This is a genomic window from Streptomyces sp. S.PB5 (assembly GCF_030403745.1).
In the GTDB taxonomy this organism is placed as follows: domain Bacteria; phylum Actinomycetota; class Actinomycetes; order Streptomycetales; family Streptomycetaceae; genus Streptomyces.
The window spans coordinates 114,722-230,064 of the sequence record NZ_JAQMWP010000007.1 but is presented as its reverse complement, the minus strand read 5'-3'; the positions used below and the strand labels follow the sequence as shown (position 1 = coordinate 230,064).

At 71.5% G+C, this 115,343-nt stretch carries 90 protein-coding genes and 2 pseudogenes (2 of these 92 running past the window's edge); 37 read left to right on the top strand and 55 right to left on the bottom strand.

The window, feature by feature from the left end; all coding sequences use genetic code 11:
- Positions 1–1,376 carry the 3' portion of an MFS transporter gene (locus tag PH203_RS19935; protein ID WP_289921514.1) on the top strand. 10 nt of this gene lie to the left of the window's left edge, so 1,376 of the gene's 1,386 nt are visible here — the last part of the coding sequence; the start codon falls outside the window, past its left edge; its stop codon occupies positions 1,374–1,376.
- 40 nt (positions 1,377–1,416) lie between these two features.
- Here the strand turns inward: PH203_RS19935 and PH203_RS19930 are convergent, their stop codons facing one another.
- The 4 genes from PH203_RS19930 to lnt all read right to left on the bottom strand — a co-directional run bounded on the left by PH203_RS19930 (position 1,417) and on the right by lnt (position 6,403).
- A complete protein-coding gene (locus tag PH203_RS19930) occupies positions 1,417–3,342 on the bottom strand; it encodes a GAF domain-containing protein (protein WP_289921513.1) in 1,926 nt (641 codons plus the stop codon).
- A 96-nt stretch (positions 3,343–3,438) separates the two neighbouring features.
- Positions 3,439–4,248, bottom strand: coding sequence for a 3-hydroxybutyrate dehydrogenase (locus PH203_RS19925; RefSeq protein ID WP_289921512.1), 810 nt, complete (start codon positions 4,246–4,248; stop codon positions 3,439–3,441).
- Positions 4,249–4,302: 54 nt separating this feature from the next.
- Positions 4,303–4,782: an NUDIX domain-containing protein gene (locus tag PH203_RS19920; protein WP_289921511.1), complete on the bottom strand. Its 480-nt coding sequence runs from the start codon at positions 4,780–4,782 to the stop codon at positions 4,303–4,305.
- Positions 4,783–4,792: 10 nt separating this feature from the next.
- On the bottom strand, positions 4,793–6,403 hold the full coding sequence (gene lnt / locus PH203_RS19915) for an apolipoprotein N-acyltransferase (RefSeq protein WP_289921509.1): 1,611 nt from the start codon (positions 6,401–6,403) through the stop codon (positions 4,793–4,795).
- 236 nt (positions 6,404–6,639) lie between these two features.
- Here lnt and PH203_RS19910 point away from each other — a divergent pair, with 236 nt between their 5' ends.
- On the top strand, positions 6,640–7,689 hold the full coding sequence (locus PH203_RS19910; protein WP_289921508.1) for an O-antigen ligase family protein: 1,050 nt from the start codon (positions 6,640–6,642) through the stop codon (positions 7,687–7,689).
- Position 7,690: 1 nt separating this feature from the next.
- Here the strand turns inward: PH203_RS19910 and PH203_RS19905 are convergent, their stop codons facing one another.
- Positions 7,691–8,236 carry a hypothetical protein gene (locus PH203_RS19905; RefSeq protein ID WP_289921507.1) on the bottom strand — a complete coding sequence of 182 codons (546 nt, stop codon included), beginning with the start codon at positions 8,234–8,236 and terminating at the stop codon, positions 7,691–7,693.
- Positions 8,237–8,329: 93 nt separating this feature from the next.
- Positions 8,330–9,112: an aspartate/glutamate racemase family protein gene (locus PH203_RS19900; protein ID WP_289921506.1), complete on the bottom strand. Its 783-nt coding sequence runs from the start codon at positions 9,110–9,112 to the stop codon at positions 8,330–8,332.
- Between the two features lie 66 nt (positions 9,113–9,178).
- Here PH203_RS19900 and PH203_RS19895 point away from each other — a divergent pair, with 66 nt between their 5' ends.
- Positions 9,179–10,348: a glycosyltransferase gene (locus tag PH203_RS19895; protein ID WP_289921885.1), complete on the top strand. Its 1,170-nt coding sequence runs from the start codon at positions 9,179–9,181 to the stop codon at positions 10,346–10,348.
- A 4-nt stretch (positions 10,349–10,352) separates the two neighbouring features.
- On the opposite strand, the gene PH203_RS19890 is transcribed toward PH203_RS19895, so the two are convergent.
- Positions 10,353–11,645 carry a TerD family protein gene (locus PH203_RS19890; RefSeq protein WP_289921883.1) on the bottom strand — a complete coding sequence of 431 codons (1,293 nt, stop codon included), beginning with the start codon at positions 11,643–11,645 and terminating at the stop codon, positions 10,353–10,355.
- Positions 11,646–11,955: 310 nt separating this feature from the next.
- Between PH203_RS19890 and PH203_RS19885 the strand changes: the two genes are divergently transcribed.
- The 4 genes from PH203_RS19885 (at position 11,956) to PH203_RS19870 (ending at position 16,760) form a co-directional block, all read left to right on the top strand.
- Positions 11,956–12,393: a DUF6643 family protein gene (locus PH203_RS19885; RefSeq protein ID WP_289921505.1), complete on the top strand. Its 438-nt coding sequence runs from the start codon at positions 11,956–11,958 to the stop codon at positions 12,391–12,393.
- Positions 12,394–12,435: 42 nt separating this feature from the next.
- Positions 12,436–13,263 (top strand): MOSC N-terminal beta barrel domain-containing protein, encoded by an 828-nt coding sequence (locus tag PH203_RS19880; RefSeq protein WP_289921504.1) that lies wholly within the window; start codon positions 12,436–12,438, stop codon positions 13,261–13,263.
- Between the two features lie 241 nt (positions 13,264–13,504).
- The gene (locus PH203_RS19875) at positions 13,505–14,110 is read left to right on the top strand and encodes a hypothetical protein (RefSeq protein ID WP_289921503.1); all 606 of its coding nucleotides are present in this window, start codon (positions 13,505–13,507) and stop codon (positions 14,108–14,110) included.
- A gap of 202 nt (positions 14,111–14,312) precedes the next feature.
- Positions 14,313–16,760: a right-handed parallel beta-helix repeat-containing protein gene (locus tag PH203_RS19870; RefSeq protein WP_289921881.1), complete on the top strand. Its 2,448-nt coding sequence runs from the start codon at positions 14,313–14,315 to the stop codon at positions 16,758–16,760.
- Between the two features lie 65 nt (positions 16,761–16,825).
- On the opposite strand, the gene PH203_RS19865 is transcribed toward PH203_RS19870, so the two are convergent.
- The gene (locus PH203_RS19865) at positions 16,826–19,120 is read right to left on the bottom strand and encodes a hypothetical protein (protein ID WP_289921502.1); all 2,295 of its coding nucleotides are present in this window, start codon (positions 19,118–19,120) and stop codon (positions 16,826–16,828) included.
- A gap of 291 nt (positions 19,121–19,411) precedes the next feature.
- Here PH203_RS19865 and PH203_RS19860 point away from each other — a divergent pair, with 291 nt between their 5' ends.
- Both PH203_RS19860 and PH203_RS19855 read left to right on the top strand, forming a co-directional pair.
- Positions 19,412–20,242 carry a DeoR/GlpR family DNA-binding transcription regulator gene (locus PH203_RS19860; RefSeq protein ID WP_289921501.1) on the top strand — a complete coding sequence of 277 codons (831 nt, stop codon included), beginning with the start codon at positions 19,412–19,414 and terminating at the stop codon, positions 20,240–20,242.
- 51 nt (positions 20,243–20,293) lie between these two features.
- A complete protein-coding gene (locus PH203_RS19855) occupies positions 20,294–20,779 on the top strand; it encodes an SRPBCC family protein (protein ID WP_289921500.1) in 486 nt (161 codons plus the stop codon).
- 163 nt (positions 20,780–20,942) lie between these two features.
- Here PH203_RS19855 and PH203_RS19850 read toward each other — a convergent pair whose 3' ends face one another.
- A complete protein-coding gene (locus tag PH203_RS19850; RefSeq protein ID WP_289921499.1) occupies positions 20,943–22,067 on the bottom strand; it encodes a PLP-dependent cysteine synthase family protein in 1,125 nt (374 codons plus the stop codon).
- A 333-nt stretch (positions 22,068–22,400) separates the two neighbouring features.
- Here PH203_RS19850 and PH203_RS19845 point away from each other — a divergent pair, with 333 nt between their 5' ends.
- Both PH203_RS19845 and PH203_RS19840 read left to right on the top strand, forming a co-directional pair.
- Complete coding sequence (locus PH203_RS19845) at positions 22,401–22,724, top strand: hypothetical protein (RefSeq protein ID WP_289921498.1); 324 nt, start codon at positions 22,401–22,403, stop codon at positions 22,722–22,724.
- Positions 22,725–22,911: 187 nt separating this feature from the next.
- On the top strand, positions 22,912–23,475 hold the full coding sequence (locus tag PH203_RS19840; protein ID WP_289921497.1) for an ATP-binding protein: 564 nt from the start codon (positions 22,912–22,914) through the stop codon (positions 23,473–23,475).
- A gap of 83 nt (positions 23,476–23,558) precedes the next feature.
- Here the strand turns inward: PH203_RS19840 and PH203_RS19835 are convergent, their stop codons facing one another.
- The 9 genes from PH203_RS19835 to PH203_RS19795 all read right to left on the bottom strand — a co-directional run bounded on the left by PH203_RS19835 (position 23,559) and on the right by PH203_RS19795 (position 36,145).
- A complete protein-coding gene (locus PH203_RS19835) occupies positions 23,559–25,997 on the bottom strand; it encodes an FAD-dependent oxidoreductase (protein ID WP_289921496.1) in 2,439 nt (812 codons plus the stop codon).
- Positions 25,998–26,214: 217 nt separating this feature from the next.
- On the bottom strand, positions 26,215–27,177 hold the full coding sequence (locus PH203_RS19830; RefSeq protein ID WP_289921495.1) for an ABC transporter substrate-binding protein: 963 nt from the start codon (positions 27,175–27,177) through the stop codon (positions 26,215–26,217).
- 13 nt (positions 27,178–27,190) lie between these two features.
- Positions 27,191–29,191: an ABC transporter permease subunit gene (locus PH203_RS19825; RefSeq protein ID WP_289921494.1), complete on the bottom strand. Its 2,001-nt coding sequence runs from the start codon at positions 29,189–29,191 to the stop codon at positions 27,191–27,193.
- Positions 29,191–30,270, bottom strand: coding sequence for a glycine betaine/L-proline ABC transporter ATP-binding protein (locus PH203_RS19820; RefSeq protein ID WP_289921493.1), 1,080 nt, complete (start codon positions 30,268–30,270; stop codon positions 29,191–29,193). Before PH203_RS19820 ends, PH203_RS19825 begins: the two co-directional genes overlap by 1 nt.
- Positions 30,271–30,290: 20 nt before the next feature.
- The gene (locus PH203_RS19815) at positions 30,291–31,760 is read right to left on the bottom strand and encodes an aldehyde dehydrogenase family protein (protein ID WP_289921492.1); all 1,470 of its coding nucleotides are present in this window, start codon (positions 31,758–31,760) and stop codon (positions 30,291–30,293) included.
- A 194-nt stretch (positions 31,761–31,954) separates the two neighbouring features.
- Positions 31,955–32,794 (bottom strand): alpha/beta fold hydrolase, encoded by an 840-nt coding sequence (locus PH203_RS19810; protein WP_289921490.1) that lies wholly within the window; start codon positions 32,792–32,794, stop codon positions 31,955–31,957.
- An 11-nt stretch (positions 32,795–32,805) separates the two neighbouring features.
- On the bottom strand, positions 32,806–33,642 hold the full coding sequence (locus tag PH203_RS19805; protein WP_289921489.1) for a 5,10-methylenetetrahydrofolate reductase: 837 nt from the start codon (positions 33,640–33,642) through the stop codon (positions 32,806–32,808).
- Between the two features lie 3 nt (positions 33,643–33,645).
- Positions 33,646–35,322, bottom strand: coding sequence for a choline dehydrogenase (gene betA / locus PH203_RS19800; RefSeq protein WP_289921488.1), 1,677 nt, complete (start codon positions 35,320–35,322; stop codon positions 33,646–33,648).
- 172 nt (positions 35,323–35,494) lie between these two features.
- Positions 35,495–36,145 (bottom strand): GntR family transcriptional regulator, encoded by a 651-nt coding sequence (locus tag PH203_RS19795; protein ID WP_289921487.1) that lies wholly within the window; start codon positions 36,143–36,145, stop codon positions 35,495–35,497.
- Positions 36,146–36,311: 166 nt separating this feature from the next.
- Here PH203_RS19795 and glyA point away from each other — a divergent pair, with 166 nt between their 5' ends.
- From glyA to PH203_RS19755, 8 genes are read left to right on the top strand one after another with little or no spacing between them, the layout of a single operon-like run.
- Positions 36,312–37,598 (top strand): serine hydroxymethyltransferase, encoded by a 1,287-nt coding sequence (gene glyA, locus PH203_RS19790; RefSeq protein WP_289921485.1) that lies wholly within the window; start codon positions 36,312–36,314, stop codon positions 37,596–37,598.
- Complete coding sequence (locus tag PH203_RS19785) at positions 37,595–38,815, top strand: sarcosine oxidase subunit beta family protein (protein ID WP_289921484.1); 1,221 nt, start codon at positions 37,595–37,597, stop codon at positions 38,813–38,815. The genes glyA and PH203_RS19785 overlap by 4 nt, the downstream gene beginning before the upstream one ends.
- Before the next feature lie 19 nt (positions 38,816–38,834).
- Complete coding sequence (locus tag PH203_RS19780; protein WP_289921483.1) at positions 38,835–39,107, top strand: sarcosine oxidase subunit delta; 273 nt, start codon at positions 38,835–38,837, stop codon at positions 39,105–39,107.
- Positions 39,104–41,908: a 2Fe-2S iron-sulfur cluster-binding protein gene (locus tag PH203_RS19775; RefSeq protein WP_289921482.1), complete on the top strand. Its 2,805-nt coding sequence runs from the start codon at positions 39,104–39,106 to the stop codon at positions 41,906–41,908. Before PH203_RS19780 ends, PH203_RS19775 begins: the two co-directional genes overlap by 4 nt.
- Positions 41,898–42,503, top strand: coding sequence for a sarcosine oxidase subunit gamma family protein (locus PH203_RS19770; RefSeq protein ID WP_289921481.1), 606 nt, complete (start codon positions 41,898–41,900; stop codon positions 42,501–42,503). The genes PH203_RS19775 and PH203_RS19770 overlap by 11 nt, the downstream gene beginning before the upstream one ends.
- Positions 42,500–43,879 (top strand): L-serine ammonia-lyase, encoded by a 1,380-nt coding sequence (locus PH203_RS19765; RefSeq protein WP_289921480.1) that lies wholly within the window; start codon positions 42,500–42,502, stop codon positions 43,877–43,879. Before PH203_RS19770 ends, PH203_RS19765 begins: the two co-directional genes overlap by 4 nt.
- A 10-nt stretch (positions 43,880–43,889) precedes the next feature.
- On the top strand, positions 43,890–44,744 hold the full coding sequence (gene purU / locus PH203_RS19760; RefSeq protein ID WP_289921479.1) for a formyltetrahydrofolate deformylase: 855 nt from the start codon (positions 43,890–43,892) through the stop codon (positions 44,742–44,744).
- Positions 44,745–44,796: 52 nt separating this feature from the next.
- Positions 44,797–45,681 (top strand): bifunctional methylenetetrahydrofolate dehydrogenase/methenyltetrahydrofolate cyclohydrolase, encoded by an 885-nt coding sequence (locus PH203_RS19755; protein WP_289921478.1) that lies wholly within the window; start codon positions 44,797–44,799, stop codon positions 45,679–45,681.
- Between the two features lie 59 nt (positions 45,682–45,740).
- Here the strand turns inward: PH203_RS19755 and PH203_RS19750 are convergent, their stop codons facing one another.
- From PH203_RS19750 to PH203_RS19710, 9 genes and pseudogenes are all read right to left on the bottom strand, one after another.
- Positions 45,741–47,861, bottom strand: coding sequence for a PQQ-dependent sugar dehydrogenase (locus PH203_RS19750; protein ID WP_289921477.1), 2,121 nt, complete (start codon positions 47,859–47,861; stop codon positions 45,741–45,743).
- A gap of 205 nt (positions 47,862–48,066) precedes the next feature.
- Positions 48,067–49,260, bottom strand: coding sequence for a sugar phosphate isomerase/epimerase family protein (locus PH203_RS19745; protein ID WP_289921476.1), 1,194 nt, complete (start codon positions 49,258–49,260; stop codon positions 48,067–48,069).
- Positions 49,257–49,463 (bottom strand): annotated as a pseudogene (locus PH203_RS19740) (hypothetical protein); the annotation flags it as partial. The gene PH203_RS19745 and the pseudogene PH203_RS19740, both read right to left, overlap by 4 nt.
- 50 nt (positions 49,464–49,513) lie before the next feature.
- Complete coding sequence (locus PH203_RS19735) at positions 49,514–50,638, bottom strand: inositol-3-phosphate synthase (RefSeq protein ID WP_289921475.1); 1,125 nt, start codon at positions 50,636–50,638, stop codon at positions 49,514–49,516.
- A 204-nt stretch (positions 50,639–50,842) separates the two neighbouring features.
- Positions 50,843–52,057, bottom strand: coding sequence for a Gfo/Idh/MocA family oxidoreductase (locus tag PH203_RS19730; RefSeq protein ID WP_289921474.1), 1,215 nt, complete (start codon positions 52,055–52,057; stop codon positions 50,843–50,845).
- Positions 52,058–52,125: 68 nt separating this feature from the next.
- Positions 52,126–53,175 carry a substrate-binding domain-containing protein gene (locus PH203_RS19725; protein ID WP_289921473.1) on the bottom strand — a complete coding sequence of 350 codons (1,050 nt, stop codon included), beginning with the start codon at positions 53,173–53,175 and terminating at the stop codon, positions 52,126–52,128.
- Positions 53,176–53,275: 100 nt separating this feature from the next.
- The gene (locus PH203_RS19720) at positions 53,276–54,304 is read right to left on the bottom strand and encodes an ABC transporter permease (RefSeq protein WP_289921472.1); all 1,029 of its coding nucleotides are present in this window, start codon (positions 54,302–54,304) and stop codon (positions 53,276–53,278) included.
- Positions 54,301–55,824 (bottom strand): sugar ABC transporter ATP-binding protein, encoded by a 1,524-nt coding sequence (locus tag PH203_RS19715; protein WP_289921471.1) that lies wholly within the window; start codon positions 55,822–55,824, stop codon positions 54,301–54,303. The genes PH203_RS19720 and PH203_RS19715 overlap by 4 nt, the downstream gene beginning before the upstream one ends.
- 387 nt (positions 55,825–56,211) lie before the next feature.
- On the bottom strand, positions 56,212–57,393 hold the full coding sequence (locus PH203_RS19710; protein ID WP_289921470.1) for an ROK family transcriptional regulator: 1,182 nt from the start codon (positions 57,391–57,393) through the stop codon (positions 56,212–56,214).
- A gap of 381 nt (positions 57,394–57,774) precedes the next feature.
- Here PH203_RS19710 and PH203_RS19705 point away from each other — a divergent pair, with 381 nt between their 5' ends.
- Positions 57,775–58,521: an IclR family transcriptional regulator gene (locus PH203_RS19705; protein WP_289921469.1), complete on the top strand. Its 747-nt coding sequence runs from the start codon at positions 57,775–57,777 to the stop codon at positions 58,519–58,521.
- A gap of 1 nt (position 58,522) precedes the next feature.
- On the opposite strand, the gene PH203_RS19700 is transcribed toward PH203_RS19705, so the two are convergent.
- The 8 genes from PH203_RS19700 to PH203_RS19665 form a co-directional block, all read right to left on the bottom strand.
- Positions 58,523–59,653: an aromatic ring-hydroxylating dioxygenase subunit alpha gene (locus tag PH203_RS19700; RefSeq protein ID WP_289921468.1), complete on the bottom strand. Its 1,131-nt coding sequence runs from the start codon at positions 59,651–59,653 to the stop codon at positions 58,523–58,525.
- 133 nt (positions 59,654–59,786) lie between these two features.
- Entirely contained in the window at positions 59,787–60,950 is a 1,164-nt protein-coding gene (locus PH203_RS19695) for an FAD-dependent oxidoreductase (RefSeq protein ID WP_289921467.1), read from the bottom strand.
- Entirely contained in the window at positions 60,947–61,309 is a 363-nt protein-coding gene (locus tag PH203_RS19690) for a bifunctional 3-phenylpropionate/cinnamic acid dioxygenase ferredoxin subunit (protein ID WP_289921466.1), read from the bottom strand. The genes PH203_RS19695 and PH203_RS19690 overlap by 4 nt, the downstream gene beginning before the upstream one ends.
- A gap of 195 nt (positions 61,310–61,504) precedes the next feature.
- Positions 61,505–62,134, bottom strand: coding sequence for an MBL fold metallo-hydrolase (locus tag PH203_RS19685; protein WP_289921465.1), 630 nt, complete (start codon positions 62,132–62,134; stop codon positions 61,505–61,507).
- Positions 62,134–63,219, bottom strand: coding sequence for an S-(hydroxymethyl)mycothiol dehydrogenase (locus PH203_RS19680; RefSeq protein WP_289921464.1), 1,086 nt, complete (start codon positions 63,217–63,219; stop codon positions 62,134–62,136). Before PH203_RS19680 ends, PH203_RS19685 begins: the two co-directional genes overlap by 1 nt.
- 180 nt (positions 63,220–63,399) lie before the next feature.
- A complete protein-coding gene (locus PH203_RS19675; RefSeq protein WP_289921463.1) occupies positions 63,400–65,961 on the bottom strand; it encodes an ABC transporter permease in 2,562 nt (853 codons plus the stop codon).
- Positions 65,958–66,767: an ABC transporter ATP-binding protein gene (locus PH203_RS19670; RefSeq protein WP_289921461.1), complete on the bottom strand. Its 810-nt coding sequence runs from the start codon at positions 66,765–66,767 to the stop codon at positions 65,958–65,960. The genes PH203_RS19675 and PH203_RS19670 overlap by 4 nt, the downstream gene beginning before the upstream one ends.
- Entirely contained in the window at positions 66,764–67,054 is a 291-nt protein-coding gene (locus PH203_RS19665; protein WP_289921460.1) for an SHOCT domain-containing protein, read from the bottom strand. Before PH203_RS19665 ends, PH203_RS19670 begins: the two co-directional genes overlap by 4 nt.
- A gap of 188 nt (positions 67,055–67,242) precedes the next feature.
- Between PH203_RS19665 and PH203_RS19660 the strand changes: the two genes are divergently transcribed.
- From PH203_RS19660 to PH203_RS19645, 4 genes are read left to right on the top strand one after another with little or no spacing between them, the layout of a single operon-like run.
- Entirely contained in the window at positions 67,243–67,803 is a 561-nt protein-coding gene (locus tag PH203_RS19660; protein ID WP_289921459.1) for a TetR/AcrR family transcriptional regulator, read from the top strand.
- Positions 67,804–67,813: 10 nt separating this feature from the next.
- Positions 67,814–68,398: a DUF4865 family protein gene (locus tag PH203_RS19655; protein ID WP_289921458.1), complete on the top strand. Its 585-nt coding sequence runs from the start codon at positions 67,814–67,816 to the stop codon at positions 68,396–68,398.
- Positions 68,395–69,303, top strand: coding sequence for a phosphotriesterase (locus PH203_RS19650; RefSeq protein WP_289921457.1), 909 nt, complete (start codon positions 68,395–68,397; stop codon positions 69,301–69,303). The genes PH203_RS19655 and PH203_RS19650 overlap by 4 nt, the downstream gene beginning before the upstream one ends.
- Positions 69,304–69,327: 24 nt before the next feature.
- Positions 69,328–69,504 carry a DUF1272 domain-containing protein gene (locus tag PH203_RS19645; protein ID WP_289921456.1) on the top strand — a complete coding sequence of 59 codons (177 nt, stop codon included), beginning with the start codon at positions 69,328–69,330 and terminating at the stop codon, positions 69,502–69,504.
- A 39-nt stretch (positions 69,505–69,543) separates the two neighbouring features.
- Here PH203_RS19645 and PH203_RS19640 read toward each other — a convergent pair whose 3' ends face one another.
- On the bottom strand, positions 69,544–71,013 hold the full coding sequence (locus PH203_RS19640; RefSeq protein WP_289921455.1) for a ketol-acid reductoisomerase: 1,470 nt from the start codon (positions 71,011–71,013) through the stop codon (positions 69,544–69,546).
- 88 nt (positions 71,014–71,101) lie between these two features.
- On the opposite strand from PH203_RS19640, the gene ilvY reads away from it, so the two are divergent.
- Entirely contained in the window at positions 71,102–71,968 is an 867-nt protein-coding gene (ilvY, locus tag PH203_RS19635) for an HTH-type transcriptional activator IlvY (protein WP_289921454.1), read from the top strand.
- Between the two features lie 17 nt (positions 71,969–71,985).
- On the opposite strand, the gene PH203_RS19630 is transcribed toward ilvY, so the two are convergent.
- Positions 71,986–72,435: an RpiB/LacA/LacB family sugar-phosphate isomerase gene (locus PH203_RS19630; protein ID WP_289921453.1), complete on the bottom strand. Its 450-nt coding sequence runs from the start codon at positions 72,433–72,435 to the stop codon at positions 71,986–71,988.
- Between the two features lie 25 nt (positions 72,436–72,460).
- Positions 72,461–73,168 (bottom strand): SDR family NAD(P)-dependent oxidoreductase, encoded by a 708-nt coding sequence (locus tag PH203_RS19625; RefSeq protein ID WP_289921452.1) that lies wholly within the window; start codon positions 73,166–73,168, stop codon positions 72,461–72,463.
- A gap of 102 nt (positions 73,169–73,270) precedes the next feature.
- Here PH203_RS19625 and PH203_RS19620 point away from each other — a divergent pair, with 102 nt between their 5' ends.
- Positions 73,271–74,110: a helix-turn-helix transcriptional regulator gene (locus PH203_RS19620; protein WP_289921451.1), complete on the top strand. Its 840-nt coding sequence runs from the start codon at positions 73,271–73,273 to the stop codon at positions 74,108–74,110.
- Here PH203_RS19620 and PH203_RS19615 read toward each other — a convergent pair.
- Together PH203_RS19615 and PH203_RS19610 are read right to left on the bottom strand one after the other, a co-directional pair.
- Positions 74,096–75,340, bottom strand: a complete 1,245-nt coding sequence (locus tag PH203_RS19615) for an ROK family protein (RefSeq protein ID WP_289921450.1) — start codon at positions 75,338–75,340, stop codon at positions 74,096–74,098. The genes PH203_RS19620 and PH203_RS19615 overlap by 15 nt on opposite strands.
- Positions 75,341–75,376: 36 nt before the next feature.
- Positions 75,377–76,024 carry an alpha-ketoglutarate-dependent dioxygenase AlkB gene (locus PH203_RS19610; protein WP_289921449.1) on the bottom strand — a complete coding sequence of 216 codons (648 nt, stop codon included), beginning with the start codon at positions 76,022–76,024 and terminating at the stop codon, positions 75,377–75,379.
- A gap of 88 nt (positions 76,025–76,112) precedes the next feature.
- Between PH203_RS19610 and PH203_RS19605 the strand changes: the two genes are divergently transcribed.
- Together PH203_RS19605 and PH203_RS19600 are read left to right on the top strand one after the other, a co-directional pair.
- Positions 76,113–77,003, top strand: coding sequence for an aminoglycoside phosphotransferase family protein (locus tag PH203_RS19605; protein ID WP_289921448.1), 891 nt, complete (start codon positions 76,113–76,115; stop codon positions 77,001–77,003).
- Positions 77,004–77,035: 32 nt separating this feature from the next.
- On the top strand, positions 77,036–78,175 hold the full coding sequence (locus PH203_RS19600; protein WP_289921880.1) for a methyltransferase: 1,140 nt from the start codon (positions 77,036–77,038) through the stop codon (positions 78,173–78,175).
- Positions 78,176–78,218: 43 nt separating this feature from the next.
- Here the strand turns inward: PH203_RS19600 and PH203_RS19595 are convergent, their stop codons facing one another.
- Together PH203_RS19595 and PH203_RS19590 are read right to left on the bottom strand one after the other, a co-directional pair.
- Positions 78,219–79,067 (bottom strand): ketose-bisphosphate aldolase, encoded by an 849-nt coding sequence (locus tag PH203_RS19595; RefSeq protein WP_289921447.1) that lies wholly within the window; start codon positions 79,065–79,067, stop codon positions 78,219–78,221.
- Between the two features lie 8 nt (positions 79,068–79,075).
- Positions 79,076–79,960, bottom strand: coding sequence for an SIS domain-containing protein (locus PH203_RS19590; RefSeq protein ID WP_289921446.1), 885 nt, complete (start codon positions 79,958–79,960; stop codon positions 79,076–79,078).
- Between the two features lie 136 nt (positions 79,961–80,096).
- Here PH203_RS19590 and PH203_RS19585 point away from each other — a divergent pair, with 136 nt between their 5' ends.
- From PH203_RS19585 to PH203_RS19575, 3 genes are read left to right on the top strand one after another with little or no spacing between them, the layout of a single operon-like run.
- Positions 80,097–80,876 carry a DeoR/GlpR family DNA-binding transcription regulator gene (locus PH203_RS19585; RefSeq protein WP_289921445.1) on the top strand — a complete coding sequence of 260 codons (780 nt, stop codon included), beginning with the start codon at positions 80,097–80,099 and terminating at the stop codon, positions 80,874–80,876.
- Between the two features lie 58 nt (positions 80,877–80,934).
- Entirely contained in the window at positions 80,935–82,752 is a 1,818-nt protein-coding gene (locus PH203_RS19580) for a glycoside hydrolase family 15 protein (RefSeq protein WP_289921444.1), read from the top strand.
- Between the two features lie 21 nt (positions 82,753–82,773).
- Positions 82,774–84,768, top strand: coding sequence for a hypothetical protein (locus PH203_RS19575; RefSeq protein ID WP_289921443.1), 1,995 nt, complete (start codon positions 82,774–82,776; stop codon positions 84,766–84,768).
- Between the two features lie 22 nt (positions 84,769–84,790).
- On the opposite strand, the gene PH203_RS19570 is transcribed toward PH203_RS19575, so the two are convergent.
- Complete coding sequence (locus tag PH203_RS19570) at positions 84,791–85,012, bottom strand: MbtH family protein (RefSeq protein ID WP_289921442.1); 222 nt, start codon at positions 85,010–85,012, stop codon at positions 84,791–84,793.
- 93 nt (positions 85,013–85,105) lie between these two features.
- Here PH203_RS19570 and PH203_RS19565 point away from each other — a divergent pair, with 93 nt between their 5' ends.
- The gene (locus tag PH203_RS19565) at positions 85,106–86,215 is read left to right on the top strand and encodes an alpha/beta hydrolase-fold protein (RefSeq protein WP_289921441.1); all 1,110 of its coding nucleotides are present in this window, start codon (positions 85,106–85,108) and stop codon (positions 86,213–86,215) included.
- A 24-nt stretch (positions 86,216–86,239) separates the two neighbouring features.
- Here PH203_RS19565 and PH203_RS19560 read toward each other — a convergent pair whose 3' ends face one another.
- From PH203_RS19560 to PH203_RS19525, 8 genes are all read right to left on the bottom strand, one after another.
- Positions 86,240–87,940, bottom strand: coding sequence for an ABC transporter ATP-binding protein (locus PH203_RS19560; protein WP_289921439.1), 1,701 nt, complete (start codon positions 87,938–87,940; stop codon positions 86,240–86,242).
- A complete protein-coding gene (locus PH203_RS19555) occupies positions 87,927–98,831 on the bottom strand; it encodes a non-ribosomal peptide synthetase (RefSeq protein ID WP_289921438.1) in 10,905 nt (3,634 codons plus the stop codon). The genes PH203_RS19560 and PH203_RS19555 overlap by 14 nt, the downstream gene beginning before the upstream one ends.
- Positions 98,832–98,888: 57 nt before the next feature.
- Entirely contained in the window at positions 98,889–100,676 is a 1,788-nt protein-coding gene (locus PH203_RS19550) for an ABC transporter ATP-binding protein (RefSeq protein WP_289921437.1), read from the bottom strand.
- A 2-nt stretch (positions 100,677–100,678) separates the two neighbouring features.
- On the bottom strand, positions 100,679–101,740 hold the full coding sequence (locus PH203_RS19545; protein ID WP_289921436.1) for an ABC transporter substrate-binding protein: 1,062 nt from the start codon (positions 101,738–101,740) through the stop codon (positions 100,679–100,681).
- Positions 101,741–101,867: 127 nt separating this feature from the next.
- A complete protein-coding gene (locus PH203_RS19540; protein WP_289921435.1) occupies positions 101,868–102,689 on the bottom strand; it encodes an ABC transporter ATP-binding protein in 822 nt (273 codons plus the stop codon).
- A 55-nt stretch (positions 102,690–102,744) separates the two neighbouring features.
- The gene (locus tag PH203_RS19535) at positions 102,745–103,806 is read right to left on the bottom strand and encodes an iron ABC transporter permease (protein WP_289921434.1); all 1,062 of its coding nucleotides are present in this window, start codon (positions 103,804–103,806) and stop codon (positions 102,745–102,747) included.
- Complete coding sequence (locus PH203_RS19530; protein WP_289921433.1) at positions 103,803–104,861, bottom strand: iron ABC transporter permease; 1,059 nt, start codon at positions 104,859–104,861, stop codon at positions 103,803–103,805. Before PH203_RS19530 ends, PH203_RS19535 begins: the two co-directional genes overlap by 4 nt.
- Positions 104,862–104,930: 69 nt before the next feature.
- The gene (locus PH203_RS19525) at positions 104,931–106,286 is read right to left on the bottom strand and encodes a lysine N(6)-hydroxylase/L-ornithine N(5)-oxygenase family protein (protein ID WP_289921432.1); all 1,356 of its coding nucleotides are present in this window, start codon (positions 106,284–106,286) and stop codon (positions 104,931–104,933) included.
- A gap of 168 nt (positions 106,287–106,454) precedes the next feature.
- Between PH203_RS19525 and PH203_RS19520 the strand changes: the two genes are divergently transcribed.
- Positions 106,455–107,402: a methionyl-tRNA formyltransferase gene (locus PH203_RS19520; protein ID WP_289921431.1), complete on the top strand. Its 948-nt coding sequence runs from the start codon at positions 106,455–106,457 to the stop codon at positions 107,400–107,402.
- A gap of 138 nt (positions 107,403–107,540) precedes the next feature.
- Here the strand turns inward: PH203_RS19520 and PH203_RS19515 are convergent, their stop codons facing one another.
- Positions 107,541–108,530, bottom strand: a complete 990-nt coding sequence (locus PH203_RS19515; protein ID WP_289921430.1) for a hypothetical protein — start codon at positions 108,528–108,530, stop codon at positions 107,541–107,543.
- Between the two features lie 175 nt (positions 108,531–108,705).
- Here PH203_RS19515 and PH203_RS19510 point away from each other — a divergent pair, with 175 nt between their 5' ends.
- Entirely contained in the window at positions 108,706–111,000 is a 2,295-nt protein-coding gene (locus PH203_RS19510; protein WP_289921429.1) for a heavy metal translocating P-type ATPase, read from the top strand.
- A 104-nt stretch (positions 111,001–111,104) separates the two neighbouring features.
- Here the strand turns inward: PH203_RS19510 and PH203_RS19505 are convergent, their stop codons facing one another.
- The gene (locus PH203_RS19505; RefSeq protein ID WP_289921428.1) at positions 111,105–111,800 is read right to left on the bottom strand and encodes a type 1 glutamine amidotransferase domain-containing protein; all 696 of its coding nucleotides are present in this window, start codon (positions 111,798–111,800) and stop codon (positions 111,105–111,107) included.
- Positions 111,801–111,850: 50 nt separating this feature from the next.
- On the opposite strand from PH203_RS19505, the gene PH203_RS19500 reads away from it, so the two are divergent.
- The gene (locus PH203_RS19500) at positions 111,851–112,780 is read left to right on the top strand and encodes a LysR family transcriptional regulator (protein WP_289921427.1); all 930 of its coding nucleotides are present in this window, start codon (positions 111,851–111,853) and stop codon (positions 112,778–112,780) included.
- Here the strand turns inward: PH203_RS19500 and PH203_RS19495 are convergent, their stop codons facing one another.
- Entirely contained in the window at positions 112,781–113,740 is a 960-nt protein-coding gene (locus PH203_RS19495) for a zinc metalloprotease (protein WP_289921426.1), read from the bottom strand.
- 180 nt (positions 113,741–113,920) lie between these two features.
- On the opposite strand from PH203_RS19495, the gene PH203_RS19490 reads away from it, so the two are divergent.
- A complete protein-coding gene (locus PH203_RS19490; protein WP_289921425.1) occupies positions 113,921–114,238 on the top strand; it encodes a hypothetical protein in 318 nt (105 codons plus the stop codon).
- 106 nt (positions 114,239–114,344) lie between these two features.
- Here PH203_RS19490 and PH203_RS19485 read toward each other — a convergent pair.
- Positions 114,345–114,452: pseudogene (locus PH203_RS19485) on the bottom strand (TetR/AcrR family transcriptional regulator); the annotation flags it as partial.
- Between the two features lie 591 nt (positions 114,453–115,043).
- On the opposite strand from PH203_RS19485, the gene PH203_RS19480 reads away from it, so the two are divergent.
- Positions 115,044–115,343, top strand: partial view of a DUF2269 domain-containing protein gene (locus tag PH203_RS19480; protein WP_289921424.1) — the 5' portion only. 240 nt of this gene lie beyond the right edge of the window; 300 of the gene's 540 nt are visible here — the first part of the coding sequence; it begins with the start codon at positions 115,044–115,046; its stop codon lies beyond the right edge, outside the window.

Below are 115,343 nucleotides of genomic sequence, written 5' to 3'. Positions count from 1 at the left end.
CAGCACCCGCTCCACCGACGCCGAACAACCTGAAGCGCATCGTCGCCGCCAGTCTCATCGGCACGACCATCGAGTGGTACGACTTCTTCCTGTACGGATCCGCCGCCGCCCTCGTCTTCAACAAGCTGTTCTTCCCGGACTCCGACCCGCTCGTCGGCACCCTGCTCTCGTTCCTGACGTACGCCGTCGGATTCGCCGCCCGGCCCATCGGCGCCCTCGTCTTCGGGCACTACGGCGACCGGCTGGGCCGCAAGAAGCTGCTGGTGCTGAGCCTGCTGCTGATGGGCGGGGCGACCTTCGCCATCGGGCTGCTGCCCACACACGCGACGATCGGCTCGGCCGCTCCCGTGCTGCTGACCGTGCTGCGTCTGGTCCAGGGCTTCGCGCTGGGCGGTGAATGGGGCGGGGCCGTGCTGCTGGTGTCCGAGCACGGGGACGCCCGGCGCCGCGGGTTCTGGGCGTCGTGGCCGCAGACCGGCGCACCGGCCGGACAGCTGCTGGCCACCGGTGTGCTGTCCCTGCTCACGGCCGTACTCTCCGACAGCGCCTTCACCAGCTGGGGCTGGCGGATCCCGTTCCTGCTCTCCGGTGTGCTCGTGATCGTCGGTCTGTGGATTCGTCTCTCTGTCGATGAATCGCCGGTCTTCAAGCAGGCACTGGCCCACGCCGAGGCGCGCAAGGCCACCCAGCGGGATGCCGCCGAGAAGCTCCCGATCGTGTCCGTACTGCGCCATCACTGGCGGGACGTGCTGGTCGCGATGGGCGCGCGGATGGCCGAGAACATCAGCTACTACGTCATCACCGCCTTCATCCTCGTCTACGCCGTCAGCGAGGCCGGTGTCTCCAAGCAGACCGCCCTCAACGCCGTACTGATCGCCTCGGCCGTCCACTTCGCGGTGATCCCGCTGTGGGGCGCCCTCTCCGACCGGATCGGCCGGCGGCCCGTGTATCTGCTGGGCGCCGCCGGCATCGGCCTGTGGATGTTCCCGTTCTTCTCCCTCATCGACACCGGCGGCTTCGGCAACCTGATCCTCGCCGTGACCGTGGGTCTGGTGCTGCACGGGGCGATGTACGCACCCCAGGCCGCCTTCTTCTCCGAGATGTTCGCGACCCGGATGCGCTACTCCGGCGCCTCCATCGGCGCCCAGTTCGCCTCGGTCGCCGCCGGCGCACCCGCCCCGCTGATCGCCACCGCGCTGCTGAACGACTACGGCAGCTCCACCCCGATCGCCCTCTACGTGATCGCCGCGGCCGTCCTCACCCTCATCGCGGTGGGCGTGGCCAAGGAGACCCGCAACCGGGACCTCGCCGACGTCCGCTCCGCCACCGCCCCGGAGCCCGCCCGGACCGCCACCGCGGACGCCCACACGGTCTGATCCCCTCGAGCCGGCCCCCGTACGCCCGTGCGTGCGGGGGTCAGTGCTGTCTCCCCGCGGACAACCGCTGCAGACGCAGGGCGAGTTGGATCTCCAGAGCACGTGCGGGGCTCTGCCAGTCGTCCCCCAGCAGGCGGCCCACGCGCTCCAGCCGCTGCGCGACCGTGTTCACATGGACATGCAGTTCGTCCTTCGTGCGGGCCGGGCTCATACCGCAGGCGAAGTACGCGTCCAGAGTGCGCAGGAGGTCCGTCCCGCGACGTTCGTCGTACGTCACGACCTGACCGATCGTGCGGTCGACGAAGCCCGCGATGTCCCGGTCACCGGCCAGCAGCAGACCGAGGAATCCGAAGTCCTCCGCGGCGGCGCCATCGCCGGAGCGGCCGAGGAGCCGCAGCGCGTCGAGGCAACGCCGGCCCTCCTCGTAGGCGGCGACCACGCTCTCCGGCCGGGTCGCCGGCTCCTCGACCGGCCCGGACGCGCCGACGGTGACCGCCTCGTGGACGGCCGTGCCGAGGTGACGGGCGGTGCGGCGGGCCAGGGCGGTCGCGCTGTCGCCCGGCTTCAGCGGCAGCAGCAGGACGGTGCCGCCGTCGCGGGCGGCGGCCAGGCCGTGCCGGGTGGCGGCGAGGTGGGAGGCCGCGGACCACAGGCGTCTGCGGGCGTCCGCCTCCTGCTCGGCGTCGGCCGCGGTGCCGTCGAGGCGGGCGGCGAGGACGACATGGGCGGCGTCGAGGTCGGCGTACAGACGAGTGGCGCGTTCGCGCAGCAGGCGCGGGTCGCGGTCGCGGGCGTCCAGCAGGTCGTCCAGCAGTTCGCCGCGGACGCGCTGTTCGGCCTCGGCCGCCGAGCGCCTGGCGAGCAGCAGCAGCGAGGTGACCATGGCCGCGCGCTCCAGGGTGCGCTGGTCGACGGGGTCGAGCCCTGGGTGGCCGTGCAGCACGAGCGCGCCGAGGACCTCGCCGCCGGCGGCGACGGCCGCGACCCAGTCGTCGCCGTGCCGCACCGCGTGTCCTTCGGCCCGTGAGGCCTCCAGTGCCTCGGGCGGTGTGGCGACGGCCTCGGTGAACTCGACCTTGCCGTCGAGGACTTCGGCGACGGCGGCCGCCACGTCGTGCACCCCGCCGCCGCGCAGCACCAGCTCGGCCAGCCGGTCGTGGACGTCGGAGGCGCGCTCGATGACCCCGCTGCGGTCCCGGATGATCTCGTTGGCGCGCTCCAGGTCGGCGAGGGCCGAGCGGGTCTCGGTGAGCAGGTTCGCGGTGTCGATGGCGGCCGCGGCCAGCGCGGCGAAGGAGCCCAGCAGGGCGATCTGCTCGCGCTCGAAGACCCGGGCCCGCCGGTCGGCGGCGAACAGCACCCCGATCACGTGATGCCCGAGCATCAGGGGCACACCGAGGATGGCGACCAGGCCCTCGTCCCGTACGCCGTTGTCGATGGTGCGGGTGTGCTGGAAGCGGTCGTCCTGGAAGTAGTCGTCGGTGACGTAGGGGCGGGCCGTCTGCGCGACGAGGCCGCCGAGCCCCTCCCCCATCCCGAGCCGCAGCTGCTGGAAGCGGGCGGCGACCGAGCCCTCGGTCACCCGCATGTAGGTGTCGCCGCGGACCGGGTCGTTCAGGCTGAGGTAGGCGACGTCCGTGCCGAGCAGCGAACGGGCGCGCTGCACGATCGCCTGGAGCACGGCGTCCAGGTCCCGCAGCCCCGCGAGGTCGTGCGCGGTCTCGAAGAGCGCGGAGAGCTCGGCCTCGCGGCGACGCCTTCCCTCCAGCTCCGAGCGCACGCGCAGCGCGACCAGCTTGGCCTGTTCGAGCGCGGCGATCCGCTCGGCCGACCGTCCCTCGGCGCGGGCGACCAGCACCGGCTGCTCGTAGGCGTCGGCGGACGCGCCCCTGGCCAGCAGCTCGAGGAACGGTGCCTCGGCGCTGCCGGCGGGGCGCTCGGCGGACTGCACGTGATCGCGGGACATGCTCACAGGATTCCTCATCGCACGGTCGGCTCGTCAGCCCTGTGGACAACCCCGCCGAGGGCACGGCCTTGTGGGAGACCCGGCGCGCCCCACGGCTCAGTGCGCCGTCCAGCCCCCGTCCATCACCAGGGACGTGCCGGTCACGAAGGACGCCTGCGGGCTGCACAGGTACGCCACGGCCTCCGCGACCTCCTCGGGCTCGATGAGCCGCTTGACCGCGCTGTCCTGGAGCAGCACCTCGGTGAGGACGCGTTCCTCGGGGATGCCGTGCGCCCGGGCCTGATCGGCGAGCTGCTTCTCGACCAGGGGGGTGCGCACATAGGCGGGGTTCACACAGTTCGAGGTGACGCCATGGGGTGCGCCCTCCAGGGCGGCGGTCTTGGAGAGTCCCTCCAAGCCGTGCTTGGCCGCCACGTACGCCGACTTGAACGCCGAGGCCCGCAGACCGTGGACCGAGGACACATTGACGATCCGGCCCCACCCCTGCCCGTACATATGGGGCAGGGCGCCCCGGAGGAGCCGGAACGGTGCCTCCAGCATCACGGTGAGCACCGTGTGGAAGACCTCGGGCGGGAACTCCTCGATGGGGCGCACCAGCTGGAGCCCGGCGTTGTTGACGAGGACATCGGTGCCGGCGGCGGCGAGTTCGGCGGCGTCCAGGTCGGTCAGGTCGAGGACGTGCGGCTCCACGGCGCCCGCGAGACCCCGGGCCCCGTCGGCGAGCTCCTCCAGGCCCCGTGCGTCCCGGTCGACCGCTCTGACCTTCGCCCCGGCGGCCGCGAGCCGCAGCGCGCAGGCGCGGCCGATGCCACTGGCGGCGCCGGTGACGAGAGCGGTGCGGCCGCCGAGGTCGAGCGAGGACAGGGGTGAGGAGGCGCGGTCCTGAAGGGCGCTGGGCGGGGTCATGGTTCGACCCTAGGCAGCACCCCTGGCTCGCCCCATGTGGTCAACGCCCATACTTCATTCGAAACTCATGGGCTCGAACCATGTGGGTTCATCGGACAGTGCTTGTTTGATCCGGAACAGTTGGCGTTCCCCCATGGACGGCAGCGCGTCCACCTCGAACCACCCCACCTGCAGCGACTCGTCGTCGTTCACGCGCGCCTCGCCGCCGACGGCCCGGCAGCGGAAGGTGATGTCCATGAACTGGCACCTGTCGCCGTTGGGGTAGGTGACCTCCGAGCCGCTCCGGACCAGGACGACCCGCTCGACGACGCAGTCCACGCCCGTCTCCTCTTGCACCTCGCGCACGGCCGCGGCCGCGGGCTGCTCCCCGGGTTCCGGGATGCCGGAGATCACCGTCCACTTGTGGTTGTCCGCGCGCTGCCCCAGCAGGACCCGCCCCGCGTCGTCGAAGACGACGGCGCTGACGCCGGGCAGCCACAGCAGCTGGTGCCCGGCGGAGGCCCGGATCTCACGGATGAAGTCAGGAGTAGGCATACTCCTGACCCTAACTGGCCGTTCCCGCCCGCCTGTTGCGCAGGCCGGATCCGATCGCCCAGCCGAGGCCGCCCGCGGCGACCAGTACCAGGAGCATCTCCGGCAGGATGCCCAGCTTCGTGGCGGGCGTCTGCGAGGAGCGCAGCGGCACCTTCTGGACGAGGTTGTCGGCGACGAACATGCCGGTCTTCTGGGTGATCCGTCCGTCCGGCATGATGATCGCGCTGACGCCGCTGGTCACCGGCACGGTCACGGTCCGGCTGTGCTCGACGGCGCGGACCCGGGACATGGCGAGCTGCTGGTAGGTCATCTCGCTGCGGTCGAAGGTCGCGTTGTTGCTGGGTACGGAGATCAGCTGGGCGCCGTCGGTGACCTCGGAGCGCACGGCCCAGTCGAAGGCCGCCTCGTAGCAGGTGACCAGGCCGACCTTGGCACCGGCCATGGTGAACACGCCCGGTTCGGTGCCGCGGCTGAAGTCCTGGCGGACCATGGACGTCCACTCGCCGTTGATCGCCCCGATGAGCGAGCGCAGCGGGAGGTACTCGCCGAACGGCTGGATCTGCCGCTTGTCGTAGGTGTCCGTCGGGCCCTTCACCGGGTCCCACAGGATCTGCTCGTTGTAGAGCTTGCCGTCCCGCTCGACGACTCCGCCGACCGAGATCGGCACACCGATCGCCCTGGCCGCCGTGTCGATGACGTCACGCGCGTCCTCGTTGGCGAAGGGGTCGATGTCGGAGGAGTTCTCGGGCCACAGCACGAAGTCGGGCCTGGGCTTCTCGCCGGCCTTGACCTGGGCGGCCAGCTTCTCGGTCTCGCGCGCGTGGTAGTCGAGGACGGCCCGGCGCTGGGCGTTGAAATCGAGTCCCGCGCGGGGCACGTTGCCCTGGATGACCGCGACGGTCGCGGTGCCGTCCTCGGCCTTGTCGCTCACCAACGGGCGGGCGGCGACGGCGCCGATCACGGGGGCGGTCAGGCTCAGCAGGGCGACGGCGGCCGCGGACCGCCGTATCTCCTGGCCTCGACGCTTCTCCACGGCCAGACGGACGACGTCGTACAGCCCGAAGCCGCACAGGACGACCGCGAAGCCGAGGACCGGGGTTCCGCCCACCGCGGCGAGCGGCAGGAAGACACCGTCGGCCTGGCCGAAGGCGATCTTGCCCCAGGGGAAGCCGTTGAACGGCACGCGCGCGCGTGCGGCCTCCCCTGCGATCCACAGGGCGGCCGACCACAGCGGGGCGCCGGGCAGCTTCGACACCGTGGCGATGCCCGCGCCGACCAGTGCGACGAAGACCGCCTCGATCACCACGAGGGCCAGCCAGGGGCCGGGGCCGACCTCCACGCCGGTCCACACCAGCAGCGGCAGCAGGAAGCCGAGGCCGAAGAGGTAGCCGAGGCCCAGGCCCGCCTTCCAGCTGCGGCCGCGCAGCACCCAGCCGAAGACGGCGAACGCCGGCAGGGCGAGCCACCACAGGGTGCGGGGCGGGAAGCTGACGTAGAGCAGCACTCCGGAGAGCGCGGCGGCGAGAGCCGGGACGAAGCGCTTGAGGCGGGCCGCGCGGGAGGCGGGCGCTGCCGGCTGCTGCTGGTCCGACTCGTCCACGGATGTTGCGGTGACGGTCACTCCGGGAGTGTACGGCCGGTGACCTCGGCGCCGACAGCGCGGTCGGATCGGTGGCACGGGACGCCCGCGCCCGCTCCTGACGCACCCGTCCTGCGCAACGCGTCCACAAAACGCCCATCACCCGTTACCGTGACGCCGGAGCCTTTGTCGTACCGCCGGTCAGGCGGCTGTACGACCTGGGTCCGGCACAGGTCGCGGGGGCGACCGGTTCGGGGGGTCGGGTGGGGTCAACGGGGATGACGTCTGCGGCCGGTCCGGCGGAAGAGGGCGACAGACGAAACGTTTCGGACGCGACGGGTGTCGTGGTGCTCGGGGCCTGCGCCGGCTGGTCCCTGATCACGGCTGCCGTGCACGACGGCCGCCCCGAGGGCGTGCTGCTGGCCGTCCTCGCCGTGGCCGCCGGCTATGCGGCCGGACGGATCTGCGGAGCGATCCTGCCGGTCGCGGGGCTGGGCGCGGCGGCGCTCACCGGGGTCGCTCTCGCCGCGGCCGCCCCGCATCTCTCCGCCGGTCCCGAGGTCGTCGCACCGCTCGGCCACGCCGGCGCCACGGCCGCCGTCCTGGTGCTGGCCACGGGCGCCGCGTGCTGTGCCGCCTGGGCCGTACGGGCGCCTGCGCTGCGGCTGGGCCTACGGGTCCTGGCCGTCGGGATCATGGTGACCGCCGCGGTCCTGGGGTCGGTCGGCGGCTCCGCCGCCTGTGCCGCGGTGCTGCTGAGCTCGCTCGCCGCCGGCCGGATGCGTCATCACCGGGCCGCGGGCTTCGCCGGACTGTTCCTGGCGTCGACCGCCGTGACCGGGCTGGTCTGGGCGGTCGCCGGCCGGGCGGTGCCGGAGGGGCTCGCCGTGTCGCTGGAGGGGCAGCTGACCCGGCAGCGGATCGAGCTGTGGCACGACGCGCTGCACCTGGCGCACCGGGACGCCGCCCTCGGCGTGGGTCCCGGACGCTTCGGCGAGCTCAGCACCACGGCGGCCCAGACCCTGCAGTCGGACGGCAAACCGCACTCGGCGCCGCTCCAGCAGGCCGCCGAACAGGGCGTTGTCGGTGTGGTGCTGCTCGCCGCCGCCTTCTGCTGGCTGCTCTACACGCTGTGGCGCTCCCCTCGCCCCACTCCGGTCGCGCTCACCGCGGGCGCGGCGCTGACGGCACTCGCGGCGATCGCCGCGGTCGGCAACGCGCTCAGCTTCACCACGGTCTCGGTGGGCGCCGGACTGCTGGCCGGGCTGGCCACGGCCCGCCCCCTGGCCGACGACGGACGCCCGCGCGGTGACCGGCCGGCTCCGTGACTCAGTGCGTCGTGCCGTGGGCGCGCGGGTGCAGTCGGTCCCTGATGATCTGCACGGCCGCCTCCGCGTCGTCCACGGTGATCGTGAACGTGTGCCCGTCCCACAGCCGCAGCACCACGCCCTCACCACGGCGTACAACGACGGCGGTGCCCTTCTCGGGCCGCCAGCGGTAGCCCCAGCCGCCCCAGTGGCGCGGGGTGATGTGGGCGTCGACCTCGGCACCCGCCACGTTCGACAGCAGGATGCGGCGGCGCGGCAGACCCATGTGGCCGCAGCGCACTTCGAGGGACTCCTCGTCGACCTTGAGCGCGACGTGCACGAAGGCCAGGGTGCCGAAGAGGACGAGCAGACCGGCCGCGATGCAGCCGACGACGGCCATCGCGAGCGGGGCGATGCCGGAGGTCCACGCCGAGTCGACGGCCAGCTCGATGCCGAGCGCCATGCACGCGGCGCCGACGAGCGCCAGCAGCCACTGGACCCGGTTGGTGGCGCGTCCGGTCCAGACGTCGGGATGCGGCGTGTTCTCGCCGTGGGGGTGGTCCCTCATGACTACGAGGTTACTCAGGATTCGCCGTGCGGGTAGCGCGTAGCGAACGCCGGGTGGGCCGGTGGGCTGACCCGTCCCTTTTGTCACGCTCGGTCAGTGGGCGGGGGCGACCGCCTGGAGGAGCCGGCCTTCCTCGTACGCCAGCGCGGCCGTGGGCAGCGTGCCCTCGCGTCCGCTCAGCAGGACGGTGAGGGTGCCGCCGGCGGCCTGCGGGGCGGGCTGCTCGCCGATCCGGCGCAGCGCCTGGGCGGCGACGGCGCCGGCGGAGGCGTGCAGGACGAGCGGCGCGGTGCCGGGGCGCTGGACGGCGGCACGGATCCGCTCGGCGACGAGTTCGTAATGGGTGCAGCCCAGGACGACGGTCGTCACATCGTCGGGGGTCAGTGCGGCAGCCGCGGCGACGGCGGCGTCGATGGCCGCCTCGTCGGCGTGCTCCACGGCCTCGGCAAGGCCGTGGCAGGGAACTTCGGTGACGGTGACCCCGTCGGCGAAGTCCTTGATGAGACCGCGCTGGTAGGGGCTGCCGGTGGTGGCGGGCGTGGCCCAGATCGCGAAGGGTCCGCCACCGGCCGCGGCCGGCTTGATCGCCGGGACGGTGCCGATGACCGGCAGCGCGGGTTCCAGGAGGGTGCGCAGGGCGGGCAGCGCGTGCACGGTGGCGGTGTTGCAGCCGACGATCAGCGCCGCGGGCTCGTGCGCGGCGGCGGCCTCGGCGACGGCCAGGGCGCGCCGGGTGAGGTCCTCGGGAGTCCGCGGTCCCCAGGGCATGCCGTCGGGGTCGAGAGAGAGGACGAGATCGGCGTCGGGGCGCAGCCGCCGTACCGCGGCGGTGGCCGCCAGCAGGCCGATTCCGGAGTCCATGAGCGCGATCTTCACCCGGCCACGATAGACGATGCGCCCTTCCGGGCCGGTCCTGTGGGGCACACTGCGCACGTGAGCGCCATGACGTGGACCGCCGCCGCTTCTCTCGCCGCCTGGCTGTGGCTGTTGCTCTGCCAGGGCTTCTTCTGGCGCACCGACGTCAGACTGCCCGAGCGCCGGGAGCCGGACGACTGGCCTCACGTCTGCGTCGTCGTCCCCGCGCGCGACGAGGCCGCGGTCCTGCCCGCCAGTCTTCCGTCGCTGCTGGCCCAGGAATATCCGGGGCGGGCCGAGGTCTTCCTGGTCGACGACGGCAGCTCGGACGGCACCGGGGAGCTGGCCCGGGAACTGTCGCGGCGGTACGGCGGACTGCCGCTGACCGTCGGCTCGCCCGGCGAACCGCCCCCGGGCTGGACGGGCAAGCTGTGGGCGGTGCGGCACGGCATCGGCCTGGCACGCGCGCGTGAGCCCGAGTATCTGCTGCTGACGGACGCCGACATCGCGCACGAGCCGGAGAGCCTGCGGGAGCTGGTCGCGGCGGCCCGCACCGGCGGGTTCGACGTCGTGTCCCAGATGGCCCGGCTGCGGGTGGAGAGCCTGTGGGAGCGGCTGGTGGTGCCGGCGTTCGTCTACTTCTTCGCCCAGCTGTATCCCTTCCGCCGGATCGGCAGGAGGGGGTCGCGGACGGCGGCCGCGGCGGGCGGCTGTGTGCTGCTGCGCGCGGAGACCGCCGAGCGGGCCCGGATCCCGGACGCGATCCGGCACGCCGTCATCGACGACGTGGCTCTCGCGCGGGCGGTCAAGGGCGGCGGCGGTCACATCTGGCTGGGGCTGGCCGAACGGGTGGACAGCGTGCGTCCGTATCCACGCCTGCACGACCTGTGGCGCATGGTCTCGCGCAGTGCCTACGCGCAGTTGCGGCACAGCCCGTTCCTGCTGACCGGCACGGTGATCGGGCTCGCGCTGGTCTACCTGGTGCCGCCGGTCGCCCTCGTCGTCGGGCTCGCCGCGGGCGGTACGACGACCGCGGTCCTCGGCGGCCTCGCGTGGCTGGTGATGACGGGGACGTACGTCCCGATGCTCCGCTACTACCGGCAGCCGCTGTGGCTCGCTCCCCTGCTGCCGTTCACGGCGTTCCTGTATCTGCTGATGACCGTCGACTCGGCGGTCCAGCACCACCGGGGGCGCGGCGCGGCCTGGAAGGGCCGCACCTACGCGCGTCCGGACGCCGTGGTCGGCGACGAGAGCTGATCCCTCACTTGCGGCCGGGGGTCCAGTTCATGCCCCAGCCGTAGGCGTAGTCGACGGTGCGCTGCGGGCTCACCCCGCGCTCGGGCACCAGATAGCGGGCCTCGCGCTGGACGACGAGGTCGGAGCCGGTGTTGGTGATCAGGGCGAGCGCGCACACCGTCGAGGGGACGGTGCACTCGTCGAGCGAGAAGTCGATCGGGGCGCCGTACTGCGGCTGCAGGGTGACCGTGGCGTGCAGGTCGGCGAAGGAGCGGGCGCCCTCGTAGATGGTCACGAAGACGAGGATGCGCCGGAAGTACTGCTTGTGGTCGAGATTCACGGTGAGGTTCTCGCCACTGGTCACGGCGCCGGTGCGGTCGTCGCCGTCGAGATGGATGAACGGCGGCTGGTGCAGTGAGCCGAAGGCGTTGCCGAGGGCCTGGACGACGCCCTTGCTGCCGTCGGTGAGCTCGTACAGGGCGCACAGGTCCAGGTCGAGGTCGTTGTGCATCGCGACCGGGCGGCCCAGCTTGCTCGCCCAGCCCGAGAACTGCTTGCGGACCTCCCAGTTGAGGTTCACGCGCATCGCGCCCGAGGTGCCGCCCTGCTTGGTCAGCGAGACCGACGGGGCCGCCTTGGTGAGCGTGACCTTGGTGAGCCGGACCGGCTGGGCGGCCGGGGGTGCCGGCGGGGCGGCCGGAGGCGGCGGCATGGTCACCGGCGGGGCCGTGACCGCGGGAGCGGGGACCGGAGGAGCGGTGACCGGCGGGGCCACCGGGGCGGGCGGCGCCGCCTGCTGAGGTTCGTCCACCGTGATCCCGAAGTCCGTGGCCAGCCCTTCGAGCCCGCTGCTGTAGCCCTGGCCGACGGCACGGAACTTCCAGCTGCCCTGGCGGCGGTAGAACTCGCCGAGCACGAAAGCGGTTTCGACGGTGGCGCCCGCGCTGTCGAAGCGGGCGGCCACGGTGCCCTGGGCGGCGTCCTTGACCTCGATGTAGAGGCCCGGCACCTGCCCGAACGACCCGCCGTCACTGGAGGCGGCCAGGACGACCGTCTCGACGGCGGGCTCCACGCGCGCGAGGTCGACGAGAAGTGTGTCGATCACCCGGCCGCCGACGTTCTGCTTGCCCTCGTGGCGGACGGCGCCCGAGGTGTGCGCCGGCTGGTTGTAGAAGACGAAGTCGCCGTCGGAGCGGACCTTTCCGCCCACGAGGAGCAGCGCCGACGCGTCGGCGTCGGGTACGCCCGGTCCCGTGCTCCAGCCCAGTTCGACCCGCAGCGCCGTCGTCGGCACCGGAGTGTTGGACCCTTTCGACATCGACATGTCCGCCCCCATCACGTGTCGCCGCGCCAGGCATGTCCCGGCAGCCCATTGGTTCTCTACAGGTGGTTCTCTACAGGGCCAACCTATTCCCCGCGACCGCGAACTCCCATGAGGTGCACAGGAAGATCGCGCTCCAACCCCCGGTAACCCGCCCGGAACTCGGCCTTTACAGGATCTGAACCCCTGTCCCCGTCCTTTTTTGCCGAGTTCGCTCGCATTGGGAGTCCGGTGCCACTGCCGACACGGAAAACAACCCTCTTATCGGTCTCCCCAACCAGCACATCGTGGGCTTAACTTATGTGCCATGACCTCCCCCCGCTCCACTTATGGCGGCGGCTACTACTCCGCCTCCTTCCCGGACACTCCGATCTACGACTCCCTCGTGGCCGAGCGGGGCACCCCGCAGATCGCCCCGATCCGGGTCCCCGCCGAGTACGCCATGCCGAGCAGCAGCAACCTGCCCGCGCTGCCCTCGGCACTGCCCGCCCTCCCGGCGGGTCCGTCCCAGCCCTCCTACGGCTACCCGCAGGCGCAGCAGCCCTCACCGCTGCAGCAGGCGCCGGCCGCGTACATCCCGCAGCAGGCCGCCGCACCGCGCGGTTATCCCGGCCCCCAGCCCCAGCAGCCCCGTCCGGCGGCGGCGCAGGGCATGGGTTACGAGGCGATGCGCCCCGCGGCGCCCCGTCCGGCCCCGGCCCCGTACCAGGACCCGTACAACAACCAGCAGTACCGCGGCTACTGAGCCCACCCCTGGACTCCGCGTGCCACCTGGCACGATGTCCTCATGGGGAATGCGCAGCTGCTGTCGATCCATGTCCATCCGGTCAAGGCGTTCCGGGGTCTCGCGCCCGGGAGTGCCGAGGTCGAGCCCTGGGGGCTGGCCGGGGACAGGCGCTGGGCGCTGATCGACGACGGGGGAAAGGTCGTCACGCAACGCCAGCAGCCGCGTATCGCGCTTGCCGCCGCCGAGCTTCTGCCCGGCGGCGGCGTTCGCCTGTCCGCGCCCGGCATGGCGCCGCTGGAGGTCCCGGTGCCGCGGCCGGTCGGCACCGTGCCGATGGAGATCTTCCGGGACAAGGTGGAGGCGGTGCCCGCCGAGGACCCGGCGGTGCACGCCTGGTGCAGCGCCTATCTGGGCGCCGACGTCCGTCTCGTGCACATGGACGATCCCGCCCGCCGCAGGCCCGTCGACCCCGACTACGCGCTGGAAGGCGAGACCGTCTCCTTCGCCGACGGCTATCCCCTGCTGCTCACCACGACCGGTTCCCTGGACGCTCTCAACTCCTTGATCGCGCAGGGCGATCACGCCGCCGAGGGCCCGCTGCCGATGAACCGGTTCCGGCCCAACGTGGTCGTGTCGGGCACCGACGCCTGGGCCGAGGACGACTGGTCGCGCGTCGCGATCGGTGACGTCGTCTTCCGCGTCGCCAAGACCTGCGGGCGCTGTGTCGTGACCACCACCGACCAGAGCAGCGCCGAGCGGGGCCGGGAACCCCTGCACACGCTGGGACGCCACCGGCGCTTGAGCGGAAAGCTGGTCTTCGGGCAGAACCTGGTGCCGCAGTCCCGCGGCACGATCCGCGTCGGCGACCCGGTGGAGATTCTCGGCTGAATATTGAAGGTTCACCAAATCGCGGATCAAGAAGCCGAAGACGCAGGAACCCGAAGACGCAAGAAGCCGAAGATCCACAAAAGCGCCGCGATGCGGGAACCGGGCGCGGGGGCCTGCGCGTTGGGCATCGTGAGAAGTTCATGAGAGGCCCCGGTCCGGTGATTTCGCTCTCTCTTTGACCGGGTCCGCGCGTGAACGGCTCCGCCGCGGGTTATCACGGAGCGGGAAGGGGGTGCGGACGGTGCGAGCGATCAGCGGACTCTGGCGCTGGCGGCACAATCCGCTGCGCCGTGCGACCGACCTGGCCGAGGCCTGGGTCGCCCTCGCGGCCCTGCTGCTCATCCTGGTCGTCACACCCGTGGCCGGTGTTCTCGTGGGCGGCGTCGCCCAGGACGCGCTGCAGGATTCGGTCCGCAACCAGCGCGCGTCCCGCCACCTGGTGACGGCGACCGTGAACCGCAAACTGGACCGCTCCCCGCTGGACGCCGATCCGGAGACCTCCACCGGACGTGAGCTGCGCACCCGCGTCCTGGCCCACTGGACCGCACCGGACGGCACAGCACAGCACGGCTCGGTCATGGCGAGCCTCAAGGACCCGCGCAGCGGAGACCGGTTCACGATATGGACGGACGCCCAGGGCCACCTGGTGGCCCGCCCGCTGGACTCCGCGACGGCCACGACACACGCCGTCCTCGCCGGGTTCGGCGCGGCGCTGCTCGGTACCGGCCTCATAGAGACCGCCCGTCGGCTGATCGTCTGGCGCATGGTCCGTCGCCGGTACGCGCGTTGGGACCAGGCCTGGGACCGGGCGGGTCCGGACTGGGGCCGGACCGGTACCGGCAGCTGACAGCCTTCCGGCTCTGGTCAACCCACCACCTGCGCGCACGCTACGGTGGACCGGCCGAACTTCTTCGGCAGCACGAGACCCGCGCGCGAGCGAGCTGTTGGGACGTGCCGGTGCGGGATGCGCGAGCACCCTCGGTACCGGCGGTGACGCCCCGTCAGCGAGTGAGCCCATGAGTACCGCACAGTGGGGGCACGGCAACGCCATGGCACAGGGCACGGTCCAGGTGACGCACACCGGCACCTCGCGGTGGCGGCGCCGCACGGGTGAGTACGCATCGCTCGCCGCCGCCCTGGAGGCCGCGGCCGACGGCGACGTCCTCACCATCGCCCCCGGCACCTACCGGGAGAACCTCGTCGTCCAGCGGGCGGTGACCCTGCGCGGCCCCGAGGGCTCCCCCGGCTCGGTGCGCATCGCGCCCGCCGACGGGGTGCCGCTGACCGTGTGTGCCTCGGCGGTGGTCCAGGACCTGCATGTGGAGGGTCAGGACGCGGCAGCGCCCGCCCTGCTCGTCGAGGAGGGCACTCCGGAGCTCATCGACATCCGCATCGTCACCCGGTCCGCGGCCGGCATCGAGGTGCGCGGCGGCGCCCGTCCCACCGTGCGGCGCTGCACCGTCGACAACCCGGCCGGGATCGGGATCGCCGTGGTCGACGGCGGGGGCGGGGTGTTCGAGGAGTGCGAGGTCGTGGCGGCCGGCCAGTCCGGGGTCGCGGTCCGCGGCGGCGGGCACCCCCGGCTGGAGCGCTGCCGGGTGCACCACGCCTCGGGCGTGGGTCTGTCGGCGACCGGCGAGAACTCCGCGCTGGAAGCGGTGGGTTGCGAGGTCTACGAGGTCCGCGGCAGCGGTGTCCAGGTCACCAACAGGGCCACCGCGCAGCTCACCGACTGCGGTGTGCACCGCACCAGCGGCGACGGCGTCACCCTCGACACCGACGCCGTACTCACCCTGGCCGACTGCCGGATCCACGACATCCCCGAGAACGCGGTGGACCTGCGCTCGCGTTCGGTCCTGACGCTGACCCGCACGACGGTGCGGCAGTTCGGGCGCAACGGACTGTCGGTGTGGGACCCGGGCACCCGGGTGGACGCCAACCAGTGCGAGATCTTCGACAGCACCGGCGACTACCCCGCGGTGTGGGTGAGCGACGGGGCGACCGCGGTGCTGGACTCCTGCCGGGTGCACGACGTGCCGGACGCGCTGTTCGTCCTCGACCGCGGGTCCCGCGCGGACGTCGTCGACAGCGACCTCTCCCAGGTGCGCAACACGGCCGTGTCGGTGAGCGACGGCGCCACCGCACAGCTCGACGACTGCCGCATCCGCGATGCCGCGACCGGCGCCTGGTTCCGGGACCACGGCAGCGGCGGCACGCTCAACAACTGCACGGTGGACGGCACCCAGACCGGGATCATCGTCACCAAGGGCGCCGACCCGACGATAGAGCGCTGCACGGTCGACTCCCCCGCCGAGGCCGGGTTCTACGTCTCCGCGGGCGGCCGGGGCAGCTTCCTCAACTGCCGGGTCACCGGCAGCGGCGGCTACGGCTTCCATGTGATAGACGGCTGCCGTACGACGCTGAAGAAGTGCCGCACGGAGCGGTGCACCCGCGGCGGCTACGAGTTCGCCGACGCCGGCCCGGACTCCGGATCGGGCACGGGCCCCGTCGTCGAGGACTGCACGAGCGACGAGAGCGCGGGGAGCGCGGGCATGAGGACGCCCGCCGCACCGGAGACGGCCGTACAGACGGTGAGCCAGTCCCCCGGTCTGCTCGGCTCGATCCCCGGGCAGCGGGCGGCCGAACAGGAGCCCCCGGCCGCCCCGGCCGAGCCCGAGAAGGCCTCCCGCACCTCCCAGGCCGTCATGGGTGAACTGGACGCGCTGGTGGGCCTGGAGAGCGTCAAGCGCGAGGTGCGGGCCCTCACCGACATGATCGAGGTCGGCCGGCGGCGCCAGCAGGCGGGCCTGAAGGCGGCCTCGGTCAAGCGCCATCTGGTCTTCACCGGCTCCCCCGGCACCGGCAAGACGACCGTCGCCCGTCTCTACGGCGAGATCCTCGCCGCTCTCGGGGTCCTGGAGAAGGGCCATCTCGTCGAGGTGTCCCGCGTGGACCTGGTCGGCGAGCACATCGGCTCCACCGCGATCCGCACCCAGGAGGCCTTCGACCGGGCTCGCGGCGGGGTGCTGTTCATCGACGAGGCGTACGCGCTGTCGCCCGAGGACTCCGGCCGGGACTTCGGCAAGGAGGCCATCGACACCCTGGTGAAGCTGATGGAGGACCACCGGGACGCGGTCGTGGTGATCGTCGCGGGCTACACGGCCGAGATGGAGCGGTTCCTCTCGGTCAACCCGGGTGTGGCGTCCCGCTTCTCACGGACCATCACCTTCGGCGACTACGCCCCCGACGAGCTGCTGCGGATCGTGGAGCAGCAGGCCGAGGAGCACGAGTACCGGCTGGCCCCGGGCGCCCCCGAGGCGCTCCTCAAGTACTTCACGGCGATCCCGAAGGGCCCCGCCTTCGGCAACGGCCGCACCGCCCGCCAGACCTTCGAGGCCATGGTTGAGCGGCACGCGAGCCGGGTCGCCCAGGTCGAGGAGCCCAGCACGGACGTCCTGACGCTGCTGTTCGAGGAGGATCTGCCCGCGCTGCCTTAGGAGTTGGCGCCATCCGGCGGTGACGCCGGTCGGTCCACGGCAGCCTGCCGAGCGGCCGGCCTCCCCTACCGCTGCGCCGGTACGTCCGGCCGCAGCCGGCCCAGCAGCTTTCCCCGTTCCTCGGCGAAGGCCGGGTCGGCCTGGTAGTCGGAGTGGCCCAGGATCGGTGCGGGCAGGGGGTGTTGGTCGGTGCGGCCGTACGCCAGCGGGTCCGCGAGCGGGGCGTGGTCGACCTCGGGCCCGCAGTCGCCGGGCAGCCGGACCGGGCCGCCGATGGGGTCGGTGAGCCGGTACAGGTTGCGCCAGCAGGCGACGTCGTGGTGCAGGGAGCTCAGTGCCGCAGGCCCGAAGTGGGCCGGGAACCAGCGGCCGTAGAGCCGTTCCAGCGGGGAGCCGTACGTCAGCAGCGCGACCCTGCGGCGGTCCGACGGGGTCAGCTGCCAGGCCGCCGCCGCGGCGAGGACGCTGCCCTGGGAGTGCCCGGAGATGACCAGGCGGCCGCCGGTGGCCCGGGTCCAGGTGGCCATCCTCCAGGTCAGGTCGGGCACCGCGCGCTCGGCGTAGCAGGGCGGCGAGAAGGGGTGGGCGGCGCGCGGCCAGAAGGTGCCGACGTCCCACAGGATGCCGATGGTGCGGCGCGCGGAGGGGTCCTTGTAGGCGCGCCGCCCCCAGGTGACGAACAGTATGAAGCCGACCCCGATCAGCCAGGAGCCCAGCGCCTGCGCGGTGTCGGCGGCGCCCTGGACGAAGGCGTACGACGTCTCCCCCGCCTCGGCCGGGGTCTTCTCGGTGACGAGGGCGCCCACCAGCGCCGCGGCACCCAGCAGCAGGGTCGTGGCGGAGGTGACGGCGACGATCAGCGGGGCCCGGTCGGTGAGGCCGGCCAGGGCGCGGGTGGTGGCGATGCTCCGGGTGCGGGCCCGGTCCTCGGGCTCGTCGGGGTAGGCGGCGGCCACGGCGTCCAGCTCGGTGCGGCGCAGCAGCCAGGTGCGCCGGCCCAGCCAGCCGCACAGCACCAGCAGCACCACGATGAGGGGCGGGATCACGGACGCCTGCCAGGTCAGCAGGACCGGCGGTCCGGCGATGGAGGTGCCGGTGCCGTCGAGCCAGTCGGCCACCCGCTGGGAGACACCGCCGGACATCACTCCGCCGAGGGCGCAGGCCAGCATCGCGACGGCGGGTCCGCCCAGTCCGCGCATGGCGGCGCGGCGGTCGGGGTGGGTCGCGTGGAGCAGGCGGGCCACGACGGCGAGGACGATCACGATCAGCCCCTGCCCCAGGGCGATCCCGCCGAAGGTCGCGTCGCCCGGCAGCCGCCCCGTCGACTCCCACCCCGGGCGGTCCCAGCCCGCGTAGAGCAGGGTCAGTGCGAGCACGCCGAGCGCGGCGAGCGGCAGACGTCGTACGAGATGCTCGTCGAGCTCGCGGTCGAGGCGGTGCTCGCTGCGGCCGCGGCGGCAGACCACCCAGATGACCGTGGCCGCTCCGGCGGCCAGGGTCACGGTCAGGAGGTGGCCCAGGGTGTCGAGCACGACGGGACCTCCGGCGCGGCGGTCGAAGCGGGCCGCTGCCGAACCCACGGCCGCGGCGATGGTGAGCAGGGCGGCGGCGGTGTGGGCGGCGCGGAGGCGGGCCACCAGGCGGCGGCCGTACCAGAAGCCGGGGCGGCCGAGGGCGGTACGGGCGTTGTCCTCGTCGAGCTCGGAGGGGTGGGAGAGCGGCTGCTGGGACTCGTAGGCGTTCCAGGTGCGGTGGGAGAGGTACCACAGCAGGCAGGTGAGCAGGGTGGGGAGGAGTGCGGCCAGGGCGAGGCGGCGACCGGGGCCGCTCCACCAGCCGCCGTTCGAGACGGTCGGTGACAGGAAGCCCAGCCAGGAGTGGCGGTCGGCGCACGCGGAGTTGCCCGCGCACTGCCAGGCCGCCAGGTCGAGGGCGACCTCGCAGACCGCGGCGACCAGCAGCACCGTCAGGGACAGCGCCGCGAGCCGGACCAGCAGTCCGTACAGCCGGACGGTGCGGGTGCGGCCGCGCGCGGCGGGGCGCATCCAGTGGGCGAGGTTGACGACCATGAACGGCAGCAGCAACAGCCACAGGGCGCGCGAGGCGTTGCCGGAGGTGAGGTTGCACCAGACGTAGGCCTCGGGGACCGGCTCACCGCGTGATCCGTCCCGGCGTGCGGTGTCGGCCCCGGCGTCCTCGGCGCGCCGGAAGACGGCCGCGGTGTCGTCGCCGGTGATCCGCACGGTCCGCGGATCGTCGAGCATCTTCTCGGGCGTCGTACCGCCCACCCCGTGGACCAGAAGTTCCAGTGCGGAGCCTTCCGGCCCGCCTGTCGAAGCATGTTCCTGCGCACGTTCCACTGTTCTGCACTTCCCCCGTGACACGCCGTCCGCCCATGCAGGTGCGGGCTCAAGGATCTCCGCTGGGGCCGCGCCGCACACCCCTCGTCACGGAATCTCCCCGATCCGGGTGACCGGCAGGGAAACGGAGTGGCTGCAGTGACATGCGCGCGTCGTGACGGTCGGTGGCGCGACCGGTACCGTGCCGTGCGAGGATGGGACGTCCGCGCACCGGGACCGGGGGGAATGCCCTTGTCGGAGCGGGTGCGCAGGGCGTGTCGGACAGGTGGCGGCGAAAGGACCGGAGCGTACGTGAGTGAGAATCAGAACCTCCTCGCGGAGCAGCGGCGCGCCCTCATCCTGGACGAGGTGCGGCGCCGCGGCGGTGTCCGGGTCAACGAACTGACCCGGAAGCTCGGCGTGTCGGACATGACGGTGCGCCGCGATCTCGACGCGCTCGCCCGGCAGGGCGTCCTGGAGAAGGTGCACGGCGGCGCGGTCCCGGTGGTCGAGGCGAGCACCCACGAGCCGGGTTTCGAGGCCAAGTCGGGCCTTGAGCTGTCCGCCAAGGAGGACATCGCCCGCGCGGCCGCCGAACTGGTGGCGCCGGGTTCCGCGATCGCTCTCTCCGGCGGTACGACGACGTATGCGCTGGCCCATCATCTGCTGGACGTGCCGGATCTGACCGTTGTCACCAACTCGGTGCGGGTGGCCGATGTCTTCCACGCGGCGCAGCGCACCACGGGCCCCCGTCAGGGTGCGGCCACGGTGGTGCTGACCGGCGGGGTGCGCACGCCGTCCGACTCGCTGGTGGGTCCGGTGGCCGACCAGGCGATCGCGGCGCTCCACTTCGACGTGCTGTTCCTCGGGGTCCACGGGATATCGGTCGAGGCGGGTCTGTCGACGCCGAACCTCGCGGAGGCCGAGACCAACCGGCGTCTGGTGCAGTCGGCGCGGCGGGTCGTGGTGGTCGCCGACCACACCAAGTGGGGCACGGTGGGGCTGAGTTCGTTCGCGGCCCTCGATCAGGTCGACACGCTGGTGACGGACGCGGGGCTGCCGACTCCGGCGCGCGAGGAGGTCGCCGAGCATCTGCGGCGCCTGGTGGTGGCGGGCGAGTCCGGTGACGGTACAGACAGCTGACTGAGCGTCAGTTAGGGTGTCACCCCTCTGTCGTCACCCGGGGGTGTGACCGTGGCTCACCGACTGCGTGCCGTGGGGCTCGACTTCGTCGAGGTCGCGCCCGTACGCATGGTCTTCGCCCGGGAGATGGCCGCGGGCCCGGAGGCGGTCTACCGGGCCCTCGCCGACGATGTGCCGGGCTGGCCGGAGTGGTTCTCCGCGGTCACCTTCGCCCGGCCGACCGGTGACGGCTCGACGCGCGAGATCCATCTCAGGGGCGGCGGACGCTTCCAGGAGACGATCATCGCGGCGAAGGAGCCCGAGGTGTACGCGTACCGCGTCGACGTGGCCAACACGCCCGGGGTCCGGGCCTTCGCCGAGGAGTGGCGGCTCACCCCCTCGGGGACGGGCACCCATGTGCGCTGGACGTTCGCCATCGACGGCACGGCCCCCATCCGCTTCGCGGTGAAGCTCGCGAGCTCCGGGCTGGGGCGGGCGTTCCGGGGCGCGGTCGCCGAACTGGACCGGCGTCTGGCGGCCTCCGAGGGCCCGTCCTAGCGGATCCGGTGGAGCCGACTGCGGTTCGGCAGCGCCCAGAAGGCGTGCAGGGCTGGATACATCAGCAGCTCCGTATGTATCAGCAGCTCCGGCGCGGTGCGCGACCAGCCACGACGGCGCCGCAGCCGACCGACAGCCTCTCGCCGCACTTCCAGCGGAGCGCTCAGCAGGGCCAGACCCCGGTCTGCAGGAACGACTCGATCGCCTCGGCGTACGGCTCGATGTCCAGGCCCTGTTCGGCCAGCCAGGCGTCCGAGTAGTACTTGTCGAGGTACCGGTCCCCGGGATCGCACAGCAGCGTCACCACGCTCCCCCGCCGCCCCTCGGCCACCATCTCGGCGACGATCTTCAGTGCGCTCCACAGCCCGGTGCCGGTCGAGCCGCCCGCCTTGCGGCCGATGGCCTGTTCCAGCGCCCGTACGGCGGCGACGCTGGCCGCGTCGGGGACCTTCATCATCCGGTCGACGGCACCGGGCACGAAGCTCGGTTCCATGCGGGGGCGGCCGATTCCCTCGATGCGGGAGCCGCAGTCGCAGGTGACGTCCGGATCGCCGGTGGTCCAGCCCTCGAAGAAACAGGAGTTCTCCGGGTCGGCGACACAGATGCGGGTGTCGCGCTGGGTGTAGTGGACATAGCGGGCGAGGGTCGCCGAGGTGCCGCCGGTGCCGGCCGTGGCGACGATCCACGCGGGTTCCGGGAACCGCTCCAACTCCAGCTGGCGGAAGATGGATTCGGCGATGTTGTTGTTGCCGCGCCAGTCCGTGGCCCGTTCCGCGTAGGTGAACTGGTCCATGTAGTGGCCGCCGGTGTCCACCGCGAGCCGGGCGGACTCCTCGTACATCTTGCGGGAGTCGTCCACGAAGTGGCACCGGCCGCCGTGGAACTCGATGAGGCGGATCTTCTCGGCGCTGGTCGTGCGCGGCATGACGGCGATGAAGGGGACGCCGATCAGCCCCGCGAAGTAGGCCTCGGAGACGGCCGTCGAGCCGCTGGACGCCTCGATCACCGGGCGGTCCGGCCGGATCCAGCCATTGCACAGGCCGTAGAGGAAGAGGGAACGGGCGAGGCGGTGCTTGAGGCTGCCGGTCGGATGGGTCGACTCGTCCTTGAGGTACAGGTCGATGCCCCACCGCTCCGGGAGCGGGAAGCGCAGGAGATGGGTGTCGGCCGAGCGGTTGGCATCGGCCTGGACCTTGCGGACGGCCTCTTTCAGCCAGTCGCGGTAGGCGGCGTCGCTGCGGTCGACGTCGAGGGTGGCGCCGGTCCGGATCTGCTGGGGGGTGCTCACGGCAGGGCTCCTTACGCTGAGCGCCGGCGGCGGGTCGCGCGGCCGACGCCCCGATCATAAACACCTTCCGCACGCTTCTCACCTGCATAAACACACCTTTGAGCGCCTCAAAGGCCACCCTGGGGGACGGGCTCCGCAGTGCCCCGGGGGCGCATTCGGACAAGTGCTCCGGGCGCGCTCGGCGGGGGTGGCATGCGCACTGGTGCTCGACGCCGGGTGCGGGCAGACTGCACCGAACGGGACGCGCAGGTCCCGGACGGGGGCGCACACTGGATCATGCGACGAGCCGGATCACGGGCCGGCACACCGAGAACGCACGAGGGGGCGGGGAGCATGGCGGAGCCGGAGTTCACAGCCACGGGGGTGCGGATCGGGAAGCGGCTGCGTTCGCTCACCCGGGCCGGTCAGGTCCGGATCAGCGACGGCCGGGTGGAGCTGCTCACCAGCTACGGCAGCGAGATCGACAGTGCACCGGTGCAGGCGGTACGGGCCTCCAAGCCCTGGTTCGCCCCCGACGACCGGGCCCTTGCCGACCTCAACGGCAAGCGGTACCTGCTGACCCTCGGTGATCACGACCCCGCACCGGGCGAGCCGGGCCCACCGGCGGCACGCCGGTTCATCGAGGCCGTACGGAAGGCCGCGGGACGTAACGGGTGACTCACCGCGAGTTGCGGTCATTCGCCCCCTGAGTCACGCTGTTCTCACGTCACTCTGGGTTTACCGGCGATAACGCTGCGAACCAGCCCGCCGGGCATGGCAGCAGGTGGCCGTTCCACCAGGCGCCCTGCTGGATCGATCCGAACTCCGTGTTCTTCCGGACCTCTTCAGTCGGGGAGTCGCAGCCGTGATCAGTCACCCAAGCAGGCACTGCACGGTAGAGCTCCAAGCCCTGCCGTCGCGGATCGGCCAGGTGCGCAGAATCGTCTCTGCACAGTTGCGCTACTGGCATCTGGACCCCCTCATAGACCGGGCGGCGCTCGGTGTGACGGAGCTGCTCACCAACGTCCACCGGCACGCCCAGCCCGACAAGATGTGCACCGTGGAGATCGAGCTGCTGCTCGGCCGGCTCATGGTCTCCGTGCACGACCACGACCCGCGTCTGCCGGTCGTGGAGGACATGCCCGACAGCCTCCTGGAAGCCGAGGGGCTCGCCACGTGCGGGCGCGGGCTCGCCATGGTCGCCGCCGTCAGCGAGAGCTGGGGGGTCCGGCCGGACGGGGAGTCGGGCAAGGTCGTCTGGTTCGCCCTCTCCGCGCCGGCCGCCACTCCGGCCGCCTCGGCGCGTCCGGCGCGTCCGCCGCGGCGGCTCGCCGGCGAGAAGAGCGGCCGGGTCCACGCCGAGGTCGACCACGCGGTCGACGGCCGCAGGGCCGAACACGCTCCCGCCCGGTCAGCCGTTGTCGGCTGACCGGGCGGTGACAGGTCTTCCGGCCTTGTCCCTCCGGCTCTCCCCCGGGCCGTCACGGTCACCGGCGATGCTCCTCGCCGTGGCTAGCCGCGCAGGCGGGACATCGACGGGTCGAACAGGGGCTCCTCGGCGACGACCGCCTCGATGCGCTGGTCGAAGTAGCCGATGTGCAGGGAGGTGCCCGGCGTGGTGAGTTCGGTGGGGAGCCAGGCGTAGGCGATGCCCTTGCCGATGGTGTAGCCGTAGGAGGCGCTGGTGACATAGCCGACCGCGCGGTCGCCGTCGTACACCGGTTCCTTGCCCAGGACGACCGACCGCGGGTCGTCGATGGTGAGGCAGGTCAGCCTGCGCCGGACGTTCTCCTTGCGGCGCGCCAGGGCCTCCTTGCCGATGAAGTCGCCCTTGTCGGGCTTGACGGCGAAGCCGACGCCGGCCTCGTAGGGGTCGTGCTCGTAGGTCATGTCGGTGCCGAAGGAGCGGTAACCCTTCTCCAGGCGGAGGCTGTTGAAGGCGCCGCGGCCCGCGATGACGCCGCCGAGGGGCTGCGCCGCCCGCCAGAGGGTGTCCCAGAGCTTCTCGCCCTGGTCGGCGGTGGTGTAGAGCTCCCAGCCGAGTTCGCCGACGTAGCTCAGCCGCATGGCCGTGACCGGGACGCTGCCGATGTAGGCGCGCTTGGCCCGGAAGTACTTCAGGCCGTCGCCCGAGAAGTCCTCGTCCGTCAGCGGCTGGAGGACCTCGCGGGCCAGCGGGCCCCACAGGCCGATGCAGCAGGTGCCCGGGGTGATGTCGCGGACCTGGACCGTGCCGTCGGCCGGGAGGTGGCGGGTGAGCCAGTCGAGGTCCAGGTTGCCGTTGGCGCCGACCTGGAAGAGGTCGCGGGCCAGCCGGGCCACCGTGATGTCGCTGCGGATGCCGCCGTCGTGGTCCAGCAGGAGCGTGTACGTCACCGAGCCGACCGACTTGGCGACCTTGCCGGTGACCAGGCCCTCCAGGAAGTCGGCCGCGCCGGGGCCGCCGACCTCCAGGCGCTTGAGGGCCGTCATGTCGTACAACGCGACCGTCTCGCGGGTGGCCTGGGCCTCGGCGCCGACGATCGGGGACCAGTACCGCGCCGCCCAGTCGCCCGGGGTGGGGATGGAACGGCCTTCCAGCAGGCCCGCGTTGGCCTCGTACCACTGGGGGCGCTCCCAGCCGTTCGCCTCCAGGAAGAAGGCGCCGTGCCCCTCCTGGCGGGCGTAGAAGGGGCTCTTGCGGAGGGGGCGGGGGTCGCCCGAGGGCTGGAGGGGGTGGAGGATGTCGTAGACCTCGACGAAGTTCTGGCAGTCGCGGGCCAGGACGTACTCCGGGGAGAGCTGGTGCGGCTCGAAGCGGTTGACGTCGCACTCGTGGAGGTCGAAGGACGAGCAGTGGCCGTCGACCAGCCATTCGGCCATCGCGCGGCCGACGCCCGCGGAGTGGGTGACCCAGACCGCCTCGGCGACCCAGAAGCCCTTGACGTCCCTCGACTCGCCGAGCAGCGGGAAGTTGTCGGTGGTGAAGGAGAAGAGGCCGTTGATGCCCTCCTCGACCTTCGCCTCGGCCGTCGCCGGGAGCAGGGACTGCGTCTCGGTCCAGGCGGGCTCGAAGTCCTCCTCGGTGAATTTCAGGACCGACGGCATCTCGGCGGCCTCGTCGAAGGAGAGGATGTCATCGGCCGATATCGGCATCGGGCGGTGGCCGTAGTAGCCGATGCCGATGCCGTCGAAGCGGTCGCGGTAGTAGAGGTCGGCGTCCTGGTGGCGCAGGATCGGGCGGACCGCCTCCTCGGTCTGGCCGGCGAGCGCCGGGACGGGGCCCGTCCAGGCGAGCTGGTGGGCGAGCGGGGTCAGCGGGAGGTTCATGCCGGCCATGCGGGCGATCCGCGGGCCCCAGATGCCCGCACAGCACACGACGATGTCCGCCGGGAGCTCGCCCTGGTCGGTGCGGACGCCGGTGACCCGGCCGTCGCTCTGCAGGACGTCCAGGACCTCGTGGCGGGCCAGGAACGTCACTCCGCGCTCGGTGGCCCGGCGGATCTGCGCCTCGACGGCGAGGACGGCCTTGGCGAGGCCGTCGGTGGGGACGAGAAGGCCGCCGAGGACCTTGTCGCGGTTGACCAGGGGGTGCTGCTCGACGCATTCGTCGGCGCTCAGCAGCCGGCCCTCGACGCCCCAGGCGGTGAGCCAGCCGTGCCGGCGCCGCAGTTCCACCAGGCGCTCGGGGGTGGTGGCCACCTCCAGGCCGCCGACCTGGAGGAAGCAGGGCTTGCCGTCGACGTCGAGTGAGCAGAACTTCTCGACCGTGTAGCGGGCCAGTTCGGTCATGGTCTTGGAGGAGTTCGCCTGGAAGACCAGGCCGGGGGCGTGGGACGAGGAGCCCCCGGTGGCGGGGAGCGGGCCCTGGTCGACCACGGTCACCTCGGTCCAGCCGCGCGCGGAGATCTCGTCCGCGAGGGCCGCTCCCACGACACCCGCTCCGATGATGACCACTCGGGGTCCCGCCATCGCCGCACCTCCGGTCTGAAAACCAGTCGAGCCGATCGAGTTGCTGTCTGCGCAACATGATTCAGGTTGCGCAACTCAATGTGCCTGCCGCGCTGATGGGTGTCAAGGGGGCCGGGACCTCGGGGAACACGCCGGAGACACGGCAATGCCCGGTGGGCGGTGCGCACCGTGCGCGCACCGCCCACCGGGCATGTTCGACCGGCTTGTGACCTGCGGATCACTTGATCCAGGCGTCCACCTTGGCGCGGTTGGCGTCGACCCACTTCTTCGCCGCCGCCTCGGGCGTCATCTTGTCCACCGCGATGTACTTGGCGACGGTGTTCTGATCGTCGTTCGTCCAGGTGAAGTTCTTGACCAGGTCATAGGCGGGGCTGCCGGACTTGGCGAACCTGGCGCTGACGATCTTGTCCAGCTTGTACACCGGGTAGTCGCAGTTCACCTTCTCCGCGTCGGCGTCGCAGCCCGACTTGTACTCCGGCAGCTTGACCTTCTTCAGCGCCACCTCGGACATGAACCACTGCGGCTCGTAGAAGTAGCCGATCACCCATTCCTTGTTCTTCTCCGCCTTGCGGAAAGCCTGGATGAGTGCGGTCTCGCTGCCCGCGTACACCACCTTGAAGTCCAGCTTCAGGTTCTTCACCAAGGCCTCGTCGTTGGTGACGAACGACGGGTCCCCGTCGAGGAGCTGGCCCTTGCCGCCGGACTCCGAGGTCTTGAACTTCGCCGCGTACTTGTTGAGGTTGTTCCAGTCGAGGATGTCCGGGTGCGCCTCGGCCAGCCACGGCGGCACGTACCAGCCGATGAGGCCTTCGTTGCCGGTCGGGCCGGCCTCGACGGCGGTCTTCTGGTCGGTGATGTACTTCTTCTTCAGGTCGTCGTGGCCCCAGTTCTCCACGACGGCGTCGACCTCACCCGTTCCGAAGCCCTGCCAGGCGATCTCTTCCTTCAGGTCCTTCGAGGTGACCTTGCAGCCGAGGTCGTTCTCCGCGACGTGGGCGAGGACCGCCGCGTTGGCCTCGTAGCCGACCCACGGGTTGACCGCGAGGTTGAACGTGCCGCACTTGCCTGACTCACCCGAGCCGCCGGCGCTTTCGTCGCCGACCTTCGCCCCGCCGCAGGCCGTCACGGTGAGGCCGAGGATCGCTATGCCGGCCGCGCCGGCTCGCCAGTGTCTTGCCATGGTGTGGTGCTCCTTATGCGGTGGTGCGGCGAGCCGCTGCCTGAGTGATCCGGTCGAACATGACGCCCAGCAGGACGATGGCGAGCCCGGCCGCCAGGCCCTTGCCGTACAGCTGCCCCTGGGAGAACCCGGCCACGACGTCGTAGCCGAGGGCGCCCGCACCCACCAGACCGCCCACCACGACCATCGACAGCACATAGATCAGGCCCTGGTTGGTGGCGAGGGTCAGGGCGCTGCGGGCCATCGGCAGCTGGACCTTGGTGATGATCTGCCAGGTGTTGCACCCGGCGGAGGTGGCCGCCTCCACGGTGGCGGCGGGCACGTTCCGCACCCCGTCCGCGATGATCTTCATCGCGACCGGTGCCGCGTAGACGACGGCCGCGACGATCGCCGTGAAGCGGGTCGCGCCGAACAGGGCGAGGAACGGCACGAGATAGACGAACGGCGGCATGACCTGGGCCGCGTCCAGTGTGGGCCGCAGGAGCCGGTCGACGAGGGCGCTGCGGCCCATCCAGACGCCGAAGACGATGCCGAGCAGCATCACCAGCACCGTGGCGACGGCGGTCGAGGCCAGGGTCGTCATGCTGTCCGACCACACGCCGGTGGCGACCAGCAGGCCCACGCAGACCGCGGTGGTGATACCCGCGGTCCGGCCCCCGAGGACGACGCCGAGCGCGATCAGGACCGCCCCGACCAGCCACCACGGGGAGTCGGTGAGCAGCGACTGGAAGGGATTGAGCAGGCCGTTGGTGATGGCGTCACGGAAGGCGTTGGTCAGGCCCGACAGGTTGTCCTGCGCCCAGGTGGTGACGTTGTCCGCGCCCTTGCGGATGGCGGTGCCCGTGCCGCCCTCGCCGGGGAACTCCGCCGCCCACACATAGGTGTGCGAGAGGTAGACGAGGACCGCCGCGACCACCGCACCCGCGCCCAGCAGCTGGCGCCGCCAGGCCAGGAGGCGGTTCTTCGAGTGCCGGGCCGCCTCCTCGCGCCCCGCCGCCGCGGTCGTCACGCGGTCCAGCACGATGGCGAGGACCACGATGGCCAGACCCGCGTTGAACGCGGTGCCGACGTCGAGCGACTGGAGCGCCTGCAGAACCGTCTTGCCGAGGCCGGGCGCGTCGATCAGGGCGGCGATGGTCACCATGGCGAGCGCGGCCATGATGGTCTGGTTGACGCCCATGACCACGGTCCGCTTGGACATCGGCAGCAGCACCTTCGTCAGGGACTGCCGCCGGGTGGCGCCGAGCGAGTCGGCCGCCTCGACCGTGGTGTGCGGTACGGAACGGATGGCGTGCGCGGTGATACGGATCGCGGGAGGTGCCGCGTAGATCAGGGTGGCGATGGTGGCGGAGGCCGGGCCGATGAGGAAGAACAGGGTCAGCGGGGCCAGGTAGACGAAGGTCGGCATCGTCTGCATGAAGTCCAGGAAGGGCGTCAGGATCCGGTTGAACCGGTCGGACAGCCCCGCCCACACCCCCAGCGGGATCGCGAACAGCAGCGCCACGGCGACCGCGGAGAGCGTGAGCGCCAGGGTGTCCATGCTCTCCTGCCACAGGCCCTGCAGGCCGAGGAAGGTGAAGCCGGCGACCGCGAGGAGCGCGACGCGCCAGTTGCCGACGGCCCAGGACAGGAAGCCGGCGACGCCGACGACCCCGAGCCAGCCGATCTGCGGGAGGGGCCGGTCGCCGGCCGGCTGGGAGATCAGCTCCTGCACGAAGGTCACCACGGAGTCGATGACCAGGCGGATCTCGTTGAAGAAGTACAGGAAGAGCGGGTTGGAGTTGCGGTTCGCGCCGATCGAGTCGTTGACGTCGTTGAACCACCGGTGCAGGTCGGTCAGATCGGCGGCGGCCAGCGTCAGGGTCTGCTTGCCGCGCAGGATCGCGAAGAGCACCAGCCAGACGAAGAGGATCGCGGCGATCACCATGGACCGGCTGATCCTGCGCGCCTCCTTGGCCGGTGCGGGTGGCTCCGCCGTCCCCGTCTTCTCGGGTTTCTCGATGACGACGGTCATCACGCGCCGCCTTCCTGCCCGGCGACCACCGCGAGGATCTCCTCGTCGCCGACGATGCCGAGCAGCTTGCCGTTCTCGACGACCTTGACCGGCTTGTCGGCCGCGAGCACCGCCCGGGTGGCCTCCTTCACCACGACGTCCGGGCCGAGTTCGGGACCGTCGAGTTCGTCGCCGTCGGCCGGCGGGCGCATGATCCAGCGCAGGGTGAGGACGTCACCGCGCGGCACGTCCTTGACGAACTCGCGTACGTAGTCGTCCGCGGGGGCGCCGACGAGTTCGTCGCCGGTACCGCACTGGACCATCTTGCCGTCGCGCATGATGAGGATGCGGTCACCGAGCTTGAGGGCCTCGGAGAGGTCGTGGGTGATGAACACCATCGTCTTGCCGACCTCGCGGTGCAGCCGGATGACCTCGTTCTGCATGTCACGGCGGATCAGCGGGTCGAGAGCGGAGAACGGCTCGTCGAAGAAGAGCACGTCCGGGTCGCCCGCCAACGCCCTTGCCAGGCCGACGCGTTGCTGCATACCGCCGGACAACTGGTCGGGGTAGGAGTTCTCGTATCCGGACAGGCCGACCAACTCGACGACTTCCAGAGCCCGTTTGGTGCGCTCGGCCCGGCTCATGCCCCGGATCTCCAGTCCGAACGCCACGTTGTCGACGACGCGCCGATGGGGCAGCAGACCGAAGTGCTGGAAGACCATGGAGAACTTGCTGCGCCGCAGTTCGCGCAGGCGCTTGTCGTCGGCCTTGCGGATGTCCTCGCCCTCGAAGACGACCTCGCCCGCGGTGGGTTCGATCAGCCGGGTCAGACATCGCACCAGCGTGGACTTGCCGGAGCCGGACAGGCCCATGACCACGAACACCTCGCCGGGCGAGACGTCGAAGTGGACGTCGCGGACCGCGGCGGTGCATCCGGTGCGGTCCATGAGCTCGCGGCGGGTCAGGCCGCACAGCTCCTCCGAGTCCGGGACCTGGTCGGCCTTCGGCCCGAACACCTTCCACAGCCGGCGCACGGAGATGACCGGGGTCGAGTCCTCGGGCGTGCCGCGCCGCTGTGGCACCTCGGTCTGTGTGGTCACGTTCGACCTTCCTTCGGCGTTCAGCCGCTGAACCAGCGCTGCGGCCGGGGTTGGATGTTCTGCCATATGTGTTTGGGCTCTCGGTACTCGTTCAGACCGGTCGGTCCCAGCTCCCGGCCCACGCCCGAGTGCCCGAAGCCACCCCATTCCGCTTGCGGCACATAAGGGTGGTAGTCGTTGATCCACACCGTGCCGTGCCGCAGCCGCCGGGCGACCCGCTGGGCCTTGCCGGCGTCCTGGGTCCACACGGCACCGGCGAGCCCGTACTCGGTGTCGTTGGCGATGCGTACGGCGTCGTCCTCGCCGCTGAAGCGCTCCACGGTGAGCACGGGTCCGAAGGACTCCTCGTGCACCACGCGCATGTCCTGCGTGCACTCGTCGAGGACGGTCGGCGGGTAGAAGTGGCCGGACGCGAGGGCCGGGTCGTCGGGTCGCGCGCCGCCGCAGCGCAGTACGGCCCCCTCGGCGAGGCCCGCGGCGACGTACGCCTCGACCTTCGCCAGGTGCTGTGCGGAGATCAGCGCCCCGGTCTCGGCCTCCGGGTCGAAGGGGCCGCCGAGGCGGATCAGCCGGGCGCGGCGGACGACCTCGTCGACGAAGCGGTCGTGCAGACAGTCCTCGACGATCAGCCGGGCGCCGGCCGAGCAGACCTGCCCGGAGTGCAGGAAGACGGCGGTGAGGGCGAAGTCCACGGCCGTCTCGAAGTCGGCGTCGGCGAAGACCACGTTGGGGTTCTTGCCGCCGAGTTCGAGGGCCACCTTCTTCACGCCGGCCGCGGCGGTCGCCATGATGCGCTTGCCGGTCTCCAGGCCGCCGGTGAAGGAGACCATGTCGACGTCCGGGTGGTCGGAGAGGGGGGCGCCCGCCTCGGGGCCGGCGCCCAGGACGAGGTTGGCGGCGCCGGCGGGGAGTCCGGCCTCCTCCAGGGCCTTCATCAGCAGGATGGAGGTGGAGGGGGTGAGCTCGCTGGGCTTCAGGACGATCGTGTTGCCGGCGAGCAGGGCCGGGGCGACCTTCCAACTGGCTTGCAGCAGCGGGTAGTTCCAGGGGGTGATCAGTCCGCAGACGCCGACCGGTTCGTACACCACGCGGCTGACGGCGTCGTCGCGGCCGGTGTCGATCGTGCGGCCCGCGTCGGTGCCGCCGAGACCGCCGTAGTAGCGGAAGCAGGAGACGACGTCGGCGATGTCGTACTCGCTCTCCGCCAGGCGCTTGCCGGTGTCGAGGGACTCGGCGCGGGCGAACTCCTTGGCGTCGCGCTCGAGGATGTCGGCGGTGCGCAGCAGCAGGGCGGCGCGCTCGTGCTCGGGGGTCCGCGGCCAGGGGCCTTCGTCGAAGGCGCGGCGGGCGGCGGCGATCGCCGCCTCGGTGTCGGGGCGGGTCCCTTCCGAGACGGTCGCCGCGAGGGAGCCGTCAGCGGGACATCGGATCTCCCGGTGCCCGCCGGCCACCGGATCCCGCCATTCGCCAGCCACATACAGGTCTGCCACGCGCCGAGCCTTTCAACCGAAATTCGTTGCGCATCATGCACCCAATTGCTTGTGGTGGAACACAGTGGCGAATGTCCGGACACACGTCAAGGGGTTCACCGATGACGATTTGGCACGGTGGACGGGTCCGCGTCGTGAGCGGCTGCCCGGTCAGGGACTCCGTCGTATACGAATTCCCGCGCGCCGCCCGGCCGTCACAACTGACGCTGCAGAAAGACCAGCAGCGCCGCCGTGAGCTGCGCGGGGGCGTCCTCCTGGACGAGGTGGCCCGCTCCGGTGACCGGTTCGAAACGGGCGCCGGGGACGAGCGCGGCGAGCTCGCGGCCCTTCGCCACCGGGATCCAGGTGTCGTCCTCACCCCAGCAGACGAGCACGGGGATGCCGATCTCGCCGTAGCGGCCCTGGATCTCGTCGGTGTGGCGCTGGTCGGCCTGGGCGATCTGCCGGTAGAAGGCAGGCCGGCCGGGGTCGTCCAGCCAGGGCTCGACAAGGCGGTCGAGGACGGCGGGGTGCAGGCCGGGGCTGCTGGCCGAACTCACGTACTCGCGCACCAGGGCGCCGTGGAGGGCGGGCGGCAGCTGTTCGAAGACCTCGGCGTGTTCGCGGACGAGCCGGAAGAAGGGGGAGCCCCACGGTGCCAGCGCGACCGGGTCCACCAGGGCGAGGGCGCGATAGCGGGCGGCATGCAGCAGATGGGCCCGCAGGGCCACCGCGCCTCCGAAGTCATGGGCGACCACGAGCGGCTCCGTAAGGCCCCAGTGGCCCAGCAACTCGGTGAGGACGCGGCCCTGGGCGGCCAGGGACACGTCCTGCCCTGCGGCCTTCTCGGAGGCCCCGTAGCCGGGCATGTCCCACACGAACACCTGGTGGTCGCGGGCGAGTGAGCGGGCCACGGCCCGCCACACGTAAGAGGAGAAAGGAGTGCCGTGCAGGAGGACGACCGGCGGGCCGTCCGGCGGGCCCAGACGGTCCCAGCGCACGGTTCCCGAGGAGCTGGGGAAGGTCCGGGTCAGCTTCCAGTCGTCCGATGCCATCGTCTCCTCGTTCAGCCGTCCACCCGGTCCAGCAGCGTACGACGCCACCGCTCCGTCTCCGCGATCTGATTGAACGTGAACAGATGAAGACCGGCCACCCCGGCCGCGGGCGCGGTGAGCGCGGCCTCGGCACGGGTCAGCAGTCTCTCGGGCGCGTAGCCTCCGGGCGCCGCGAACCGTGCGAACCACGAGGCGTGCTTCGTCAGGAAGCGGGTCGACTCACCCACCCCGATCTTCGTCGCCATGGCCAGCAGCTTCGTCCGCTGCACGGGCCCGGCGACACCGATGTGCACGGGCAGGGCGACGCCCCGGCGCCGCAGCCGCGCGACCCACTCCCCCAGCACCCGCGGGTCGAAGCAGAGGTTGCTCACGATGTACGTGGCGTGCTCGCGCTTGTCCCACATCGACTGGATCGTGATGTCGTCGTGGATGAGGGGATGGCTCTCGGGATAGCCGGTGACACCGACCCGCGCGAACGGACCGCCCAGCTCGCTCAGCCGGCGCAGCACCGGCAGCGCGCCCTCGTAGACCCCGGCGGGCGGATCGGCATCGCCCGCCGGGACGAAGACGTCGTCCACCCTCGACGCGCGCAGCCGGTCGGTGACCTCCTTCAGGTGCACCTCGTCCCGCAGCAGCCGCGCGGGCACGTGCGGGACGACCCGGTAGCCGTGCGCGGCGAGCCTGCCGGTGAGGTCGAGGGTCGGCTCCAGGCCCTTGACCGGCGACGCCGTCACGGTGACGACGACGTCGCGCGGCACATGGGCGAGGACCTTCTCCTCGGTGGCGTTCGCGGGCAGCACCTCGTAACGGACGCTCTCGAGCAGTGCCCGCAGCCCGGTGGCGGCCAAGGTCTACCCCGCCTGCTTCTGGGCGTCGCGGTGACGGTAGTAGGCGGCCTTCGAGGGGGCGAGGGGCTCCTTGCCGAGGATCAGGTCGGCGGCCTTCTCGGCGACCATCATCACCGGGGCGTAGATGTTGCCGTTGGTGACGTACGGCATGACCGAGGCGTCGACGACCCTGAGGCCCTCCACTCCGTGCACCCGCATGCTGGTGGGGTCCACGACGGCCATCTCGTCGGTGGCGGGGCCCATCTTGCAGGTGCAGGACGGGTGCAGGGCGGTCTCGCCGTCCTTGGCGACCCAGGCGAGGATCTCCTCGTCGCTCTCCACGGACGGTCCGGGCGAGATCTCCCCGTCGTTGTAGGGGGCGAGGGCGGGCTGGTTGAGGAGCTTGCGGGCCACCCGGATCGCCTCGACCCATTCGCGCCGGTCCTGCTCGGTGGAGAGGTAGTTGAAGCGCAGGGCGGGGTGTTCGCGCGGGTCCTTGCTCTTGATCTTCACCGAGCCGATGGCGTCGGAGTACATGGGCCCGACGTGCACCTGGTAGCCGTGGCCGCCCGCGGGCACGGAGCCGTCGTAGCGGACCGCGATCGGCAGGAAGTGGAACATCAGGTTGGGGTAGTCGACGTCGTCGTTGCTGCGGGCGAAGCCGCCGGCCTCGAAGTGGTTGGTGGCGGCCGGGCCCTTCCGGAACAGCCACTGCAGTCCGATGAAGGGCGCGCGCCACTTCGCCAGGTACGGCTGCATGGAGACGGGCTGCTTGCAGGCGTACTGGATGTAGACCTCCAGGTGGTCCTGCATGTTCTCGCCGACGCCCGGGAGGTCGTGGACCACGTCGATGCCGAGGGCGCGCAGTTCCTCGGCGTTGCCGACGCCGGAGAGCTGGAGCAGCTGCGGGGAGTTGATGGCGCCGCCGCACAGGATGACTTCCCTGGCGCGGACCTGCTGAAGGGCGCCCTTGCCGCGCTGGTACTCGACGCCGACGGCCTTCTTGCCCTCGAAGAGGACGCGGGTGACGAGGGCGCGGGTCCTGACGGTGAGGTTGGGGCGCCTGCGTGCGGGCTTGAGGTACGCCTTCGAGGCCGACAGCCGGCGCCCGCGGTGGACGTTGCGGTCGAACTTGGCGAAGCCCTCCTGCCGGTAGCCGTTGACGTCGTCCGTCGGTGCGTATCCGGCTTCCTCGGTGGCCTTCTGGAAGGCGGTGAACAGCGGGTTGGTGGCCGGGCCGCGTTCGAGGACGAGGGGGCCGTCGTGGCCGCGGAACTCGTCGTCGGGGTCGGCCGCGAGACAGTTCTCCATGCGCTTGAAGTACGGCAGACAGTGCGCGTAGTCCCAGGTCTCCATGCCGGGGTCGGCCGCCCAGCGCTCGTAGTCCATGGGGTTGCCGCGCTGGAAGATCATGCCGTTGATGCTGCTGGAGCCGCCCAACACCTTGCCGCGGGCGTGGTAGATGCGGCGGCCGCCCATGTGGGGCTCGGGCTCGGACTCGTACTTCCAGTCGTAGAACCGGCTGCCGATGGGGTAGGTCAGCGCCGCGGGCATCTGGATGAAGACGTCCCACGGGTAGTCGGACCGGCCGGCCTCCAGGACCAGTACCCGGTTCGCCGGGTCCGCGGAGAGCCTGTTCGCCAGTGCGCTGCCGGCCGATCCGCCGCCGACGATGACGAAGTCGTAGTGCAGGGGAGCCATGGTGCCTCGTCTCGCTCGCGCCGTAGATATGCGAGGCATGCTAGCGCCGTCGCGTCATACGCACCAGGTTGCGACGGACGCAACTTCGGGGCCTTGTTTCGCTGTCGTTGCCCGCAGTTGCCAGGCCTGCTACACGGAGCGGCGGACCCACGGGAGGTGCCGGGGGCGGGCGTCAGAGCAGCGAGCGGATCGCCGCCTCGAACCTGCGCACGTGCTCCTCCGCCAGACCTGCGGCGCGTTCGCCGTCGCCCGCCAGCACGGCCCGCACGAGCGGGCCGTGCTCGTCGACATGGCCGGCCAGTCCGGGCAGCCGGTCGAGGAACAGACACCAGATGCGGGTGGCGAGGTTGTCGTAGCGCACGAGCGTGTCACTGAGGAAAGGGTTCGCCGTGGCGGCGTAGAGCGCCCGGTGCAGCCGGAGGTCCAGGTCGATGAGCTGGTCGACCTCTCCCCCGGCGATCGCGTCCAGCTCCGCCAGCAGTTCGGTGAGCACGGCGCGGTCCCGGGCGCCCGCCCGGCGTGCGGCGCAGTCGGCGGCCAGGGGCTCCAGGCGCAGGCGGACCTCGGTGAGATGCCCCAGGTCCGTGATCTGCACTTCGGAGGCGAAGGTGCCGCGCCGGGGGAAGGCCACGACCAGCCGGTCGACCTCAAGACGCTTGAGGGCCTCACGCACCGGGGTGCGTCCCACCCCGAGCTCCGCGGCCACCTGCTCGTCGTTGATGGGCGAACCGGGCGCGATCTTGAGGGTCACCAAGCGGTCGCACAGCACCTGATAGGCCCGCTCGGCCAGGGAGGGACGGCCCTCCGCCATCGCGACCGACATGCGCACTCTCCTCGTCGAGACTCCAGAGGACCACGTTAGCGCACAATTGATATATCAGTCCCCAGGCAAGGAGGGACGGACCCGGGACCGGCTCTTGACGGCTCGCCCCGGTCGCACCTACAACTGATATATCAGTCGTACGACTCTCGTCTTCCAAGGGGACCGCATGAGCCTCGACGTCCAGTCACTAGCCGCGTTCGACCCCGAGGTCGCCGCCGCGGTCGACGCGGAGCTCGACCGCCAGCAGTCGACGCTGGAGATGATCGCGAGCGAGAACTTCGCGCCGCCGGCGGTGCTGGAGGCCCAGGGCTCGGTCCTGACCAACAAGTACGCGGAGGGCTATCCGGGCCGCCGCTACTACGGCGGCTGCGAACACGTCGACGTCGTCGAGCAGTTGGCCATCGAGCGGATCACCGCCCTGTTCGGCGCCGAGGCCGCCAACGTCCAGCCGCACTCCGGCGCCCAGGCCAACGCGGCCGCGATGTTCGCCCTCCTCCAGCCCGGCGACACCATCCTCGGCCTGGACCTGGCGCACGGCGGCCATCTCACCCACGGCATGCGCCTGAACTACTCCGGCAAGCTCTACAACGTCGTCCCCTACCACGTACGCGAGTCCGACCTCCGTGTGGACATGGACGAGGTCGAGCAACTCGCGCTCGCGCACCGCCCGAAGCTGATCGTGGCCGGCTGGTCGGCCTATCCGCGGCAGCTGGACTTCGCCGAGTTCCGCCGGATCGCCGACGCGGTGGGCGCGTACCTGATGGTGGACATGGCGCACTTCGCCGGTCTGGTCGCCGCGGGCCTGCACCCCAGCCCGGTGCCGTACGCGGACGTCGTCACGACGACCACCCACAAGACCCTCGGCGGCCCCCGCGGCGGGGTCATCCTCAGCAAGGCCGAACTGGCCAAGAAGATCAACTCGGCGGTCTTCCCCGGTCAGCAGGGCGGGCCGCTGGAGCATGTGATCGCCGCCAAGGCGGTCGCCTTCAAGATGGCCGCGAGCGAGGAGTTCCGCGAGCGTCAGCGGCGCACGCTGAAGGGCGCGAAGATCCTCGCCGGACGGCTGCTGGCCGACGACGTGGCCGAGGCGGGCATCACGGTGCTCACCGGGGGCACGGAGGTCCACCTGGTCCTGGTGGATCTGCGGGGCAGCTCACTCGACGGCCGCCAGGCCGAGGACCGGCTCCACTCGGTCGGCATCACCGTCAACCGCAACGCCGTCCCCTTCGACCCGCGCCCGCCCATGGTCTCCTCCGGCCTGCGCATCGGCACCCCCGCGCTGGCCACCCGCGGGTTCGGCGACGCGGAGTTCCGCGAGGTCGCCGACATCATCGCGAACGCCCTGAAGCCCGAGCAGCTCAGCGACGATCAGGCCGAGTCGCTGCGCACCCGAGTGGCGAAGCTCGCCGCCGCGTTCCCCCTCTACTCCCAGCTGAACGGAGCCGCGGCATGACCGGCACGCCCCTCCCGGACCACCCGGACTTCCTGTGGCGCAACCCCGCCCCCAAGCCGTCGTACGACGTGGTGATCGTCGGTGGCGGCGGGCACGGTCTGGCCACCGCCTACTACCTCGCCAAGAACCACGGCATCACCGACATCGCGGTCCTGGAGAAGGGCTGGCTCGCGGGCGGCAACATGGCCCGCAACACCACGATCATCCGCTCCAACTACCTCTGGGACGAGAGCTCCGGCATCTACGAGCACTCCCTGAAGCTCTGGGAGACCCTCGAAGAGGACCTCGACTACCCCATCCTCTTCAGCCAGCGCGGTGTCCTGAACCTCGCGCACACGCTGCAGGACATCCGCGACAGCAAGCGCCGCGTGTACGCCAACCAGCTCAACGGCATCGACGCGGAGTGGCTGGAGCCGGACGAGGTCGCCAAGGTCTGTCCGATCGTCAACGTCTCCCCCGATGTGCGCTATCCGGTGCTCGGCGCGACCTACCAGCCGCGCGCGGGCATCGCCAAGCACGACTACGTCGCCTGGGGCTTCGCACGCAGGGCCGACGCATACGGCATCGACCTCATCCAGAACTGCGAGGTCACCGGCATCGACGTGACCGACGGGCGGGTGACGGGCGTACGGACCACCCGGGGCCGTATCGCCGCCGGGAAGGTGGCACTCGCCGGGGCCGGGCACACCTCCGTGCTCGCCGAGATGGTCGGCCTCCGACTGCCGCTGCAGAGCCACCCGTTGCAGGCCCTGGTCTCCGAACTGCTCGAACCGGTGCACCCGACGGTCGTGATGTCCAACGCCGTACACGTCTACGTCTCCCAGGCACACAAGGGCGAGTTGGTGATGGGCGCGGGCATCGACAGCTACAACGGCTACGGCCAGCGCGGGGCGTTCCACATCATCGAACGCCAGATGGCCGCCGCCCTGGAGCTGTTCCCCGTCTTCGCCCGCGCCCACATGCTGCGCACCTGGGCCGGCATCGTCGACACCACCCCGGACGCCTCCCCCATCGTCGGCCTCACCCCCATCGAGGACCTGTACCTCAACTGCGGCTGGGGAACAGGCGGGTTCAAGGCCACCCCGGGCGTCGGCTGGTGCTACGCGCACACCATCGCCACCGGCGAACCCCACCCGTACAACGCGCCGTTCACCCTGTCCAGGTTCGTCACCGGTGCGCTGGTCGACGAGCACGGCGCGGCCGCCGTCGCCCACTGACGCCTCTCAGGAGACCCCGATGCAGCTCATCGCCTGCCCCTGGTGCGGCGAACGCGAGGAAGCCGAGTTCCACTACGGCGGACAGGCGCACGTCGCCTACCCCGCGAAGCCCGCCGACCTCGACGACGAACAGTGGGCCCAGTACGTCTTCTTCCGCGACAACCCCAAGGGCCCCTTCGCCGAACGGTGGGTGCACTCCGCGGGCTGCCGCCGCTGGTTCAACGCCGTGCGCGACACCGTCACCCATCAGTTCCTGTCCGTCCACCGCCCGGGTGAGGAGCCCCGCACATGAGCAACGCGTTCCGTGTCGACGGCTTCGGCTCCGTGGACCGCACCAAGACCCTCTCCTTCACCTTCGACGGCCGCGCGTACACCGGCCACGCCGGCGACACCCTCGCCTCCGCCCTGCTGGCCAACGGGGTCCACCACGTGGCCACCAGCATCAGGTACGGCCGGCCGCGCGGCATCATGACCGCGGGCGTCGAGGAGCCCAACGCCCTCGTCCAGATCGAGTTCCCCTTCCCCGAGCCGATGCTCACGGCCACCACCGTCGAGCTGTACGACGGTCTCGTCGCCCGGGGGCTGAGCGGCCAGGGCCGCCTCGGCACCGAGCCCGACCCGGCCCGGTACGACACCGTGCACGCCCACTGCGACGTGCTGGTCGTCGGCGCCGGTCCGGCCGGGCTGGCGGCCGCGCTGACCGCCTCGCGGGCCGGTGCACGGGTCGTCGTGGTCGATGAACTGCCGTCGCACGGTGGCTCGTTGCTGGGTCAGGAGTCCGCTTCCGGGTGGGTCGCCCAGGCCACGGCGGAGCTCTCGGCGAACGCCGATGTCCGGCTCCTGCAGCGGACCACGGCGGTCGGCTACTACGACGACGGTCTCGTCCTCGCGCTGGAGAAGCGCACCGACCACCTCGGTGCGGACGCGCCCGCGCATGTCTCCCGGCAGCGGGTCTGGCGCGTCCGGGCCAAGCAGGTCGTGTTCGCGACCGGCGCCTACGAGCGGCCGATCGCGTTCGACGACAACGACCGTCCCGGCATCATGCTCGCGGACTCGGCCCGGACGTATCTGAACCGCTTCGGTGTCCTCGCGGGCCGTGAGGTCGTCGTGTTCACCACCAACGACAGCGCCTATCCCGCGGCGACCGAACTGGCCGACGCCGGCGCGCGGGTGCGCGCGGTGATCGACACCCGCGGCGAGGTGCCGGGCCACTGGCGGGACGCCTGTGCCGAGCGCGGGATCGAGGTGCGGGCCGGGCAGGTGGTGTCGGGGACGAGCGGTGTCGAGCGGATCACCGGGGTGCGGGTCGGGGACGAGGAGATCGGCTGCGATCTGCTGCTGGTGTCGGGCGGCTGGAACCCGGCGGTGCAGCTGTTCAGCCAGGCCCGGGGAGCGCTTCGGTACGACAGCGCGTCGGGCAGCTTCGTGCCGGCCGGCGCGCTGGAGACCGTACGGACCGCCGGTGCCGCGAGTGGAGTTCTGGGGGCGGCCGAGGTGCTGCGGGACGGTGTGGAGGCGGCCCTCGGTGCGCTGGCGGCGCTCGGGAGGACCGCGGGACGGCCGGTGGATCTGCCGGCTGCCGGCGACGAGCCCGTCGGGGCACCCGGCGCGGTGCTCTGGCAGGTACCCGGCTCCAAGGACGCCCAGTTCGTCGACCTCCAGCGCGATCAGACCGTCACGGACGTCCTGCGGGCCACCGGGGCGGGGCTGACGTCGGTGGAGCACGTCAAGCGGTACACCACCATCGGGACCGCGCACGACCAGGGGCGTACGTCGGGTGTGCTGACCTCCGGCATCATCGCCGAGGCGCTGGGGGTGGACATCGCCGAGCTGGGCACGCCCAAGCTCCGTCCGCCCACGGTGCCGGTCGCGTTCGCCGCGTTCGCCGGGCGCAACCGCGGTGAGCTGTTCGATCCCGTGCGGGTCACGGCCCTTCACCGGTGGCATGTCGAGCACGGTGCGCTCTTCGAGAACGTGGGCCAGTGGAAGCGGCCCTGGTACTACCCCGTCGGCGCGGAGACGATCGAGGAGGCCGTGCTGCGGGAGTGCCGGGCGGTCCGGGCGGGCGTCGGCATGATGGACGGCTCCACGCTCGGCAAGATCAGCGTCCAGGGCCCCGACTCCGGGGTACTGCTGGACCGGCTCTACACCAACCTGATGAGCACGCTGAAGACCGGACGCGTCCGCTACGGCGTGATGTGCGGGATCGACGGCATGGCCCTGGACGACGGGACCGTGTTCCGGGTGGCCGAGGAGGAGTTCCTCGTCACGACGACAACGGGCAACGCCGCCAAGGTGCTTGAGTGGATGGAGGAGTGGCTCCAGACCGAGTGGCCGCAGCTGCGGGTCCATCTGACCTCCGTCACCGAGCACTGGGCGACGATCCCCCTGGTCGGACCGCGCTCGCGGGACGTACTGGCGCTGGTCGCACCGACGCTCGACGTCAGCAACGACGCCTTCGGGTTCATGACCTGGCAGGACACCCTCGTGGCGGGCGTGCCCGCGCGGGTGGCACGGATCAGCTTCTCCGGTGAGCTCGCCTACGAGATCAACGTGCCCGCCTGGTACGCCACTTCGGTGTGGGAGGCGGTGTACGCGGCGGGCGGCCCCTTCGGCATCACGCCGTACGGCACGGAGACCATGCACGTGCTGCGCGCGGAGAAGGCGTACCCGATCATCGGTCAGGACACCGACGGCACGGTCGCTCCGCAGGATCTCGGGATGTCCTGGGTGGTGTCGAAGAAGAAGGAGGACTTCGTCGGCAAGCGGTCCTTCGCCCGTGCGGAGAACCGGCGCACCGACCGCAAGCAGCTGGTCGCGCTGCTGCCCGTCGACGAGCGCACCCTCCTCCCGGAGGGCGCCCAGATCATCGCCACCCCCGAGGTGCCCGCACCCCCGGTCCCCATGCTCGGGCACGTCACCTCCAGCTACCGCAGTGACGCCCTGCAGCGCACCTTCGCCCTCGCCCTGCTGCGCGGCGGCACCGAGCGGCTCGGCGAGACGCTCTACGTCCCGCTGGAGGGCCGCACCGTCGCGGTGACCGTGACCGACCCCGTGGTCTTCGACAAGGAGGGAAGCCGCCGTGACGGTTGAGACCCCCGTTCGTGTCAGCCCGCTCGCCGAGTGGCGGGAGACCTTCGACCGGCTGCCCGCCGGCTTCCAGGTCGAGGAGCTGCCCTTCCTCACCCAGGTCACTCTGCGGGTGACCCCGGGCAGTGCCGCCGCGGAGGCGGTCGAGTCGGCGCTCGGTCTGAAGCTGCCGTCGGCCTCCCGTGCGGAGATGTCCGGTGAGGTGAAGGCCCTGTGGCTGGGCCCGGACGAATGGCTGCTGGTGGCGCCCCCGGACACGGCGCTCGTCGAGCGGCTGAGGTCCGCGATCGGCAACGAGTTCGCCACCGTCACCGATGTCTCCGCACAGCGCACGGTGCTGTCCCTGCGGGGCGGCCTCACCCGGCAGATCCTGGCCCAGGGGTGCGCGATCGACCTGGACCCCCGGGTGTCCCCCGTCGGGTCCTGCTACACCACCCTCCTCGCCCAGACCGGCATCACCCTCGTCGTCCGAGGGGAGGGCGCCTCCGGCGCCTGGCTGCTGGTCCGTGCCTCCTTCGCCCCCTACACGGCGGCTTGGCTGGTCGACGCGGCCACGGAGTACGGCGGGGGCGCGGAGTACGGCGGGGGCACCGGATGACCCTCAGCGCCTTCGACATGTTCAAGGTGGGCATCGGGCCGTCCAGTTCGCACACGGTCGGCCCGATGCGGGCCGCGCACCTCTTCGCGCACGCCTTGGAACAGGAAGGACTGCTGGAGGACACGCACGGCGTCCACGTCGAGCTGTTCGGCTCGCTGGGCGCCACCGGGCACGGGCACGGCAGCGTCAAGGCGGTCGTGCTCGGCCTGGAAGGGCACGCGCCCGAACTCGTGGACCCGGCCCTGGCCGAACCGGCCATGGACCGGGTGCGCACGACGGGCGGCCTGCACCTGCTCGGCAAACATCCCCTCGCCTTCCGGGTCGACGACGACATCGTCCTGCACCGCCGCAAGCGGCTGGACTTCCACTCCAACGCGATGACCTTCGAGGCGGTCGACAGCTCCGGCCGCCGGCTGTCGCTGCGGACCTACTACTCCGTCGGCGGCGGCTTCGTCCTGGACGACGACCAGGCGAAGGGCCCGCAGATCGTGCCGGACACCACGCCGGTGCCCTATCCGTTCACCACCGGCGCCGAACTGCTGGCGCACACCGAGGGCACCGGCCTTTCGATCAGCTCGATCATGCTGGCCAACGAGACGGCCCGGCGCAGCGAGGCCGAGGTCCGGGCGGGGCTGCTGCACATCTGGTCCGTCATGCAGGAGTGCGTGCTGCGCGGGTGCGCGACCGACGGCGTGCTGCCCGGCGGTCTGAAGGTACGGCGCCGGGCCGCCGCGCTGCACCGCAAACTGCTCGGCGCGGACGAGGAGGCCGAGACCGACTCGCTGCACGCGATGGAGTGGGTGACGCTGTACGCACTGGCGGTGAACGAGGAGAACGCGGCGGGCGGACGGGTGGTCACCGCCCCGACCAACGGCGCCGCCGGGATCATCCCCGCCGTGCTGCACTACTACGAGCGGTTCGTGCGCGGCGCGAACCAGGACGGCATCGTGCGGTTCCTGCTGACCGCGGCGGCGATCGGAGTGCTGTTCAAGGAGAACGCCTCGATCTCCGGGGCCGAGGTCGGCTGTCAGGGCGAGGTCGGTTCGGCCTGCTCGATGGCGGCCGCCGGGCTGGCCGAGGTCATCGGCGGCACCCCCGAACAGGTGGAGAACGCCGCCGAGATCGGCATCGAGCACAATCTCGGTCTCACCTGTGACCCCGTCGGCGGGCTCGTGCAGATCCCCTGCATCGAGCGGAACGCGGTCGCCTCCCTGAAGGCGATCACCGCCGCCCGGATGGCCCTGCACGGCGACGGCACCCATCACGTCTCCCTCGACAAGGCGGTCAAGACCATGCGGGAGACCGGGGCCGACATGAAGGACAAGTACAAGGAGACCGCGCGTGGCGGTCTCGCCCTGAACGTGGTCGAGTGCTGAGGAGACAGCCATGAGCACCCAGTTCGTTCTCACCCTGAGCTGCCCCGAGCGCCCCGGTATCGTCAACGCGGTGACCAGTTTCCTGGTCCGGCACAGCTGTGACATCACCGAGCACCAGCAGTTCGACGACCCCGACCACGAACTCGTCTTCCTGCGCACCGGGTTCAGGACCACGGACGAGTCGATCACCCTCGGTGGTCTCAAGGAGGCCTTCGACGCCGTCGCCGGCACCTACGGCATGCAGTGGCAGCTGCGGGACGCCTCGGTCAAGCCCCGCATCCTGGTGATGGTGTCGAAGTTCGACCACTGCCTGGCCGACCTGCTCTACCGCTGGCGCAGCGACACCCTGGACGCCGACATCGCGCTCGTCGTCTCCAACCACCCCGATCTGGGGCCCCTGGCTGATGCGGCGGGCCTGCCCTTCGAGCACGTCCCGGTCAGTGCGGCGACCAAGCCCCAGGCCGAGGCACGTCTGCTGGAACTCGTCGACGAGCACGCCATCGACCTGGTCGTCCTGGCCCGCTACATGCAGATCCTCTCCGACGACCTGTGCAAGAAGCTGGAGGGCCGGGCGATCAACATCCATCACTCGTTCCTGCCGAGCTTCGTCGGCGCCAAGCCCTACCACCAGGCCTACCAGCGCGGCGTCAAGCACGTCGGTGCCACCGCCCACTACGTCACCGCCGACCTGGACGAGGGCCCCATCATCGAGCAGGAGGTGATCCGCGTCGACCACCGTCTCTCCGCCGACCAGCTCGTCCTCGTCGGCCGCGACGCCGAACGCACCGCGCTGGCCCGCGCGGTCAACTGGCACTGCCAGAACCGGGTCCTGCTGCACGGCAACCGCACGGTCATCTTCAGCTGACGCCGCCGGCGCCTTCGACGACCGGCCTGCACAGAAACGGAACGTGTGCACCGTGACCACCGCGACCGTTCTCTCCGGCTCCGCAGCCGCCGCGGACATCAAACGTGAACTCGCCGCCCGCGTCGGCGTGTTGCGCGAGCGCGGCATCACCCCCGGCCTGGGCACGATCCTCGTCGGCGACGATCCCGCCAGCCGCTCCTACGTGAACGGAAAGCACCGCGACTGCGCCGAGGTCGGCATCGCCTCCCTGCGCGTCGACCTGCCGGCGACCGCCACCCAGTCCGACGTCGAGACGGCCGTACTGCGCCTGAACGCGGACCCCGCCTGCACCGGCTTCATCGTCCAACTCCCCCTGCCCGCCCATCTCGACATGCACACCGTGCTCGAACTCGTCGACCCCGCCAAGGACGCCGACGGACTGCACCCCACCAACCTCGGCCGCCTCGTCCTGGGCGTCCCCGCACCCCTGCCCTGCACCCCGCGCGGCATCCTGGACCTGCTCCGGCGCCACCAAGTCCCCATCACCGGGGCCCAGTTCTGCGTCATCGGCTGCGGCATCACCGTCGGCCGCCCCCTCGGCCTGATGCTCACCCGCCGCACCGAGCACGCCACCGTCACCCTCTGCCACGAAGCCACCCGCGACATCGCCGCCCACACCCGCGCCGCCGATGTCGTCGTCGCCGCGGCCGGTGTCGCCCACCTCGTGCGGCCCGACTGGATCAAACCCGGTGCCACGGTCCTCTCCGTCGGTCTCACCCGCACCGTCGAAGGCATCCTCGGCGACGTCCACCCCGACGTCGACCAGGTCGCCGGCACCCTGGCACCCCCCGTCGGCGGCGTCGGTCCCATGACCCGCGCCATGCTCCTCACCAACATCGTCGAGGCAGCCGAACGCGCCTGGGCGAAGAGTCCCGAGGCCGCCCGCAGTCACGCGTGAGGCCGGGGAGCACCCCCGCTGAGGGGTGCTCCCCGGCCTCGATGGGGTCGGTGCCGGTGTCAGTCGGCCGGGGTCAGCGCGACCTCGGCGCTGCCCGAGAGGGCCGGAAGGCCGGCGGGGGGCGTGTCGGTGTAGGAGGCGTTGAAGACCGCCTTCAGGTTGTCCGAGCCGGTGTGGCCGCCGTCGACGAAGGTCTCGAACGATCCGGAGCAGCCGTTGCTCGTGGACAGCGGGTGGCCGTGGGTGTCATGGCCGAGGATGAACGAGACGGTGACCTTGGCGCAGTCCACCGGCTGGTCGTCGGTGACGGTGACCTGCCAGGTGACCGTGTCGCCCCAGTGGAACGGCGTGCCGCCGTGCGGAGCCGGGTCGGTGGTGAGGGAGACGACCGGCGCCTTGTTGCCGACCACGACGGGAACGGAGGCGGAGGCCGAGCGCCCGGTGCTGTCGGTGACCTTCAGCGTGGCGTCGAAGACGCCGTTCTCGGTGAAGGTGTGCGTCGGGTTCGCCTCCCTGGAGTCCACGGTGCCGTCGGCGTCGAAGTCCCAGGCGTAGCGCAGCGCGTCGCCGTCGGCGTCCTTCGTGCCGGCGCTGGAGAACTGGACCGTCAGCGGCCTGGTGCCGTTGACCACGTCCGCGGCGACCTTGGGCTCCGGGGTGCGGTTGCCCCGGGTGAAGTCGATGCGGGAGAGCTGTGCCTCGGGCAGTTCGGCGAAGTAGCCGGTGCCGTACTCCAGCACGTACAGGGCGCCGTCCGGGCCGAACTCGGCGTCGATCGGGCCGTCCGTCGTGATCGTGGGGATCGCGTCCTCGATCTTCTGGACCTCGTTGTTCCTGCCGAGGGTGATGGCCTTCATCTGGTCACGGGTCCACTCGTAGAAGAGCGGCTTGCCGTCGAAGTACTGGGGCCAGCGGTTGGCGGCCTTGTTGTGCTTGTCGTAGCGGTACGCCGGGCCGCCCATGGGGCCGATGCCACCGGTGCCGAGTTCGGGGAACTCCGCGGAGGCGCCGTAGCCGTAGACGATCTCGGAGTCCTCGACCGGGGGCAGCTCACTGCGGCCGGTGTTGTGGCGCGAGTCGTTGACCGGCTTCGCGCAGTTGAAGGCGCCGCTGGAGGTCTGGGTGGCGAAGTCGTAGTCCTGGTACGGCATGTCCGGGGTCACACAGAACGGCCAGCCGTAGTTGGCGGGGCGGTCGATGACCATCCAGCGCCCCTGCCCGGCAGGGCCGCGGCCCGGGTTGGCGGTGTTGGCGTCGGGCGAGTAGTCGCCGACGTAGAGCTCACCGGTCCGCTCGTCCACGGTGAAGCGGAAGGGGTTGCGCAGGCCCATGGCGTAGATCTCGGGGCGGGTCTTCGCGGTGCCCGGCGCGAAGAGGTTGCCCTTGGGTACGGAATAGCCGCCATTCGACTTGACCTTGATGCGCAGGACCTTGCCGCGCAGGTCGTTGGTGTTGCCCGCGGTGCGCCGCGCGTCGTAGGCGGGGTTGCGGTCGGGGCGGTCGTCGATCGGGGCGTAGCCGTCGGAGGAGAACGGGTTGGAGTCGTCGCCGGTCGACAGGAAGAGGTTGCCCTTGTGGTCGAAGTCGATCTTGCCGCCGACGTGGCAGCAGATACCGCGGTCGGCGGGTACGTCGATGATCTTCTGCTCGGTGTTGTAGTCGAGCTTGTTGCCGACGAGCTTGAACCGCGAAAGCCGTGTGTATCCCTTGTACTTGGCGAAGTCCGCGGCCGTGCCGAACTGCGGTGCGTCGCCCTCGTTGACGCCCGGGGTGGCCGGGTCGTCCATGGGAGTGTCGAGGCGGGGCGAGTAATAGAGGTAGACCCAGCGGTTCTTGGCGAAGGCAGGGTCGATGGCGATGCCCTGCACGCCTTCCTCGTCGTGCTGGTAGAGCCCGGCGGGGCTCTTCTTCATGTCGGCGGCGAGGAAGTTGACGCCGCTCTTGGGGTCGTGGATCCGGATCTCGCCGGTCCGGGCCGTGTGCAGCACCCGCCGGTCGGGCAGGACGGCCAGGGCCATGGGCTCGCCCGGGCGGTCGTTGAGGGTGACCTTCTGGAAGTCCGACGAAGCCGGCGGCGCCGGGTCCGACGGGGAGGCCTGGGCTGCGGGGAGCGGCAGGAGCCCGACGGCTCCGGCCAGCGCAGCCGCCCCTATGAGGGTGACGATCCGTCTGTTACGCACTCAGAACTCCTTTGGTCTGGCCGGCGGGTCAAGAGCCAGGCGAAATGCGTGAGTTGGACGCTAGGGCGCCCACTTTCAACTCGTCAAGGACAAAGTCACGGCCTGTTCGGGGAAAGTTTGCCCCGTTACTTCCTGCTTTTTCGGGCGCTCCGGGGACCCGCCCGGCGGCCAGATTCGCCGGGCAGGAACCGCGGGTGACGTCAGGTCAGTTGCAGGCGCGCAGGGCCGCGAGGTTGTCGTAGCCGACCTTGGCGAACTCCAGGGACTGGCCGGGCGCGGTCGTGCTCGGCGCGTTGTCCTGTTCGACCATCGGGTTGTGGTAGTTCTTCGCCCCCACCCGGGTGAAGAACCTCCGGTATTCGATGTCGCCGGTGCCGAACGGCACCATGTCGTAGCCCAGGCCGCTCTGGGGGTTCACCACACCGTCCTTGGCGTGGAAGAGCGGGAAGCGGCTGTTGTTGCGGACCACGAGCGCGGCCGGGTCGAAGACGTCCTCGCGCTGCGAGCCGTCGTGGGCGGTGTAGGTGTGGAACTTGTACTGGGCCACGTGGGCCCAGAACACATCGAGCTCCAGATAGACGCTCTTGCGGTCCGTGACCTTCACGAAGTACTCCAGCTTGCGGATGCCGGAGCTGCGGGTCGGCCGGCCCTGGTCGTCCAGGGGGCCGCCGTCGAGGAGGAAGTCGTAGGCCGCGTCGTGGTTGTGGGTGTAGAGCTTGATGCCCTCACGGCGGGCTGTCTCACCGAGCGTGTTCCATTTCTCCGCGGCGATGTCCCAGTCGGCCCGGTAGCGGCTGTTGGTGGGGTCGTTGCCGGTGCCCATGTGCTCCATGCCGATGATGTTGGCGATCTCCAGCCAGCGCTTGAAGGTGTCCAGGTCCGACGTGGTCAGCGGCCAGGACGGCGGGATGTAGCCGTGGCTGCCCTGCGCCCGCAGACCGTACTCGTCGAGCCAGGAGCGCAGCAGCCTCGCGCCCTGGACGGTGCCGAGGTCGGCGCCGCCGGGCGCGTTGGCGTGCTGGCCGTAGCCGGCGAACTCCACCTGGCGGTAGCCGAAGCGCGAGAGCTGCCGGAACACCTCGCGGAAACCGGAGGGCAGGTCGGAGGCGAGCGGGTCGCGGGCGACGGCGTCACGGACGGTGTAGAGGATGATGCCGCGCTTGTGCGGCGGGACCAGGGCGGAGCGGCCCCGGTCGTCGCCGGCGGCTCCGGTTCTGTCTTGCGCCAGCGCGGGTGCGGCGCCGAAGACCGGGGCGGCGATCGCCGCGGCGGTGGCGGCCGTGCAGGTGCTCAGGAAACGGCGGCGGCTGACGCCGAGCGTGCGGCGCAGGGCGTCGTCGGTGCCGGCTCGGTCGGTGCCGGCTCGGTCGGTGCCGGCTTCGTCGTTGAACGCGGTCACAGGGGTTCTCTCCTTCTTCGTCGCGGTGCTGCGGGTGCCTGACGGCCGCCGCCTCGGCAGAGCGCGGTGAGCCGCAGGAGAAGGGCGTTCACTTCAGTGGCCGCAACGCGGCCGGGCACTGCGCGGGGGGTGGGGTTCCAGGACGAGCGACCTGTTTCGTCGCTCGCGGAGAGGCGGCCGCGACGGCCGCGTGGGGGGGATGGTCAAGGGGTACGGAGGCGAAGCGGGCGCCGGGCGGTGCGGCTCGGCCCGGTCACCCCGCCCGGCGCAGGCGGTCGGCGAACGCCAGCAGCGCGGTGAACTGCTCCGGCAGACCCGCCGGTCCTCCGTCGGGGTCCTTGAAGTAGAAGCCCAGTTCCGGGAGCGGTCCGGACAGACCCGCCTCGTGGGCGCGGGCGACCAGGCGGGCCAGGTCCAGCACAAGAGGTGCGGCCAGGGCCGAGTCGCAGCCCTGCCAGGTGGTCTGCAGGACCATGCGCGCACCGAGGAAGCCCTCGAAGGCGATGTGGTCCCAGGCGGTCTTCCAGTCGCCGAGCGCCGGTACGTCGTCGATGTGCACCTCGCCTTCCGGCGTGTGCCCGAGGGTCTCGGTCAGGACGCGTGCCTTGCCGGCGTTCTTCGCGGCGGCCGCGCCCGGGTCGGCCAGCGCCGCCCCGTCGCCGCCGCCGAGCAGATTGGTGCCGGACCAGGCCCGTACATGCAGGGCCCGCTGGACGAACATCGGGGCGAGCGCGGCCCGCAGCAGGGTCTGGCCGGTCTTGCCGTCGCGGCCGGCGTGCGGAAGTCCGGCGGCCGCGGCGGCTTTTGTGAGGGGCGGGGTGCGCAGGCCGGTGGACGGCGTGAAGTTGACGTAGGGGCAGCCGGCGCGCAGGGCGGCGGCCGCGTAGAGGGAGCTGGGCGGCAGTCGTAACGCATCCGGCGCGGGCGCCGGTTCCGTGGACGCGACGTTGACGACGACCACGCGGGCCAGCTCGTTGCGCGTACGGAAGGAGGTGAGGTCGGCGGCGAGGTCCGCGACGAGTTCCTCGTCGTCGCGCGGGTCGTCCGGGAGCGGGCCGCCGAACCGTGTCTCCTTCTCCGCGGCGAGCAGTTCGGCGTGTACGGCGGAGGCGAGCCCGTGCGGCAGGACGCCCGCGTCGGTGAGGTGTTCGGCCCGCTTCGGCAGCGGGGAGTCGGCGACGTCGTGACCGCCGAAGACGAGCGAGGCCAGGGCCGGCAGTCCGGTGCCGTCGAACGGCGGGGTCTCGGTGACCATGCCGGTCGGCGGACGCAGTCCGGCGGTGACCGCCGCGCAACCGGCGACCGCGGTGGTGGCCACCGATCCGCGGGCGCCGACGAACCAGACACCGGTGGGTGTGGTGTTCCCGTCGTTGTTCACGGACCGCCTCCCCAGGAGGACGCTTACGGGCCTTCGGCCCTGATGCGCCGTCAGTCTTGAATCACTCTGTGGTGCCTGTGCACGACTGGGACCGTAGTCCCGTTCGTCTGCGACGGGAACCCCTTGTGCAAGAGGGAAGCGAACTTTTTCCAGAGCGAGGACAAAGATGTCCGGGCAGCCAGGGGTCGCCGCTCCCTCTTGTCTCTACCGGACTTCGGCCTCGACGCCCTGGACGGGGGTGTAGACGGAGTTCTTCTGCGCGCTCTCCTCCACCGCGGCGAGCACCCGCTGCACCTGGAGACCGTCGGCGAACGACGGCATCGGGTCGGTGCCGGTCGCGATCGCCTCGACGAGGTCGCGGGCCTGGTGGGCGAAGCTGTGCTCGTAGCCGAGGCCGTGGCCCGGCGGCCACCAGCCCTCCAGGTAGGGGTGGTCGGGCTCGGTGACGACGATCCGGCGGAACCCCGCCGTCGCGGCGGGCTCCCGGTGGTCGTGGAAGGACAGTTCGTTCAGCCGCTCCAGGTCGAAGGCGAGCGAACCGTGCTCGCCGTTCACCTCCAGCCGCAGCGCGTTCTTGCGCCCGGACGCCATCCGGCTCGCCTCGAACGTGGCCAGCGCCCCCGAGGCGAGCCGGCCGGTGAACAGGGCCGCGTCGTCGACGGTCACCGGACCGCGCCGGGGGCCGCCGGAAGCGGTCAGGCCCGAGGAGGCCCCGTCGAGAAGCGGGCGCTCCTTGACGAAGGTCTCCATCTGGGCGGAGACACCGACCAGCGCCTCGCCCGCCAGGTACTGCACGAGGTCGACGATGTGCGCGCCGAGGTCGCCGAGCGCCCCCGAGCCGGCGTGCTCGCGCTGCAGCCGCCAGGTCAGCGGGAAGTCGGGGTCGACCAGCCAGTCCTGGAGGTAGCTGACCCGCACATGGCGCACTGTGCCGAGCCTGCCGTCGGCGATGAGCCGCCGGGCGAAGGCGAGGGCGGGCACCCGGCGGTAGTTGAAGCCCACCATGGTCAACTGCCCGCGCGAGCGCGCCGCTTCGGCGGCCGCGGCCATGGCCTCGGCCTCCGCGACCGAGTTGGCCAGGGGCTTCTCGCACAGCACGTGCTTGCCCGCCGCCAGCGCCGCGATCGCGATCTCCGCATGGCTGTCGCCCGGGGTGCAGATGTCGACGAGCTGTACGTCGTCGCGGGCCACGAGGGCGCGCCAGTCGGTCTCCGTCGCTGCCCAGCCGTGCTTGTCGGCGGCCGCCCGCACGGCGTGTGCGTCGCGGCCGGCGATCGCGGCCAGGACCGGCCGCAACGGCAGGTCGAAGACGTGTCCGACGGTACGCCACCCTTGTGAGTGGGCGGCGCCCATGAACGCGTAACCGACCATGCCCACGCCGAGTGCCGGCGGTGCGGTCCGACCATCCCTGTGTTCCATACGGATTCCTCCACGTCGGAGTGTCACTGACTCATCGCTGTGTTCATGGGGCGCGCGGCCCGGGCCGGTCAGATGAAGCCGGTCGGCAGGTACTGGTCGACGTTGTCCTTGGTCACGACGGCCGAGTAGAGGGTCAGCGAGGACGGGATCTCGAACTCGGCGAGACCGCCGACGCCCTTGCTCTGGCCGAGGGCCCGGGCGAGGTCGATCGCGGAGGCCGCCATGGTCGGCGGGTACAGGACGGTCGCCTTGAGCACGCTGTCGCCGGACTTGATGGCGTCCATCGCGGACTTGGCGCCCGCGCCGCCGACCATCAGGAAGTCGTCGCGTCCGGCCTGGTCGATGGCGCGCAGCGCGCCTACGCCCTGGTCGTCGTCGTGGTTCCACAGCGCGTCGAAGTTCGACTGGGCCTGGAGCAGTTGGGCCATCTTGGCCTGCCCGGACTCGACGGTGAAGTCGGCGGCCTGGCGGGCCACCTTCCTGATGTTCGGGTAGTTCTTCAGCGCGTCGTCGAAGCCCTTGGTGCGCTGCTGGGTCAGCTCCAGGTTGTCCAGCCCCGCCAGTTCGACGACCTTGGCGTTCTTCTTGTCCTTGAGCTGTTCGCCGATGTAGTGCCCGGCGTTGAGACCCATGCCGTAGTTGTCGCCGCCGATCCAGCAGCGGTACGCCTGCGGGGAGGCGAAGACGCGGTCCAGGTTGATGACGGGTATGCCCGCGCGCATCGCCTGCAGGCCGACCTGGGTGAGCGCCTTGCCGTCGGCCGGCAGGATCACCAGCACGTCGACCTTCTTGTTGATCAGCGTCTGGATCTGGCCGATCTGCGCGGCCGTGTCGTTGGAGCCCTCGGTGATCTCCAACGTGACGTCGGAGTACTTCTTCGCCCGGCTCTTGGCGTTGTCGTTGATGGCGTTGAGCCAGCCGTGGTCGGCCTGCGGGCCGGCGAAGCCGATGGTGACCTGCTTGCCGGGCTTGTCGTCCGCGACGGGGACGGCGTTGTCCGCGGCCTGGTCCTGGTTCTTGGGTTCATTGCTGGTGCAGGCCGTCAGCAGTGCTCCGGCGGAGACGGCGGCGGTGCCGAACAGCAGCGCTCTGCGGCTGGTGGCGGGGGTTCTTGCCATGGCGGATCGACCCTTCGACTGGGCGGTGTGCGGCAGGTGGAGGCTGTGGGGGCCGGACGACGGTGTCAGGGGCCGCCGTCCGGCGTGTGCTGCGCGCGCGTCAGGTGTCGCCGTGCAGCGAGCGTCGCTGGACCAGCACGGCGGCGACGATGATGGCGCCCTTCGCGATCTGCTGGACGGCGGTCTCGAGGTTGTTCAGGGCGAAGATGTTGGTGATCGTCGTGAAGACCAGGACGCCGAGGACGGAGCCGACGATGGTGCCGCGGCCGCCGCTGAGCAGGGTGCCGCCGATGATCGCGGCGGCGATGGCGTCCAGCTCGTAGAGGTTGCCGTTGGTGTTCTGGCCCGAGCCGGCGAGCACGATCAGCATGAACGCGGCGATGCCGCAGCACAGCCCGGACAGCAGGTACAGGCACAGGCGCTGGCGGCGGACGTCGATGCCCGCAAGCCGTGCCGCTTCCGCGTTGCCGCCGACCGCGACGGTACGGCGGCCGAAGGTGGTGCGGTTGAGCAGCAGCCAGCCGACGACGGTGACCGCGGCGAAGATCAGGACCAGGGGCGGGACGCCCAGCACATAGGCGTCCCTGGAGCCCAGGTCCAGCACGGACTCGACGCTCACGACCTGCGTGCTGCCGTCGGTGATCTGCAGCGCCAGGCCCCGGGCGGAGGCGAGCATGGCGAGCGTCGCGATGAAGGGCACCATCCGGCCGTACGCGATCAGCAGGCCGTTCACCAGGCCGCAGCCCACGCCGACGACGACGGCGGTGAAGAGGATGCCAGCGAAGCCGAACTCCTGCGTGGCCACGGTCGTCGCCCACACCGAGGCGAGGGCGACCATCGCGCCGACCGACAGGTCGATGCCACCGCTGGTGATGACGAACGTCATGCCGACGGTGACGACGCCGATCACGGACGCCTGGGTGAGGACGAGTTGGAGATTGCTCGTGGCCAGGAACTCGTCCGGGGCGGTGATCCCGCCGACCGCGACAAGGACGGCGAGGACGCCGAGGAGGGACAGCGTACGCACGTCCCACCGCAGACCGAGCCGGGGTGAACTCCCCCGGCCCTGCGCGGAGTCGGCGGCGGACGTCGGCGCTTCCTTCGGCGCCGTGGTGGCCGGCTGCGTCATGGTGTCGGGCTCCCTTCCATCACAAGATCGAGTACGCGGTGCTCATCGAGCTCCCGGGCGTCCGCCGTGTGCACGACGCTGCCCTCACGGAGCACCAGCACCCGGTCGGCGAGCCCCAGGACCTCGGGCACCTCACTGGACACGAGCAGTACGGCCAGGCCCTCGTCGGCCAGCCGGCGGATCACGGCGTAGAGCTCCGCCCGGGCGCCGATGTCGACGCCCCGGGTCGGCTCGTCCAGCAGCAGGACCTTGCAGCCCCGCAGCAGCCAGCGGGCGAGGACCGCCTTCTGCTGGTTGCCGCCGGACAGGGTCCTGATCGCGGTGTCGGGGTTGTCCGGCCGGAGCGACAGCTCCCTGACCGCCCGGTGGGTCGCGGCCCGCTCGGTGCGCCGGTCGATCCAGCCCGCGCGGGCGAACCGGGAGAGCGTGGAGACGGAGACGTTGCTGCTGACGGACTCCAGCATGAGCAGCGCCTGCGCCTTGCGTTCCTCGGGCGCGAGGCCGATGCCGGCGCGTACGGCGGCACGGACACTGCCGGGGCGCAGAGGCGTGCCGTCGACGAGGACGCGGCCGCCGTCGGGCTTGCGCGCTCCGTAGATCGTCTCCAGGATCTCGCTCCGCCCGGAGCCGACGAGCCCCGCCAGACCCACGATCTCACCGGGCCGCAGCTCCAGATCGACGGGCGCGAACTCCCCTCGCCGGGTCAGCCCCTGGACCGTCAGCACCGGTTCCCGCTCCGCGGCGAACCCGGCGGTGGGGCGCTCGGGGAAGACGTACTCCACGTTCCGCCCGGTCATGAGGGCCACGACCTCCTGGGTCGGCGTCGACTCGGCGGGCAGACCGCCCGCGACCGACCGGCCCTCCTTCAGGACCGTGACCCGGTTGCCGATGCGGCGGATCTCCTCCAGGCGGTGCGAGATGTAGACGACGGCGACACCGTCGGCGGTCAGATCGGCCACGATCCTGAAGAGGTTGTCCACTTCCTCGGGGTCGAGTGCGGCCGACGGCTCGTCCATCACGATCAGCCGGACCTCGTGGGACAGTGCGCGGGCCATGGAGACGATCTGCTGCTGCGCCGCGGACAACTCGCCGACGAGCCGGGAGGGTTCGATCTCCGGGTGCCCGAGCCGTTCCAGCAGCCGCGCGGTCGCGCTGCGGGCGGCGGAGCCCCGTACGACGAAGCCGGCGGAGGTGGGTTCGTGTCCGAGGAAGACGTTCTCCGCGACGGACAGACCCTCGATCAGGTCGAGTTCCTGGTAGATGGTGGCGACGCCGAGACGCATGGCGGCGATCGGCGAGCCCAGGGTCACCGGCTCGCCCTGCCAGGTGATCTCGCCCTCGTCCGGCTGGTGGGCCCCGGCGAGCACTTTGATCAGCGTGGACTTGCCGGCCCCGTTCTGGCCCAGGAGGCAGTGGACCTCACCGGCCTGGACCTCGAGATCCACACCGTCCAGGGCGCGGACACCCGGGAACGTCTTGGTGATGCCGGACATGGTGAGCAGGGGTGGTTGTGGTGCCATGAGGAATCCCCTCGGCGGATGCGGGCCGTGAGTGGGCAGGGCGGAGCAGAGCAGGAGCGGGCGGAGCAGAGCAGGACTGGGCAGGGCGGAAAGGGCGGGGCGTGGGCAAGAGCCGGGCGGAGCAAGGCTGATGGGCCGGTAGCCCGGTAGCTCGGTGACGTGGTGGTCGGCCGCGCGAACGACGTACCGCGGCCGCGGCCGGTGTGACGGTTCTACGTGAGGTGCGGCGGCGCTACGGCTCGTGCGAGGTCGGCGCGGGATCGCCGAGGCGCACGGGGTGTGCGGCCTCGCCAACGGGTGCTGCTTGCTCGAAGTGACGCCGCGCGGTCACGGCGATGGGATGCGCTGCTCGATGCCTCCGGGGTCGCCGGCGGCGTCGAGCGGCGCTCAGGCGGGCGAGAAGACGTGGTCGCTGATGAGCCGTGCGGCGCCGATGGCTCCGGCCGCCGGCCCCAACTCGCCCAGCACGATCGGCAGGTTGCGCGTGGCCAGCGGCAACGACTGCCGGTACACCTGGGTCCGGACGCTGGCCAGCAGGGTGTGTCCGAGCCCGGTCACCCCGCCGCCGATCACCACCAGTCCCGGATTGAAGAAACTGACGAGCCCGGCGATGACCTGGCCCAGGCGCTTACCGCCCTCCCGGATCAGTTCAAGGGCCGCCGTGTCCCCTGCCGCCGCGGCCGCCGACACGTCTTCGGCCGTCAGCCGCCCGGCCGTCTCCAGCCGGGCCGCGAGTTCCACCGAGCGGCCCTCGCGCACGGCCAGCTCCGCGTCAGCGGCCAGTGCGGCGCCGCTGAAGTGGGCTTCCAGGCAGCCCCGGTTGCCACACGCGCACGGCCGGCCGTCCGGCACCGCCTGGATGTGCCCGATGTCGCCCGCACTGCCCGTCGTACCGCGATAGACCTCACCGCCCACGACGATCCCGCAGCCGATACCGGTACCGATCTTGACGCACAGGAAATCACCCACGGAACGCGCGACGCCCGCGTGCTGCTCCCCCATCGCCATCAGATTCACATCGTTGTCGACCATCACCGGACAGCCCAGCTCCTGACTGAGCGCCTCCCGCACCGGGAAACCGTCCCAGCCCGGCATGATCGGCGGCGCCACCGGCACCCCCTCGGGAAAACGGACCGGCCCCGGAACACCGATCCCGGCCCCGTCGAAACCCTCCGCCAGCCCCGTCGCCTTCAACTTCGCCGCCATCGCCAGGACTTGCTCGAAAACCGCGACCGGACCCTCACGGACGTCCATCGGCTGATTGAGGTGTCCCAGGATCTCCAGCTCGGCGTTGGTGACGGCGACATCGATCGAGGTGGCCCCGATGTCGACGCCGAGGAACCGCAGTTTGGGGGCGAGCCGGATGTTGTGGGAGCGGCGGCCACCGCGCGAGGCGGCGAGTCCGTCGGCCACGACCAGGCCCGTCTCCAGCAGCCGGTCCACCTCCACGGCCAGCTTGGACCGCGACAGATCGACCTGATCACCCAGCTGCGCACGGGAGTTGGACCCGTTGTCACGCAGCAGGCGCAGCAGCCGTGCCTGGTGCGCGTTCTCGGGTCGAGCAGTCATCCGTCGCACGATCCCTCTCCCCGCGTCCATGGCCAGGGCGCCGTTGCCTGGCTTGTCGGAGAGGAACGTAACAACGATTTTCCGGACTGGGAAGTACTTACGCGCAAGTAGGGGTCTTCTTTTTCCACACACAGGACAAAGTTCTGCCGATGGCGGTGCCCGAGTCGGGGGAGGGGGTGAGAGACCTGCGCTTTTCGCGGGAGCGCTCGGCGAACCGCAGGTGGAGGCGGTGTGCAACTTGACATCAGGATCAACCCCTACCAGCACAAAAGTCCTGGTCAGAGTCCGATCAGTAAACGTGTTGTAGCGTACTACGCGTATAGTTTCACTGTGAGCAACTACAGCACCGACTCAGAAACCTCGAATTCACAAGCCGGCGGCGTGCAGTCAGTGGACCGCGCCATCAGCGTTCTGGAGATCCTCGCTCAGCGCGGTGAGGCGGGCGTCAGTGAGGTGGCGGCCGAGATCGATGTGCACAAGTCGACGGCGTTCCGGCTGCTCGGGGCGCTGGAGGCGCGCGGACTGGTGGAGCAGGCGGGTGAGCGCGGGAAGTACCGGCTCGGCTTCGGGATCGTGCGGCTGGCCGGTGCGGTGACCGGGCGCATCGACATCACACAGCAGGGGCGCCCGATCTGCGAGCGGCTCGCGGAGGAGATCGGCGAGACGGTCAACATCGCGGTGATGCAGGAGCACTACGCGATCAACCTGTACCAGGTGCGCGGGCCCGGGGCGATCACCGCGCACAACTGGGTCGGCCAGCTGACCCCGCTGCACGCGACGTCCAGCGGCAAGATCCTGCTGGCCCATCTGCCGGCCACGGAGCGCGCGGCGCTGCTGGCCGAGGGCGGCATGAAGAAGGTCACCCCGAAGACCATCACCGCGAAGACGAAGCTGGAGAAGAACCTCGCCGAGGCCCGGGAGCGCGGCTACGCCTTCACCCTGGAGGAGCTGGAGATCGGTCTGCACGCCATGGCGGCGCCGATCCGCAACCGCGACGGCGAGGTCATCGCCGCGCTGAGTGCTTCCGGCCCCGCCTACCGCTTCACCGAGGAGCGCCTGCACGAGCTCTCCCCGGTGCTGCTCAAGGGCGCCGAGGAGATCAGTCACCGCATGGGCCACCTGGGCTGAGTCAGCCCTGGGACAGTCCCAGACGCTCGTTCACCCAGTCGTGGAAGGCACCGATGTGGTGCTCACTGGGTACCAGTACGCCTCCCTTGGCGTACATCCGGGAGCTCATCCCGGGCTGTGTGCGTTCGCACGCGTCGAAGTCCTGCTGGTTGACGCGATGGAAGAGCTCCACGGAACGGCTGACGTCCTTGCCGCTCTCGACGACATGCGGCAGATACAGCCAGTCGCACTCGACGATCGTGCGGTCGACGGCCACCGGGTACATGCGGTGGAAGATCACATGGTCGGGGACGAGGTTGATGAACACCTGCGGTTTGACGGTGATCGCGTAGTAGCGGCGGTCCTGGTCGTCCGCCACCCCCGGGATGCGGTCGAGGCCCTCGGAGCCGTCCACGGTGAAGCCCTGGACCTCCTCACCGAACTCCGCGCCGTGGCCCACGTAGTACTGCGCCGCGTAGCCGTCCGCGAACTCCGGGAGCACCTCGGTGAGTTCGGGGTGGATGGTCGCGCAGTGGTAGCACTCCATGAAGTTCTCGATGATGAGCTTCCAGTTGGACTTCACGTCGTACGTGATGCGCTTGCCGACGGAGAGGCTGCCGATGTCGTAGTGCTCGATCGACTCGACGTCCCCGAGGCGGGTGACGACCTCGCCGATGACGTCCTCCTCGAAGGAGGGCGGGTTCTCCGCGAGGCACACCCACACATAGCCCAGCCATTCGCGCACGGCCACGCTCACCAGGCCGTACTCGGTGCGGCCGACGTCGGGCATCTTGGTGAGGTTGGGGGCGGCGACCAGCTTGCCGTCGAGGCCGTAGGTCCAGGCATGGTACGGGCACTGGAAGGCCCGCTTGACCTCGCCGGTCTCCTCCGTGCAGAGCTTGGCGCCGCGGTGCCGGCACACGTTGAAGTACGCACGGATGCTGTTGTCGCGCGCCCGGGTGACGAGGATGCTCTCGCGGCCCACGTCGACGGTGCGGAAGGCGCCGGGCCTGGCCAGTTCGGAGGCGCGCGCCACACAGAACCACATGGTCTCGAATATGCGCTCCTGCTCCTGGGCGAAGATCTGCGGATCCGTGTAGGAGGAGCCGGGGAGGGTGGCGATCAGGCTGTCCGGCAGGCTGGTCGAGGTCACGGGGCACTCCTCGGGAAACAACGTGATGGAGGGGTCAGCTACGCGCCGGGGACGGTGACTCCGGATCGCGTTGTGTATGGAGCAACGCTGCGCGCCATATGCAACCGCAGCATGGGATGCCTCAGGGGTGGTGTCAAGAGCTCGCGGCGGCGAGTTGCTTGCGCCAGCGCATGAACAGCCGGGGCTGGTTCATGCCCAGCACGGCGACCGGGTCTCCGGCCCGCCGGTAGACGGCCAGGACGTCGCGGTGGTCCGCGGCACCGGCCTCGACGGTCACGCTGTCGGCGGCCGTGGCGTTGCCGACGAACTGGATCTTCACGCCGTACTGGTCGGACCAGAAGTACGGCGGGCGGGGGACGCCCGGTGCCACGGCGCCGCCGGCCAGCAGGGTGGCGATCGCGGCCTCGGGGCGCTCACGGGCTCCGGTCCAGTGCTCCACGCGGCGATGGTGGCCCGCGCGCGGGTCGTACCAGTTGGCGCAGTCGCCGACCGCGACGACGCCGGCGAGGTTCGTACGGCCGTCGGCACCGCACTTGACGCCGTTGTCGAGTTCGAGGCCGGATCCTTCCAGCCACTCGACGCACGGACGCGCGCCCACCCCGACCACCACGATGTCGGCGGGGATGCTGCGACCGTCCTCCAGCAGGACGGCGTCGACCCGGCTCTCGCCGCTCAGCCCCTTGACGCCCACACCGCACAACAGCCGTACGCCGTGGTCGGCGTGGAGGGCGGAGACGATGGCCCCCATGGCCGGGCCGAGAGGTCCGGCGAGCGGGGTCGGTGCCACCTCGACGACCGTCACGTCCAGACCGAGGGCGTACGCCGTGGAGGCGACCTCGGCGCCGATGAAGCCGCCGCCGATCACCACCAGCCGTCCACCGCGGGCCAGTTCGTCCCGCAGGGCGCGGGCGTCGTCCAGGGTGCGCAGGGTGTGCACGCCCGCCAGGCCCTCGGAGCCCGGCAGCGTGCGGGCCGCGGCGCCGGTCGCGATGACGATGCCGTCGGCGCGGACCTCGCGTCCGTCGGCGAGCCGCACCGCCCGGCCGGCGTGATCGAGGCCGACGGCACGGGTGCCGAGCAGCCACTCCGCCGCCAGGTCCTCGTCGCCCGCCTCCAGGGAGAGGTCCGTCTCGCCGAGGGTGCCGGCCAGGAACTCCTTGGAGAGCGGGGGCCGGTCGTACGGGCGGTGGAGTTCGTCGCCGATGACGACCAGCCGTCCGTCGAAGCCCTGCTTGCGCAGCGAGCGCGCCGCCGACAGTCCGGCCAGCGAGGCCCCGACCACGGCGGCGGTTCTCACGCGGGCCCCCCGGCGAGCCGGGCCGAGATGCAGGGCGGGAGGTTGGGCGCCGCCGTGGACACCTGCACGTAGATCATGCCGTCCTCGACGACGACCTCGTGGGTCCGGACCGGGAGCTTGGCCGGCGGGGCGTCGACCGCGCCGGTCCTCAGGTCGAACTTCGAGGCATGCAGGGGGCATTCCACCTCGCAGCCCTCCAGCCAGCCGTCGGCGAGCGAGGCGTCCTGGTGGGTGCAGGTGTCGTCGATGGCGAAGAGTTCGCCGTCGTCGGTGTGGAACACCGAGACCGGCGGATCGATGTCGAGCCGGTGGGCCTCACCTCGCGGGAGATCCGCGAGACGGCACGCGGGAATCATCATGACACCTCGGTGCGTATAGCGAAACGGATTGCGATTGACGCAACGCCAGTCTGCGGGCCGCTCCGAACCGTTGTCAAGGCATCACCGGGCCAGGTTCGAACGCGCCTGCGGACCGGTCTCCGGGCAGCCCACAGCGCCCGGACCACCTGCGGAAACAGACGGTGCGGGCGCTGCGCGAAAGAGTCCGTGGGGCGGTCAGAAACCGCGGTCGATCCACTCCTGGAGGTGCGGGGCCTCGGCCCCGACGGTGGTCGTGTCGCCGTGCCCGGTGTGCACGACGGTCTCGCCGGGGAGGGTGAGCAGCCGGTCCCGGATCGAGTCGACGATGGTCGGGAAGTGGCTGTACGACCGTCCCGTGGCGCCGGGGCCCCCGGCGAACAGGGTGTCACCGCTGAACAGCGCGGTCAGGGCCGGTGCGTGGAGGCAGACCGCTCCCGGGGCGTGGCCGGGGGTGTGCAGCACGGTCAGTTCGGTGCCGGCCACCGCGAGGACCCAGCCGTCGGCCAGTTCGCCGTCGGGCGAGCGGTCGGGATGAGTCTGCTTCCACAGGGGCAGGTCGTCCGGGTGGAGCAGGATCGGGGCGCCGGTGCGCTGGGCGAGGGCGGGGGCGGCGTCGATGTGGTCGTTGTGGGCGTGGGTGCACACGATCGCCCGCAGGGTGCGGCCGCCGACGGCTTCGGCAATGGCGTCGGCGTCGTGGGCGGCGTCGATGACGATCACCTCGTCGTCGTCACCGACGATCCACACGTTGTTGTCGACGTCCCAGGTGCCGCCGTCGAGCGAGAACGTGCCCGAGGTGACGAGATGCTCGATGCGGGCGGCCATCAGAAGACCACCACCGAGCGCAGGACGTCCCCGCCGTGCATCCGCTCGAAGGCCTTCTCCACGGCGTCCAGGGCGATGGTCTCCGTGACGAACGCGTCCAGGTCCAGCCGGCCCTGGAGATAGAGGTCGACGAGCATCGGGAAGTCGCGGGAGGGCAGGCAGTCCCCGTACCAGGAGGACTTCAGCGCGCCGCCGCGGCCGAAGACGTCCAGGAGCGGCAGCTCCAGCTTCATCTCCGGGGTGGGCACACCGACGAGCACGACCGTGCCGGCGAGGTCGCGGGCGTAGAAGGCCTGCTTGTACGTCTCGGGGCGGCCGACCGCCTCGATGACGACGTCGGCGCCGAACCCTCCGGTCAGCTCGCGGATCGCCTCGACCGCGTCGGTGTCCCTGGAGTTGACGGTGTGGGTCGCGCCCAGCTTCTTGGCGGTTTCGAGCTTGTTGTCGTCGATGTCGACGGCGATGATGCGCGCCGCGCCCGCCAGGTTCGATCCGGCGATCGCCGCGTCGCCGACGCCGCCGCAGCCGATCACCGCGACCGTGTCACCGCGGCCGACGTTGCCGGTGTTGATGGCGGCGCCGATCCCGGCCATGACCCCGCAGCCCAGCAGGCCCACGGCGGCGGCCGACGCGGAGCGGTCGACCTTGGTGCACTGGCCCGCCGCGACGAGGGTCTTCTCGGCGAAGGCGCCGATGCCCAGGGCCGGGGACAGTTCGGTGCCGTCGAGCAGGGTCATCTTCTGCCCGGCGTTGTGGGTGTTGAAGCAGTACCACGGCCGTCCGCGCAGACAGGCGCGGCAATTGCCGCACACTGCACGCCAGTTGAGGATGACGAAGTCACCGGGGGCGACGTCGGTGACGCCCTCCCCCACGGCCTCCACGACGCCCGCCGCCTCATGGCCGAGCAGGAACGGGAAGTCGTCGTTGATGCCGCCCTCGCGGTAGTGCAGATCGGTGTGGCACACCCCGCAGGCCTCGACCTTCACCAGCGCCTCGCCCGGTCCCGGGTCGGGCACGATGATCGTCTCCAGGCTGACGGGGGCTCCCTTGCCCCGCGCGACGACGGCACGGACCTGGTGCGTCATGGCCACTCCTCGGATTGGTCGAGACCTGAATCAGATGTTGCTCATTACGGCACGTATCTCATGTGCCGCAACACAGCATCATGCAGGGCCGAGCGGCGGTCAAGGCACCGGGCGCGGCTCCCTCCGGGTCCAGGGGACGGAGACAGCCGCGGTTCCGACGCAGCGGCCGATCAGTTCCGGTCACTCGGTGGCGATGGCCCGCAGTACGTCCAGACGCGCCGCCCGCCGGGCCGGGCGCAGGCCCGCCAGGGCGCCCGCCGCGAGGCCCACCAGGGCCACGATCGCCAGTTGGGTGGGCGGCATCGCGAAGGCGAAGGCGCTGTCGCTCGCGCCGTCGGACGCCTTGACCAGGACCCAGCCCAGGAAGGCGCCGAGACCGAGTCCGCCGACGGTGCCGAAGGCGGCGACCAGGACCGACTCCCAGCGGACCATGGCCCGCAGCTGGGACCGGGTCTGGCCGACGGCCCGCAACAGGCCCAGTTCACGGGTGCGTTCGTGGATGGCCAGGGTCAGGGTGTTGGCGATGCCGAGGAGCGCGATGAGGACGGCGAGGGCGAGCAGGGCGTAGACCAGCGTGAGCATCATGTCGATGCCGCCGGCCGAGGACTGCGCGTACTCGTCCCGGGTCTGCACCTCCGGACCGCCGTACCGCTCGGCCACCTTCTCCACCGCCGCCTTGCCGGTGTCCGTGCTCACCCCGTCCTTGAAGGAGACGGCGACCAGGGTGTCGGAGTCCTGTGTGCGGTGCGGCTCCCAGGCGGCGCGGGTGATGACGTACTCCCCCGCCAGTTCGGACCGCCCGTAGACCGCGCGGACGGTGAAGGTCTGCGTCCTGCCGTCGGTGAAGGTCAGCCGGGTCCTGTCGCCGGTCGTCAGACCCTGGTCGTCCGCCTCGTTCCGGGTGATGGCGATACCGTCCGCGCCGAGGCCGTCCAGGGAGCCCTCGATCCTGCCGAGATCGAAGGTGCGCTCCAGGGCGACCGGGTCGGTGACGGTCAACGCCCGCCCCTTGCCGTCGACTTCGGCGACCCCCCGGCCGAGACCGACGGCCGTGTCCACCTCGGGCAGCCGGTCGATCGCGTCGGCCAGCCGAGGGCTCAGACCGCTGCCGCCCGCGCCGAACGCCGGGGTGCTCACGGCCACGTCGCCCGCGAAGGAGCGGGAGACGGTCTGGTCCATGGTCGCCTTGAGGGAGGCGGCGAACACCGTGAACAGGCAGACCACGGCGACCCCGATCATCAGCGCGCTCGCGGTGGCGGCCGTCCGCCTGGGGCTGCGCAGGGCGTTGCGGCGGGCGAGGCCGCCGGTGACACCGCGCAGCCGGTCGAGAGGGCCGCCGAGGACACGTACGGCCGTGGTCGAGGCGACCGGGCCGAGGACCACGAACGCGGCCAGGGCCAGGACCGCTCCGGTACCCGCCGGCCACAGGGACGGTGAGACCAGGACTCCACTGACCGTCGTGCCGAGGGCGAGGGCGCCGAGGCCCAGACCGGTGACGGCGCGGACGCGGGAGGCGCCGGAGGTGTCGACGGCCGTCTCGCGCAGGGCCGCCATGGGTGCGGTGCGGCCCGCCCGTACGGCGGGCAGGAGCGCGGAGCCGAGGCAGACCACGATGCCGACGCCGAGGGGCAGCAGCATGGACAGCGCGCTGACCACCAGGTCGCCCTCGGGGAAGGGGAATCCGATCGCCGGGAAGAGTGCCTGGAGACCGGCGGCGATACCGATGCCGCCCGCGAGACCGGCGATCGAGGCGGTGACCGCGACCGCGGTCGCCTCCACCAGGGTCGACGCAGTGACCTGGCCGCGGGAGGCGCCGAGAGCACGCAACAGGGCGTTCTCACGGGTGCGTTGGGCGACGACGATCGCGAAGGTGTTGTGGATGGAGAAGGTCGCGACCAGCAGCGCCACGCCGGAGAAGACGAGGAGGAAGAGGGTGAAGACGGTCAGGAACTGGCTGGAGATCATCTCGGTGTTCTCCTCGGCCGACTCCTGGCCGGTGATCGCCTCGACTCCCTCGGGCAGGACGGGAGTCAGCCGGTCGACCAGCTCCTGCTGGCTGACACCGGGTCCGGCGCGCACCTGGATGGTCGACGCCTCGCCGGGCCGTGCGGTGAGGTACTTCTCGGCGTCGGCCTGGGTCATGCCGGTGAAGGTCACCTGGGCCATGCCGTCCTCCCCGCCGAAGGTCGCCAGGCCGACGATCGTCACCTCGACCGGGTCGGGGGTGCGCAGGGTCGTCGTGTCGCCGATCCTCAGGTCGCCGCGCTCGGCCGTACCGCGGTCGATGACGACCTCGCCCGACCTCGCGGGGGCCCGGCCCTCAGCGAGCTGATAGGCGTTGAGCTCCGGATCGGCGATCCAGTTGCCGGCGAGGGTGGGCGGACCCTGGCCGCCGATCGGGTCACCGTCGGCGCCGACGAGCTGGCCGGCGCCCTGGATGCCGGGGGCGGCGGCGGCCACGCCGGGCACCTTCTCGACGGCGTTGACGAGGTCCGTGGCCACCGGCTGCCGTACGCCCTCGCTCTCGCCGGGCGTGGTGATGGCGTCGGCGCTGCGGATCACGGCGTCCGTACCGCTGGTCGCCCGGCCGAACATGGTGTCGAAGCTCGCGCGCAGGGTGTCGCCCATGACGAGGGTGCCGGCCAGGAAGGCGACCCCGAGGAAGACCGCGAGGAAGGTCCCGGCGAAGCGGCGCTTGTGGGCGCGCAGGGAGGAGACGCTCAGGCGCACGGAGGCGTTCATGACCGCCCTCCGAAGGGTGAAGGTCCCTCCGCGGACGCGGGCGTCCCGGAGGATGTGTGCCCGTCGAAGGCCTTCATACGGTCCAGGACCTTGTCGGCGGTCGGGGAGGTCATACGGTCGACCAGGCGCCCGTCCGCGAGGAAGACGACCTCGTCGGCGTGGGCCGCGGCCACCGGGTCGTGGGTGACCATGACGACCGTGCGGGACGTCTGGCGCACCGCGCGGCCGAGGAGACCGAGGACCTCCTGGCCGGAGCGGGAGTCGAGGTTGCCGGTGGGTTCGTCGGCGAACACGACGTCCGGCCGGCCGGCGAACGCCCGTGCCACGGCGACGCGTTGCTGCTGGCCGCCGGAGAGTTCCGAGGGCCGGTGGTGGAGCCGGTCGCGCAGGCCGACGACGTCGACGAGCGCGTCGATCCACTCGCGGTCGCCCTTGCCGCCCGCCAGGTCCAGGGGGAGCCTGATGTTCTCCGCGACGGTCAGGGTCGGCACCAGGTTGAAGGCCTGGAAGACGAAGCCCACACGGTCGCGGCGCAGCAGGGTGAGGCGGCGGTCGTCGAGGGAGCCCAGTTCGGTGCCGCCGATGTGGGCGGTGCCCGAGGTGAGGGTGTCCAGGCCGGCCGCGCAGTGCATCAGGGTGGACTTGCCGGAGCCCGAGGGCCCCATGATCGCGGTGAAGCGGCCGGCCGGAAAGTCGACGCTCACCCCGTCCAGGGCCCTCACGCTGGTGTCGCCGGTGCCGTACACCTTCACGGCGTCGACGACACGGGCGGCCGTCCCGTCGGCGGTGGCGGTCGTGGCGCTCATGCCGCACCGCCCTTGCCCGCAGGGCCGAACTGCTCGTCCAGGACGGACAGCCGGCGCCAGTACTCGTCCTCGTCGATCTCGCCGGCGGCGAAGCGGCGGCCGAGCACGGCGATGGGCGAGTCGCCGGCCGGGCCGGTGTCGGACATCGCCCGCCACGGGCCACGGCGACCGTGCCACCCGGTACGGCGCAGCACGGTGACGGCGCCGACCACGACGGCCGCCCAGATCAGCGGGAAGAGGAGGATCCACGGGCCGGGCCCGCCGTCCCAGTGCGCCAGGGTCTGCATCTCGGTTCATCTCCCTAGAGGTGTGTTCCGTTGACGCTTCGAGACTGGCTCCGGGGAGGGGGTCGGGTCGTCGTACGGCCAGCGGCAGTGGCCGTACCTCCTGGGGAGTACGCGCGCCCGTGGCGGCTGCTCCTTCCAGGGCCCTTCGAGGGTCGACGCCTGTAACTACTAGTATGTACAGTGCGTGTATGAGCACCCCGGAGCGTCTGATCGAGTCCACCCGCGAGCTGCTGTGGGAGCGCGGTTACGTCGGCACCAGCCCCAAGGCCATCCTGGAGCGCTCCGGTGCCGGGCAGGGCAGCATGTACCACCACTTCAAGGGCAAGCCCGACCTCGCGCTGGCGGCGATCCGGCGGACGGCCGAGGAACTGAAGGCGGCCGCCGGGGAAGTACTCGACGGCCCGGGGACGCCGTACGAGCGCATCGAGGCGTATCTGCTGCGGGAGCGCGATGTGTTGCGCGGCTGTCCGATCGGCCGGCTGACCATGGACCCGGAGATCATCGCGAGCGACGAACTGCGCTCACCGGTCGACGAGACGCTCGACTGGGTGCGTGAGCGGATCGCCGGGGTCGTCGAAGAGGGCAAGGAACAGGGGGAGTTCGCGGCCTCGCTGGACGGCGAGGCGATCGCGGCGGCCGTCGCCGCCACCGTGCAGGGCGGCTATGTACTGGCTCGCGCTTCGGGTTCACCGTCGGCCTTCGACGCGGCGGTCCGGGGACTCCTCTCGCTGCTCGCGCCGAATCGCTAGGAGGCACTTGATGCACGCCATGCAGTACGAACTCACCCTGCCCGCCGACTACGACATGGGGATCATCCGCGGCCGGGTCGCCCGCGTCGGGCATCTGCTCGACACGTGGCAGGGCCTCGGCCTCAAGGCGTACCTGATGCGCGAACGCGGAGTGCACGGCTCGCCGGTGAACCAGTACGCGCCGTTCTACCTCTGGGACACCGTGGAGGGCATGAACTCCTTCCTCTGGGGAGGCGCCTTCCAGGGACTGAGCGACGACTTCGGCCGGCCGTCGGTCCGGCAGTGGCCGGGTCTGGCGTACGAGGAGGGCGGCGCCGCCGGTTCGCCCGCTCAGGTCGCGGTGCGGCGCCGCCGGCCCGTGCCGGACGGAGTGGAGCTGGCGGAGTTCATGGCGGACGCGGTGCGGGAGGCGGGGCGGCTGGCGGCGGAGGACGGCGCGGTGCTGGCGGCGGCCGCCGTCGACGCCGGCCGTTGGGAACTGGTGCACTTCTCGCTCTGGGCGCATGACACGCCCAAGGCCGAGGGTGAGGTGTTCCAGGTGCTGCATCTGTCGACGCCGGGACTGGCCGGGCTGACGCGGGGGCGCCAGTGGTGAGCGCGGTCCGGACGGTGCTCGGGGATGTGGGGCCGGGCGAGTTGGGTGTGTGCGACGCACATGACCATCTGTTCTTCGGCAGCCCTCTGCTGCCCGGACAGGAGCTGCGGGACGTGTCCGCGGCGCGCGCGGAGCTGGCGGCTTTTCGGGCCCAGGGCGGGAACAGCGTCGTGCAGTGGACGCCGTACGGGCTGGGGCGGCGGGCCGCGGATCTGCCTCCGCTGTCCCGGGAGTCGGGGGTGCTGGTGGTGGCGGCGACGGGGCTGCACCAGGCCGTCCACTACGGCGAGCGGACCCTGGAGGAGCTGCGCGGCAGGCTGGCCGAGGTCTTCGTCGCCGAACTCACGGACGGGATCGGCATATCGGGCGTGCGTGCCGGGCTCGTCAAGGTCGCCGGGGGATTCCACGCCCTCGACGCGCATGCCCGCTGGACGATGAACGCGGCGGCCGAGGCCCACCACGCGACGGGTGCGCCGATCGCGGTCCATCTGGAACTGGGCACGGCCGCGTTGGACGTACTCGACCTGCTGTGCGGGGAGTTGGGGGTGCCGCCGCATCGGGTGATCCTCGGCCATCTGAACCGCTCCCCCGACTCCGTGGTCCATCTCCAGGCCGCGGCGGCCGGCTGCTACCTCGCCTTCGACGGGCCGTCGCGGGCGAACCACGCCACGGACTGGCGCATGCCGGACGCCGTGAGGGCCCTCGCCGAGGCGGGTTTCGGTGACCGGCTGCTCCTCGGCGGCGACACCACGACCGCGGCGGCGCGCTCGGTGGACGGCGGTCCGGGGATGCCGTATCTGCTGCGCCGGGTGGTGCCCCGGCTGGCCGCGGAAGTGGGCGCCGGCCTGGTCGAACGCATCATGAGCGAGAATCCGGGGCGGGCGCTCGCCGTCGAGTGGCGCTGACCGGGGAAGAGAGCAGGAGCAGACATGGCACTGGAGATGCGCGAGATGTGCGAACGCTGCGAGACGACCACGCTGCCGCCCGGCGCACCGGCCCGTATCTGCTCCTACGAGTGCACCTTCTGCGTGCCCTGCACCGAGGCCATGCAGGGCGTCTGTCCCAACTGCGGCGGTGAGCTGGTCGCGAGACCGCGCCGCGTCTGAGACCGACACCCCGTCGGACGCCCGGCCCCAGGAGCGCGCCTAGGCCACGGAGATGTCCACGGACGGCCGCAGCTTCGCCGCCGCGGCCAGGGCCTCGTGTACGGGGTGGCTCTCGAAGGCCGCCAACAGGGCCGTGTCCGCCGGGAGTCGCGTCGCGGGGAAGGCGATCTGCTCGTACGCGCTCTGGAAGCGCGGGCCCCAGCGGCGGGCGCCGAGGCGGGCCGTGCGGGAGCAGTTGTCGACCATGTGGGCGACGTCTCGGGCGTGCATGTAGGGGAGCAGGGAGTCGACGGCCTCGATGACGGACTCGTTGACGATCTCGGACCAGGGGTGGCCGCGGTCGGCGAACTCGTCGATCTGGGCCGTCATCGTGGCGACGAAGACGCCGGCGGTGAAGGGGTCCACGGGCAGGTCGTGTCCGGTCCTGCGGGCGTGCGCCCGCCCGCTCACCGACCACATCGGCGAGCCGCCGATCCGGCTCATCTCCCGTGCCCCCAGCCGCCGTTCGGCCAGGATCACGCTGCGCAGCTCGGTGCCGTCGGCGACCTCGTCGTAGATCTCCGCGACGATCTCACGGGCGGGCCCGTACGTCACCGTGTACACGCGGTCGAAGACGTCCCGGCCCTCGGTGCCGAGGTTCTCACGGACCGCCCTCAGCCCGGCTCGGGAGATCGTACGGGCGATCGGGCCGGTCACGTTCTCGCAGGAGCGTTCGTACGCCCTCACCTCGTCGTCCCCGGCCAGCCGGAACCGTGTGAAGAGGCTCTCGACGATGCCGTGGACGGCGCCGAGCAGGATGGCCCGTTCGCCGACGACGTCGGAGAGGTACTCGCTGTCGAGGGTGGTGCGGAAGGTGTACGGCGATCCGAGCGCCACCGACCAGCCGAGTGCGAGGTCGACGGCCCGGCCGTCGGGGTCGGCGTGGACGGCGTGACTGCTGTTGATCCCGGCGCCGTTGATCTCGGCGCCCTGCTGGTAGAGGCGCCGCACCGAGTCGCCCATGCCCTTGGGGCACACCGCGATCACCGCGTGGCCCGGCGGGAAGTCGCCCCCGGTCTCGCGGAGGTGGCCCAGCAGAAAGCCGTGCGAGAGGCCGATCGCGGCGCCCGGCTTCAGCGCGGCGAAGATCTCCTGATGGTGGGCGGCGAGGGCGGCGTCCGCGATGAGCAGGATCACCAGGTCGCTCTCGGCGGTGACGGCGAGCCAGTCGCCGAGCGTGCCGTTCTCCTCGGTGAAGCCGTGGGCGCGAGCGTCGGCGGCCGAGCGCGAGCCGGGGCGCAGGCCGACCGCCACCCGGATGTCCGTGCCGGCGAGGGAGTCACGCAGGTTGAGCGCCTGGGCGCGGCCCTGCGGTCCCCAGCCGATGACACCGATGCGCCGGATCCCGGCGAAGGCCTGCGGGAGCAGCGGGAAGAGATGCCGGCCGCCGCGCAGGATGGTCTCGGTGCCGCCGGGGACGTCCATCGTCTCCAGGGGGAAGACACGGGAGCTGTACGTGGTCGAGGTCATGGTCGAGTTGTAGGCTCCGGCACAGCATTGCAGCAAGCGCAACTTGTGCAGCGCACCCTTGCAGAAACTGAAAGAGACAGGTCACGGCATGCGCGACGATCACCGGGAACTCCGGCTCTTTCTGCATCTGGCCCAGACGCTGAACTTCGGGCGGACCAGTCTCGACTGTCATGTCAGCGCGGCGACGCTCACGCGGACCGTGCAGCGGCTGGAGGCCGGGCTCGGGCACCGGCTCTTCGACCGGGGGCCTCGCGGGGTGTCGTTGACAGCGGAGGGGCACCGGTTCCGTGAGTACGCCGTCCAGGCGCTGGAGTTGTGGCGCTCCTACCGCGAGGAGCACCCCGACCCGGCCGAACTCACCGGCCGCCTCGCCGTGTTCGCCACCGTGACCGCCTGCCAGGCCCTGCTGCCCGACCTGTTGGCCGAGTTCCGCGCCGCGCACCCCCAGGTGCGGCTCGACCTGCGTACCGGTGACGCGGCGGCGGCACTGGCCCGGCTGGACGAGGGCGAGGTGGATGTGGCCGTCGCGGGCATCCCGGCGCGGCTGCCGGAGCCGCTGGTGGGCCGGACGGTCGCCGTGACCGAGCTGGTCCTGGTGACGGCCCGGGACCGGCCCGATCCCGGCCTCGACGGCCCCTTCGTCCTCCCCCACCGCGGCCTGGTCCGCGACGCCGCCGACCGCTGGTTCCGCACCCGCGGCACCACCCCGGAGCCGGTCTGCGAACCGGACGGCCACGAAGGGCTGTTGACGCTCGTCGCCCTCGGCTGCGGTACGGGGATGGTGCCTCGCCTGGTACTGGAGCACAGTGCGGTGCGGGAGCGGCTGACGGTGATCCCGGCGGATCCCGCGCCGGAGCCGTTCCCGATCGGATTGTGCGTACGACGGGCCGATCTGCGGCGGCCTCTCGTGGCCGCCCTGTGGAGTCTCACGGCATCCGGCGTCACGTCGCCGTGAGCTCCCGGCGTCCCGGGTCAGGGCTCCCTGCGGTCCAGCCGCCCGATCCGCGCCAGGTTCTCCCGGTCCTCGGCGTCCTCGCTCGCCTCGCCCGCGAACCAGGCGTCGAGGATCTCCTTGAGCAGGGGCTGCGACGTCAGACGCAGGCTGAGGGCGAGCACATTGGCGTCGTTCCACCGGCGGGCCCCGTCCGCCGTGTACGCGTCGGTGCACAGGGCCGCCCGCACCCCGGGGACCTTGTTCGCGGCCATCGACGCGCCCGTACCGGTCCAGCAGCAGACGACCGCCTGGTCCGACGCACCGGTCGCGACGTCCCGGGCCGCCGCCTCCGAGCAGGCCGCCCACTGGGGGTCGGAACCGGGGTCGAGAGCGCCGTGGGCCACCACCTCGTGGCCACGGGTACGCAGCTCGGCGACGAGGCTGCGGGCCACGGGTTCGTCCATGTCCGAGGAGACGGAGATCCGCATGGCCCCGAGCCTACGCGCCGGGACATCACCAGGGCAGCGGGCCCTCGGCGTCCACATAGCCACCGGTCGGGCCGTCGGGGCCGATCTGCGCCATGCGGACGATGATCCCGGCGCCCTGCTCTACTGTCTGGGTGCCCGTGCGCCCGTTGAGGTCCGTCGCGGTGAAGCCGGGCTCGACCGCGTTGATCCGCATTTCCGGGAACGCCTTCGCGTACTGCACGGTGATCATGTTGACCGCGGTCTTGGACGCCGGGTAGGCGATGGCCTGGTAGAAGTGCGCCGGCGAGTCAGGGTCGGAGAGCCCGGACAGCGAGGCGAGTCCGCTGCTCACGTTCACCACCACGGGGGCCGCGGAGCGCTGGAGCAGCGGCAGGAACGCGTGGGTGACGCGGACGACGCCGAAGACGTTCGTCTCGAACACCGTGCGCATCTCGTCGGCGGTGGTGTCGGCGGCGGCCGGGACGGCGTTGTTCTCGCCGCGCACCTCGATGCCGGCGTTGTTGATCAGGACGTCGAGCCCGCCCTCGGCCTCGACGGTCTTCGCGGCGGCCTGGACGGAGGCGTCATCGGTGACGTCGAGCTGGACGAACCGGGCTCCGAGCCGTTCGGCGGCGCGGCGGCCGCGGTCGGCGTCCCTGGCGCCGACGTAGACGGTGTGGCCTGCGGCGACGAGCCGGCGAGCGGTCTCGAGGCCCAGGCCCTTGTTGGCTCCGGTGATGAGTGTTGTCGTCATGTACTCCACGCTCTCGCCGGACCGGCGGCGCAGCCAGAAGACCCTTCTTCCTGGGACTCCCAGTACCAGGCACCGCCCCGGCCGGCGCGGTTCACTGGGGGCATGACGACGACGGAACTCGGGCAGGCGCTGCGGCGCTGGCGCGACCGGGTCGCACCGGAGAGCGCCGGGCTGCCCACCGGTGGACAGCGGCGCGCCGCCGGGCTGCGGCGCGAGGAGCTGGCGCTGCTGGCGGGGATCTCGGTCGACTACGTGACACGGCTCGAACAGGGCCGGGCGGCCAATCCGTCGGGTCAGGTCGTGGAGGCACTGGCGCGGGCACTCCGGCTGTCCGGGGACGAGCGCGGGTTTCTGTTCCGGCTGGCCGGGCTGGTGGCGCCGGGACCCGAGACCGTGCCCGCGTACATCACGCCGAGCGTCCAGCGGCTCCTGGACCGACTGCAGGACACTCCCGTCGGGGTCTCCGACGCGGCCATGACGCTGCTCGTGGCCAACCCTATGTACTCGGCGCTGATGGGCGATCAGTCGGGCCTGCGGGGCTTCGAGCGCAACGGGGTGTGGCGCAACTTCCTCGGTGCCCCCGGCCGGGTCCGGCACACGCCTGAGGAGCGGCGCGCCTTCGAGGCCGCTGTGGTCGCCGAACTGCGCGCGACCGCCGGACGGTATCCCGCCGACCCTCAACTCAAGCGCCTGATCGCCGAGTTGCGGGCGAACAGCGAGCGGTTCACCGAACTGTGGGACGCCGGTGTCGTCGGCCGGCTCGAATCGTCCCGCAAGACGATCGAGCATCCGCAGGTGGGCCTGCTGACGCTGGACTGCGATGTGCTCCGGGTCGAGGGCAGCGATCTGCACATCCTCGTCTACTCGGCCGAACCGGGCACCGAGGCCGCAGAGAAGCTGCGGTTGGTCTCCGTCCTCGGCACGCAGTCACTCGCGGGTTAGCGCTCCCAGCGGATCGTCGAGCACCGGCTGCCACGCCAGCTCCGCGGCACCCACGAGGCTGTTGTGGTCGAGCGTGCACGCCAGGATCGGCACTCCGCCGCTCTGCCCCCACAGGCTGCGGTCGGCGACGACCGCGCGCAGCCGGTCCGGGTCGGCGTCCAGGAGCGTGCGGTGCAGCCCGCCGAGGATGATGCGGTCCGGGTTGAGGATGTTCACCAGGCCCGCGAGGCCGAGTCCGAGCCGGTCGATCAGCGCCTCGGCGGCGGTACGGACCACCGGGTCGCCGTAGTGGCCGCGGACCAGTTCGTTGGCCTGGTGGAGCAGGGACCCCTCGGGTCCGGGCTCGCGGCCCACGGCGTCGAGGAAGGCGAGCGGGTCGGCCTCGACGTCGAGACAGCCGCGGCTGCCGCAGTGGCAGGGGCGGCCCTCGGGGTTGACGGTGAGGTGGCCGACTTCCAGCGCCAGGCCCGAACTCCCGGTGTGCAGACGGCCGTCGAGGACCAGCGCCCCGCCGACACCCCGGTGCCCGGTCGCCACGCACAGCAGGTCACGGGCGCCGCGCCCCGCGCCGTGCCGGTGCTCGGCGAGCGCGGCGAGGTTGACGTCGTTGCCCGCGAAGGCCGGTCCGGTGATGCCGGCGGCGCGTACGCACTCCGCGAAGATCCGGCGGACGGGGGCGCCGACCGGCCAGGCCAGGTGCAGCGGGTTCAGCGCGGTGCCGTCGGGTTCGGCGACCGCGGAGGGGACGGCGAGACCGGCGCCCACGTAGCGCAGCCCTGTGGTGCGCAGCAGTTCGGCGCCCGCCTCGACGACCGAGGCGAGAACCTTCGCCGGGTCGGCGTCGACGGTCTCGCAGCCGGGCGCGGTGGCGACGATCCGGCCGCCCAGGCCCACCAGCGCCGCCCGGAACCCGTCGGCGTGCACCTGTGCGGCCAGCACGACGGGCCCGTCCTCGGCGATCGCGAGCCGGTGCGAGGGCCTCCCTTGCGAACCGGCGGCCGCACCGGGCCTGGCGTCGACCCGGATCAGCCCGAGCGCCTCCAGCTCGGCGGCGACCGCGCCGGCCGTGGCCCGCGTCACCCCGAGCTCGGCGGTGAGCACGGCCCGGGTCGGGGCGCGTCCGGTGTGCACGAGCTCCAACGCGGGCCCGAGCGCACCGCGCCCCCGGTCCAGCCGCGTCCTCGAGGTGGTCCCTTCCCCCGTCTGCCGGGGGTCCGCCTTGCCGCTCATGAGGGGGAGTCTCCCATGATCCGCTGCGAGGCCGTCCTACAGCCCGCTCACTCTCAGCGTGATGTTCAACCGCCCGGCCAGCCCCAACTCCGGCGGTCCGCTGCCCGGGTGCACCTTGGGCACCCCGTGGTACGCGAGCCGCGAGACCCCGCCGAACACGAACAGGTCCCCGCTGCGCAGCTCGACATCCGTGTACGGCCGCCCCCGCGTCTCACTGTTCCCGAACCGGAAGACACAGGCGTCCCCGAGGCTCAGGGACACCACCGGCGCGTCCGACTTCTCGTCACTGTCCCGGTGCATGCCCATCCGGGCCTCGCCGTCGTAGAAATTGACCAGTGCGATGTCGTACGACGGGGCGGGCGGGGTCCCTTCCAGCGCGTCCCGCACAGCCCTCCTGCCGAGCTCGCCCAGCCACGCCGGGAACGGCTTCACCGGCGAGCCGTCGCCGTCGACGACCGTGCGGGCGTAGGCGTACGGGTACCAGTGCAGGCCGAGGCAGACCTGCCGGGCGGTCATCGTGCCGCCGCCGGGGGTGCGGACCGTGCGCAGACCGGCCGGTGGCCGGGCCCACGCACGGCAGGCCTCCAGGAGCTCCCGCTGCCGCCCCGCGTCGAGCCAGGCCGGAACGTGCACCGCGCCGGGCGCGATCTCCGCACGGGACCTGGGGAACAGCTCGGCATCCATGCCTCCCATCCTGCCGGAGAAGCCCTGGACCGAGGCTGCCCGGGAATCTCGGTTGATCGGGATACCGGCCTGTGAATACTGGGTGATCATGCACGCCGACCAAGTGGACGTGACCGCCGAGACCGTCGCGGCCTTGATCCAGGAGCAGTTCCCCCGGTGGGGCCGCAGGGCGATCCGGCGGCTGCCGTCGACCGGGACGGTCAACGCCATCTTCCGGGTCGGGGACGACCTCGCCGCGCGCTTCCCCCTGCGCCTGGCCGATCCCGGCGAGGCGCTGGCGGTGCTGGAACGGGAAGCCCGGGCGAGTGCGGAGCTGGCACAGGTGTCCCGGTTCCCCGTCCCGCAGCCGGTCGCCCTGGGAAAGCCCGGGGCGGACTACCCCATGCCGTGGTCGGTGCAGACCTGGCTGCCGGGAACGGTCGCCTTCGATGCCGACCCGAGCGGGTCGGAGGCCTTCGCCGTGGATCTCGCGGACTTCATCGCCGCCCTCCGGGCCGCCGGGACCCGGGGGCGGCGCTTCGACGGCGACAATCGCGGCGGCGTGCTCGCTCGTCACGACGACTGGATGGGCACGTGCTTCGAGGAGAGCGAGGGGCTGCTCGACGTGCCCCGGCTGCGCCGGCTGTGGAGCGGTTTCCGGGAGCTGCCACGCACGAGCGCGGATGTGATGAGCCATGGTGATCTGATTCCCGGCAATGTGCTGGTCGCGGGCGGCCGGCTCAGCGGCGTGCTCGACACCGGCGGGTTCGGCCCGGCCGACCCCGCGCTGGATCTGGTCAGTGCCTGGCATCTGCTGCTCCCCGGCCCGCGTGACGTGCTCCGGCGCACGCTGGGCTGCGACGACCTGGAGTGGGAGCGCGGCAAGGCATGGGCGTTCGAGCAGGCGATGGGGCTCGTCTGGTACTACGCCGAGAGCAATCCGACGATGAGCGCCCTGGGGCGCCGCACACTCGACCGCATTCTGGAGTCGTCGGTCTGACCGCTTAGCCTGGACCCACGATGAACGACCGTATGACGACGCCCTGGGGCGAGCTCGCGCTGGCCCGATTTCCCGAGGATCCGCGTGACCGGCTGCGTGCCTGGGACGCCTCGGACGAGTACCTCCTGAGGCACCTCGCGGAGCACGAGCGGGAGATTCCGCTGTCCGGCACGGTCGTGGCGGTGGGTGACCGCTGGGGTGCGCTGGTCACGGCGCTGGCGGCGCACCGGCCGGTGCAGATCACCGACTCCTACCTCGCCCAGGAGGCGACCCGCGCCAATCTCGCCCGCAACGGTGTCGAGACCGGTGCCGTGCGGCTCCTGACCACCCAGGACCCGCCTCCCGGCCGGGTCGACGTCCTGCTGGTGCGGGTCCCGAAGAGCCTGGCACTGCTGGAGGACCAGCTGCTGCGGCTGGCGCCCGGGGTGCACGAGGGCACGGTCGTGGTCGGGACCGGGATGGTGAAGGAGATCCACACCTCGACGCTGAAGCTGTTCGAGCGGATCCTCGGCCCGACCCGCACCTCCCTCGCGGAGAAGAAGGCGCGGCTCGTCCTCTGCACGCCCGAGCCGTCCCTGAAGCGGCCCGTCAACCCGTGGCCGTACAGCTACGAGCTGCCCGACGACATCGGTACGGCCTCGGGGCGCACCGTCGTGAACCACGCGGGGGTCTTCTGCGCCGACCGGCTCGACATCGGCACGCGGTTCTTCCTGCGGCATCTGCCGCGCAGCCGCGGGGCCGAGCGCGTGGTCGACCTCGGGTGCGGCAACGGTGTCGTGGGGACGGCGCTGGCGCTGGCCAACCCCGAGGCCGAGGTCCTGTTCGTGGACGAGTCGTTCCAGGCGGTGGCCTCGGCGGAGGCGACGTGGAAGGCGAACGGGGTGCCGGGGCACGCCGAGTTCCGCGTCGGGGACGGGCTGGCCGGGGTGGCGGCCGGCAGTGTCGACCTCGTGCTGAACAATCCGCCGTTCCACTCCCACCAGGCGACCACCGACGCCACCTCCTGGCGGATGTTCACCGGCGCCCACCGTGCGCTGCGGCCGGGCGGTGAGCTGTGGGTGATCGGCAACCGGCACCTCGGCTACCACGTCAAGCTGCGCCGCCTGTTCGGCAACAGTGAACTGGTCTCCAGCGACCCGAAGTTCGTGGTGCTGAGGGCCGTCAAGAAATAGCCGTCGAGAAATAGCCGGCGCCCGGCCGCCCGTCGGATGCGTATCAGCCGAGCACCCGGATGATCCGCTCGACCGCCCGGGCCATCGCCTCCCGTCCCACCGCGAGGTACTTGCGTGAGTCGACCGCCTCGGGGTGGGCGGTGAGGAACTCGCGTACGGCGCCGGTCATGGCGATGCTGAGGGCGGTGCCGACGTTGACCTTGGTGATGCCGCCCGCGATCGCCGCGGTCAGCTCGCCGTCGGGCACTCCTGAGGAGCCGTGCAGGACGAGGGGAACGTCCAGTGCGCCGGACAGGCGCTTGAGGAGGACGTGGTCGAGGGCGGCCGTCCGCGTGGTCATGGCGTGCGAGCTGCCGATGGCCACGGCCAGGGCGTCCACACCCGAGTCCGCCACGAACGCGCGTGCCTCGGCCGGGTCGGTGCGGGCGCCCGGGGCGTGGGCGTCGAGCGGCGGCTCGCCGTTCTTGCCGCCGACCTCCCCCAACTCGGCCTCGATCCACAGGCCTTGGGAGTGCGCCCAGTCGGCCGCGGCACGGGTGGCGGCGAGGTTCTCGTCGTACGGCAGGCGGGCGGCGTCGTACATCACGGAGCTGAACCCGGCGTCCGGCGCCTGTCTCAGCAGGGCGTCGCTCTGGACGTGGTCCAGGTGCAACGCGACGGGCACGGCGGCTTGTTCGGCCGCGGCGACGGCCGCGCGGGCGAGCGGTCGCAGGCGTCCGAGGCGGAACCTGACGGCGTTCTCGCTGACTTGGAGGACGACGGGGGTGCCGGCCGCCTCCGCGCCCACGACGACCGCCTCGATGTGTTCGAGCGCCACGACGTTGAACGCGGCGACGGCGCGGTGCGCGGCGGCGGCCCGGGTGACGAGTTCGCCGGTGGTGACCAGAGGCACGGCTGCTCCTACGAACCGGTGAGGATCACCGAGCGGGTGAGGTGGCGGGGCCTGTCCGGGTCAAGGCCGCGCGCGGCGGCCACGGCGACCGCCAGCCGCTGGGCGCGGACCAGTTCGGCCAGCGGGTCGAGACCGCCCGCGACCCACAGGCCGCCGGTCCCCCGCACCTGTTCGGCCAGCCCCTCGGGGGCCTCGCCGAGCATCCAGGTGGCGGTGCCGCGGGTGGTGATGCTGATGGGGCCGTGCCGGTACTCCATCGCCGGGTAGGCCTCGGTCCACGCCAGCGAGGCCTCGCGCATCTTCAGTCCGGCCTCGTTGGCCAGGCCCACGGTCCAGCCACGGCCGAGGAAGGTGAACTGCGTGCAGTCGACGAGACCTTCGGGCAGCGGGGCGGTGAGCGCGGTGCGGGCGTCGGCGACGGCCGTGTCGGTGTGCAGGCCGAGGTGGGCGCGGAGCAGGGTCAGGGCGGCGGTCGCGAACCGGGTCTGCACGACGGACCGTTCGTCCGCGAAGTCGAGCACGACGAGGTCGTCGGCGGCCGTCATGACCGGGGTGTGCGGGTCGGCGGTGATCGCCGTGGTCCGGGTGCGGCCCCGCAACCGCCCGAGCAGTTCCAGGACTTCGGTCGTGGTGCCGGAGCGGGTGAGGGCAAGGACCCGGTCGTACGAGCGGCCGTGCGGGAACTCCGACGCGGCGAAGGCGTCGGTCTCGCCCTGGCCCGCACCCTCGCGCAGGGCCGCCGCGGACTGCGCCATGAAGTACGAGGTGCCGCACCCCACGAGCGCGACCCGCTCCCCCGGCGCCGGCAGTGCGGCGGCATGCCGCGGCGCCTCGGCCGCGGCTCGGATCCAGCACTCGGGCTGGCTGTGCAACTCGTCCTCGACATGAGTCATGACGCGGCCCTCCCCATCCTCACACCTCATGGATGCTCTTTTCTGCAAGATATAGCGAATTTTCAAGCAGAATCAAGCATTCGAACGGCATCGGGGTGCGCTAGGGTCGCGAAAGACCGAGGAATGGAGGGTGCGGATGTCCCGCGACGCCCGTTGGAAGGCGCTGCTGGAACTGCTCGTCGAGCGCGGCCGGCTGGACGTCGAGGAGGCCGCCGCCGAGCTGGCGGTCTCGGCCGCGACCATCCGCCGTGACTTCGACCAGCTGGCCGAGCAGCAGATGCTCGTCCGTACCCGGGGCGGCGCGGTCGTGCACGGGGTGTCGTACGAACTGCCGCTGCGCTACAAGACGGCCCGGCGCGCCTCCGAGAAGCAGCGGATCGCCAAGGCGGTCGCCGCTCTCGTCACCCCCGGTGTGGCGGTGGGCCTGACCGGCGGTACGACCACCACCGAGGTGGCGCGGGCGCTGGCGGTACGGGCCGATCTCGCCTCCGGCTCCCCCGCGCTCACCGTCGTGACCAACGCGCTGAACATCGCCAACGAGCTCGCCGTGCGCCCCCAGTTCAAGATCGTGGTGACCGGCGGGGTGGCGCGGGCGCAGTCGTACGAGCTCATCGGGCCGCTCGCCGACGGGGTGCTGAGCCAGATCACCATCGATGTGGCGGTGCTCGGGGTGGTCGCCTTCGATGTCACCCACGGTGCCGCCGCGCACGACGAGGCCGAGGCGGCGATCAACCGACTGCTGTGCGAGCGGGCCGAGCGGGTCGTCGTGGCCGCCGACTCCAGCAAGCTGGGACAGCGGGCGTTCGCCCGGATCTGCGCGGCCGAGGCCGTGGACACGCTGGTCACGGACACCGCGGCCGCAGCGGACATCGTGCGGCGGTTCGAGGAGGCCGGGATCCAGGTCCTCGCCGTCTGATCCGTTCGCGGTACCCGCCGGGCCGATGCGACCTAGGCTGGTTCCGAGGGAGGCTGCGATGAGCGGAACGCCTGTGGACCAGCCGGATCAGCCGTATCTGCCGATCGCCGAGCACGGGCTGATCGGTGATCTGCGCAGTGTGGCCCTGGTGGGCACGGACGGCACCATCGACTGGTACTGCTGCCCGTCCTTCGACGCCCCCAGCGTCTTCGCGTCGATCCTCGACGCCGAGCGCGGTGGGCGTTTCGAGCTCGCGGCGGCCGTGCCGGCGAAGACGAAGCAGTTCTACTTCCCCGACACCAATGTCCTGATCACCCGCTTCTTCACCGAGGACGGGGTGGGCGAGGTGCAGGACTTCATGCCCGTGGACGGCGAGTCAGAACGGCACCGGCTGATCCGGCGGGTGGTGTGCGTGCGCGGGTCCATCCCGTTCCGGACGCGGGTCGCGCCGCGGTTCGACTACGGCAGGCAGCCGCACACCGTACGCATGGTCGGCGAGGTCGCCGTCTTCGACTCCGAGGCGCTGTCGCTCGGGCTGACCGCGACCGTGGCGCTGGAGACCGACGGGCAGGACGTACACGCCGACTTCAAGCTCGCCGAGGGCGAGTCCACGGTGTTCGCGCTGGACCAGGTCAGCGGGGACGTGCAGCCCCGCCGGTGCGCGCGGACCGAGGCCGAGGAGCAGTTCAGCAGCACGGTCGACTACTGGCGCCGCTGGCTGTCCGCCTCCAAGTACCGAGGCCGCTGGCGGGAGATGGTGCACCGCTCGGCCCTCACCCTCAAGCTCCTCACCTACGCGCCCACCGGCGCGATCGTCGCCGCGCCGACGACCAGCCTGCCCGAACAGCTCGGCGGGGAACGCAACTGGGACTACCGGTACGTGTGGGTGCGCGACGCCGCCTTCTGCGTCTACGCCCTCCTCCGGCTCGGCTTCACCGGCGAGGCCGAGGCGTTCATGAACTTCGTGACCAGGCACGTCAGTCCGGGCGACGGCAAGCCCTCGGGGCCGCTGCAGATCATGTACGGCATCGACGGCCGCACCGACCTCACCGAGTCCGAACTCCCCCATCTGGAAGGACACCAGGGCTCCGCACCGGTCCGCATCGGCAACGCCGCCGCCGACCAGCTCCAACTGGACATCTACGGCGCGCTGATCGACTCGATCTACCTCTACGACAAGTGGGCCAAGGCCATCTCCAGCGACCAGTGGGACGATGTCTGCGCCCTGGTGGAGTGGGTGTGCGCGCACTGGGACCAGCCCGACGAGGGGATCTGGGAGACCCGGGGCGGCCGCAAGAACTTCCTGTACTCCCGGCTGATGTGCTGGGTGGCGATCGAGCGGGCGATCCGGATGGCCAACCGGCGCGGACTGCCGGCCGACCTGCCCCGCTGGCGGGAGTGCCGTGACACGATCTACCGGCGGATCATGAGCCGCGGCTGGTCGGAGACCCGTCAGGCGTTCGTGCAGCACGAGGACGGCGACGTCCTGGACGCCGCCGTCCTGATGATGCCGCTGACGAAGTTCATCGCCCCGACCGACCCCAAGTGGCTGTCCACGCTGGACGCGCTCACCCAGGAACTGGTCTCCGACTCCCTCGTCTACCGCTACGACCCGCTCGCCAGCCCGGACGGACTGCGCGGCGACGAGGGCACGTTCTCGATCTGCTCGTTCTGGTACGTCGAGGCGATGGTGCACGCCGGGCACGTGGACGAAGCCCGGCTCGCCTTCGAGAAGATGCTCACCTACGCCAACCATCTCGGCCTGTACGCCGAGGAGATCAGCCACACCGGTGAGCAACAGGGCAACTTCCCGCAGGCGTTCACACATCTCGCGCTCATCAGCGCGGCCTTCAACCTGGATCGCGCGCTGGGCTGACGGTACGCAACGGGGGGATGCATGGCGGGGCTCGTGCTGTCGGATGCCGAACAGGAGCTGTGGGACGCGTTTCCCGTCGGCCGGGTCGTGACGGGCGGGACCGTGCGTGCGGAGGTGGTCACGCGGCTGCTGCTGGGTGAGCGGGAGGCGGTGCCGGGCTCCGTTCCGGCCCTGCGGCTTCAAGGTGCCGTCGTCTCAGGGGTGTTGGACGTGTCCGGCTGCGAGGTGCCGTACGCGATGGTGATGAAGGACTGCTCCTTCGGCGAAGCGCCTGTACTGGAGTCCGCCTCGACCCGCCGCATCGACCTCAGTGGCTCCCGGTTCCCGGCCCTGACCCTGCGGGACGCGCGGATCGACGGACAGCTCCGGCTGGCGGGCAGCCGGTGCGAAGGGTCCCTGGGGCTGACGCGCGCCCATGTCACCGGCTCGCTCGATCTGACCGGGGCGTGCCTGCTGGGCACTCCGGCGCTCCATGCGGACAGCCTGCTGGTCGAGCGGGACGTGAGCTGCCGGGACGCCGACATCCGCGGGGAGATGCTGATGTGGAGCGCGCGGGTGGGCGGGACGTTCGTCCTCGAAGGCGCGCGTGTCGCCCACCCGGGCGGGGCGACCCTCAACGGCGACGGGATGGTCGTGGAGGGCGGGCTGTTCTGTGGCGCCGGACTGACGCCGTCGGGTCAAGGACTGTGCTCGCAAGGGGAGTTGAGGCTTCAGGACGCCCGGATCTCCCGGGCTTGCGTGTTCACGGGGGCGACGCTGGAGAACCGGGACGGTGTGGCCCTCGGCGCGGAGAGACTCGCGGTCGAGGGCATCCTCGCCCTGGACGGGGGGTTCACGGCCCACGGCTCGGTGGCGCTGGCCGGCGCCACGGTGCAGGGACCGTTACGGCTGTCGGACGCGGTGTTCGACGCGCCCGGCGAGCGGGCCCTGGACGGCTCGCTGATCGGAGTGGGCGGCGATCTGGAGGCCTCCCCCGGTTTCACGAGCCACGGGCAGGTCGTTCTGGACGATGCCCGCGTCGACGGGTCCGTCCATCTCAACGGCGCCCGGCTGGAGAATCCCGGGCGGCCGACGCTGACGGCCCGCAGGCTCCAGGTCCGGGGCGGGCTGCACTGCCGGGATCTGACCTCCGAGGGCGGGATCGACCTCATGGACGCCGGGGTGGGTGCCGGGGTGCAGTTCCACGCGGCCCGGCTGACGAACCCCTCCGGCCGGGCCCTCATCATCTGGGGGCTGACCGCCGGGGTGGTGGATCTGTGCGCGGGCTTCGTGGCACGCGGCCGGGTGTCCCTGTCCGGCTGCCGTATCACGGCGCTGATCCTCACCGGCGCCACGATCGAGGGAACCCTGTCGGTACGACGAGTCACCACGGGGTCGATCGACACGGATACGCGCACACGGCTCGCCGGGGCCGTCGACCTGCGGCACACCCGCGTCGACGTGCTGGCCGACGACCCCGCCTGCTGGCCGCACGCCCTCCTCATGGACGGGCTCGTCTACGAGAACCTGGAGGCGGCGCTCCCCGTCCGGACCCGCCTCGACTGGCTCGCCCGGGAGGCGAGCGGATACCTCCCCCAGCCCTATGAACAACTCGCCGCCACCTACACCCGCCACGGCCACGACGACGCCGCCCGTGTCGTCCTGCTCGCCAAGCACCGCCGGCACCGGGCGAGTCAGACGCCCGCCCTGCGGCTGTGGGGGTACGTACAGGACTGGACCGTGGGGTACGGGTACCGGCCGCTGCGGGCGGCGGCCTGGCTGGCGATGCTGGTGCTCGTCGCGACGGTCGCCTTCACCGTGCGGCAGCCACCGGCCGTGAAACCCGCGGAGGCGCCGCCGTTCAACTCCTTTCTGTACGGCCTCGATCTGCTCTTTCCCGTGGTGAGCTTCGGGCAGGAAGGGGCGTTCAAGCCGGAGGACTGGCAGCAGTGGCTCGCGGCCGCGCTGATCGCGGCGGGCTGGATCCTGGCGACCACGATCGCGGCAGGCATCACCCGCGTCCTGGCTCGACGTTAGCGCCACCCTGTCCCGGCGCCCGCTAGGAGGGATCCGACTCCATGGCCGCCACGAGGGACCGGGGGCGCAGATCGGTCCAGTTCGCCGTGATGAAGTCCAGGCACGCCTCTCGGCTGTTCTCCTCGAAGACGCATGTCCACCCGCCGGGAACCTGGGCGAAGGAGGGCCACAGCGAGTGCTGGCCCTCGTCGTTCACCAGGACCAGAAAGCGGCCTTCGGCGTCGTCGAAGGGGTTGGTGCTCACGTCGAGTACCTCCTGGAGACGTCAACATTAGGTTAGGCTCGCCTAATTCAATCGAGCCTAGCTTTTCACCCTCCCCCTCACAAGGAGACGTTCATGCGGGGCCGTACGGCCGACGGCGAGGCCGCCTTCGCCGCGTTCGAGGAGTTCGGACTGCCCGGCGAGCCCGGCAGCGACGCGTTCTGGGCGGCGGCGGGCGGGCCCGTGTCGGTGCCCACCGAGGACGGCGGTTGGGTGACGCTGTTCCTGTGGCGCGGCTGCGAGGCGAGCATCGACTTCGAGAACTGGTCGGAGCCGGTCCCCCTGCGCCGGTGGGCCGACACGGACTGCTGGTACGCCGAGGTGCGTATGCCCGAACGGCTGCGGGTCACCTACCGGTTCCTCGTCGACGGCGACGCGTACGCCGACCCCTTCAACCCGGTCGGCGCGGGCGCCGAGCAGAGCATCGCCGCGACCCCGGACGCCCCGGCCCAGCCGCACTGGCCCGTCGTCGGCGCCGACGACGTCCTGCCGCTCCCCCGCGTCCGGCTCCGCTGGGCCAGTGACCGGCTCGGCGGGCGGCGTACCGTACGTGTTCATCCGGTGGGCGGCGGCGGGCCGTTGGTGCTGCTGCTGGACGGGGACGACTGGCTCCATCTGCATCCGGCGATGGCCGCCTTCGACTCGGCCGCCGCCGCGGGCGACCTGCCGCCCGTCACGCTCGTGTTCCTGCCCGCCAAGGACAGGCGGACCGAGTTCGCGTGCCGGCCCGCGCTGTGGCAGGCGGTCCGGGACGAGCTGCTGCCGCTGGTCGCGGAGTCCGGCGTCCCGGCCGACCCGGACCGGCTGGTGGTGGCCGGGCAGAGCCTCGGCGGGCTGAGCGCGCTGTACGCGGCGCTGGAGTTCCCGGAGCTGGTGTCCCGGGTCGCCTGCCAGTCGGGGTCGTTCTGGTGGACGCCCGCCGCCGGGGACGTTCCGGACCTGGAGGGCGGCCCGGTCGGCGGCCACCTCGCCGCGCGTCTGCGGGAGGGGCCCGACCTGTCGGGGCTCAGGGTCGCCTTCGACGTGGGGGAGCACGAGCCGCCGATGCTGCCCCACTGCGCACTCGTCGAGTCCCTCACCGAGCGGTGCGGGGCGACCGTACGGGCCTCGCGGTCGGCGTCCGGGCACGACCGGGCGGGGTGGCGGCACGCCCTGCTCCGGGATGTCGCCTGGGCGCTCGGCTGACGCACGCTCCGCCGGCGGGCCCGGTCATCTCGCCACCGCGCGGCAGTAGTCCTCGTCGGTGGCGAGCAGGTTGCGATGCGTGTCCTCGGCCGTGATCACGCCGTCGTCCAGGACCAGGACCCGGTCGGCGGCGTCCAGCAGGGCAGGGCTGCTGGTGAGCACGACGGTGGTCCGGCCCCGGCGCAGCCGCGCGATGTTGCGGGCGATGAGCTGTTCGGTGACCGCGTCGACGGCCGTCGTCGGGTCGTGCAGGACCAGGATGTCGGTGTCGGCCGCCAACGCGCGGGCCAGTGACAGCCGTTGGCGCTGTCCGCCGGAGAGGTTCGCGCCCCGGTCGCGGACACCGTAGTCGAGGCCCTCGCGGTGCAGGGCGACGACGTCGGTGAGCATGGACGCCTCGACGGCCTCGGGCACCGTCCGGCTGCTGCCCGAGGGGTCGATGTTGCTGCGGAGGGTCCCGGCGAAGATCTCCGCGTCGTAGGGGTTCACCAGGAGGTGCTCGCGGACCGCCTCGACCGACAGGTCCGCGAGGTCCTGCCCGTCGAGCCGCACCGCTCCCTCGTACGCACCGGGCGGGACCCGCACGGCCAGGACCGACGCCAAGTCGGCCGCCGCGCGCGGCTGATACGCGGCGATCGCCACGAACTCCCCGGCGGCCACCTGGAACTTCACCTTGCGCAGAGTCCCGTACCGGACGCAGTCGATCTCCAGTTCACCGCCCGCCGCCGGGCGTTCGGAACCCGGAGTCGCCACCGGCGGCGCGGTCAGCACCAGCGCCATCCGCTCGGCCGACGCGCGGGCGATCATGACGTACTTCGGCATCTCCGAGAAGAGTTTGAGCGGTTCGATGATGAACTGTGCGAGCCCCACCGCCATGACCAGCTCGCCGACGCTGATGCGGCCCTCGAACGCCAGCCAGCCCGCCATCAGGGTCACCGCGGCGGCCAGGAGCGCGTTCAGGGCCAGCGCGGCGCCGGCGTAGGCGCCGTTGACCTTGGCGACGGTGACCGCCTGGTGCTTGGCCTCCGTGCTGACCTTGCGGTACGACCCGAACGCCGCGTGGTTGCCGCCGAAGCCGTGCAGCGGGCGCAGGCCGGTGATCAGGTCGGCGACCTTGGCGCCCGCGCGTGCCACCCGGGCCTGCTGTTCCTGGGTGCTGTCGCCGATCCGTTTGGACAGCACGCTGAGGATCGACAGGATCGCGACGGTTCCCACGATCACCAGCAGCCCGAGGCGGAGGTCGGCCAGGCCGAGCGCGACCGCCGCGACCAGCACCGCGACCAGTGAACTGAGCAGCAGCGGGACCACCTCGATGATGTCGGCGGTCTGGTCGGCGTCCTCGGTGGCGATGGTCAGCACCTCGCCGGACTTCAGGTCGACGTCCCTGGCCACCGGCTGGAGTCCGCAGGCCGCGACCCGTACCCGCCAGCGGTGTGCCTCGCTGGTGTTGGCCTTCTGCAGGATGCGCATGCCGAACCGCCACGACAGCGACACCGTCGTGACGATCACGGCCAGCGCCCCGATCGACAGGCCGAACGAGCCGGGGCTGCGGTTGTCCATCATCTGCTCGACGATCAGGCCGAGCGCGATCGGGAACGCCGTCTCGCCGGCCTGGTACAGGCCCATCAGGACGGTGCCCCAGACCATCGCGCCCACGTTGCGGCGCAGGGCGATCCGGAGGATGTCGGCCCCGGAGCGGGGCGCTTGGGTGTCAGGAGTTGTCATCGAGGTGGCGGGCAATCGCTTCCGGGGTTCGCAGGGCGTAGAGGTCGCGGATGGTGAGCACGGGGCCGAACTCCCGGCGCAGCAGCCCGACCAGGCGCACCGCGAGCATGGAGTGTCCGCCCAGGGACACGAAGTCTCCCACCGCGCTCACCTCGTCGTCGTCCAGGTCCAGGGCCTCGGCGAAGTACTCGCACACCACGGCCTCGGTCTCGGTCTCGGGTCCCCGCTCCCCCGCCGTGGTCAGCGCGCCGAGCGGTTTGGCCTCCGGCAGCGCCTTGGTGTCGGCCTTCCCGTTCACGGTCAGCGGGATGCTGTCGACCTGGGCGTAGTGCGTCGGGCGCAGGAAGTCGGGGAGTCCGGCGCCCACTTCGGCGGCCACCGTCGCCAACTCCGCGCCCTGCAGGACCAGATAGGCGGCGAGCCGGTGGGCGCCGTCGACCTGCGGGTCGGCCTGGGCGACGGCGGCGACGAAGCGGACCGCGGGGTGCGCCGCGAACACGGCCTCGACCTCGCCCAGTTCGACGCGGTGGCCGCGGATCTTGACCTGCTGGTCGGTGCGGCCCAGGTACATCAGATTGCCGTCGGGCCGTCGGACCACCAGGTCGCCCGTGCGGTACATGCGCTCTCCGGGCGCGCCGAACGGACAGGGCACGAACCGGTGCGCGGTCTGCGCCGGTTGCCCGAGGTAGCCGCGCGCGATACCGATGCCGGCCACGTACAGCTCGCCGGGGACGCCGTCCGGCAGGGGCCGCAGCCAGGGGTCGAGAACGTACACGTCGGTGTTGTCGATCGCGACGCCCACCACCGGGTCCGCGCACTCGAAGGTGCCGACGCCCAGGGTGTTGATGGTGTATTCGGTGGGCCCGTACAGGTTGTAGCCGACGGTCCCCTCGGTCTCGTCGAGCCGCTGCCACAGCGTCGGGGTGACGGCCTCGCCGCCCAGCAGCACCAGCGGCGGCCGTCGTTCCGGGTCGTCCAACAGGCCCTCGGCGACGAGCTGTTGGGCGTAGGTCGGGGTCACGTTGATGACGTCGATGCCGTGCTCCAGGCAGTACTCCACCAGTCGGGGCGCGTCACGGCGCAACTCCTCGTCGCAGATGTGCACTTCGTGTCCGTCCGCGAGCCACAGCAGCTCTTCCCACGACATGTCGAACGCGAACGACACGGTGTGCGCGATCCGGAAGACGCGGTGCCCGTGCTCGGCCAGCACCGGTTCGAAGATCCGGCGCTGATGGTTGATCAGCATGTTGGTGAGCCCCGCGTACTCGGTCACCACGCCCTTGGGCTTGCCGGTCGAGCCGGAGGTGTAGATCGTGTACGCGGGGTGCCGCAGGCGGCGCGGATCGTCCGGCGCGAAGGTCACGAAGGGCTCGGCCTCCGGCAGCGGGCGGTCCAGCTCGACGAGCTCCGCGGCCAGTCCGGCCAACCCGGCCAGCCGGGGCGACACTGCACTCACGGTGAGGATCACGTCCGGTCGGGCGTCCTCGACGATCGCCGCGATCCGTTCGTCCGGGTGGTCCAGCTCCAGCGGCACGTAGGCGGCACCCGCGCGCAGCACCGCGAACAGCGCCACGATCGAGTCGAGGGAGCGCGGGACGGCGAGTCCGACGGTCGTCTCGGGGCCGATGCCCCGTGCGGTGAGCACGCCCGCCACCGCCCGGCTGCGGTCCCGGAGTTGAGCGAAGGTCATGGTCGAGCCGTGGGCGACGAGCGCCACGCGCTGCGGGGCGCGGTCCGCCGCCTGGTCGAACCGGTCGACGACGGTGTCCGTGCCGACGTCCGTACGCTCCCCGGGCACGGGCTCCGCGCCCAGCCCCGGCAGCGCACCGACCGACCCGCTCGACCGAGCCACGTCCTCCAGCACCCGCAGGTAGTCGTCGAGGAGTCGGCTGGCGTTGTCGGTGTCCTCGTCGCGGTACTCCAGCTTGACCGTGAGCCGTTCGCCGGGGGTGACGACCCAGGTGAACGGATAGTGGGTGGAGTCGTCGGCCTGGACCGAGGTGATGCCGTGCCGGGCGTTCATCTCGGCGAAGGCGTCCATGTCGAGGAAGTTCTGCAGCACGAACAGGTTGTCGAACAGGGTGTCGTGCCCGCTGGCCCGCTGGATCTCGCCGAGCCCCAGGTGCTCGTGCTCCATCGCCGCGACCCTCGCCGCCTGCACGCCCTCCAGATACTCACCGACCGTGTCGTCCGGCCGTGCCCGCGTCCACATGGGCACGGTGTTGAGCAGGACGCCGACGATGTCGGACAGCCCTTCGCCGTCCCGGCCGGAGACGGTCACCCCGAAGACCGCGTCACCACGGCCCGTGTGCGCCCCGAGCAGCAGGCCGAACGCTCCGGTCAGCACGGAGTTCAGTGTGACGCCATGTGCCCTGGCCGCCTCCCGCACCAGGTCCGACAGTTCGGCGGAGACCGTCCGGACGAGCGCGCCCGGCAGGCCGTCCGAGAGGGCCGGGGCCGGTCCGGCGAGCAGGGTCGGGCCGGGGATGCCTTCCAGGTGTTCCGCCCAGAAGCGTTCCGACACGGCGGCGTCCCGGGCGTCCAGCGCCCGGGCGTGGTCCTCGAAGCTCGGTGTGGCCGGTGTCGCGGCCGCCAACTCCCCTGCGAGGACGGCCTCGTAGGCGTCGAAGAGGTCCCGCAGCACGATCTCGCGGGACCAGCCGTCCCACAGCAGCAGGTGGTAGCTCAGCAGCAGGCCGTCACGGTCGTCGGGCAGCCGCACCACGGTTAGCCGGATCAGCGGCGGTTCGCCCGGGTCGAATCCCGTCTCGCGGTCCCGGGCGCGCAGGGCGTCGGCCTCGGCGTCCGTGGGCAGCTCGACCGTACGGACGTCGACGCGGCGTCCGGCCTTGAGGACCTGGACCGGGTTGCCGTCGTCGTCGGTGGCGAAGCCGGCGCCCACGACCGGGTGGCGGGCGATCACGTACGCCATCGCCTCGGCCAGCGCGTCGGTGTCCAGGCGCCGGTCGAAGGTGAACCAGCTCTGCGCGACATAGTGTCCGGCCGGGCCCGCCATCTGCGCCTGGAAGAACAGGCCGCGCTGGAGCGGGGTGACCGGCGCCGTGCGCTCGGCCGTCGTGGCGGCGTGCACGATCCTTTCCAGGGCGCCGGCCCAGTGCCCGGTGATGTCGTCGGGTACGCCCTCGGCGAGGGTGAACGCCGCGTGCAGACTCCCGGTGGCCGCGTCGAGCCAGGCGTTGACCTCGACGGCGTACAGGCTGCCCTGATCGCCGCCGGTGATGTGCACCGCCTGGGCCTCACTGCCCCGGCCCAGGTAGTTGAACAGGACCTGGGGGCGGGCGGTGAGCAGGGGGGCGGTCTGCGGGTTGAGGTACCTGAGCCGGCCGTAGGCGACGTGGGTGTGCTCGTCCGGCCGGCGTTCGGCGAGTTCACGGGCGGCGGCGACGGGGTCGGTGTGCGCGGTGAGCCGTACGGGTGCGACGGCGGTGAACCAGCCGACCGTGCGGGTGTAGTCGTGGTGTTCCAGGGCGGGGACCCGGCCGTGGTGCTCCAGGTCGATCGCGAGGTCGGTGGGCTCGGGCTGGACGCGGGTCAGCGCGGTGCGCAGCGCGCCGCACAGCAGCTCGGTGAGGCCGACGCCGAGGGCGGCGGGAGCCGTGCGGGTCAGGCGGTCGGTCACGTCGGGCGGGAGCACGACCGTGGTCTCGCGCAGTCCTCGGGCCGCGGGCAGCGGTGTGGGTGCCTGGAGCATCGTGATCCAGTGCGCCAGGTCGTCGGCCCCGTGGACCGACCGAAGGGTCAGTGCCTCGGCGTACTCGGCGTACGAGGTGGTGGGCGGCGCCAGCGGCTCGCCGCTCAGGGCCGTGGCCAGGTCGTCCAGCAGGATCAGCCAGGACACCGAGTCGACGGCGAGGTGGTGCACGGTGACCACCAGGGTGCGGGTCGGCTCCAGCCAGGAGAACGCGATGACGTCCCCGGCCTCGGGGTCGAGCCGTTCGGCGGCCTCGTTCGCGGCGCTCGCCGCATCGGTCGTGTCCGGTCGTACGACCGTGATCTCGCGGGTGGGTTCGGTGCTCAGCGCCCAAACGCCGTGCTCGACGCGCAGCCTCAGGCGGAGAGCGGGGTGGGCGGCCACGACTGCACGAGCGGCCCGCTCGATGTCGGCGAGCCCGGTGCCCTCGGGTGCCGTCAGTGTCCTGGCCTGGGCGAACCTGCCGAGGGTTCCGCCCAGTTCGCGCTGGCGCAGGATGATCGGCGTCGGGATCAGCGGACCGTCGTCCCGGCGGGCAGGTGCGGGTGTCGCGGCGGACTGCGGTGTGCGCGTGCCGAGTTGCTCCGCGAGGGCGCGCGGTGTCCTGTGCAGGAACACGTCCCGGGGTGCCATGGGCAGACCGAGTACCCTGGCCCGGTTGACCACGGTGATGGCGACGATGCTGTCGCCCCCGGCCGCGAAGAAGTCGGTGTCGCCGTCGACTTCGGAGCCGGGCAGCGTCGCGGCGAAGATGTCGACCAGCGCGGCGAGCACGGAGTCGCTCGCGGCCACCGGGACGGCGTCCTGCGCCGCCCGCTCGGTGAGCGCCTCGCGGTCCAGCTTGCCGTTGACCGTCAGGGGCAGCGCGTCGACCGTCAGCACCCGGCCCGGCACCATGTACGCCGGCAGCTTCGCGGACAGCCGGGTGGCGAGGTCGTCGGGGGCCGCGCCCACGACGTGCGCCACCAGGTGATCGCCGCTGCCGGCCACCGTCACGGCGACGTCGACCACGCCGTCGAGTTCCCTGACGGCTGCCTCCACCTCGCCCAACTCGATGCGGAACCCCTTGAGTTGGACCTGGTCGTCGGCCCGTCCGACGAACTCCAGCTCGCCGTCGAGCGTACGGCGGGCGAGGTCGCCCGTGTGGTACATGCGGGAGCCGTCACCCGCGAACGGGTCGGCCACGAACCGGCCCGCGGTCAGCCCCGGCCTGCCCAGGTAGCCGAGCGACACCTGGTCGCCCGCGACGTAGATGGCGCCCACCCGGCCCGGCGGCACGGGCCGCAACCGGTCGTCGAGCAGATGGGTGACCAGGCCGGGGATCGGGCCGCCGATCGGGCTGACGTCCTCGCCGCGCGCGAAGTCCTCGTCGGTCAGCACCCGGTGGGTGACATGGACGGTCGTCTCGGTGATGCCGTACATGTTGACCAGCTCGGGCGAGCGCGTGCCGTGCCGTTCCACCCAGCCGCGCAGCCGCCCGAGGTCCAGCGCCTCGCCGCCGAAGACGATCCGGCGCAGCGCGGGAAGCTGTCCGCCGGAGTGCCGGTCGGCCTCGATGAACTGGTAGAAGGCCGACGGGGTCTGGTTGAGGACGGTCACCCCGCGTTCGCGGACCAGCCGGTGGAAGTCGACCGGTGAGCGGGTCAGCCCGTACTCCGGCACCAGCAGCTCGCCCCCGTGTGCCAGCGCGCCCCACAGCTCCCAGACCGCGAAGTCGAAGGAGTACGAGTGGAACTGGACCCACACGTCGTCCGGGCCGAAGTCCATGTCGGACCGGGTGTTCGCGAGCAGGGCCACCACGGCGGCGTGCGGGACGACGACCCCCTTGGGCCGGCCGGTCGAGCCGGAGGTGTAGATCACGTAGGCGGGGTCGTGCGGGCGGGCCTCGGTCCGGACGGCCGCCTGCGGCAGTTCGTCGCCCTGGACGAGCACACGGGCCTGCACGCCTGCCCGGGCCAGGAGTTCCGTGAAGCGGTCGCGCTGCCCGGCGTCCACGAGGACGACCTCGGGGGCCGCGTCGGCGAGGATGTACTCCAGCCGTTCGTCCGGGTACGCCAGGTCCAGCGGTACGTAGGCACCGCCCGCGCTGACGACCGCGACCAGGGCCACGACCTGTTCCAGGGAGCGCGGCACGGCGACCGCGACCCGCCGGCCCGGCGCGACTCCGGCCGCGCACAGGGCGGCGGCCAACGTGTCCTTCGCGTCGGCCAGTTCGGCGTAGGTGAGGGAGCGGGTGCCCCCGTCGAGGGCGCACTGGGTGACGGCGGTGGCGGCCGGGTCGCGGTGCGCGGCGGCGTCGAACAGGGCGCCCAGCGTCGCCGGGGTCAGGTGCCCCGTGGGCCGGGCGGGGCTTTCGGCGGCCAGGTCCTCGACGCGGGCGTCGGGCCGGGTGAGGAGGCCGGTGAGGGTCCGTTCGAAGTCGCGCAGGATCGCCTGGGCGCCGGGCTCCCGCAGGAGTTCGCCGTCGTAGATCAGGTTGAAGCGCGGGCGTCCGTCGGTCGCGCGCTCGACGACCAGGGTCAACGGGTAGTGCGGGGCGCCCTCGTTGACGATGCCGGTGACGGCCACCTCGTCGTCCGGCCCGCGCAGGGTGGCCGGATCGGTCGCGACGTCGAACACGACCAGGGTGTCGAACAGGGAGCCCGCGCCCGCCTGACGGCCGATCCTCGCCAGCGAGACGTGCTGGTGCGACAGGACCGCGCTCTGGTGTTCCCGCACGGACGCGAGCAGTTCGGCCGAGGTGGTCGTACCGGCCCAACGGGCACGTACGGGGATCGTGTTGATGAACAGGCCGACCATGTCCTCGATGCCGGGCACGTCGATGTCGCGTCCGGACACGGTGGAGCCGAACACGACGTCACTGCCGTGCAGGATGCCGCCCAGGGTCAGCGCCCAGGCGCTGTGCACGGCGACGCTCAGGGGTACGCCGGCGGTGCGGGCGGCCGTGTCGATGTCGGCGTCCGGTTCCAGGGCGGTGTCGGCGAACCGGTCCGAGGGGGTGTGTCCCTCGGCGACCAGTGAGGGGCCGGGCAGCTCCGCGAGCTCGGCGCGCCACACCCGGTCGCTCTCGTCCGCGTCGCGTCCGGCGAGCCGGCGTACGTAGTCGGGGAAGCCGCCCAGCGGGTACACCGTCCCCGGCGCGTGGTACTCGGCCAGCAGCGCGCGGAGCATGGGCGGCACCGACCAGCCGTCGGCGATGATGTGGTGCACGGTCTGCACCAGGACGCTGCGGCCCGCGCCGGTGCGGATGAGTGTGTACCGCATGAGGGGGCCGGTGGCCAGGTCGAATCCGGCGCGGCGGTCCCGTTCGGCGTAGGCGTGGATCTCGTTGTCGGTGATGCCGGGGCGGTCCAGTGTGGTGAACGGGGCCTGCACGCCGTTCGAGAGCACGGAGACCACGCGGCCGTCCGCCAGGGACACGAACCGTGCGGCCAGGTTCGGGTAGAGCGTCAGCAGCCGGGTGGCCGCGGCGGCGAGCCGGTCGGCGTCCACCTCGCCTTCCAGCGTGAGCAGTTGCTGCTCGACGTAGGCGCCCGCCGAGTCGTCGTCGAAGACGGAGTGGAAGTACAGGCCTTCCTGTAGCGGGGTCAGCGGGAGGATGTCCCGCAGCGCCGGACCGTCGAGGGCGTCGACGTCGGCCTGGGTGAGCGGCACCAGGTCGAAGTCGCTGGGCGAGTGGCCGCCCTGGTCGAGCGCGGCCAGTCCGGCCAGTGCCGTGCGGAAGCAGTCGCCGATCGTCGTGATGTCCTCGTCGGTGAACATGCCGTCGGGCCAGGAGATGCTGGTGACCAGCTCGTACTCGCCGTCCGGGTTCGGCTCGGCGATGGCGTTGAACTCCAGGGCGCGCGGGAGCCGCATGGCCGGGTCGCGCTTCTCGCCCAACTGGCCGGTGGTACGCGCCAGTTGCCAGTCACCGGCGGCACCCGCGGCGAAGCGGCCGAGGTAGTTGAAGAGCACCTGGGGTGCGGGGGCGTCGAACTCGCTCTGGGCCAGATAGCGCAGCGCGCCGTAGGAGATGCCGTTGTCCGGCACCCGGGCGAGGTCTTCCTTGACGGCCTTCAGGGCGGCCGTCAGATAGGCGGGGGCCGTGAAGTCGGTCGTCGTGCCGGGGTCGACGAGCACGGGGAACAGGGTGGTGAACCAGCCGACGGTGCGGGAGAGTTCGGGCTCGAAGCCGGCCGTGTCCGCCACGAAGTGGCCTTCGCGTCCGTGGCCCTCCAGTTCGATGTGCGCGAACGTCTGGTTCTGCCCGAGTCGGCGGCGCCAGCGGGCGAGGGCGACGGCGAGCGCGGTCAGCAGCACGTCGTTGACGCCGGCGTGGAACTTCGCGGGGATCTCGCCGAGGAGTGCGGCGGTGACCTCGGGGCCGACCGAGACGGTACGGATCCGCTCGCGGGCGACGGTGTCGGCCTCGGACAGGCGCCTCCTGCCGACCGGTTGGTCCTCGCCCGGCAGGGGGCGCCGGTAGTAGGAGCTGTCCGCGTCGAAGGCGGCGCGCTCCAGAAGCTGCGTCCAGCGCCGGAACGACGTGCCCCCGGTGGGCAGTTCGATCGGCTCGTCGGAGGCGTGCTGCCGCCATGCGGTGGCCAGGTCCTCCATCAGGACCCGCCAGGACACTCCGTCGACGACGACGTGATGTGCGGCGAGCACCAACTGCCGTGCCTCGCGCCGCCATACGGCCCGCAGCATCACGCCGTGGTCCGGGTCCAGTCCGGCGGCTGCGAGCGCGACGCACTCGTCGAGCGGCAGGTCGCTCTCCTGGCAGGCCACGGTGGCCTGGCCCGCCTCGGGTATGGCGAAGCTCCAGCGGTCGCCGCGCACCAGCCGGGCGCGCAGCATGTCGTGCCGGGCGACCAGGGCGGCGAGGACGGTGTACAGGGCGTCGGCGGTCAGGTCGGCAGGGGTGTTGAGCACCACCGACTGCACGAAGCCGTCGATCGCGTCGGTGGTCTCGCCGAGCCACTGCACGACGGGCGAGCCCACGACGGTGCCGGTCGGGACGTCTCGGTGGTCGACGGTGGTGACGTCCTCGCGGCTCGCCACCGCCGCGAGCGCCCGTACGGTGCCGTGGCTGAAGATCTGCCGGGGCGTGACGTGGAGGCCCTCCTCGCGCAGTGCGCTCAGCAGGGAGATCGCCAGGATGCTGTCGCCGCCGAGCTGGAAGAAGTCCTGGTCGGCGCCGACCTCTTCCAGCCGTAGGACCCGGGCGACCGCCCGGCTCACCGCCCGTTCGTCGTCGGTTGCGGGCGGCACGAGCGCGCCCGTGCCGAGGTCGGGTTCCGGCAGCGCGTTCCGGTCGAGCTTGCCGTTGGCGGTGAGCGGGAACTCCCGCAGCACGACGATGTGGGCGGGCACCATGTACTCGACCATGTGCGCGGCGGCCCACGCCTTGACCTCGTCCGCCCGCAGGTCCTCGTGGCCGCCGGCCGGGATGACGTACCCCACCAGGTAGGTGCCGCCGGCCGTGTTCTTCCTGGCGACGACACAGGTGTGCCGTACCCGTGGGTGCTCGGCCAGACCGACCTCGACGTCCTCGATCTCCAGCCGCATGCCGCGGATCTTGATCTGGTTGTCGACCCGGCCGAGGAAGTCCAGCGACCCGTCGGGGGCGAACCGTGCGAGGTCGCCGGTGCGGTAGAGCCGGGAGCCGTCGGAGGCGAAGGGGTTGGCGACGAACCGGGACGCGGTCAGCCCGGGCGCGTTCACATAGCCGCGCCCCAACAAGAAGCCGCCGACGTAGAGTTCGCCGCCGACGCCGACCGGGACCGGGCGCAGTTCGTCGTCCAGGACGTACAGCTGGGTGTTGGGGTTGGCCTTGCCGATCGACGTGGACAGGCGTTCCGCGGCGCCCCGGTAGATGACGTGGGAGACGCCGATCGTCGTCTCGGCCGGTCCGTAGCCGTGGTACATGGGGATGTCGAGCTTGGTGCGGAAGCGCTCGTACAGCTCCGGGGTGAGCACCTCGCCGCCGCACCACACGTGCCGCAGACTGTCGAGCCGGCCGGAGTCGCCGGCCATCTCCAGCAGTACGTCCAGCATCGACGACACCAAGTAGGTGAAGGTGACGCGCTGTTCGGCGATCACGCTCAGCAGGTGGTGCGGGTCGCGTTCGCCGCCGGGCCGGAGGACGACCAGGCGGGCGCCGGAGACCAGCGGCAGGAAGATCTCGTTGATGGAGATGTCGAAGGACAGCGGCGCCTTGAAGAGCGAGGCGTCGTCGTGACCGAAGTGCAGGATCTCGTCCACCTGCCACAGCAGGCGCTCGCTGATCGCCTCGTGCCGGATCATCGCGCCCTTGGGCCGCCCGGTCGAGCCTGAGGTGAAGATGACGTACGCGAGGGCGTCGCCGGGGGTGGTGATCCCGGTTCCTTCCGTCGGGTAGGAGCCGAACCCCCAGTCGTCGAGGTCCACGACCACGGCTTCCGGCTCGCTCGGGTCGTGCTCGCCCGAGGTGTTGAGCTGTACGACGACCCCGGCGTCCTCGATGACGACGGCTCGGCGTGCGGCGGGCCATTGCGGATCGAGCGGGACGAACGCGCCCCCGGCTTGGAGGACGCCGAGCAGCCCGATGACCATGTCGGCGGACCGGCCGAGGGAGATGCCGACGACCTGTTCGGCGGTGAGCCCGCGTCCGATCAGATGGTGGGCCAACTGGCTGGAGAGTTCGGCTGCCTGACGGTAGGTCAGCGAGCGCCGGTCATCGACCACGGCGATCGCGTCCGGCCGCTGCCGCGCCTGCTCGCGGAACATCTCCACGATGGTCGGGCGGACCCGCTCGGCCTCGGTGTCGTTCCACGCGGCCAGGGCCTCAAGGCGGGCCGCCACGCTGGACGGGCCGATGGTGCCGAGCGGCCGGTCCGGGAAGGCGGCGAGGTCGTCCAGCGCGAGCTGCGCGTCGGCGAGGTCGACGCCGTCGGGTACGGCGATGTTCCAAGCGCCGCCGTCGGTTTCCCGACTGCCCTGTCCTGTACCGCCGTTGTCGACCCAGCCGAGGACGTCGGCGAACAGGGTGGCGGGGGTGAGATCGATGCCCTCGGGGCTGCGGCCCGTGGCCCAGTGGGTCAGCGCGACGGCGCAGGCTTCGGCGATGGTCCGGTCGGAGTGGTCGCCGGTCCGCCGGCGCACATCTGTCAAGTGAGTGGGGGACAGCAGGACGAGACGAGCGCGCGGTTCGGTCATCGAAGACTCAGCACCCTTCCACGGTAAGAAAGTTAGGCTAGCCTAAGTAAGTACGCCCTAACTACCCTCTCTCCAGGCCTGCCACAGCCGTGCGTACCGGCCCTCCAGAGCCACCAACTCCTCATGGGTGCCTTGCTCCACGACGCGCCCCTCATCGAGTACGGCGATCCGGTCCGCCGCCATCGCCTGGGTCAGCCGGTGCGCCACGAACAGCGTGGTCCGTCCCGCGCACGCGGCCAGCACGGCCCGCTCCAGCTCGGCGGCGCCCTCACTGCCCGCCTCCGCGGTCGACTCGTCGAGCACCACCACGGGCGCCCGGCCCAGCACCAGCCGCGCCAGGGCGATCTGGGCGACCTTGGTGACGTCCAGGCGTTCACCGCCCTCGCCGACGGGCGTGTCGATCCCCTCGGGAAGGGCCTCGACCCAGCCGTCGGCGCCGACCGTCCGCAGCGCGTCCGTCAGTTCGGCGTCCGTCGCCTGCGGCGCGGCCAGGCGCAGGTCGTCGGCGAGCGGGCCGGAGAACACATGCGTCTCCTGCGTCAGGATGCTCACCAGGGCCCGCGCCCCTGCCTCGTCCAGATCCGCGAGGTCGGTGGACCCGATGCGCACCGTCCCGGACTGCGGGGTCCCGATGCCCGCGACGAGCGCGGCCAGCGTGGTCTTGCCGGCGCCGGTCGCCCCCACCAGCGCGAGGGAACCGCCGGACGGGATCGCCAGGTCGACGTCCTTCAGGACCGGCTCCCGGGTGCCGGGATAGCTGAAGGTCACGCCCTCCACCGTCACCGGGTACGACACGGGGTCCGCCGCCGCGACGGCCGCGTCGCCCACGAGACGGTCCTCCGCCTCCTCCCCCAGCACCCCGACCAGCCGGGTCAGGCTCGCTCCCGACTTCTGTGCCTCGTCGAAGGTGAACATCACCATGCCGAGCGGGACGAACAGCCGGTGGAAGAGCAGCGGGGCCGCCGACACCTCCCCGATGCTCGCGGCATCCGCCTCCAGCAGGGCGTAGCCGACGCCGAGGATCAGGGTCAGTCCGATGAACTCTGCGCGGTTCTCCCGGCCCACGAACCTGCCGAAGAAGCGGAACACCTCGATGCCCAGGTCCCGCACCCGCCGGGACTCGTGGGTGACCTGCTCGCGGAAGGCCTCCTCCAGGCGGTACGCCCGGACCGTGTCGATGCCGTTCAGGCCGCTGATCAGCGCCTGTGCGCGGTCGGCCTGGGCCACCCGCTGCTTGCGGTAGAGCGGGGCGGAGCGCGGGAGGTACCAGCGCAGCGCGAGCGCGTACGCGGGCAGCGCGCCGGCGCCGGCGAGGCCGAGCCGCCAGTCCAGGCCGAACATGCCGGCCGTCGCGATGACGATCAGCACGCCCGCCGAGAACACGGTCGGGACGGCCATGCGGATGCCCCGGGAGAGCACGGCGACGTCGTCGCCGACCCGGGAGAGCACATCGCCCCGGCCGACCTGCTCGATGCGTGCGCTCGGCATCCCGAGCACCGCCCGGACGGCGGCCTCCCGCAGCTTCGCGAGCAGATCGGCGCCGAGCCGCCCGATCAGATAGGTCGACATCGCGGTGGCCACCGCGCCGAGCAGCGCGGCGGCCACCATCAGCACCCCGATCCTGACCAGGACCGAGCGGGACTCCCCGTCGACGACCCCGTCGACCACCCGGCCGAGCAGGAGCACCGGGAGGACCTGGAGGGCCGCCCCGGCCACCGAGGTGACGACGGTGGCGGCCGTCAGCCACGGCACCTCACGGCAGTGCGCGGCGACCCAGCGGGCCGCCTCGCGTCCCGTGGTGGTGTGCAGTGCCGCCGGGGCGGCTTGCGTCTCGGTGACAGTCACACCTAGCCGGCCGCCGACTTGACGAGCTCGTCGATCGCGTACGGCATCGACAGCAGGGTGCCCTGGGAGATGGCCGCGCCGACCGCCGGGCCCTCACTGTCCAGCAGGTACGACACGTTGCCCTTCTTCACGGCGTCCAGGTTGGCGAAGAGCTTGAACTTCTTCAGCGCGTCGGTGTCGGCCTTGTCGTTGATGACGAAGATGTGGTCGACGTCGACCAGGTCGATGCGCTCCGGGGAGAGCTTGGTGTAGAAGCTGCCGTCCGCGACCTTGTCGATCTCGGTCTGGTACTGGAAGCCGATGCCCGACACCAGCCGGCCGCGTACGTCGGTGGAGGTGAAGGGCGCCACCGAGTTCTCGTACCAGGACAGCGCGACCGCCTTCTGGCCGGCGAACTCGGGGTGCGCCTTCTTGGCCGCGTCCAGCCGGCTCTGGACGTCGGCGATCATCTTCTCGCCCTCCTCGGCCTTGCCGAGTGCCGTGGCGATCTGCAGGGCGTTGTCCTGCCAGGGCGCGCTGAAGGGCTCCTTCTCGGCCTTGGTGCGGCCGACCGTCGGGGCGATCTTGGAGAGCTTGTCGTAGGCGGCCTGGTCGACCTCGGAGTAGACCGCGATGATCAGATCCGGGCGCAGGGCGGCGATCTTCTCGTAGTTGGGGCCGGAGTCACCGTTCTTCATGATGACCTCGGGCTTGGTGTCGCCCCACTTGTCCTTCACCCAGGGCCACTGCGTGTTGATGTCGGGGCTCTGACCGGGCGGGTTGGGGTACTGGTCCACCATGCCGACCGGTTTGATGCCGAACGCCAGGACCGTCTGGTCGTCGGTGTAGCCGACGGTGACGACCCGTTCCGGGGCCTTCTCGACCTTCGTGGACCCGAACGCGTGCTCCACCGTGACCGGGAAGGCCCCGGCGTCGGCAGCGGCTTCGGTGCTGCTGTCGCCGCTCGGCTCGTCCGACGAGTCGGATCCGCATCCCGCTAGGAGGCCGACGGCGAGGGTCGCGGCGGACACCGTCGCCGCCAACCGCCGCCAAGGCTTTGTGAGGGCCGTTCTCTGGAGGAGCATCCGCAATCCCTTGCCTTCGCACTGTCCGCTGCGCCTCGTTCTAAGGGCAGGCAAACCTTATCCACAAAAATGTGGTTAGCCTAGCCTAACTATCCCTGTTTCCCGGGGCAGTTCGACGGCCGCCGGTTCAACCACCCGTGTGGGCACGGCCGATGGGAACGATGAGCGGCCGGTCGCCCGCCGGATCGTCGATCACCATGGCGCGCAGCCCGAACGCCTCGTGGAGCAACTCGGCGGTGATGACGTCACGGGGATGCCCCTGCGCCAGGATCGCCCCGTCCTTCATCACCACGAGGTTGTCGCTGTAGCGCGTCGCCAGGTTGAGGTCGTGGAGGACCATCACGACGGTGCGTCCCGACTCGTGCAGGTCGTCCACCAGGTCGAGCACGTCGATCGCGTGCGCCAGGTCCAGATAGGTGGTCGGCTCGTCGAGCAGCAGCAGATCGGTGCCCTGGGCCAGGGTCATCGAGATCCACACGCGCTGCCGCTGCCCGCCGGACAGGGTGTCGACGGCACGGTCGGCCAGGTCGGACACCCCGGTCATGGCCAACGCCCGCTCCACCACGGCGGCGTCGTCCGAGGACCACTGCCGCAGCCAGCTCTGGTGCGGATGGCGGCCCCTGGCGACCAGGTCGGCGACCGTCAGCCCCTCGGGCGCGACCGGAGTCTGCGGCAGCAGGCCGAGTTTCTTCGCCACGTCCCGGGTCTTGAGCCGGACGATGTCGTCGCCGTCGAGGAGGACCGCACCCCGGGTCGGCTTGAGCAGGCGTGACAGGGTCCTCAACAGGGTCGACTTCCCACAGCCGTTGGGGCCGATGATCGTCGTGATGACCCCGGCCGGGATCGACACGTCGAGTTCGTCGATGACGATCCGGCTGCCGTACCCGACCGTGACGTCCCTGGCCGCCAGCCGTGCGACGTCCTCCACCGCGGCCTTGACCTCGGTCATGTCCTGAGCGACCACATGGCCCCCTACGTTTAGGCTTACCTTACTTTCGCATCATCTATCTGAGGTTGGCCCGCACCAGCAGATAAACGAGGAAAGGCCCTCCGATCACGGCGGTCACCACGCCGACCGGGAGCGAGACCGGGAGCGCCGTGCGCGCGATCAGGTCGGCGCCGATCAGCAGCAGCGCCCCGACCAGCCCGGAGGCCATCAGCGGCGGTGTCGGACATCGCGCCAGCCGCAGCGCCACCTGCGGCGCCACCAGGGCGACGAACGGGACCGGTCCCGCCGCGCTCACCGCGGCGCCGGCCAGCAGGACCGCGCACAGCAGCATGACCGCCCGCACCGCCGAGTACCGCACGCCCAGGCCCGCGGCGACCTCGTCGCCGAAGTGCAGCGGCTTGAACTGGAAGGCGACCGCCCACACCACGGCGAGGAGGACGAGCGTGCACCACAGCGCGATCCGGACCTCGCCCCACGAGCGGCCGTCCAGCGAGCCGACCAGCCACGCCTGCGCCCGGGCCACGTCCCGGATGTCGCCCGTGGCGAGCAGCCAGGTGGTGATCGCCTCAGCGACGGCGGTCACCGAGATGCCGATGAGGATGAGCCGGAAGCCGTCGATCCCGCGCCGCCACGCCAGGAAGTAGACCAGCAGCCCCGTGCCGAGACCGCCGCAGAGCGCCGCCGCCGACAGCCCCACGGTGTCCACGATCGCCGCGGCGGTGCCGCCCGACACCGTCACCAGGAACACGGCGACCGCACCGGCACCGCCGGTGATCCCGAGAACGTCCGGACTGGCCAGCGGATTTCGGGCGATGGACTGGGTGATGGCCCCGGACACCCCCAGCGCGACACCGACGACGAGTCCGGCCAGGGCCCGCGGCAGCCGCAGATCCATGATGACGAACTCGTCGACCCGTTCCCCCCGGCCGAAGAGGGTGGCGATCACCCGGGACAGGCTGATGGGGAAGTCCCCGATGCCGATGGACAGACAGAACAGCAGGAAGGTCGCCGCGGCCAGCAGCAGCGTGACGCTCACGATCCAGGGCCGCCACACGAACGACACCCGGCCGAGCCGCACGCCCGGCGTCAACGAGGGCTTCACTTCTGTCCCGTTCATGCGTTCTTGAACTTTCCGAGCCACACCAGAGCCGCGAAGAACGGGGCACCGAGGAGGGCGACCACCACGCCCGCGTCCAGCTCGCCCGGCCGCACCACCAGCCGCCCCACGATGTCGCAGACCAGCAGGACGATCGCGCCGAGCAGCCCCGCGTACGGCACCAGCCAGCGGTAGTCGGGCCCGGTGAGGTACCGGGCCACGTGGGCCACCATGAGTCCGAGGAACGCGATGGGGCCGCAGGCCGCCGTCGCCGCGCCCGCCAGCAGGGTGATGGCGACGATGCCGACGATCCGGCTGCGGGCGATGTTCAGCCCGAGCCCCCGGGCCACGTCGTCGCCGAGGTTGAGCAGGTTGATGGCGGGCAGGGTACTGAGCGCCAGCACCAGACCGACCCCGATGAACGCCGTCACCGGCCAGATGACGTCGAAGCCGACGCCGGCGACGGAGCCCGCGTTCCAGAACCGCAGCGCGTTCAGCGCCGCCTGGTCCGACAGCGCGATCGCCGTGGTCATCGCCGCGAGGAAGACCGCGACGCCCTGCCCGGCCAGCGCGAGGGTCAGCGGGTTGCCCGCCCCCCGGCCGAGACTCGACAGCCCGAACACCACGACGCCGGCCGCCGCCGCACCCAGGAAGGCGAACCAGACGTACTGGAAGGGATCGCCGAGCCCGAACACGGATATCGCCAGCACCACGGTGAAGGACGCGCCGGAGTTCACCCCCAACAGGCCCGTGTCGGCGATGGGGTTGCGGGTGTACCCCTGGATCAGCGCGCCGCCGACGCCCAGGGCGATGCCCGCCACCACGGCGAGCACCGTCCGGGGCACGCGTACGGTCCGCACGATCAGCCTGATCTCGGTGAGCCGCTGGTCGGCGTCCGGTCCCGCGAACAGCCCGTGCCACACCTGGCCGGGGCTCAGCGCCCGCGCACCGACGGCCAACGACACCGCCGCGGCGACGACGAGGACCACCACCAGGATGCCGAGACCCACAACCCGCCGCTGTCGGGCTGGTGTTGAGCCCTTGGGCGCGGCGCGCTCGACTGCAGTCATGCCCATGTGGACGTACGTTATCCCTTTGATCGAACCGGGTACGCGGCCGAGCCGTCCGACCGCGCACCCGTGGAGCTAGCGGGTGGTGCTGCCGATCCCGTCCGCGACCGAACGGGCCTCGTCCGAGGCGATCTTGAGGGTGCGGTCGATGACCGAGTCGAGGATCTCGCCGACCCTGATGGCGGTGTTGGAGAGCAGGGACGAGGTGATGCCGTGGGTGTGCTCGGTGCCTCCCTGGAGGTAGATGCCGCAGCGCAGTTCGGGGCGGGCGGCCACGCGGTAGTCGCGTTCGACGCGCACCCGACCCTCGTCGTCGCGGTGGCAGAGGTCCGCGACCTCGCCGATGAGCCCGAGCGGGTCGGCGGGACTGTAGCCGGTGGCGCAGATGACCACATCGGCGTCCAGGATCGTCTCTTCGCCGGTGACCAGGGACTTCACGATGGCCCGCGCCTTGTCCGGGGTCTCCTCGACCCCCGCGAGGCGGGACACGTTGAGGAAGCGCAGCCGCTCGGTGCCGAGGACCTTCTCCTGGTACATCTGCCGGTACAGGTCGTCGATCAGGTCGATGTCCACCACGGAGTAGTTGGTGTTGCCGTGGTAGTCCATCAGGCTGCGTTTGACGTCGTCGGGTGCGGTGAAGTACTCGTCGACCGCTTCGGGGTCGAAGATCCGGTTGGCGAAGCTGCTGTCGTCGGCGGGGCTGTAGCCGTAGCGGGAGAAGACAGCGCAGATCTCCGCCTCGGGGAAACGCCGGTGCAGATAGGCGACGTTCTCGGCGGCGCTCTGTCCGGCGCCCACGACGACGAAGCGGGAGGGCGAGGTGCCCGTCAACCCCTCGACCTTCGTGAGCAGTTCGGCGTTGTGCCACACGCGGTCGGTGCGCTCGACGCCCTCGGGCATGAGGGGGCGCAGGCCGGTACCGATGACGAGGTTGCGGGCCCGGTGGAGCGAGAGGCCTTCCGGCGAACGGACGGTCACCTCCAGGTGGTCCACGATCTCGTCGCGGACGACGGGCGACACGGCGACGACCTCGTGGCCGTAGGAGACGAGGTGGCCGACCTTGGCCGCGGCCCACTCGAAGTAGTCGTGGAACTCCACCCGCAGCGGGAAGAGGTTCTTGTGGTTGATGAAGTCGATCAGCCGTCCCTTGCTCTTCAGGTAGCAGAGGAAGCTGTACTCGCTGGTGGGGTTCCGCAGTGTCACCAGGTCCTTGAGGAAGGACACCTGCATGGTGGCGTCGTCGATCAGCATCCCGCGATGCCAGCCGAAGCTCGGCTGCTGCTCGAAGAAGTGAGCGCTGACCTCTGCCCGCCTGTCGACGCGTGCGTTGTGCTCGTCGAGCGCGATCGCCATGGCCACGTTGGACGGCCCGAAGCCAACGCCTATGAGGTCGTGGATCAGTGATGCGTCGTCAGGAAGAGCCTGTGCCATGTCACTCCCATCCTGCGGGTGGATGGGCACACCTACGGAGAGGCTGCCCAAAACTTAGGTAAGGCTAAGCTCATCCCGCGGAACTGTCGATAGGCAACGCGCCGTTGTGTACTTAGGTAAGCCTTGCTTTACTGGCGCCGGTCAGTCCCTGCTCCGAGGAGGAACCGCATGCGGGTCGTCATGTTCGGCTATCAGACCTGGGGGCACCGGACCCTCCGCGCCCTGCTGGACTCCGAGCACGACGTGGTCCTGGTCGTGACGCATCCCAAGAGCGAGCACGCCTACGAGAAGATCTGGAGCGACTCCGTCGCCGACCTCGCCGAGGAGCACGGCGTACCGGTCGTGATCCGCGACCGCCCGGACGACGACGAGCTGTTCGCCCGCCTCAAGGAAGCCGACCCCGACATCATCGTCGCCAACAACTGGCGGACCTGGATCCCCCCGCGCATCTTCGACCTGCCCCGCCACGGCACGCTGAACGTGCACGACTCGCTGCTGCCGAAGTACGCCGGCTTCTCCCCGCTGATCTGGGCCCTCATCAACGGCGAGTCCGAAGTGGGCGTCACCGCGCACCTGATGAACGACGAACTCGACGCCGGTGACATCGTGCGCCAGGAGGCCGTTCCCGTCGGACCGACGGACACCGCCACCGACCTCTTTCACCGGACCGTCGACCTCATCGCCCCGGTCACCATCGGCGCGCTCGCCCAAATCGCCTCCGGGCAGACGGAGTTCACCCGGCAGGACCGCTCCCGGGCGAGCTTCTTCCACAAGCGGTCCATCGACGACAGCCGTATCGACTGGACCTGGCCGACGGAGACCCTCGAACGCCTGGTCCGCGCCCAGTCCGAGCCGTACCCCAGCGCCTTCACCTTCCACAAGGGCAAGCGCCTCGAAGTCCTCGCCGCGGTGGTGTCCCAGGGCCGGTACGGCGGAACGCCCGGCCGCATCTTCTACCGCGAGGGCGAGGGCGTCGTCATCGTCGCCGGAGCCGACGCCCGTACCGGACGCAACCACGGCCTGGCCATCACCCGCGTGCGCACCGAGGACGGCCGGGAGCTGCCCGCGACCGAGTACTTCACCTCCATGGGCGGCTATCTCACCAACCACCCCTGACCTCAGCAGTTCCCGTGACCACCGCAGCGGCCGGTCCGATCCCCTTCACAGCCCTCGCCGCACCGCAGCAGACCCGGCGCCCGAGTCAGGCGCCGGGTCTGCTGCGGTGCGGGCAGCGGCGGTCGGGCCGCATCCGAGTCAGTGGCCGTGGCCGCCCCCGTCGGTGTGGGACGGGGCGGCCGTTTCGGAATCGGCCGTCCCAGAGTCGGTCGTTGCGGGCCGGTCCGCCGCCGGTGCGCTCGCCGCACCGGCCTTCACCGTGAACGCGGCCGTATGGACGCGCCCTTCGTGCTTGAAGTCGAGGAACAGCCGGTACGACCCGCTGCTCGGCGCGGTGGCCGTGAACGAGATGTCCGGACCCGGCGCGGTCCTGCCGTCGCCTGGTTCGCCGTTGGGGTGGACGTGGAGGTAGGCGAGGTCACCGGAGCGCAGGGCGACGAGGTGGCCGTAGGCGCCGAGGTAGGGCTGGAGGTCGGTGACGGGCTTGCCGGCCCGGGAGACCTTGAGCTTCACCTCGCTCTCCGCGCCCGGGCGGAGTCCGCCGGTCAGCTGGACCTGGTAGCCGTCGACGGTGGCGGTGGTGTCGGGCGCCGGGAGCGGCTGGGGTGCATAGGTGCCCGAGACCGCCAGGTCGGCGCCCAGTGTGAGGTTCTCGGCGTTCTTCCTCGCCGGGGTGAAGTCGGCGAAGACGCGGTAGTCGCCCGCGCGGGGCAGTGCGACGGGGATGCTCCACGTGCCGTCGGCGGCACGGGCGGGGTGCAGATGGCGGTAGGTGGCGAGGTCGCGTGAGGCGACGATGAGATGGAGCTCCTTGTCGTGCTCGCGCCGGTAGGCGGTGACGGCGCGGCCGTCCCCGTCGCGTATGGCGAAGCGCAGCTCGGACTGCCGGCCGGCGGTGACGCTCGGGGTCTTCAGGTCCAGGCGGTAGCCGCCTTCCGAGATCTGGAGCCCGCCGGGCGCGTGGCCGCCCGCTCCACCGCCCGCGTCCGGCGACTCTTCGTGACTTCCATGGCTCGCCGGCGCACTTTCCGTGACGACCGGGTCGAGGCCCTTGCCCACGCCGTAGGCGGTGCCGAAGGTCGCGGCCAGCGCGGCGGCGAACGCGGAGATCTTGAGTCCTGCATGCATGGCCAGCTCCTGGAGAACGCGGCCTCCGGCTCGGATACGGGGCCTCGATACAGCCGACAATACCCCTGGGGGGTATCAAGTCAAGTCGTTGGGCGACTTGCGTTCGGTACCCCCCAGGGGTATACAGATGGGAGTGCCGGACATACCCCCGCCCCGTACGGAACGAGGAGCAGCGATGACCACCACCGTGACCGGAGCCACCGCCGAGGTAGAGCTCGCCATCGGCGGCATGACCTGCGCCTCCTGCGCCGCGCGCATCGAGAAGAAGCTGAACCGCATGGACGGGGTGACGGCCACCGTCAACTACGCCACCGAGAAGGCGAAGGTCAGCTACGGCGCCGAGGTCAGCGTCCAGGACCTGATAGCGACCGTCGAGAAGACCGGGTACACCGCGGAGGAGCCGGCCCCGCCGGAACCCGAGGGCGGGGACCCGGCAGCCTCCTCCGCCGATGAACTGCGGCCGCTGCGGGAGCGGTTGGTGACCGCCGTGACGCTCGCCGTCCCGGTCGTCGCGATGGCGATGATCCCCGCCCTGCAGTTCGAGTACTGGCAGTGGCTGTCGCTGACGCTGGCCGCGCCCGTGGTGACGTATGCCGGGTGGCCCTTCCACAAGGCGGCGTTCACCAATGCGCGGCACGGTGCGGCGACCATGGACACGCTGATCTCGGTGGGGACGCTGGCGGCGTTCGGCTGGTCGCTGTGGGCGCTGTTCTTCGGGACCGCGGGGACGCCGGGCATGACGCACCCCTTCGAGCTGACGATCGCCCGTGGGGACGGCGCCGGGAACATCTATCTGGAGGCCGCGGCGGGTGTCACCGCCTTCATCCTGGCCGGGCGCTACTTCGAGGCGCGGTCCAAGCGGAAGGCGGGGGCGGCACTGCGGGCGCTCCTTGAGCTGGGCGCGAAGGACGTCACCGTGCTGCGCGGCGACGGTCGTGAACAGACCGTTCCGGTAGGCGAGTTGAAGGTCGGCGACCGGTTCCTGGTGCGGCCCGGCGAGAAGATCGCCACCGACGGCACGGTGGTCGAGGGCTCTTCGGCGGTGGACGCCTCGATGCTCACCGGTGAGTCCGTGCCGGTGGAGGTGTCCGAGGGGGACGCGGTCACCGGTGCCACGGTCAACGCCGGCGGACGGCTCGTCGTCGAGGCGACCCGGGTCGGCTCGGACACCCAGCTGGCCCGCATGGCGAAGCTCGTCGAGGACGCGCAGAACGGAAAGGCCGCGGCCCAGCGGCTCGCCGACCGGATCTCCGCCGTCTTCGTGCCGATCGTGATCGCCCTCGCCCTGGGCACGCTGGGCTTCTGGCTCGGCAACGGGGCGGGTCTCACGGCCGCCTTCACCGCCGCGGTCGCCGTACTGATCATCGCCTGCCCGTGCGCGCTGGGGCTGGCCACGCCGACCGCGCTGCTGGTGGGCACGGGGCGCGGTGCCCAGCTCGGCATCCTGATCAAGGGCCCTGAGGTGCTGGAGTCCACGCGCAAGGTCGACACCATCGTCCTCGACAAGACGGGCACCGTGACCACCGGCCGAATGACCCTGCTGGCCGTGCACACCGCCGAGAGCACCGACGAGGCGGAAGTCCTGCGGCTGGCGGGCGCGTTGGAGCACTCCTCCGAGCACCCGATCGCCCGCGCGGTGGCCGACGGGGCGCTGGAGAAGCTGGGTTCGCTGCCGACGCCGGAGGACTTCGCGAACGTGCCGGGGCTCGGTGTGCAGGGCATCGTCGAGGGCCACGCGGTGCTCGTCGGCCGGGAGCGGCTGCTGGGCATGGGGGTCCCCCCGCTCGAGCGAAGCCGAGAGTGGGGGAGGGCGATGGAGCTGCCCGTCGAGCTGGCCCGGGTGAAGGCGCAGGCCGAGGCGTCCGGCCGTACGGCCATCGCGGTCGCCTGGGACGGCGAGGCGCGGGCCGTCCTGGAGGTCGCCGACGCGGTCAAGGAGACCAGCGCGGAGGCGATCACCCGACTGCGGGCACTGGGACTGACCCCGATCCTGCTGACCGGCGACAACGAGACGGTGGCCCGCGCCGTCGCCCGTGAGGTCGGTATCGCACCGGAGGACGTCATCGCCGAGGTGCTGCCGCAGGACAAGGTCGAGGTCGTCAAGCGGCTGCAGGGCGAGGGCCGTTCGGTCGCCATGGTCGGCGACGGCGTCAACGACGCGGCCGCGCTGGCCCAGGCCGACCTGGGACTCGCCATGGGCACCGGCACGGACGCGGCGATCGAGGCCGGCGACCTGACCCTCGTACGCGGTGACCTGCGTGCGGCGGCGGACGCGATCCGCCTCGCCCGCCGGACGCTGGGCACGATCAGGACCAACCTGTTCTGGGCCTTCGCGTACAACGTGGCCGCGCTGCCGCTGGCCGCGGCGGGCCTGCTCAACCCGATGCTGGCCGGGGCGGCGATGGCGTTCTCGTCGGTGTTCGTGGTGGGGAACTCGCTGCGGCTGAGGTCGTTCACCGCGGCGAAGTAGCCGGAACGAACCAGCCGGGAACGAAGTATCCGGGAACGAAGTATCCGGGAACGAGGGGCGGCGCGGGTCGGATGACCCGCGCCGCCCCTCGTCCGACTGCCGTGTCAGCCGAGCTTCTTCAGCAGCTCCACCGCCAACGGGGCGGACGAGGCCGGGTTCTGACCCGTCACCAGATTCTGGTCGACCACGACCTTCGGCGCCCACGGCTCGCCCACCTGCACCTGCACGCCCGCCTCCGTCAGCCGGTCCTGAAGCAGCCACTTGGCCTTGTCTGCGAGACCGGCCTGGGTCTCCTCGGCGTTGGTGAAGGCGGCGACCCGGTAGCCGGCGAAGCTGTTGGTGCCGTCGGGCTGCACCGCGGCGAGCAGCGCGGCCGGGGCGTGGCAGACGACGCCGAGGGGCTTGCCGGACTCCAGCGTGCGGGTGAGGATTTCGCCGGAGACGGCGTCGACCGCGAGGTCCTCCAGGGGGCCGTGGCCGCCCGGGTAGTAGACCGCGGCGTAGTCGTCGAGGTCCACGTCCTCCAGCCGGATCGGGTTCCTGAGCTCGTCGGACGAGGCGATGACGCCCGCGATCCGGTCGGCGTTCTCCTGACCGCCGTTGACCTCGGCCGCGAGGCTGCCCTTGTCGACCGTGGGGACGACGCCGCCCGGGGTGGCCACGGTGATCTCGTGACCGGCGGCCTTGAACGCCTCGTACGGGGCGACGGCCTCCTCGGCCCAGTAGCCGGTGGGGTGCTCGGTGCCGTCGGCCAGCGTCCAGTGGTCGGCGCCGGTGATTACGAAGAGGATCTTTGCCATGGTCAGACGGTAAGTCGACCGGCCCATAGGAATCCAATAGGCTCACGTATGTGAGAGATAGGGAATCCAATCACCACTCGGTCGCGGCACCGCTGGACCTGAATCTGCTCCGCACCTTCCTGACCGTGTACCGCACCGGCTCCTTCACGGCCGCCGCCCGTCTGCTCGGCCTGTCCCAGCCGACGGTGACCACGCAGATCCGCGCGCTGGAGCGGCAGCTGGACCGCGAGCTGTTCGAACGGCTGGCCAGGGGCGTCTCGCCCGTGCCGTACGCGGACGAACTCGCCGCCCGGATCGTGGACCCCTTGGACTCGCTCGCCACGGTCACGGGTGAGGACGACGCCCCGGCCGAGCCCGTCCATCTGGCCGGGCCGGCCGAGTTCCTCACCCATTCCGTGCTGCCTGGTCTGGCGCCCCTCGTGGAGACGGGCGTACGGCTGCGGATCACCCCTGGTCTGACGGAGCCGCTCCTGGAGGACCTGCGCGCGGGCCGCCACGACCTGGTGATCGCCACCTTCCGGCCACGCGGCCGGGCGCTGGCCGCCGTGCCCCTCAACGACGAGGAGTTCGTGCTGGTCGCCGCCCCGGAGCAGGCCGGACGGATCGGCGGTCCGGCCCGGGTCGCGGCCGAGGGAGCCGCCGCGCTGCACGGCGTCCCTTTGGTCGCCTACGCCGAGGACCTGCCCATCGTGCGCCGCTACTGGCGGCACGTCTTCGGCACACGCCTGGTGCGCGACCCCGCGATCACGATGCCCGACCTGAACGCGGTGAAGGCAGCGGTCACGGGCGGGGCAGGCTTCACGGTCCTCCCCCGCTATCTGTGCGCGGCCGAGCTGGCGTCGGGCGCCCTCATCCTGCTGCACGACCCGGACGACCCGCCCATCAACACCGGCTTCCTCGTCCAGCGCCCGGGCGCCTCCGGCAATCCGCACGTGGCCCTGGTCCGCGACCAACTGCTGAGGGTGGCCCGGGAGGGGTGACTACGCTCCCTCCCCCTTCAGGAACGACGAGCGCGGCCCTTCGAGCGTGGCGTCCATACGCGCCACCTGTCCCTGCGTGAACATGAACATGCCCGCGTCGTCGGTGTAGTCCATGTAGTTGACGAACATGTCCCCGTCGGGCGCGTTGTGGCAGCTCAGGCTGGGGAACGTCGGCCTGCCGAAGTTCGGGCCGCCCGCGTTGGGGGTGTCCGCGACGAAGTCGCTGCCGCTGCAGCCCTGTCCGTCGTCGCCCCAGATGTGGAACAGGTTGAGCCAGTGGCCCACCTCGTGGGTGGCTGTGCGGCCGAGGTCGAACGGGGCCCGCGCGGTGCCCGTCGTACCGACGAAGCTGTGGGCGATGACGACACCGTCGGTGGCGGCGGGGCCGCCCGGGAACTGGGCGTAGCCGAGGATCTCCCCGACGGTGGGGTCCTCCAGACGCGGGGCCACCCAGAAGTTGAGGTACTGGTCGGCGGGCCAGGCGTCCTGTCCGCCGTTCGACGTGAACTTGATCGCGTCGTCCATCCCGAAGGTGTCGGTCGCGGTGCTGGTACGGGTGATGCCGGTGGTGGGCCGGCCGTCGGGGTCCTGGGCGGCGAGCCGGAACTCGATACGGCTGTCGGCGACCAGCGGCTGCCAGACCCGGGGCACGTTCGACACGTCCGGGTTGAGCATCCGGTAGTCCTGGTTGAGGACGTCGATCTGACTGACGATCTGCTCTTCGGAGATGTCCTGCTCGGCGGTGTGGTGGACGACGTGCACCACGACGGGGATCACCGTCACCCCGGTGCGGGACGGTGTCTCGAAGCCCTGCTCGAAGGCGAAGGCCCGGTTCTCCACCGCGTCCCTCGCCATGGCGTACGAGAGGTCCTCGGTCAGCAGCCGCCGGTGGACCGGCATCGTGCCGCAGACACGCTGCGCGGGGACGGAGGTGGTCTCGTCGGTCTCGTTCTCGGGCACGCTGCACCGCCTGGAGATGGTCGCACCGATACGGCGCGGAGCTGAGGGTGGAGCGGGCCCGTTGAGGTTTACGGTAGGGCGACGGAACGGACACGGTAAGCAGAATCACGAATTCCGCCGTAAATACGGCACTGCCTTCCGTATCGGGTCAACTGACTACAGATCAGGAGGTGACCGACCATGACCGGTCCACCGCCGGAACTGATCGGAACATGGGTGCATTCGTACGAGGAGGACTCCCCCGGCGTCACGGTGTACCGCCCGGCGGGCTACCCGTTCCCGCCCGCCCGAGGCCGCCGCGGCCTGGAGTTCGCCGCGGACGGCACCTTCACCGAGCGCCCCATCGGCCGCGGCGACGCCCCCGGTCGACGCACCGGCCGCTGGGCACCGGCGGACCCGGAGGGCCACCGCCTGGCGCTCGACCTCCCGGGCGCGAACCGCCGGTTGGAGGTTCTCCACGTCGACGATCAGGTGCTCAAGGTACGGGCCACGGACTGATCGACGCCCTGCGGTCCATGGTCCGCGGAAGGGGCGTACGGCGGCTCAGTCGGCGAGCGCCTTCGCCACCTCTTCGGCCACACCGCGCGCCCGCTCCTCCGGCACCCCGGCCGCGCTCCAGGACGGCGGCGACCGCGGCGCGGGCGGGCGCCAGGATCCCGGAGACGCGCTCCGCTCCCAGGTGGTCGTGCCGTGCCGGCGCCAGGAGCAGCCGGCCCGCAGCAGGGTGCTCACGGGCGTGCCGCGCCGGGCCAGCAGACGGGCCCGCTCCAGCTCGGGAAGCTCGCTCTGCAGCACCTGCTCGACGTCGTGGACGGGCCGGCCCGCCTCGGCTTCGCGACGTGCGCACTGGTGCTGCCGCTGGCACTGACGGAGTGCACCTTCGAGGGTGCCGGGAGTGCGGCGGCCGACACCGTCACCGTCCGGCTCGCCCTCGCTCTCCGCCTCGCCCACGCCCACTCCGGTGCCCGTCAAGGGAGCCGGCCAGACGCTGGTGAGGCCGGTGGGGCCGAGTTCAAGGAGCTGCGGCTGCTGCTCGGCGATCCTGCACTGGACGAGGTCTCCGGCTTCACGGTCGACATGAGCGCCATGGACATGTTCCAGTACGAGGTCCGCCTCGAGGGCCGCACGGTCCATACGGACCGCTCCGCGGAGCAGCCGCCCCTGGACCGCCCTCATCAGCGCGCTGAGCAAGTTCCTGCCCAAGAACTGAGCTCGCCCCTCCCCCTCGTACTCCGAGCCCAGTACGCGCGGTTACTCCCGCCGTCAGACGCCCCGCACGCCCCCGCCCGGCACCGTGGCTCACATGAAACTGAGCCGTCCGGCCCGCAGGGCCTCCCTCGTCGTCCATGTCACCGTGTCCGCGTGCTGGCTCGGGCTCACGCTCGGTCTGCTGGCCCTCGGCATCACCGCGACCACCACCGGCTCGGCGGCGACCGTCGAGGCGTCCGTGCGGACCATGAAGCTCTTCGCCGACTGGCTGCTGCTCCCGCTGGCGTTCCTCACGCTGCTCAGCGGTGTGCTGCTGTCGCTGGGCACGAAGTGGGGTCTGGCGAGGCACCGCTGGGTCTGGACGAAGTTCTGGCTGACGCTGGCCACGACCACC

Coding starts and splice junctions, on each gene's coding strand:
- PH203_RS19930 (WP_289921513.1), bottom strand. CDS start 3,342: ATGTCCCGCGATCACGTGCAGTCCGCCGAGCGCCCCGCCGGCAGCGCC.
- PH203_RS19925 (WP_289921512.1), bottom strand. CDS start 4,248: ATGACCCCGCCCAGCGCCCTTCAGGACCGCGCCTCCTCACCCCTGTCC.
- PH203_RS19920 (WP_289921511.1), bottom strand. CDS start 4,782: ATGCCTACTCCTGACTTCATCCGTGAGATCCGGGCCTCCGCCGGGCAC.
- PH203_RS19910 (WP_289921508.1), top strand. CDS start 6,640: ATGACGTCTGCGGCCGGTCCGGCGGAAGAGGGCGACAGACGAAACGTT.
- PH203_RS19905 (WP_289921507.1), bottom strand. CDS start 8,236: ATGAGGGACCACCCCCACGGCGAGAACACGCCGCATCCCGACGTCTGG.
- PH203_RS19895 (WP_289921885.1), top strand. CDS start 9,179: ATGACGTGGACCGCCGCCGCTTCTCTCGCCGCCTGGCTGTGGCTGTTG.
- PH203_RS19890 (WP_289921883.1), bottom strand. CDS start 11,645: ATGTCGAAAGGGTCCAACACTCCGGTGCCGACGACGGCGCTGCGGGTC.
- PH203_RS19885 (WP_289921505.1), top strand. CDS start 11,956: ATGACCTCCCCCCGCTCCACTTATGGCGGCGGCTACTACTCCGCCTCC.
- PH203_RS19880 (WP_289921504.1), top strand. CDS start 12,436: ATGGGGAATGCGCAGCTGCTGTCGATCCATGTCCATCCGGTCAAGGCG.
- PH203_RS19870 (WP_289921881.1), top strand. CDS start 14,313: ATGGCACAGGGCACGGTCCAGGTGACGCACACCGGCACCTCGCGGTGG.
- PH203_RS19845 (WP_289921498.1), top strand. CDS start 22,401: ATGGCGGAGCCGGAGTTCACAGCCACGGGGGTGCGGATCGGGAAGCGG.
- PH203_RS19835 (WP_289921496.1), bottom strand. CDS start 25,997: ATGGCGGGACCCCGAGTGGTCATCATCGGAGCGGGTGTCGTGGGAGCG.
- PH203_RS19830 (WP_289921495.1), bottom strand. CDS start 27,177: ATGGCAAGACACTGGCGAGCCGGCGCGGCCGGCATAGCGATCCTCGGC.
- PH203_RS19825 (WP_289921494.1), bottom strand. CDS start 29,191: ATGACCGTCGTCATCGAGAAACCCGAGAAGACGGGGACGGCGGAGCCA.
- PH203_RS19810 (WP_289921490.1), bottom strand. CDS start 32,794: ATGGCATCGGACGACTGGAAGCTGACCCGGACCTTCCCCAGCTCCTCG.
- betA (WP_289921488.1), bottom strand. CDS start 35,322: ATGGCTCCCCTGCACTACGACTTCGTCATCGTCGGCGGCGGATCGGCC.
- PH203_RS19795 (WP_289921487.1), bottom strand. CDS start 36,145: ATGTCGGTCGCGATGGCGGAGGGCCGTCCCTCCCTGGCCGAGCGGGCC.
- glyA (WP_289921485.1), top strand. CDS start 36,312: ATGAGCCTCGACGTCCAGTCACTAGCCGCGTTCGACCCCGAGGTCGCC.
- PH203_RS19785 (WP_289921484.1), top strand. CDS start 37,595: ATGACCGGCACGCCCCTCCCGGACCACCCGGACTTCCTGTGGCGCAAC.
- PH203_RS19780 (WP_289921483.1), top strand. CDS start 38,835: ATGCAGCTCATCGCCTGCCCCTGGTGCGGCGAACGCGAGGAAGCCGAG.
- PH203_RS19775 (WP_289921482.1), top strand. CDS start 39,104: ATGAGCAACGCGTTCCGTGTCGACGGCTTCGGCTCCGTGGACCGCACC.
- PH203_RS19765 (WP_289921480.1), top strand. CDS start 42,500: ATGACCCTCAGCGCCTTCGACATGTTCAAGGTGGGCATCGGGCCGTCC.
- purU (WP_289921479.1), top strand. CDS start 43,890: ATGAGCACCCAGTTCGTTCTCACCCTGAGCTGCCCCGAGCGCCCCGGT.
- PH203_RS19730 (WP_289921474.1), bottom strand. CDS start 52,057: ATGGAACACAGGGATGGTCGGACCGCACCGCCGGCACTCGGCGTGGGC.
- PH203_RS19725 (WP_289921473.1), bottom strand. CDS start 53,175: ATGGCAAGAACCCCCGCCACCAGCCGCAGAGCGCTGCTGTTCGGCACC.
- PH203_RS19720 (WP_289921472.1), bottom strand. CDS start 54,304: ATGACGCAGCCGGCCACCACGGCGCCGAAGGAAGCGCCGACGTCCGCC.
- PH203_RS19715 (WP_289921471.1), bottom strand. CDS start 55,824: ATGGCACCACAACCACCCCTGCTCACCATGTCCGGCATCACCAAGACG.
- PH203_RS19710 (WP_289921470.1), bottom strand. CDS start 57,393: ATGACTGCTCGACCCGAGAACGCGCACCAGGCACGGCTGCTGCGCCTG.
- PH203_RS19690 (WP_289921466.1), bottom strand. CDS start 61,309: ATGATGATTCCCGCGTGCCGTCTCGCGGATCTCCCGCGAGGTGAGGCC.
- PH203_RS19685 (WP_289921465.1), bottom strand. CDS start 62,134: ATGGCCGCCCGCATCGAGCATCTCGTCACCTCGGGCACGTTCTCGCTC.
- PH203_RS19680 (WP_289921464.1), bottom strand. CDS start 63,219: ATGACGCACCAGGTCCGTGCCGTCGTCGCGCGGGGCAAGGGAGCCCCC.
- PH203_RS19675 (WP_289921463.1), bottom strand. CDS start 65,961: ATGAACGCCTCCGTGCGCCTGAGCGTCTCCTCCCTGCGCGCCCACAAG.
- PH203_RS19670 (WP_289921461.1), bottom strand. CDS start 66,767: ATGAGCGCCACGACCGCCACCGCCGACGGGACGGCCGCCCGTGTCGTC.
- PH203_RS19665 (WP_289921460.1), bottom strand. CDS start 67,054: ATGCAGACCCTGGCGCACTGGGACGGCGGGCCCGGCCCGTGGATCCTC.
- PH203_RS19660 (WP_289921459.1), top strand. CDS start 67,243: ATGAGCACCCCGGAGCGTCTGATCGAGTCCACCCGCGAGCTGCTGTGG.
- PH203_RS19655 (WP_289921458.1), top strand. CDS start 67,814: ATGCACGCCATGCAGTACGAACTCACCCTGCCCGCCGACTACGACATG.
- PH203_RS19645 (WP_289921456.1), top strand. CDS start 69,328: ATGGCACTGGAGATGCGCGAGATGTGCGAACGCTGCGAGACGACCACG.
- PH203_RS19640 (WP_289921455.1), bottom strand. CDS start 71,013: ATGACCTCGACCACGTACAGCTCCCGTGTCTTCCCCCTGGAGACGATG.
- ilvY (WP_289921454.1), top strand. CDS start 71,102: ATGCGCGACGATCACCGGGAACTCCGGCTCTTTCTGCATCTGGCCCAG.
- PH203_RS19630 (WP_289921453.1), bottom strand. CDS start 72,435: ATGCGGATCTCCGTCTCCTCGGACATGGACGAACCCGTGGCCCGCAGC.
- PH203_RS19625 (WP_289921452.1), bottom strand. CDS start 73,168: ATGACGACAACACTCATCACCGGAGCCAACAAGGGCCTGGGCCTCGAG.
- PH203_RS19620 (WP_289921451.1), top strand. CDS start 73,271: ATGACGACGACGGAACTCGGGCAGGCGCTGCGGCGCTGGCGCGACCGG.
- PH203_RS19615 (WP_289921450.1), bottom strand. CDS start 75,340: ATGAGCGGCAAGGCGGACCCCCGGCAGACGGGGGAAGGGACCACCTCG.
- PH203_RS19610 (WP_289921449.1), bottom strand. CDS start 76,024: ATGGATGCCGAGCTGTTCCCCAGGTCCCGTGCGGAGATCGCGCCCGGC.
- PH203_RS19605 (WP_289921448.1), top strand. CDS start 76,113: ATGCACGCCGACCAAGTGGACGTGACCGCCGAGACCGTCGCGGCCTTG.
- PH203_RS19600 (WP_289921880.1), top strand. CDS start 77,036: ATGACGACGCCCTGGGGCGAGCTCGCGCTGGCCCGATTTCCCGAGGAT.
- PH203_RS19590 (WP_289921446.1), bottom strand. CDS start 79,960: ATGACTCATGTCGAGGACGAGTTGCACAGCCAGCCCGAGTGCTGGATC.
- PH203_RS19585 (WP_289921445.1), top strand. CDS start 80,097: ATGTCCCGCGACGCCCGTTGGAAGGCGCTGCTGGAACTGCTCGTCGAG.
- PH203_RS19580 (WP_289921444.1), top strand. CDS start 80,935: ATGAGCGGAACGCCTGTGGACCAGCCGGATCAGCCGTATCTGCCGATC.
- PH203_RS19575 (WP_289921443.1), top strand. CDS start 82,774: ATGGCGGGGCTCGTGCTGTCGGATGCCGAACAGGAGCTGTGGGACGCG.
- PH203_RS19565 (WP_289921441.1), top strand. CDS start 85,106: ATGCGGGGCCGTACGGCCGACGGCGAGGCCGCCTTCGCCGCGTTCGAG.
- PH203_RS19560 (WP_289921439.1), bottom strand. CDS start 87,940: ATGACAACTCCTGACACCCAAGCGCCCCGCTCCGGGGCCGACATCCTC.
- PH203_RS19555 (WP_289921438.1), bottom strand. CDS start 98,831: ATGACCGAACCGCGCGCTCGTCTCGTCCTGCTGTCCCCCACTCACTTG.
- PH203_RS19545 (WP_289921436.1), bottom strand. CDS start 101,740: ATGCTCCTCCAGAGAACGGCCCTCACAAAGCCTTGGCGGCGGTTGGCG.
- PH203_RS19540 (WP_289921435.1), bottom strand. CDS start 102,689: ATGACCGAGGTCAAGGCCGCGGTGGAGGACGTCGCACGGCTGGCGGCC.
- PH203_RS19535 (WP_289921434.1), bottom strand. CDS start 103,806: ATGAACGGGACAGAAGTGAAGCCCTCGTTGACGCCGGGCGTGCGGCTC.
- PH203_RS19530 (WP_289921433.1), bottom strand. CDS start 104,861: ATGGGCATGACTGCAGTCGAGCGCGCCGCGCCCAAGGGCTCAACACCA.
- PH203_RS19525 (WP_289921432.1), bottom strand. CDS start 106,286: ATGGCACAGGCTCTTCCTGACGACGCATCACTGATCCACGACCTCATA.
- PH203_RS19520 (WP_289921431.1), top strand. CDS start 106,455: ATGCGGGTCGTCATGTTCGGCTATCAGACCTGGGGGCACCGGACCCTC.
- PH203_RS19515 (WP_289921430.1), bottom strand. CDS start 108,530: ATGCATGCAGGACTCAAGATCTCCGCGTTCGCCGCCGCGCTGGCCGCG.
- PH203_RS19510 (WP_289921429.1), top strand. CDS start 108,706: ATGACCACCACCGTGACCGGAGCCACCGCCGAGGTAGAGCTCGCCATC.
- PH203_RS19505 (WP_289921428.1), bottom strand. CDS start 111,800: ATGGCAAAGATCCTCTTCGTAATCACCGGCGCCGACCACTGGACGCTG.
- PH203_RS19490 (WP_289921425.1), top strand. CDS start 113,921: ATGACCGGTCCACCGCCGGAACTGATCGGAACATGGGTGCATTCGTAC.